The sequence below is a fragment of the Ruegeria sp. HKCCD6647-2 genome, from assembly GCF_057221075.1.
Map to the genome: position 1 here is coordinate 513,974 of NZ_JBWVBD010000002.1, position 110,298 is coordinate 624,271.

A 110,298-nucleotide genomic window follows, 5' to 3' on the forward strand; every position below is an offset into this window, starting at 1 on the left:
ACAGCCGTATGGCTGGTGGACAACACCACGATCAGCTTCAAGCAGATCGCGGATTTCGTGGGCATGCACGAGCTTGAGGTGCAGGGCATCGCAGATGGCGATGTGGCCGTTGGGGTCAAAGGGTTTGACCCGATTGCCAACAACCAGCTGACGCAGGAAGAGATCGAGTCGGCGCAGAACAACCCGCTGCACAAGCTGAAGCTCAAGTTCAACCCAGCGGCATCGGGCGAGGAAAAGCGCCGTGGGCCGCGCTACACCCCGCTGTCCAAGCGTCAGGACCGTCCAAACTCGATACTGTGGCTTGTCAAGTTCCACCCGGAACTCAGCGATGGTCAGATTGCCAAGCTGGTAGGCACCACCAAGCCGACCATCCAGTCGATCCGCGAGCGCACCCACTGGAACATTTCGAATATGCAGCCGATTGACCCTGTTGCTCTGGGTCTTTGCAAACAATCCGAGCTGGACGCGATCGTGCAGAAGGCAGCCGCTAAGAAAGCGGCGGAAGGTGGCGTCATGAGCGATGACGAGCGCCGCAAACTGGTGTCGACCGAGCAGTCGCTGGAAATGGACGCCGCACCGAAGATCCCGACCGCCATCGAAGGTCTGGAAACCTTCTCGCTGTCCGATGATAGCGACGAGAAATCGGATGAAGAGCCGCTTGTTGATGCAGACAGCTTCTTCAACCTGCCCAAAGGCGATGCCGCGGACGAAGAAGAAGACGATCCGCGCACCTGATGTACTGATGGCCCCGGTCTGAACGGTCCGGGGCGATTTCTACAGGATACCTATGCTGAACGTATTGTCTGCCCTCGTTGGCCCGCATCGCGCTGTGACTGTTTATGCCTTTCTGAAAACGTGGGGCTTGGCGTTGGCGGGTGGTGTGGTCATGATCGCAATTGTCGCTGCCCTGTCTTTTTGGGGCGGTGACGGTAAGCATGAACACCATTCCTTCATGACGGTGCCGGTTTTGTCAGCGACCCCAATAAACGGTGACCTGAAAAATGGCGTCATCGCTTCGGTTCGGTTGCCGGATGGAACTGCAGCATCGATCACATCCACCGAAGCTCCGGTTTCTCAGACAGTCGGCACCAGCGCCTGTATCGAAAAAAGGGTCTATGTCGAAAGCGGGGAACCTCGTTACAGGTTCAAGCTACCGAAGTTTTGTGAAGCCAGCTAAGCTGAAACCGTTAGATAATAAGCCGCCCCGCATTGCTGCCGGGCGGCTTTAATCATTTCAGATCATCTGGAACAGGATGCCGGTGACAATTGCCCCGCCGACGCCCAGCCCCAAATAGGTGGCAAACACGCGCGGTTTAACCAGCGACCAGACTGCCGCCATCGCCGGGATTGAGCTGACGGCGCCCGCCACCATAAAGGCCATCGCGGCACCTGCGCTCATCCCCTGCTCCATCAGGCCAGCCAGCAGCGGCGGAGCAACATAGGAGTTCAGATAGGCGGGCATTCCGACCAGGGCGGCCACCACGATGGGCACGACCCCTTCTCCACCTACCGCTCGGGCGATCAGGTCGGCGGGCACGTAGTTGACCAGAAGCGCCTCAAGCACGTAGGCCAGGGCCAGCCATTTCAGCAGAAACACACCATTGTGCACGAACTCACTGCGGAACCGTGCGCGGCGTTCGGGCTTCTGCCAGAACTTCCACACAGGCTTGTCGTCCTGTTTGGGTCCACAGCCGCAGCATCCGGCAGGCTTGTATTCGCGCAAAGGGTTGGCGAATGCCCCGCCCTGCATCATGACGCGAACTGTGAATCCACCAAACAACCCCAACGCCACGGCAGCAACGGCCTTGCCGATGGCAAAGGGCCAGCCCAACGCTCCGGCGGTGATCAACAGAGTCGGCGGGTCAATCAGCGGTGAACTGAGCCAGAACGCCATGACGGCCGACAGGGGTGCGCCAAGAGCCAGCAAACCGGCGATGAAAGGGATGACTTCACAACTACAGAACGGTGCGAGCCCGCCAAATAGGGCTGCAAGAAAGATCATACGCGTCTCGCGCCCTTCAAAAGCGCGGGCGACCATGACCTCGGCTCCGGTCGCCTTCAGGTAGGACAGCAACAAAACGGCAAACAGGATATACTGCCCTGTATGGGCCAGCGCCTTGCCGGCAAAGGCCACAACTTCGGTCCAGTTGCCCGGGTCCAAAACAGCCACGGCTGCAAGGATCACGATGATCAAGGCCCATGGCGTTTTGATCAGATCCACGACACCTCTGGCCGGGACCTTCGGGTTTTGTGAGAGTTCAGCCATCGTTCGCGGCCTTTCCAATTTCGTCTGCGCAGCATTCGCTGAGGATGAACTGCGCCAGGTTTCTCAGCTCATCGAAACACGCCCGGTTGATCGTGCTTCGACCGACCTTTTCCTGCTCGACCACTCCACCAGCGGCCAGAAACCGCAGGTGATGCGCAAGAGTCGAAGGCGCAATGCCGGTTCGGTTCTGGATTTCACCGACAGTCAATCCAGCCTCGCCCGCACGAACCAGAGTTTTCAGGACCTTCAGCCGGGCTTCCGAACCCATGGCCGAGAATCCTGCAGCGGCGGTTTCCCACATCTCATTTCTCCATTAAACTAATTTTCTGGTTATATAGTTTATTTGCGAGCGCGCGTCAACCACGGAAGCGGTTTTGTCGGGATTTCACTTAAGTCCAGATTGCCGCCACCTTAGGTCCAGCCTATAAGCGGATATGAGCATTTCGGTGGACACCTTTTTTCTCGATCCCAACGGTCAGGGCACCTTGCAGGCGCGCATCCAGCAGATGATCGCCGAAGGCATTCTGTCGGGGCGTTTTCATGTGGGGGAAAAGCTGCCCTCATCCCGCAAATTGGCGACGCATCTGGGGGTCAGTCGGATTACCGTCACACTGGCCTATACCGAACTTTTGGCCAACGATTACCTGACAGCCAAGGGGCGGTCAGGGTATTTCGTATCCCAGAACGCCCCGGTGCCGCCTAAATACACGCCGTTGCAGCGCGGAGATGAATCTGTTGACTGGAGCGCCGCGCTGGCCCGGCACTACTCCGGCGGAGATTTCCTGCAAAAACCCAGCGACTGGCGCGATTACCGCTATCCATTCATCTACGGGCAAGCCGACAGATCCCTGTTTGACCACGCCAACTGGCGGCTCTGTGCCGTGCGGGCGCTTGGGCACAAGGACTTTGACTCGCTGACGGGGGACTACGTCGATCAGGACGATCAGCTTTTGATCGAGTTCATCGCGCGCCACACCCTGCCCCGTCGCGGCATCGCGGCCCGCCCCGAAGAAATTTTGATAACTCTGGGCGCGCAAAACGCGCTTTGGCTGGCCTCCCGGGTGCTTCTGAACCGCTCCCGGACTGCAGCGATAGAAGATCCCTGTTACTACGCCCTGCGGAATCTTCTTATCCATTCCGAATGCAATGTGACCCCGCTGCGCGTCGATCAGGACGGTTTGCCACCGGACAGCATCCCTGACGAGACCGACGTGATCTTCACGACGCCCAGCCATCAGAGCCCGACCACGGCGACGATGCCTCTGAGTCGCCGCAATGCCCTGTTGGCTCGGGCACGAGAGCTGGACGCGATCATCGTCGAAGACGATTACGAATTCGAGATGGCCTTTCTGGGTGCCCCTTCACCGGCGCTGAAATCCCTCGACCGGGATGGCCGGGTTGTATACGTCGGCAGTTTTTCCAAGTCGCTGTTTCCCGGCCTTCGTCTCGGATACATGGTCGGGTCCGAGGCATTTATTCGCGAGGCACGCGCGTTACGCTCGCTGGTCCTGCGCCACCCGCCGGGGCACATACAGCGCACAGCTGCCTATTTTCTGTCTCTGGGCCACTACGACGCACAGATCAGACGCATGTCCAAGGCGTTGCAACTACGGCGAGAGGCGATTGAGGCAGCAATCGAAAACCACGGCCTGACCGTTGCCGGGCGCGGCGTTTTGGGTGGTTCATCCATGTGGATGCAAGCGCCTCGTGACATTGATACCAAGCAGCTGGCGCAACAACTGCAGCAGCGCAGCGTTCACATCGAGCCCGGCGAGCAGTTCTTTTCCGGTCCCAAGCGGCCAAGGAACTATTACCGTCTGGGCTATTCTTCGATCGCACCTGAACGTATCGCCCCGGGAATCGAGCAGATCGCCGATGCAATCCAAAACCATTAACCGACTGGACCTATTCCGCCATCAGTTCTGGCCCTAACGTCGCACGCACCCATGCGCCAAAACCGCAAAGAACTGCTGCGGCCAATTGCCCGGCCACGACCACCCAGCCCGGAGAAACCCAGATGAAAATGACGACCGAAGAAGCCTTTATCAAAGTGCTGCAGATGCACGGGATTGAACATGCGTTCGGGATCATCGGATCGGCGATGATGCCGATCTCGGATCTGTTCCCGAAAGCGGGGATCATGTTCTGGGACTGCGCGCATGAGGGCAGCGCTGGCATGATGGCCGATGGCTACACCCGCGCCACCGGCAAGATGTCGATGATGATCGCGCAGAACGGCCCCGGTATCACCAACTTCGTGACCGCAGTGAAGACCGCCTACTGGAACCACACTCCGTTGCTGCTGGTGACCCCGCAGGCGGCGAACAAGACCATCGGTCAGGGTGGCTTCCAGGAAGTCGAGCAGATGAAGCTGTTCGAGGACATGGTCGCCTATCAGGAAGAAGTCCGCGACCCGACCCGTGTCTGCGAAGTTCTGAACCGCGTGATCATGCAGGCCAAGCGCGCCAGCGCCCCGGCCCAGCTGAACATCCCGCGCGACATGTGGACCCAGGTCATCGATGTCGATCTGCCCGCTGTTGTCGAATTCGAGCGCCCCTCGGGCGGTGAGAGTGCCGTGGCGCAGGCGGCCGAGCTGCTGTCCAACGCCAAGAACCCGGTGATCCTGAACGGCGCCGGCGTGGTTCTGTCCGAAGGCGGCATCGACGCCTCGAAAGCGCTGGCCGAGCGTCTGGATGCGCCGGTCTGCGTCGGCTACCAGCACAACGACGCCTTCCCCGGTTCGCACCCTCTGTTTGCCGGCCCTCTGGGCTATAACGGCTCGAAAGCGGGGATGGAGCTGATCTCGGAGGCGGATGTGGTTCTGTGCCTCGGCACCCGTCTGAACCCGTTCTCGACCCTGCCCGGTTACGGCATGGAATACTGGCCCGCCAACGCCAAGATCATCCAGGTCGACATCAACCCCGACCGCATCGGCCTGACCAAGAAAGTCAGCGTCGGCATCATTGGTGACGCTGCCAAGGTAGCAAAAGGTGTCCTGGCGCAGCTGAGCGACACCGCCGGTGACGACGGCCGCGAGGCGCGCAAGGCGAAGATCGCCGAGAAGAAGTCCCGCTGGGCGCAGCAGCTGTCTAGCATGGACCACGAGGATGACGACCCCGGCACCACCTGGAACCAGCGTGCCCGCGATGCCAAGCCCGACTGGATGAGCCCGCGCATGGCGTGGCGCGCAATTCAGTCCGCGCTGCCGAAAGAGGCGATCATCTCCTCCGACATCGGCAACAATTGCGCCATCGGCAACGCTTATCCGTCCTTCGAGGCGGGCCGCAAATACCTGGCCCCCGGCCTGTTCGGTCCCTGCGGTTACGGCCTGCCGGCCATCGTCGGCGCCAAGATCGGCTGCCCGGACACACCGGTGGTGGGCTTTGCCGGTGACGGCGCCTTTGGCATTGCGGTGAACGAACTGACCGCCATCGGGCGTGAGGAATGGCCCGCGGTGACCCAGATCGTGTTCCGCAACTACCAGTGGGGCGCGGAAAAGCGCAACTCGACCCTATGGTTCGATGACAACTTCGTGGGCACGGAACTGGACACCCAGGTCTCTTACGCCGGTATCGCGCAGGCCTGCGGCTTGAAGGGTGTGGTGGCTCGTACCCAGGACGAACTTACGGCGGCGCTGAACCAGGCCATCGAGGACCAGAAAAACGGCATCACCACCCTGATCGAGGCCATGATCAACCAGGAACTGGGCGAGCCTTTCCGCCGTGACGCGATGAAGAAACCCGTCGAAGTCGCCGGCGTCGACGCAGAAGATATGCGTCCTCAATAAACCGAAGACGGCCGGTCCCATCGGGTCCGGCCTCTGCCGGGATGCCGCACCAGAACGTCGGGGCGACAGCCGAAAATCAATACTAATGCTTGAGCCGGGAATAAAAATTCTAAGAATAACCGGAACGTTCAGGTGCCAAAGCAATCGGCCACGGAGAGAGAGTTAACGTGACGCATCAGCCGAAGATCGACCTTTCGCCCAAGGTTTCGGACGAGGTCCGGCGCACCACCTGCTACATGTGCGCCTGCCGATGCGGGATCAACGTTCACATGAAAGACGGCAAGGTTGCCTATATCGAAGGCAACCGTGACCACCCGGTCAACAAGGGCGTGCTCTGCGCCAAGGGCAGCGCCGGGATCATGCAGGTCAACGCGCCGTCGCGCTTGCGCAAGCCCCTGCGCCGGGTCGGTCCGCGCGGGTCGGGTGAATTCCGCGAGATCGAATGGGACGAGGCGATCAGCACCGCCGTCGGCTGGCTGAACGAACTGCACGAGACCGCCCCGCAGAAACTGGCCTTCTTCACCGGTCGTGATCAGAGCCAGAGCTTCACCTCTTTCTGGGCACAGAATTTCGGCACCCCGAACTACGCGGCTCATGGCGGGTTCTGCTCGGTCAACATGGCGGCGGGCGGCATCTACACGATGGGCGGCGCGTTCTGGGAATTCGGCCAGCCCGATTGGGATCACACAAAGCTGTTCATGCTGTTTGGCGTGGCCGAGGACCATGACAGCAATCCGATCAAGATGGGCATCGGCAAGATCAAGGCGCGCGGCGCACGGGTGATCGGGGTCAACCCGATCCGGTCAGGGTATAACGCCGTCGCCGATGACTGGGTCGGTATCACACCGGGCACGGATGGGCTGTTCATTCTGTCTCTGATCCATGTGCTGATGAAAGCGGGCAAGATCGATCTGGATTACCTTAGCCGTTACACCAACGCGCCGGTTCTGGTGAATGCGGTTGAGGGACCTGAAAAAGGTCTGTTCCTGCGCAATGCGGATGGCAAGCCGCTTGTCATCGACCGAGTGACGGGTGAACCGGCTGCCTTTGACAAACCCGGCGTCCGCCCCGACCTGTCAGCTACCTATGAAAACAACGGCGTCACCCATCGCCCGGTCTTTCATTTGATGGCTGAGAAATACCTATCCGACGATCACGCGCCCGAGGCCGTCGCCGAACGCTGCGGCATCCCAGCCGAGCGCATCCGCGCCATCGCCGCCGAGATCGCCCGCGTGGCCTTTGACGAGGCCATCGAGTTGGACCGCGAATGGACCGATTTCCGGGGTGAAAAACACCACAAAATGATCGGCCGTCCGGTCAGCTTCCATGCCATGCGCGGTATCTCGGCCCATGCCAATGGCTTCCAGACCTGCCGAGCCCTGCACGTGCTGCAAATCCTGCTGGGCACGGTCGAGGTTCCCGGGGGATTCCGTTTCAAACCACCCTACCCCAAACCGGTCGAGGCTCACCCCAACCCGCATGGCGACCGGCGCCCCGGACGCCCTCTGGAAGGCCCGCATCTGGGCTTCCCGCGCGGCCCCGAAGACCTGCTGATAGACGATTGCGGCACCCCACAACGCATTGACAAGGCCTTCACCTGGGAAAACCCGATGTCCGCCCACGGGCTCATGCATATGGTGATCTCGAACGCGGCAGCCGGCGATCCCTATAAGATCGACACGCTGTTCATGTACATGGCAAATATGTCGTGGAATTCATCCATGAACACCAAAGGCGTGATGGAGATGCTGACCGCTCGCAATGAAGACGGCAAATACGTCATCCCCAAGGTCATTTATTCCGATGCCTATTCATCGGAAATGGTTGCCTATGCCGACCTGATCCTGCCCGATACGACCTACCTGGAACGGCATGACTGTATCTCGCTGCTGGACCGTCCCATTTGCGAAGCCGACGCAGCCGCTGACGCGATCCGCTGGCCGGTGATCGAACCCGACCGCGACGTGCGCGGGTTCCAATCGGTTCTGATCGAACTCGCCAACCGCATGAGCCTGCCCGGCTTCACAAACGAAGACGGGAGCCCAAAGTGGAAGGATTACGCCGACTACATCGTCAACCACCAGCGTAAGCCGGGCATCGGCCCGTTGGCCGGGTTCCGGGGCGAAAACGGCAACAAGCAAGGGCGTGGAGAAGTCAATCCCGACCAGTTGAACCGATATATCGAGAATGGCGGTTTCTATATCGCGCATATCCCCGAAGGCGCCGACTACTACAAACCGTGGAACAGGGCCTATCAGGATTGGGCCGTAGGCATGGGTATCTATGACAGCCCGCAGCCTTACCTGTTCCAGCTCTACTCGGAACCGATGCGCAAATTCCAGCTGGCCGCCGAAGGTCATGGCGACCGCCAACCGCCCGAGCATTTGCGTCAACGAATCAAAAACACGATGGACCCGCTGCCGATCTGGTACGAAACGGATCAGCAGGGCAACGAAGGCTTCACTATCAACGCTCTGACCCAACGCCCGATGGCCATGTATCACAGCTGGGGCACCCAGAACGCCTGGCTGCGGCAATTGCACGGGCGCAACCCGCTTTATGTCCCGACCAAACTGATGCGCGAGCATGATCTGCGGGACGGCGACTGGGCCAAGGTCAGTTCTCCGCACGGAGAAATCACGGTACCGGTCATGGAAATGGCGGCGCTGAACGACAACACTGTCTGGACCTGGAACGCCATCGGCAAGCGCAAAGGAGCCTGGGCGCTGCAAGAGGATGCGCCAGAAGCCACTAAAGGCTTCCTGCTTAACCACCTTATTCACGAGCTTCTGCCCCCCAAAGGCGACGGTATGCGGTGGGCCAACTCCGACCCGATTACGGGTCAGGCCGCATGGTTCGACCTCAAGGTGAAAATCGAAAAGACCGAGGCCCCAAGCGACGCGGAAAGCCAGCCCGAATTCGGGCCCATCAAATCACCGGTTGGGACCGGCCCGAAAGATATCGCATGGAAGGTGGGTAAATGACCCGGATCCGCACTTCATCTGGCCAAAAATATCCCGGGGGTGAATTGAGCCGAAGGCTCAAGAGGGGGCTGGCCCCCTCCCCAGCAGCAGAGGTGCGCTGACATGACCCAACTTCCCGAATCTACAGAGCGCAAGCTGGGCCTGGTGATTGATCTCGACACCTGCGTCGGTTGCCACGCCTGCGTGATTTCCTGCAAAGGCTGGAACACCGAGAATTACGGCGCCCCCCTGTCCGATCAGGATGCGTACGGTGCTGACCCCTCAGGAACGTTCCTCAACCGCGTGCATTCTTACGAGGTACAGCCCGAGCAGGGCCATGCCCAGCTGATCCATTTCCCAAAATCCTGCCTGCACTGCGAAGACGCGCCCTGCGTCACCGTCTGCCCGACCGGGGCCAGTTACAAACGGGTCGAGGATGGCATCGTTCTGGTCAACGAAAGCGACTGTATCGGCTGCGGACTGTGCGCCTGGTCCTGCCCCTATGGCGCGCGTGAGCTGGACATGGCCGAGGGCGTGATGAAGAAATGCACCCTATGCGTTGACCGCATCTACAACGAAAACCTGCCGGAGGTGGACCGCGTTCCCTCCTGCGTGCGAACGTGCCCCGCCGGCGCCCGGCATTTTGGCGATCTGAGTGATCCGGACAGCGATGTCAGCAAACTGGTGGCCGAGCGAGAAGGAATGGACCTGATGCCCGAAATGGGCACCAAACCCGTCAACAAATACCTCCCACCACGCCCGAAGGACACCGTTGAAGATCAGATCGACATCCTGGCTCCTCTGCTCGCCCCGGTTGCCGAAGAACCCAAAGGGTTCATTGGCTGGCTCGACAAGACGTTGGAGAAACTCTGATGCATCCGGCACCCTCAGTCATCATCTTTACCACCCTCTCGGGCCTCGGGTTTGGCCTGCTGTTTTTTCTGGGCCTCGGGTTCCCCGACGTGTCCGGCTGGATCGCGTTCGCGTTCTTTGTGATCGCCTACGCTTTCGCCGTGGGCGGATTGCTGGCATCGACCTTTCATCTGGGACACCCGGAACGTGCGTGGAAGGCGTTTACCCAATGGAAGACCAGTTGGCTCAGCCGTGAAGGCTGGTGCGCGGTTATCGCCTTGATGATTATGGGCTTTTATGCCATCGGCGTGGTTTTTCTGGACCAGCGCTGGGGCATTCTCGGAGTTGTTGGCGCAGCGTTTGCGTTGGCCACTGTGTTCACCACATCAATGATCTACACGCAGCTCAGAACCATCCCGCGATGGAACATGAATCTGACACCGGTCATGTTCCTCAGCTTTAGTCTTGCGGGTGGTGCCCTGTTGGCGGGTCAGACTGCGATAGCGCTGCCTTTGCTTCTGATCGCAGCTCTGGTGCAAATTCTGTACTGGCGTCAGGGCGACAAGGCCTTTGAGGAGGCCGGCACGACCCTTGGCACCGCAACGGGTCTGGACCACCGAGGCGCGGTCCGCGCGTTCGAACCGCCGCATACAGGCACGAACTATCTGCTGCGGGAATTTGTCCATGTCGTGGGTCGAAAGCACGCCGAAAAGCTGCGCATGATCTCCTTCGTGCTGGCATTTGTACTGCCTGTCATACTGCTGCTTCTGCCTTTCAATCACTTCTTTGCGCTGTTGGCCGTCCTGTCACACCTGGCCGGTGTGGCCACATCGCGTTGGTTGTTTTTCGCGCAAGCCGAACATGTGGTTGGGCTGTACTACGGCAAACGCTGAACACTCCTCAAGGAGCCTCCGATCCGCGGCTCTTTTTTCCGAGGCATGTCACAAACCCGGTGACTCATCCGTCCTGTTTTTGTTCTATCTCAAAACAGGAGAAACCAATGTCCCCCCGGATCAATCACTTTGCCATCGCACCTGAATTGTTACAGCCCATGCTGGACATGGAGCAGTGTCTGCACGCATCCGAACTGGAACACAGTCTGATCGAACTCGTCAAACTCAGGGTTTCGCAGATCAACGGTTGTGCCTATTGCATCCACATGCACACGCACGACGCCCGCACGGGCGGCGAAACCGAAGATCGCCTGCATCTTCTGAATGCCTGGCATGAATCGTCGCTTTATTCCGAACGCGAGCGCGCCGCGCTTGCATGGGCCGAGACGCTGACGCGTATCGAAACACACCGTGTGTCTGACAATGTCTACCAGACGATGGCTGCGCAGTTTTCGGAAAAGGATCAGGTGGCCTTGACCCTTGTGATTACAACGATCAATGCCTGGAACCGACTGGCCATCGGATTTGCTATTCCACACCCGGTATCCAGCAAGGCCTCTGCCGCGTGACCCGGTCCGATTCACAGCCCGATGATCGATCCTTTGTCGACCTGCAACCGCGCCTGTTCGCGGTTGCCTACCGCATGCTCGGCTCAGTCAGTGACGCTGAGGATATCGTACAGGACGCCTATCTCCGCTGGCGGCGCGTCGATTCTGATCAGGTGCACGATGAGACAGGTTACCTGATCCGCATTGTCACCAGGCTGTGCCTCGACCACTTGAGAGCCGCGCAGGCCATGCGTGAAGTCTATCCCGGAGAGTGGTTGCCGGAACCCCTGATAACCGATGATGCAACCGAACGGCTGGACCGTGATGTCTCGGTCGCGCTTTTGATGGCGTTGGAAAGATTGTCACCGCTGGAACGCGCGGCTTTCCTTCTACATGATGTGTTCGAGCATTCGTATGACGAACTGTCCGAGACACTGAAGCGCAGCCAAAGCAGTTGCCGCCAGCTCGTCAGCCGCGCCCGCAAGCATGTCGAGGACGTCAACCCACGTACCCGGATAGAACGCGAACATGGCGAGGAACTGGCGAAAGCGTTTTTCAATGCCGCCAAAAGCGGGGACACGAAACACTTGTCCGACCTGCTTGCCCGAGACGTCCAGCTGCATTCGGATGGCGGCGGTAGGATTATCGCGACACTGAACCCAATTTACGGCCGGGACAAAGTCACACGCTTTTTCGTCGGGCTTGCTCGAAAGCCGACAGCGCCCCGTTCGTACCAGTGGGTTTTTTGCTGGCTGAACGGTTTACCGGCAATCCTAAACCGCGAACCAGGAGGCTCATTGCAGGCAACGTCGCTGAAGATCGAGGACGGCAGGGTTGCGGCCATCTACATGGTGCGCAACCCCGAGAAAACCCGGCATCTGGAAAAGCTGCTAAGCTAGTCGGGCCTGCCGGTCGCAGGCCCTGCAATTTGGCATCATATCAATTCGGCGTGAGCCATGGCTGCATCAATGGCGGACTTTGTGGTGTCCTCCAGCATGGTCAGCGGCGAGCGGACTTCCTCGCTGCAACGGCCCAGCTTGCTGAGCGCATACTTTGCGCCGACGAGACCCGGCTCGATAAAAATCGCCTCATGCAGGGGCATCAGGCGATCCTGGTATTCCAGCGCCGTCGCATAGTCGCCATCCAGCGTCGCCTGCTGGAATTCCGCGCAGAGTTTTGGAGCAACATTTGCCGTAACCGAGATACAGCCGACACCGCCATGCGCGTTGAAACCCAGCGCGGTCGCATCCTCGCCCGAAAGCTGACAGAAATCTGCACCGCAGCTGGCGCGTTGCTGGCTGACGCGCGCCAGATCACCAGTGGCATCCTTGACGCCGATGATACGGGGCAGTTTTGCCAGTTCACCCATGGTTGCCGGTGTCATGTCGATCACCGAACGGCCAGGGATGTTGTAGATGATGATCGGAATATCGGCGCAGTCATGCAGAGCGCGGAAATGCGTGATCAGGCCTTTCTGGGTTGGCTTGTTGTAATACGGTGTCACCACAAGCGCAGCCGCAGCGCCGACCTTTTGGGCGAATCGCACGAACCGGATCGCCTCGACTGTGTTGTTTGACCCCGCACCGGCAATCACCGGCACGCGTCCTGCCGCAGCCTTGACGACCTCTTCGACCACGGTCTCGTGCTCTTCGTGGCTCAGCGTCGGACTCTCACCGGTCGTTCCCACCGGAACCAAACCCGTCGACCCTTCCTGAATCTGCCATTCCACCAAGTGTTTGAGCGTATCCAAGTCCAACTCGCCGTTGCGGAACGGGGTGACGAGGGCTGGCATCGAGCCTTTGAACATGGAACACTCCTTAGGGTGCAATATGCTGGTTTTTGCGCATCGGTCCGTCACGATGTTTGGTTTGTGAGTTGATCCCGACGACGCACGGTTTATCCTGAATGGCTGTATCCTCGGTTGGTTAGGAAATGCAAGGGATGACACGCCTTCTGGCCATTTTGACAACTGTGATTCTGTGTTCTGCCTTCCAGGTAGAGACCGCTCGCGCCGATGCCGCTGCAGATTTGCGGGCTGGAATGGCGGAAATGCGCAAAGGGGACTGGAACGAAGCACTGCGGGTATCCGGAGCGCGCGGGTCCGTTACGCGCGACGTTATCGTGTGGCATTGGCTGCGCGAGGGTTTCGGCAGTTCCGGCGATGTACTGGTATTTCTCGACCGACGCCCGAACTGGCCCGGCCTGGCATGGCTGCGTCGCAAAAGCGAACCCGCGTTTACCGGTGCAGAGACGGACCGGATCCTGAAATTCTACGACAATTCTCCGCCACAGACAGCCGAGGGCGCATTGAACTATGCCATCGCTCTGATGGCCAAAGGCCGCAATGGCGAGGCCGAAGCCGATATCGTGACCGCATGGCGCACGATGCCGATGGGGTCTGGGCTGCAGAAAAACTACCTTGAGAACTTCAGCAAGTTGCTGAAACCACACCACGAAGCGCGTCTGGACAGGATGCTGTGGGATGGACATCTGGTCAGCGCCGGGCAAATGCTGCCGCTGGTGGGCCCGGATTACCGCAAGCTGGCCGAAGCTCGGATTGCCTTGCAAAAGCGCCAGCCGGGTGTGGATGGCAAGGTTGCTGCCGTTCCGAAGTCGCTGGCCTCGTCGCCGGGCCTGGCCTTTGACCGGTTTGTCTGGCGTGACAGGAAAGAGCTCGATGACAGCGCCATCGATCTGATGTTGACGCGGTCGACGGGACCGGAGGCGCTGGGCGAACCGGACAAATGGGCCGAAGGTCGCCGTCGTCTGGCGCGGCTCGAGATGCGGGGTGGCAGCGCCACCCGCGCTTACCAGATCGCGGCCAGTCACCACATGACACCGGAAATGGGATATGCCTATGCCGATCTCGAATGGCTGGCCGGATTTCTCGCCCTGCGGCGTCTGGATGACCCGGCAACAGCCGTGCGGCATTTCCAGAACTTCTCGGGGGCGGTGCAATCGCCCATTTCCAAGGGCCGCGGGGGGTATTGGCTGGGCCGTGCTTATGCCGCAGTGGGTAACGCAGACAAGGCGTATGAAGCTTACGCGATGGGTGCGGACTACCAGACTTCATTCTATGGTCTGCTGGCTGCCGAGCGCATCGGACGCCCCTTTGACAGCGAACTGGCGAATCCTAGGCGTGCACCGCACTGGAAACAGGCCAGTTTCGCCGATTCAAGCGTGCTTGAGGCCGGGTTGCTGTTGCTGCGCGCAGGCGAGGACAACCTGTCAGAAAGGTTTCTGACCCATCTGGTCGAAGGCCTCGATCCGGTCGAGGCTGGGCAATTGGGTGACCTGGTACTGGAATTGAAGGAACCGCATCTGGCAGTGATGATTGCCAAGCGGGCGGCACGCACCGGTGTCGTGCTTCCGGCGGCTTATTACCCGGTACATCCTGTCGCCGATCTGGGATTGCCGATGGCCAAGGAAATGACCCTGGCCATTGCGCGGCGGGAAAGCGAGTTTGACCCGATTGTCGTCAGTGGTGCGGGTGCGCGCGGGCTGATGCAGGTGATGCCGGCCACTGCCAAACTGGTTGCTGGTGAGCTGGGTCTTCTCAGCGGGCACAAGACGGCACGGCTGACCTCGGACTGGAAATACAATGCCAAGCTGGGATCGAATTACCTGGCCGGATTGGCCGCTGATTTCAACGGTAACGTGGTCATGATGGCGGCGGGCTATAATGCCGGGCCGCGACGCCCGATTTCGTGGATGGACCGTTTCGGTGACCCGCGCGCAGGCGAAGTCGATGTGGTCGACTGGATCGAGATGATCCCCTTTAGTGAGACCCGAAATTACGTCATGCGTGTCGCCGAAAGCCTGCCAGTCTACCGCGCCAGACTGGGACAGCCAGCCCTGCCAATACCGTTTTCGCAGGAGCTGACCGGCTCAACCCTGGCGTCGTTCGCGCCATAGGGTGAACAGACCAGCGGCAACAACCAGCGCTGCGCCCACAACCACCGCCGGGCGCAGCACCTCGCCGAATACCAGCAATCCCAGAACAGCGCTCCACACCAGATGGAAATAGGCAAAGGGCTGCACCGCGCTGGCCTCGGCCATCTCGTAACATTTGATCAGCAACCAGTGTCCCAATACCCCGCTGACACAGAGCAGGGCCATCCACAGCCAATCCGGGCGTGCCATCGGCTCCCAGTACCACATACCTACCAGCGTCATCGCCACCGCACCGGCAATGCCGGTCCAGAAAAAACTGGTGGCTGAACTGTCAAGCCGTGCAACGTATCGGGTCAGCAACCCGTAGACGGCAAACATCAGCGCCGAGATCAGCGGAATGATGGCCCAGGGGTTGAATACGCCCGCACCCGGCTCGAGGATGATCAGAACGCCGACGCATCCCACGCAAATCGCGGACCAGCGCCGCCAACCGACCTTTTCCCCCAGCACCGGACCGCTGAGCGCCGCGACAATCAGCGGATAGCAGATAAAGACCGCCATCGTATCAATCAGACCGAGGATGGTAAAACTGAACACGGCAACGCAGATTTCGGCTGCCAGCAGCACGCCGCGCAGAATCTGTAAGCCCAACTGGCTTGATTGCGTTGCAGCCTTCAGCCCGCCCGGGGCGCGTGCTGCAAGGACCACGACGAAGGCTGCAAAGAACCAGTATCGGATCATCACAACCATGTAGGTGTTGTAGGTACCGGCCAAATGGCGCGAGATTCCATCCTGCAGCGCGAAGACAACGGTTGCGGCGATCATCAGGGCGATACCGGCACGACTGTTATTCTGTTGCGTCATGCCTTGACCGCCCGCGTCATGTGCCGCTTTCGGCCAAAGCCCGGGGTGCGGGTCACCGTGAACCCGGCCTCCTCGAGCCCTCGACGCACGAAACCGGCGGCGGTGTAGGTCGCTGCGGTTCCATTGGGCGCGGTATGATCCGCAACCTGCCGCAGCAGGTCGGGCTCCCACAATTCCGGGTTTTTTGCTGGCGAAAATCCATCCAGAAACCATGCATCGGCCTGCCCCGACCATTTTGGCAAACTGTCGCGAGCATCTCCTGCAATCACCTCAAGATGCAGAGTCCCTAGGTTGCAGGATCCGCCCTGCCACGCTGCAAGGAACCGATCCGCCCATGGTGCCAGCTCGGCGAAAGCGGCCAGGGCGCGTGCCATGTCGGCCGAAGCCATCGGGAAGGCTTCGAAGCTGGTGAAAATCAGCGGAGATGTCTGGCCTGATCTCTCCCATTCCGACCAGACGGTCAGCATGTTCAGTCCGGTTCCGAAACCCAGCTCGGCAATATGAAAGCCGGGTGCAAAGCGTGCGGGCAGATCATTGCCCGCCAGAAACACATGGCGCGTCTCCTCCAGCCCGTTCTGCAACGAAAAATAGGGATCGTCGAAGCGGTCCGAGACCGGAACCTGATCGTCCTTCCAGGTCAATTTGGCGCGCTGGTCTGCCATCGGGTTATCCTGTAGCTAAGCGGCGCGACACTGAACAAGGAAAAGGGGATTGGCAATGGTCGATGTGACAGTGCGGGGCGCAGGTATCTTCGGCCTGTCCATCGCCTGGACCTGCGCCCGGCGCGGCGCGAAGGTGCAGGTTGTCGATCCCTTTGGTGCAGGCGCCGGGTCCAGCGGCGGCCTTGTGGGCGCGCTTGCCCCGCATGTGCCCGAGAACTGGAATGCCAAGAAAGCGTTTCAGTTCGACAGCCTGATCATGGCCGAGCCATTCTGGAGCCAGGTCGAGGCCACAGGCGGTGTCTCACCGGGATATGCGCGACTGGGTCGTTTGCAGCCCATAACAGATGACCGCAGCCTTGAACTGGCACGATCGCGGGAAAGCACAGCCGCAGAGCTTTGGCACGGGCGCGCGGATTGGCGCGTGGTACCGGTCGCGGAGATTGGCGCGTGGTGTCCGCCCAGCCCCACCGGATTTGTGATCCATGACACGCTGACGGCCCGGATGCATCCGCGGCGCGCGTGCGCGGCGTTGGTCTCGGCCCTTGCAGTTATGGGAGTTGAAGTTGTGGCTGATGCGCCTGACGCTGGGCTGGTCGTTCACGCGACGGGGCTGTCCGGGCTGCAGGAGCTCAGTCAGGCTTTTGGAAAAACGGTGGGCAATGGTGTCAAAGGTCAGGCCGCTTTGCTGAGGTTCGACGCAGGCGATGTGCCACAACTGTTTGTCGACGCCATCCATATCGTCCCACATGCGGACGGTACATTGGCCGTCGGTTCGACCTCGGAACGCGAATACGATGACCCCACGAGCACGGACGCCGCGCTGGACGACGTGATCGACCGGGCCATGCGCGCCGTTCCGGTTTTGCATGGGGCCGAGGTGATCGAGCGTTGGGCCGGTGTCCGCCCCCGCAGCAAGAGCCGCGCGCCGATGCTGGGTAAGCATCCCTTGCACAAGGGACAGTTCATCGCCAATGGCGGGTTCAAGATCGGCTTCGGCATGGCCCCGAAAGTGGCCGAGGTTATGGCCGATCTGGTTCTGGATGGGCGCGACTTGATCCCCGACGATTTCCGACCCGAAGCTTCACTTTGACACGGCAACGGCCTGCATGCACTGCCGCCCGTCCGGTCCGCGCACCCACAGATCCTGACCGTTCCGGCACAGGATTGCCGTCTCGAAATGCATAAGCGGCGATGAGGCCCGAAAGGAAAACTGCGTCAGCGGCCCGATCAAGTCTTCAGCCATCAACATCAAGTGTTGCGCCAGCAAGGGGCCGTGCACGACAAGCCCCTCGTAGCCTTCGACGTCGCGTGCATAGTCCAGATCATAATGGATACGGTGGCCATTGAAGGTCAGCGCGGAATAACGGAACAGCAACGTTGTATCGAACCGGGCCTCACGCAGGTCGGTCTCATCGGTTCGGGCTGTTGGAGGTGTTGGCGCGATGGCATCCGGCGAGGGGTCTTCGCGATAGACCAGATCCTGCCATTCGGTCAGACACAACGCGCCGTTTTGCCAGATTTCATGGCGCAGGGTGACAAAGGCCAGCGGTCCGGTGCGCCCGGCCTTGGCGGTTGCCGTCTCGCGGAACGATCGGCGCTCTGCGTCCTGACCGGCGATCAATGGCGCGTGAAACTCCAACCGCCCACCGGCCCACATCCGGCGCGGCAGCCCCATATCCGGGATAAGACCTTTGCCAACCAAGGGATGTCCGTCGCGCCCCAATCCATCCGGTGGCTGCGGCGACCAGAAATAGAGCTGATGGAAAAACGGCGGCAGGTCCGACCCACCTGTAATCGTCTGTTCGTGCCCCAGCGCCGTTTGCCATGCAGCAGCGCGCGCCGGGTCCATCATGTCAGTTTGAATATCGACCTGAGTTTCCTGCTTCATCCCGGCAGCCTATGGCCGCCGAAGCGCAGGAACAAGCTGGCTTTCAATACCCCGCCTCGGTCCGCAGTTTCTGCATCAGGGTTTGCAGGGCTGCTTCGTAGCGGGCACTCGCCAAACGGCCCTGATCGTCGAACTCGTTGGAACTGTTGGCCAGATGGATCTCGGGGCCTTGCAGAATGCGCGGCTGGAACGGCACCATGTAAGCCCGCAACACCATCTGAGCACGTTCGCCACCGGCCCGGCCTGCCGCAGCCGACATCACAGCGACCGGCTTGTCGGCCCAGGGGCGCCCCTCGGTGCGGCTGACCCAATCCAGCGCGTTCTTCAAAACGCCCGATGGCCCTTTGTTGTATTCCGGCGTCGAGATGATCACCGCATGCGCCCGCGCAATCTGATCTGCCAGCGCCTGCACTTTTTCCGGAATACCCTCACCATCTTCCAGATCCCCATCATACAGAGGCAGGTTCAGATCGGCCTCGATGAAGGTGCCGGGGTCGAACAGCCGCGCAGCCTCGCGCAGCAGTTTGCGGTTGGTCGCGTTTTGGCGCAGCGAACCCGACAGGGCCAGAAGGATCGGTTCGGACATCAGGGAAAACTCCGTCATTCAGATCAGGGTCAATTTACCGAATTCGGAACGAAACCATAGCCCGCCTGACGCGCAGTCAATGTGCAAAAAAGGGGCCGTCGATGGGCGGCCCCACTGAATTCCGGAAATCCGATCAGGCGTTTCCGCTGGGCACGACCACGATCTCGACCCGACGGTTCTGCGCCTTGCCTTCCGGCGTCAGGTTCGAGGCGACGGGGTTGTTTTCACCCTGCCCGACTGTGGTGATCCGCGCATAGCTGACACCGTTGGCCTGCAGGATATCCGCCACCGAATTGGCGCGGCGTTCTGACAGACCCTGGTTGTAGGACGCTTCTCCGTCGCTATCGGTATGCCCGATGATCTGAACGTTCGAGTTCGGGTAATTTACCAGATTCTGACCCACCTTCACCAGATCTGCCCGCAAGGCTGGGCGAACGGTCGAGCTGTCGGTGTCGAAGGTGATGTCGTTGGGGACTGTCACGATCAGACGGTCGCCGGCATTCACGATAGTGATCCCGTCATTGGCCAGTTGCTGGCGCAATTCAGCGGCCTGCCTGTCCAGCTGGTTACCGATCACGCCGCCTCCGGCCGCACCGATCGCGCCTCCGGCCAGTGCACCCAGAAGTGGGTCGGAATCATTGGCGATTGCGCCCACTCCGGCCCCAATCAGTCCACCCAACAAGGCACCTTGTTTTGCATTCTGGTTCGGATCGTTCTGAACAGACAGTGTACCCGGGTCTGTACACGCGCCTAGAAATAGGGCCGAACACATTCCGACCGTCAGGATACTCTTGGAAATCGCCATGGAATCACCTTCTGCTCCAAATACCCGTTTGCCGGGCTTCATTGATTTCCCAAAGTATAGCATGGGACCCGAGCGCGGGCTCAAGCAACAAATCCGTTAAGTCGGCGAATACCCGCCACCTAAGCCGCGCCAGCCGACGCGTCCCACCGGTTCTGTTCCTGCCAGATCGCGCGCAGGGGTTGGCCCTGGCCACAAAAGTGATCATCCTCCAGCTCGCAGGACCAGATCCGATCCGTGCGAAAATGACGAAACCCGTTTCTCAACTCGCACCAGGCGGCCAGCATGGTGCATTCGATATGATAGATCAGCGCGACAGGGCGCAAAATCCGATCAGTTCGCTCTTCGGTGGAATTTACGTAGGTGATCCGGATTTTCTGCTCGGCCCGGATGGCTTCACGGTAGGTAGCAATCGACACGCACCCTTTGTCCGGGTCATCCGCGGGCGCCCCCCAAGGGGCAACCTGCAGCCAATCGGCAGGCGCGCGCAACGCCTCGATCTTGCGGCATACCCGGTCGGCGGCCTGTTGCAGCGTGCTGTCGCCGGTGCGCGCCAGCATCGACAGACCCACCCACAGTGCCTCAACTTCTTCGGCGTCAAAGTTCAAAGGCGGCAGGTCATATCCGCGCCGCATCAAATAGCCCACACCGGCCTCGCCCTCGATCGGCGTCCGTTGCGCCTGCAACGCCGCGATATCGCGGTAGACGGTGCGTGCTGACACCTCAAGCTTGGCCGCCAATTCATCTGCCGTCACTGGCCCGCTAGAGGTACGTAGAATCTGAATTATCTCGAACAGACGGGTCGAACGACGCATGTCAGTCTCCTTGCAATCTGCTGACACCTTAGCACACCCCCCTGACAAGGTAGTGTCAGGAGCAATGGGTGAAGCTTGGACCATCACGAGACAGGAGAACACCCATGCCAAGCCGAGACAACCACGTCATGATGACCCTGAAACTGGACCGCTGGTCGCAGGATCACGTTTTGCGCGGGTTCGAGATCGAACGTGAACTTTCCGCCGCCCGCCACCGCAAAACTTCTCGTCCAAGAAAACGCCAAAAACGGTTCTCACTGGGCAATCTCAAGATGTTCTGGGTCAGCAGCGCCTAGGGTCAGAAATCTGCCGGGGCACGGAATTTCATCGCCACCCCGCCCTCGGGGTTCTTCAGGCGCAGTTCTTCGGAATGCAGCATCAGTCGCGGAAAGTCGCGCGCGGTACCTACGGCATAAAACGGGTCACCCAGGATTGGGTGGCCCAGCGCCTGCATATGAACACGCAGCTGATGCGACCTGCCGGTCTTGGGAAAAAGGCGAACCCGTGTCGTTTCCCCTTCGTACTTGACCACACGCCAATCGGTGACCGCAGGTTTACCCGTGTCGTGACACACCATTTGCCGCGGTCGGTTCGGCCAGTCGACGATAAGCGGCAGCTCAACTGTCCCCGTTTTCTGTTCAACCCGACCCCACACACGGGCGACATAGGTTTTGCGTGTCTGGCGGTTTTCGAACTGCAGGCCCAGATGCCGCTGTGCATGAGGGGTCTGAGCAAAGACCATCACGCCCGAGGTATCGCGATCCAGCCGATGCACCAGCAGCGCTTGTGGGAATGCCGCCTGAACGCGTGTCAGCAGGCAGTCGGCCAGATGCTCGCCACGCCCGGGAACCGACAGCAGCCCCGGGGGTTTATTCACTACAATCAGTTGCGCATCTTCATGCAAAACGTCCAGCGGTGTCTTGGGTGGATCGTAGGTCTCGCTCATGCGGGCCTGCCTATCGCAGCGCGTTACCTCCCGCAACGTCGTCCTTGCCTGAGCAATCGGGTTCCGCAACTCTGGCTGCAATCAAAGGAAGACGACATGCACCCTACAATCCAACGAATGCAAGAAGTTGTTGCCAAGGGCGATGAGAGCCTGATCCATGAGTTGCTGGCCGAAGATGTCCGATTTTCGCCGCCAACCTACTACAGCACCTGGACGGGCCGGGCGCCGGTCGCAGCGGTATTGGGGCATGTGGGGCAGGTGTTCACGGATTTTCGGTATCGACGGGTCATGGGCAGCGGCAATGACTGGGCGCTGGAGTTTCAGTGCAAAGTTGGTGACCTGGATGCGGTCGGCGTCGATCTGATCACCCTCAACGATGACGGCCTTATACAGGAGTTTGAGGTGGTCATGCGCCCTTACAAGACCATCGGAGCTTTGCGAGAGGCGATGATGGCCCGGGTCATGACTGACCCGCGATTCCTGGAATTCAAAAACGCGCTGAGCTGAACATGCCGGGTCCTATTGCAGCTGATCAGATTCTGCGGGTGCCATTGCTGCCGGTATTGGCCGCACAGGGACTGTCTGTCCGGCGTCGTGCCCAACTTCTGCCCGAGCCCATCGGCCCGCGTCAAGGGCGCGAGGGACGCGGACCTCGTCTGCGGCTGCTCGTTGCCGGCGACAGCTCCGCGGCCGGCGTCGGGGCGGGCACCCAGAAACAGGCACTTTCGGGTCACCTCGTGGCGCAACTGGCGCGGCACTATTGCGTTGAATGGCGGTTGGAGGCCACCACCGGCCATACTACCTTGGACACTATTGACCGGCTTGAAGGACTGAACGGCAAATTTGATGCCGTGGTGACGGCGTTGGGCGTCAACGATGTCACCCGCGCGGTGACTTGCAGACAGTTTGTCGACCGGCAGGCCCGACTGTTGCATCTTCTCACCAGTCAAATGGGCGCGCGGCGGGTTGTGCTGACGGCGGTCCCACAGATGAATCGTTTTCCAGCATTGCCGCAGCCCCTGGCCTGGGTCCTCGGCAGGCAGGCAGATCGATTGAATCAGGGACTGCAACAGGTCGCGGACACCTTTCCGCAAGCCACGCATCTTACATTGGACTTGCCCGACGACCCTGCACTGGCCGCGCCTGACGGGTACCATCCCAGCCCAAAGACCTATGCGATCTGGGCCCGGGAAGCAGCTCGGCTGATTCAGGCCTGAGCGCGGATCTGCCGGATCATCGGAATGGAATACACCACCAGCGCCGCCCAGATTAGCGGAAAGGCGATCATGCGACCACGGTCGATATGTTCACCGAACGCCGTGATTGCCGTGATGAAGATCATGGTCGGGGCAATGTATTGCAGGATGCCCATCGTGGACAGGCGCACCAGCTTGGCCCCGTTTGCGTAGACAAGCAAGGGAACGGCGGTAACAACCCCCGCTCCGGCCAACAGCATGGTGTCGGATATGGCGGCGCCGAAATGTCCGGTTCCCTGCGCACCCATCCACGTCACATAGGCCAGCGCCGGGAACAGCAGGATCAAAACTTCGAGCAGAAATCCCTGATTGGGACCAATCGGGAGCGACCTCTTGAAGAACGCATAAAACCCCCAGCTGACCATCAACCCCAGCGCAGCCCAAGGCAGGCGACCGGCCTCCAGCACCAGAACCAGTACGCCAAGCGCCGCCAACCCGACCGCCACGAGTTGCGTGCGGTTCAACGGCTCTCGCAGAAGGATCGCGCCCAGCGCAATGCTGAACAATGGGTTGATGTAATACCCAAGCGCTGCGTCCAAAGCGTTGCCACTGGCGATAGCCCAGACATAAATTGCCCAGTTGACGGAAATCAGCGCGGCCGTCAGGCACGCCATTCCCAGCATTCCCGGGTTCCGCAAAGCGGCTTTCAGGTCCTTTGTTCGACCCAGCGCAATCAGCAGCAAGCCTGCCACAGGGACCGACCAGATGATCCGATGGGCAACGATCTCCACCGGTCCGATATGTGCCATGGCCTTCATATAAAGCGGCAGAAACCCCCATAGGACATAGGCCGTAACCGCCAAAGCCAAGCCTTTGGGCGTATCGACATTCTGCATTTGAGTGGTTGCGTCTGCCATGACAGGTCTCCGGCTGATACCGTTTGTCTTTATGGCAGGTCGCGGGGTTTTGAAAACTGCGAAAAGCGTGAAGAGGGTCATCAGAAATTCTGATATGTCCCCAAGCGCCGACCCCAAACTAAGACCGGGACGTCGTTGCGCCCCGGTCTTAGTTGTCTTCAGCGCTTACACCTTAACGCGCTCAGATCCTGGGTCATACATCGGCTTCAGCGAGGCCTCGGCTTTGACCTTGGTACCGCAGACATCGATCTCGTAGCTCGACCCAAGAACATCCGCCGCCTTTTCGCCCTTGCACGGAACGTATCCCATTCCTATCGCGCCGCCCAATGTGTGTCCGTAATTGCCCGAACTGAGATAGCCCACATATTTGCCGTCACGGATGATCGGCTCGTTATGAAACAGCAGAGGTTCCGGATCAGTCAGGCGGAACTGCACCAGACGATTTTCCGGCCCGCTTTCCTTTCGTACGATCACGGCCTCGCGCCCGATGAAATCGCAGCCTTTGTCGACCTTGACCGCAAACCCCAGCCCGGCATCGACCACATGATCCTCGCAGGTGATGTCATGGCCGAAGTGACGGAAGCCCTTTTCGATCCGGCAACTGTCCATCATATGCATGCCGCACAGCTTCAACCCCATGTCCTGACCGGCCTCATGCAGTGTTTCGAACACGTGGCCCGCCATGTCGGAGGAAACGTAGATCTCCCACCCAAGCTCACCTACATAAGTCACGCGATGCGCGCGGGCCAGGCCCATACCGATCTCGATCTCCTGCGCCGTGCCGAAGGGGTTCGTGGCGTTCGAGAAGTCATTGGGCGAGACCTTTTCCAGCAATGCACGCGCGTTCGGCCCCATGACGGCCAGCACGCCTTCGCCTGCGGTGACATCGGTGATGACCACGTTGAAATTGCCCGCATGGCGTTGCATCCAGGTCTGATCCGCCAGTCGGGTCGCCGCAGGGGTTACGACCAGATAAGCTGTCTCGGTCAAACGGGTGACGGTGACATCGGCCTCGATCCCGCCATTTCGGTTGAGGAACTGGGTGTAGACGATCTTGCCGGTCGGCACCGAATAATCACCTCCACCGATGTAGTTCATGAACTTCTCGGCGTCCACGCCCTCGACCCGGATCTTGCCGAAGGAAGACATGTCGTACATGCCTACATTCTCGCGAACTGCCTTGTGCTCGGCGGCTGAGTTTTCAAACCAGTTCTGACGTTTCCAGCTATACTGATACTCCCGCTCCTGTCCTTCGCCGGCGAACCAGTTGGCGCGTTCCCAGCCCGCGAGTTCACCAAAGACGGCACCCTGTACCTTCAGGTGCTGATGGAACGGCGTGCGGCGCACCCCTCGCGCCGTCGCCTTCTGGCGATAGGGATAGTGGTCAGCGTAGAGCAGGCCCAGCGTTTCTTTCGACCGTTCGAACAGATATTTCTTGTTGCCCTGAAATGGCTGCATCCGGCTGATGTCGACATCACCCAGATCGAACGGCTTCTCGCCCGTATCCATCCATTCAGCCAGCGCCATGCCCGCACCGCCGGCCGACTGGATACCGATCGAGTTGAACCCTACGGCCACCCAGACATTATCCATTTCGGGCGCCAGACCCAAGTGATAGGCGTCGTCCGGGGTGAAGGATTCCGGACCGTTGAAGAACGTGTGAATCCCTGCTTCAGCCAACATTGGCATGCGGTTGCACGCGGCCTCAAGGATCGGTTCAAAATGGTCGAAATCCTCGGGTAGTTGATCAAATTCAAACGTGTCCGGGATGCCTTCCATCGCCCAGGGCTTGGCGTTGGGTTCGAACGCACCCAACAGAATCTTGCCCGCGTCTTCCTTGTAATACGCGCATTCGTCCGGCACGCGCAGAACCGGCAACTGAGTCAGGCCGTCGATGCCTTCGGTCACGATGTAGAAGTGCTCGCAGGCATGAAGCGGCACGTTCACACCGGCCATACGGCCAACTTCGTGACCCCACATGCCCGCGCAGTTCACCACCATGTCGCATTCGATGTGGCCGCTTGCGCTGCCATCATCGGCAACCCAGTCCACTCCGGTCACGTTGCGACCCTGCTTGACAATGTCGGTGACCTTCACGCGTTCCTTGACGATCCCGCCGCGCTGCCGTGCACCTTTTGCCAGTGCCAGCGCGATGTTGGCCGGGTCACCCTGCCCGTCCAGCGGCAGATATACAGCGCCCCTGACGCCGTCGAGGTTCAGATGCGGATAGAGTTCCTGTACGCGCTCATTCGATATTTCTTCGACCTCAACGCCAAAGGCTCGCGCCATCGCGGCCTGGCGATAGATCTCTTCCTTCCGCTCGTCGGTCAGGGCCACGGTGATCGATCCGACGCGCTTGAACCCGGTGGCGACCCCGGTTTCCTCCTCCAGCGAGCCATAGAGTTCCTGACTGTACTTGGCGAGTTTGGTCATGTTCGCCGTCGCCCGAAGCTGCGCGATCAGGCCTGCGGCGTGCCAGGTCGTGCCGCTGGTCAGCTGCTTGCGCTCAAGCAGCACAACATCCTTCCAGCCCTTCTTGGTCAGGTGATAGGCGACCGAGCATCCGATCACGCCGCCGCCGATGATGACCACACGGGCCTTGGTGGGAAGATCAACCATCCTGATGTCTCCGCTTTGTCAGGTTTTCACCTCAATGGCACGAAAGATCGACACAAAATGCACGAAAAACGTCAGTGAATCGTCAAAAATCAACGATGCGACGCCAACCGCTTTTCCCGCCGCAGAACAAACGGTGTCACACCGAAGAAGCTTTTGTAAACGGACGAAAAACCGTTTGGAAACCCGCAGGCCAACCCGATTTCGCGCACGCTCATTGTGGTGTTCAGCAGCAGGTTATTGGCCTTGGCAAGCCGCATTTCGCGATAGAATCCGTTAGGCGTCGTGCCAAACACTGCCTTGAACTTTCGCTCCAAAGAGCGATTGGACAGATTCAGCGAATCAACGATCTGATTGATCGGCAAAGGCTCTTCGATATTGGCCTGCATCAGTTTGATGCACTGGTCCAGCTTGGCGTCTCCGGTTGCCGTATTCTTGCCACCCGAGAACGGTTGCATCGAGGAAAAATCGCGGATTTTCTCATGCAGCATGATGTCCGCGACCGTCAATTTGGCAGGCCCCGAGATGTGCCGTCCGATCACGGACAGCGCAATGTCGGTCGTGGCCCCCATCCCGGCGCAGGTCACCACACCCCCCTGTTCGGTCGCAATGGACAATTTGGCCTCGAAGCGCGCGCCACGCTCTCTCAGGAATGACGCGTTCTCCCAGTGGGTCGCCAGATCGGCTGTCCCTTGCTCCTTGATATAGCGGCTGGCCGCTTCGGCCAGCAGAAAGACCTGCGCGCCGTGGTAAGTGTAATCCGACACGATGCGCCCAAGGGATAATTCCGGCTGATCGGGGTTCGAGTTTCCGATGACAAACAGGTAATCCGCCTGCCGTCGGGTTGCCACCGACTCGGTTTCCACAGTCGCTCCACTGCTGCTTGTAATCGACCCGCCCTTCAGAGACCGGTAGGAAAAGGTGAAAGGCGGGTAGGGACAGACGCGGTTGGCAATGCGCAACACTTCCACAAGTGACGCCAATTCCAACAAGACGTAACCGGGCGCGACAATTATGTCGAAATGCCACTGTTGCCGGGCCTGTTCGGATGCGTCTGGCGTTGAATGATTGGACATAACGCGACCTTCAAACGATCCTGTGCCCGGCTGTGCGCAAACACTGCGCCAGCGTTTCGATATGGTCCGGACCGACTTCGCAGCACCCGCCAACAATCGTTGCCCCTTGTTCAACCCAGCTCAAGGCGTGGGCAGCATAGGCTTCAGGGCCAAGGTCATGGCGCTGTTCCAGTGCATCCACTGTTGGCGCTTCTTTCAGAAACCCATCCGAGATTCCCGTGAATCCATTTGCATAGGCGCCGAATGGCGGCCCGAACGTTGCGATAACATCCAGCGCCGCCGGGATCGCCTCGGGCCGCGAGCAGTTGATCAGCACCGCTGCGGGTTCAAACCGTTCAATCAGCGGGGCAATGTCCGCAACCGGTTCGCCTGACCGCAGGCACGTGCCATCGTGATCCATGACCGTCAGCGCCAGCCAAACCGGCTTACCGCAGTTCTGCGTACCACGCAGCGCACCCTCGGCCTCTTGCACGGACGACACGGTTTCGATCAGGAACAGGTCAACCCGGTCCTGCATCAATTGAACAAGCTCGCCGAATTTTGTTGCGGCATCATTCGGGTCGGGGTTCAGATCGGGGCGATAGCTTGCAAGCAGCGGGCCCAGAGAGCCCGCAATCCGGTCGCCCGTTCCCTGCCGCGCTTGCTCCGCCTGAGACAACGCCGCGTTGATCAGCGCAGGCATTTGATCTTCCATCCCCTCGCGTTCAAGGCGCGAGCGGTGCACCGCGTACGTATTCGTTGTTGCAATCGTGGCGCCCCGGCGGAAATACTCGGCATGCACCGCACCCAGCAATTCGGGTTGGTCGATCATCACGCGCGTCGACCACAATGGCGTCGGCGTTTCACCGCTGCGCTTCATCAATTCTTGTCCGATCGAACCATCCAGTAGCGTGATATCTGCCATGTTCCGCGTTCCTCAGGGGATGAGCACCAGTTTTCCCGGTAATGCCTTGGACTGGAAATCCTGTTGTGCCAGGACGATGTCCTTCAAGGGATAAGTCTTTGAGATCAGAGGTTTGATCCGCCCTTTTTTGATCATCTCGACCAGTCGCCCGAAAACTTCGAACGCCTGATGGGTACAGCCGTGAATCGTGATGTCTCGCAAATAGATGTCGCGCAGATCCGCCTCGACGATCGGACCAGCGATGGCTCCGGAGACTGCGTAGTGACCGCCCGGTTTCAAGGCCCTGATCAAATCCGGCCAGGCCGGGCCGCCAACGACATCGATCACAACGTCGAACATGTCCTTCGGCAGTGGCGCGCCACGATCGAATGTTTCTGCGGCACCTTGACCTTTGACAACCTCTGCCTTGGGGGCGCTGGTGACACCCCACACCGTGGCACCTCTCAAAGTGGCCAGTTGGACGGCGGCCAGGCCGACGCCGCCGGACGCGCCGGTAATCAATATCTTGTGCCCGTTCATCACCCCTGCACGGGTCAGCAGGTTTTCGGCTGTTCCATACGCACAAGGGATGGCGGCTATTTCACTGTCGGACAGTGGCGAGGCGGAAACATCGTAAAGATCGCTTGCCTCAACCAAGCAATATTGCGCAAACGCGCCATCGATTTCCGAACCCAGCGCGATGAAGCCCGAGGGATGGTTGGGGCGCGGACGCGGCAGGTTGATCGGGCAGGTCACGCGCTGACCCACAGTGAACCCGGTTTCAGGTCCGGCTCTTTCCACATACCCGCACAGATCACCTCCTTGAATACGGGGGAACCGAAGCGCTCCGCCCCACCCTCCGGCGGCGATGTCCTGATCGACCGCGTCTGTCGCGCCGGTCACCTCGGGCGCGTACCAGCCGACGCGCGTGTTGATGTCGGTGTTGTTCACTCCGGCAGCAGCGACCCGTACAAGTACTTGCCCCGGTCCGGGGTTTGGAACCGGAATATCCTCGCGCCATTCCAGCGCCTCTGGCCCGCCGTGACGGGTGAGATAGACACCAGACATTTGCTTGGGGATCGCCATCGCTCGGCCTCAATCATCCGGATGCGGAGGGACAGGGCCCATTGGCACGATGTCATAGCGAGCGTTCAGCGCGGCCATTCTGGAATCATCGGTGAAATCAGCCTCGCTCATTGTGGCCAGTTCTGCGAGGAAATCGTCAAATCCCGAAGGCTGGAAAACCATCAGCATCTTTGCGGGCGCGCCGTTTGCGATGCGACAGGCATGCGGAATGCCCGGCGGGACATGCATTGTCGTTCCGGGCGAGCACCTATGCCAGTCGCCATCGACGTAGAAATCCACCACGCCTTCGAGAAAATAGAATGTCTCGGCATGGCTGTCATGGCGATGAAGGCCAAGCGCGAAGCTGGCCTTCAGGTTGTCTTCCATGAGCGTATACGCACCGCCCGTGTCCTGACCTGATACCTTCACGAAAGTATGGTCGTTTTCCCAGTCATAGTTGGGACCCTCACCGGGTCCCAGTTTGGCGTATCGTTTGCTCATGACGGTCTCCGTCAGGGGTTAAGCGCGCAACCGCTCGTTCTCGGGATCCCAAAGCGGCTGGTCCTGCTCTACCACAGCGCGGCACCTTTGACCGTAGATTTCGACCTCAAGCTCAGTGCCGGGGTTGGCAAGCTCGGCCTTGATCATACCAAGCGCGATGGACTTGCCGACGCGGTAGCCCCATGCGCCCGACGTCGTTTCACCCACGATCTGATCGCCCTGCCAGATGCAGGACATGTACGGTGCATCGCAATCTCCGGCATCCACCGTCATGGTGACAAAGGCCTTTTTCACGCCCTGCTGTTTTTCGTTCAGGATTGCAGCCTTGCCGGGAAAGTCCTGCGGCTTGTCCAGCTTGACGAACCGCTCCAAACCGCCTTCGAGCAACGAGTAATCGGTCGACAGGTCGCCCTTCCACGCGCGATAGCCTTTTTCGATACGCAGGCTGTTGAGAGCGTACATCCCGAACGGCTTGGCACCGGCGTCAATGATCGCGTCATAGATCGCAGGCATATGCTCGTTCAGTGCGTGCACTTCCCATCCCAGCTCACCGGCGAAGGAAACGCGGATCAGGTAGGCAGGTTGGCCTGCTACGGTGGCGGACTGATGTGTAAGCCACCCCGAGACCAGATCTGCATCTGTCATACCCGAAAGGACTTCCCGTGACTTCGGACCGGTGACGATCAGAGTGTCGCGCGTGGTGGTGACATCCTCGACCGACACACCTGCGGGCATGGCGTTCATAAGGATATCGCGGTCATGCCATTGCGCTGTCGCAGCGGTAATCATTATGAACTCATCCTCACCCAGACGGATGCAGGACATTTCGGTCAGAATGCGACCACGGTCATCGGCGACATAGATCAGGTTCATCCGGCCGACCTTTGGCAGCCCACCGGTTGCCAGACCGCGCAGCGCCTCAGCGGCGCCTTCCCCCTTGACCATGAAGCGCGAGAAGCCTGGCAGATCCAGCACCCCGCAATGGTCTCGCACAGCCTCGCATTCTTCTTTGATCCGCTGTTCCCACGGGCCGGACCGACCCCAGGTATGGGTTGCCTCAAGCGATGTGTCATCGCCCGGCTGCGCGAACCAGTTGGCACGCTCCCAGCCGTTATAGGCACCCATGACGCCGCCCAGCGCTTTGACCTTGGCGTGCACCGGCGACAGCTTTTTGTCGCGCGCGGCTGGCCATTCGTGGTGTGGGAAGTGCATGGCGTATTCGTTGCCGTAAACTTCCAGACCTTTCTGGTTACAGTAATCCTGATCGGTGTAGTCGGTGTAGCGGCGCGGATCGACGGCCCACATATCCCACTCCGTCGCACCGTCGACGATCCATTCGGCCAGCACCTTGCCTGCGCCACCACCCTGCGCGATGCCGAACGTGAAGACGCACGCCTCGAAGGCGTTCTTCACACCCGGCATCGGGCCGATCAGCGGCAGACCGTCCGGAGCATAGGGGATGGGCCCGTTGATAACGCGGGAGACACCCGATGTGCCCATCAGCGGCACACGTTCCATTGCGTCGGTAACGATGTCTTCGATCCGGTCCAAATCATCGTTCCAAAGCTGGAAGCTGAAATCGTCGGGCATCTTGTCATCCTCGGTCATCCAGTGGCCCTTGCAGTTGGGCTCGTAGGGGCCAAGGTTGAAGCCGTGCTTTTCCTGCCGCAGGTAATAGGACACGTCCACGTCGCGCAGCAGCGGCAGCTTTTTACCGGTTTCCTTGGTCCACGCCTCGATCTCGGGGATCTCTTCGGACAGCAGGTACTGGTGGCTCATTACCATCATCGGAACAGTGCGGCCGCCATAGGGCTTGAACCATTCGCCAACACGTTGGGCGTAGTAACCGGCGGCGTTCACCACGTAATCACAATCGATGTCGCCCTTCTCGGTGCTGACGGTCCAGGTGCCATCGTCGTGCTGTGTCACGCCGGTTGCGGGAGTAAAGCGCAGGATACGGGCGCCCATATCGCGCGCACCCTTGGCCAGTGCCTGTGTCAGCTGCGCCGGGTCGATGTCGCCATCGCTTGGGTCGAACAGCACGCCCTCAAGGTCGTGGATCTCGAGGAACGGATATTTTTCCTTGGCCTGTTCCGGCGTCCACATCTCCATCTCGATGCCCTGATAACGGCCCATCGCGCAGGCACGCTCGAACTCCTGCACACGTTCCTTGGAGTGCGCCAGACGGATCGACCCGGTCTGGTGATAGTTCATCGGATAGTCGACCTCTTCACCCAGACGCGAATACAGCTCGGTCGAATACCGCTGCATGTTCATGATCGCCCAAGAGGTCGAAAAGGTCGGCACGTTCCCCGCAGCGTGCCAGGTCGAGCCTGCGGTCAGCTCGTTCTTTTCCAGCAGCACGCAGTCAGTCCAACCCTTCTTGGCCAGATGATACAGCGAGGAGGTCCCCACCACACCGCCACCGATGATGACCACGCGGGCTTTTGTCGGAAAATCACTCATGTTTTCAGTTCCTGTTATTGCGCCTCTTGAGGCAGGTCGTCCGTGATGTCGTAATAATCGCCCTTGTCAGCCACGAAGATGTGGCGGGCGAGGTTCAGTCCGGTCGGCGCATCCAGCGCGCCCATGGAAATCGAAATCGTGTCCTCGTCATTGTGCTGCCAGAACAGGAACGAGCCGCAGTTCCTGCAAAAGCCGCGCCTTGCGATATCCGATGCGCGAAACCAGCCAAGCGTATCGCGGGCGGAAAAGCTCAGGTTGTCCTGATGAGTTGAGGTCGAGGCCCAGATATGACCGGATTGCTTGCGGCACTGGCCGCAATGGCAGACCGAAGGTGGCGACAGCTCTCCGTCAATGGCGAATGCCACGGAGCCGCACAGGCAGGAACCATTGTGCATCTGATTACCCCCTAGCTGTCGGTGTAGTGCTGGTCCCCAGCAACACGCCATAGATGATGAAACAAGCCGCCATCACACGGCGTACCCAGATATTGAACACGGCGCCCAATGCCGCTTTGCCCATCACCGCCCCGAGCAAAGTGAACCCAGTATAGCTGAGTGTCGTGATGATCAGCGCCGTCGGCATGATCACCGCCATCTGCTGCCATATCGGCATGTCCGGTTGAACGAATTGCGAGAAGGCGGCCAGATACCCCGCGACGCTTTTCGGGTTGATCGTGGCAACGGCCAGTGCATGCAGATAGACATGCCGCGCTGGCCTTTCCGAAGCCGGCACCGGTCTGGTTGCATTCATCCAGCCGCGAATTCCAAGCCAGATCAGGAAGCCTGCGCCGATCAGCTTTGCAATGAAAAACCCGGTCGGGGATGCTGCGATCAGTGCGGTCACACCCAGAGCCGACAGGATCAGAAACGCGCTGGCTTGCGTCAGGATCGCCAGAACGCCCAGCATTGCCTTGGGGAACGACAGGCTCATCCCATTCGAGATGCAGTTGACAGCATTCGGGCCCGGGGTGGTGACGAAGACCACCCAGAACAATGCGAATATGGTCCAGGCCTCAAAGCTCATCAGTACACCGGGGGCGCGATGACCCAGACCGCAACTGCGGGCTCGTCATAAGGGTTCGACCATTGATAGGGTTGGTGCTTGATCCTGAAACTGTCGCCGGCACCCACTGTGTATTCGCGATCGCCTATTTTGAGATCAAGCCGCCCGGACACCATGTAACCGACTTCCTGCGTGGGCCGGTTCGCAGGGGTCTGCATGCGCGAGTGAGGTTGGAAAGTGGAATGCACCATCTCGAAAACGTCGGTCAGATCGGGTGAGAGCAGTTCCTCGATCAACCCTTCTTCCCCTGACCCCATCGGGCGGCGTGATCCGGCGCGAACAACATATCCCTGCTCGTCCGCGGGCGCTGCGGAATGCGCAAACAGCATCGACATCGGAACACCCAGGCTTTGTGCAATCTGTCGAAGGTCCGAAATCGACGGTTCCGACATGTCCCGTTCGACCTGGCTGAACCAGCCGACCGAGCGATCAAGCTTGGCCGCGATTTCGGCAAGCGTCAGACCCCGCGCCTTGCGCAGGGCGCGTATGTCGGCGCCAAGTGTCGCGCTATGGGGGGGCTGATCGTTCATTGGCCGGTCCGGGCTGTCGTGAAAATTTCATCGCTTTTTTCACGTTGTCCCGAATCGGTGAAAATTCCAAGCGTTTTTTCACTTGGGTCTGGTTTTTCGATTGGTTATGGCATGGTCATGTGGATAGCAGTGACCTACCTTTGGGCGATCAACGGCCTGACTCTACTGGCATTTGGATGGGACAAAAGACAATCCAGTCGCCGAAAAAGACGAGTGCCCGAAAGGCGGTTGTTATGGCTGGCAATTCTGGGTGGCAGCCCCGGTGCAATGCTGGGGCATTGGATGTTTCGACACAAGACGCGCAAGCGCGCGTTCTCAATATGGTTGTTTGCAATACTGGTTTTTCAGGCAGCAGCGATTTTTCTGCTGGTTTCAGGTCCCACGTTTGGGCCGAAATGAATTGCCACCAGAAGCCGGAAACCTTACCTATTTCAACCCGATTTGCAGGTGCCGACTGGGTCTTCTGATGACAAACTCTTCATGAATCCAACGAAGGACTCGCCGTTGGCCACCGAAGGGGACACGCTCAATGGCTGTGTCAAAATCAATCCAACAGTATTCACTGTGTTCGAAGTTCAGCGTCACTTCTGCCCCGCTATCGATAAAGGCCACAAAAACGGGTGCCATTGTAATTGAATCGCGCATCGGTTCGTAGAATTGCTCGCAGATATCTGCGGAATACAGCGACCCGGGACGCAGTCCCGTTTCTTCCCAAAGCTCGCGCAAAGCTGCTTGCGAGGCGGTTTCGCCGTCTTCTACCGAACCTGCAATCTGGCACCATTCGCCTTCAAGCGACTGAGTGCGTCTCAAAAGCAGAACTTCGAATTCGCCACGGTTTTCACGGATTGCAACCAACGAGACAATAAAAGCTTTTATGGGAATCTCGGGCATACTCAGGACCGTAGGCTTCTTGATCTACCAGCTATCGTGAAAATACTTGCGTCAGGATCTGCCCGATATTTCTGGCATCATCTTCAGAAAACGCATCCGGTTGATCGCTGTCGATGTCGAACACAGCAATAATCTCTCCCGCGGTGTTCCGAACAGGCAGGACAAGCTCGGACCGGGTCGAAGATGCACAGGCGATATGTCCGGGGAACGCATCCACGTCAGGTACCAGTTGCACATCACCTGTACGGGCGGCCGCGCCGCATACTCCGCGCTCAAACGGGATGACGAGGCAGCCATGCCCCCCTTGATAGGGACCAATTTTCAGCAATCCGGGTTCGGTCACGCGATAGAATCCCGTCCAGTCGAACCGGTCGTCCGAATGATGAAACTCGCAGGCGACGGTCGCCATGAGAGCGATCTGATCGGTTTCCCCTTCGGTCAGGGCGGTAATCGTCTTGGCGAGCGTCTCGTAGTCTGCGGTCATTTCGATGCACATCCGGGCTGAGTGAAGGGGGCGCTGCCCCCTCTTGAGCCGTTGGCTCAATTCACCCCCGGAGTATTTCGAAAAAGATGAAGGGTCAAACCCGTTCGATGGCAATCGCAGTGCCTTCGCCGCCGCCGATGCAGATGGCTGCGACCCCGCGTTTGAGGTTCCGTTTTTCCAGAGCGTTGAGAAGTGTGACCATGATCCGCGCGCCCGATGCGCCAATGGGGTGACCCAGCGCGCAAGCACCGCCGTTGACGTTTACGATATCGCGCGGCAGGCCCATTTCATGCATGAACGCCATGGGGACAACGGCGAAGGCTTCGTTGACTTCCCACAAATCGACGTCTTCTTTGCTCCACCCAATACGTGACAGCAGCTTCTGCGCTGCCGGGACGGGCGCTGTCGTGAACAGACCCGGCGCCTGGGCGTGACTGGCGTGGCCCAAAATGCGCGCCCGAACAGTGAGGCCTTGCGCCTCGGCGGCCTCGGCGGAAGCCAGAACCAGTGCGGCCGCCCCGTCCGAAATCGACGAGGAATTGGCCGCTGTAACCGTGCCGTCTTTGCGAAAGGCGGGCTTCAGCGTCGGGATCTTCTCGGGACGCGCCGACTTTGGTTGTTCATCTGTATCCTGAGTGACCTCGCCCTTTCTGGTTCGGATTGTCACGGAGGTTATTTCCGTATCAAACGCGCCATTGTCCTGTGCATTCAGGGCGTTTGACAGAGATTGCAGGGCGTATTCGTCCTGCGCCTCACGCGTGAACTGATAGGCTTCGGCACAGTCTTCGGCGAAGGTGCCCATCAGGCGACCTTTGTCATAGGCGTCTTCCAACCCGTCCAGGAACATGTGGTCCACCACCTGACCATGGCCGATACGGGCGCCGCCCCGCATCTTGGGCAGCAGGTAAGGCGCATTCGTCATGCTCTCCATCCCGCCGGCAACCATGGTATTGGCATGGCCCAGTGCGATCTGGTCAAAGGCCATCATCGCGGCCTTCATCCCGGAGCCGCACATCTTGTTGAGCGTTGTGGCAGGAACTTCTTCGCCCAACCCCGCCGCAAAGCCGGCCTGCCGTGCCGGGGCCTGACCCTGACCTGCCGGAAGAACGCAGCCCATAAGCACTTCGTCCGCGGTATCTGTACCAGCGCCCTGCAGCGCGGCCCGGATTGCGGTGCCACCCAATTCGGCGGCAGCGACGCCATCGAACATCCCCTGAAACCCGCCCATGGGGGTACGCGCGGCCCCTGCGATCACAACTTCTTTCATCTGACGCCTCCCTTGGAATTCCGACCCTTGGATACCGAATGGTAAGAATTGCCGTCTAGCGTATTTCTACGATCATTTCTCAAACCGGAGGCCGTTGACCATGGGGCTAAGCAGCACCACAGCCGGCAATACACAGGTTATCAAGGTCCATTGCGACCGTATCGATGCGGCTATGGCCATACAATTCAAGGAAGACATGCGGACCCAAACCGAGGCGGGTGCAACTCGCGTCATCCTGGATTTGTCCGCCGTCGAATTCATCGACTCGAGCGGGCTAGGCGCAATTGTCGCGTCTATGAAGCAGTTGGGGGAGGGGTGCAGGCTGGATCTGGCAGGGCTGCATCCGGTGGTCGAGAAAGTGTTTCGCCTGACGCGGATGGACACCGTGTTCAAACTGTTCGCCTCGCTGGATGACGCGCTGGTCGCAGGTGCAGGCTGACGCCGGTCGGGAGTAGATTGGCGTGACCCGAAACTGCGAAAACGACTGCGTGACTCTGTGCTTTGGGGCAATCGAATCTCAGGCAAGCGCTGGGGTTGCGACCCTCAGCGCGCGACTGGTGGAGTTGGGTGTTCCGCCTGAAAAAGCGGATGACGTCAAAATAGCTTTGGCAGAGGCGATCAATAACGTCGTGGAACATGCCTACGCGGATGTCCAGCCCGCAGAAATTTGCATTGAATGCCACTTGCGCCAGAAAAAGCTGGATGTTCTCATTTTGGACACCGGAAACCCGATGCCCGAGATGCAATTGCCAAGCGGCGTTCCCTCTTCAGTGGACACAGCACGCCAGGACCTGCCTGAGGGAGGTTTCGGTTGGTTTCTGATACGAAAACTGTCCAATGAAGTCCGGTATGAGCGACGCGATGGGCGCAATCGGTTGTTTCTGAGGTTTGATCTCACGGATTTGTCATAGTGAGCCATAAATGGTCACAATAACGCCCAGATCGAACCATTGTAGCGCCGCAAACAAAGAGCAGAAATGGGGTGTAGCTCAGATAGCTTCCCTCGGCGTCGAATGTCACAGCCCCCACCCAGTGAACGGCGCCGAGGAATTTACCCCTGATTCAATTGGACAATTCCTGACCGCGTCTTACTCTCTGAATGCTTGATGGGAGGAGTCGCTTATGCGGGATTTGCACGTGCCGGGCCGGTCCGAGGTTTTGGCGACAAATGGGATGTGCGCAACGTCGCATCCATTGGCCGCAAAGGTTGCATTGGACATACTAGGACAGGGCGGAAACGCGATGGACGCTGCCATCGCGGGTGCTGTTCTGTTGGGTATTTGCGAACCTCAGATGACGGGTATCGGCGGGGATTGCTTTGTGCTGTTCAACCGGGCTGGCGATGAGACTGTCCGGGCTCTGAACGGATCGGGTCGTGCGCCGGCCAACGCCAACGCATCGCTGTTGCGGGAAAAAGGACTGACCTCTATGCCTTTGAATGGCCCGGACGCGGTGACAATCCCTGGGGCAGTTGATGCGTTTTGTCACCTGTCGCAAACGGAAGGAAAGTTGGGGCTGGACGCGATTTTGCAACCGGCGATCCACTACGCTGAAGCAGGGGTTCCCGTTGCCCCGAGGGTGGCCTTTGACTGGGCAAACGGAGCAAACACGTTGCAAGGTGCCGCCCGGGGCCATTTTCTGCTTGATGGAAAACCACTTCGAACCGGCCAGGTATTTCGCGCGCCGGGCCAGGCCGAGGTGTTGCGCCGGATCGCGCAGGATGGGCGTGATGCCTTCTACACCGGTGAAATCGCCGAAGACATGTTGGCCGCGCTTACTGGCATGGGTGGAGTTCATACGGCGCAGGACTTTGCGGACGTCAAATTTTCTGAAGCCCAACCGATAAGCGGTGACTACGGCGGCATTGAGCTGCTGGAGCATCCCCCAAATGGTCAAGGCGCCACGGCGATATTGTTGCTTAACATTCTGAAGCATTTCGACCTGACCAGGATGGATCCCTGGGGCGCCGAACGCATTCATATTGAGGCTGAGGCGACCAAGCTGGCCTATGACGCGCGCAATCGATTTATCGCCGACCCGGATTTCAGCGCGCTGACGGATCGTTTTCTGTCCGCTGAAACCGCAAGTACGCTGGCGGCGCTCATAGATCCTCGGCGCGCCATGCAGGCAGCCGCCCAACTGACCGAAGCAATCCACAAAGACACGGTCTATATCTCGGTGGTCGATCGCGACAGAATGGCCGTTTCGCTGATTTACTCGATTTTTCACAGCTTTGGCTCGGGAATAGCGTCCGAGAAGTTTGGTATCCTACTGCAGAACCGCGGCGCCGGGTTCACTCTGCAGCAGGGACACCCAAATGAACTCGGCGGTGGAAAGCGCCCCATGCACACGATCATTCCCGGTATTCTGCGCCAGAACGGTCGTGTCATGATGCCCTTTGGGGTGATGGGTGGCGCCTATCAGCCCACCGGTCATGCCCGCTTTCTGTCCAACATCGTGGATTTCGATCTTGAACTTCAGGAGAACGTTAATGGCCCGCGCGCGTTTGCAGATGGCGGGGTGCTCAAACTTGAGCGCGGATATCCCGATACTGTTCGGCAACAATTATCCGACTTGGGCCATATTATAGAAACACCGGAAACACCCCTGGGCGGAGCCCAAGCTATCCACATCCTTGACAGTGGCATTTTGGCAGGCGCAAGCGATCCCAGAAAGGACGGTTGTGCCCTTGGGTATTGAACGACGGGCCAGGCAGAAGCCCAGGAATGACAAATCAGTTCAACTGAAAGTGCAGAGAGTAGGATCCGTCCTGAAATGGGCCGAACATGTTGGGAATATCCGGGTGGTCCACGGGCTCACCCGATTGGTCCTCAATCAGATTTTGTTCAGAAACATAAGCAACATAGAAGGATTGGTCGTTCTCCGCCAACAGGTGATAGAACGGCTGATCCTTAACAGGGCGGCTGTCTTCGGGAATGGCTTCATACCACTCTTCCGAATTGGCGAACTCTGGATCCACGTCAAAAATCACCCCCCGAAAAGGGTGTCTGCGATGTCGAACCACCTGGCCCAGGCGGTACTTGGCGTGTGTTTTCAGCATTGTTTCAGCCCCCAAAGCTTTAACTACCTCTTTCCGGGCCAAAAAGCCAACCATTGATCCACGAATCGGGGAAACAGTCTGTGAACCTCTTGCTGACAGTGTTCGAAATCGTCGCTCCGGTTTTTTTACTGGCAGCAATTGGCTTTACCTGGGTCCGACTTGGTTTTGAGTACCGTCTGCAATTCGTCACACGTTTTGCCATGACGCTGGCCGTGCCCAGCCTGATCTTCGTGGCGCTGATGCAGACCGAGATTCCGGGCGGAGATTTGTCCCGTTTCACGCTGGCGACCATAGCGGCCAATCTGGCGCTGGCAGTCGTGTTTTGGCTGTTGGTACGCGTCCTGAAACTGGAACAGCGCACGTATCTGTCGCCGCTGATTTTCGGCAATACCGGCAATCTGGGCCTGCCCCTGTGCATCTTTGCGTTTGGTCAGGCCGGGCTGGGCTATGCGGTCATCTTCCTGTCAGTCACAGCCCTGTTTTCGTTCACCTACGGCATATACCTCGTGGCCGGCAAAGGCGCTTTTGGCAAAGTCCTGCGTGAACCCATGGTCTGGGCCACCCTTCTGGGCGCATTGTTTTTGTGGCGCGGGTGGGAAACACCGGTCTTCCTGACCAATACGTTGGGACTGTTGGGGCAAATGGCTGTCCCACTGATGCTGATCACATTGGGCGTTGCGATCGCCCGCCTCTCGACCCACAGCTTGCGCGCCGCTGCTTGGCTGTCGATCCTGAAACTGGCTGTGTGTTTCGCCCTTGGCTGGGCGGTGGCGGCCCTGTTCGATCTCGAAGCCATCGGCTTTGGCGTTCTGGTGCTGCAGATGTGCACTCCGGTCGCCGTGACATCATATTTGCTGGCCGAGCGGTTTGAAGCCGATTCAGACGCCGTCGCCGGCATGGTCATGGTGTCAACTTTGCTGAGTGTCGCCGCGTTACCATTAATTCTAGCTATCGTTCTGTAGCGATTGTGATTTCATCAGAACTCAATCTGCGCTAGAATAAAGAAAAAAGGCACGAGGCACATGAGCAGAATTCTTTTCGTACTCTTAGGGGTGCTGCTTTTGGCATCCTGTGGGGGTGGGTCAAAGCAACCACCCAGCAGATTGAACGACGCGTGCAGCATTGCGCGCGAAAAGCCGGACTATATCAAGGCCTTCAAGAGCACCGAACGCAAATGGGGCGTTCCCGTGCACGTCCAGATGGCAACGATCTATCAAGAAAGCCGCTATCGGCATGACGCGCGGACGCCGCATAAATACGTTCTTGGCGTCATACCGATGGGTCGCCAAAGCAGCGCCTACGGATATGGTCAGGCGCTGGATGGGACTTGGGAACAGTACCAGCGCGAAACCGGCAAGCGCCGCGCCAAACGTGATCGCATCCGCGACGCGTCGGACTTTATCGGCTGGTACATGAACAAAAGCTATGAGCGCAACGGTATTCATCCCAGCGATACACGCAATCAGTATCTGGCCTATCACGAAGGCCACACGGGCTATGCCCGCGGCAGCCACAACGGCAAGTCATGGTTGCTGAATGTCGCCGATGAAGTGGATGCGCGCGCGCAGCTCTATCAGGCGCAGTTGTCCACCTGCCGCTATTGATGGTGGGGCGGATCAGCGGTTCGCTGATCCGCTTCGCGCTCTGTTAGAGAACAGGTTCTGATCCAGACTGCCGCTTTCCGTCAGCGGGCCCAACAGAACTGTCGTCTGACTGCCTGCGTTGTCATGGATCACCCATTTTCGCAATTCGACGGGATCGCTGGTGAACATCAGCTCGATCCTGCCGCTTTCAGGGTTTTTCGGGTCCTGTGCCGTGACGACAGTCGCGGTCCCGTCGAAATCGTGACCCACAACCATGTTGGCCTGGCCCAGATCAACGTTACGGGCCAGAACCAGTGACAGCGGTGTCCGCCGCAATGGATATTGCTCGGGCGGCTGGTTGGATTTTGGGTCAAATATCTGAACCGTGCCCGCACGCGCCAGGACAACGGCACTGTTAGGCGGGTCATATTCAAACCGCATTTTGCCCGGCCGCTGCAACCACAGCTTTCCAGTGCTCAGCGAGCCATCATCATTCACCTGGGTGAACGTGGTCTGAACCGTTTTCAGCTGGTTCAGATATTTTGAGATTTCCGACAGCGGCAGCTTGTCAGCCGCCCAGGCCGCGGGCGCGGCAAGTGTCAGAACAAGGGCAAGGGCAATCTGTTTCATGCGTCACAGATATGCGCTCTGCCCTTGTTATTAAATATCCTATTGCTCGGGTACGAGGATTTCGCGTTTTCCGACATGATTTGCCGCCGAAACAACACCTTCGTCCTCCATTTGCTCAACAAGCCGCGCCGCTTTGTTGTAGCCAATGGCGAGTTTCCGCTGAATGTACGAGGTCGAGCATTTGCGATCCTTGATCACAATTGCCACTGCCTGATCATAAAGCGCGTCCTCTCCATTGGTGTTGCCACCGGTGTTCAGACCCAGAACGGCGTCGATATTGTCGGCCTTCTCTTCGGCCGGGCCGTCCAGCACGCTACCCACATAATCCGGCGGACCGAACTGTTTCAGGTGGTTGACGACTTCCTCGACCTCCTCATCCGAGACAAACGGACCGTGGCAACGGGTGATCTTGGCCCCACCGGCCATATAGAGCATGTCACCCTGCCCCAGCAGTTGCTCGGCACCCATTTCACCCAGAATGGTGCGGCTGTCGACTTTCGAGGTCACCTGGAACGAAATCCGGGTTGGGAAGTTCGCCTTGATCGTACCGGTGATCACGTCGACCGACGGGCGTTGCGTCGCCATGATCAGGTGGATACCCGAGGCCCGCGCCATCTGTGCGAGGCGTTGGATGCACGCCTCGATTTCCTTGCCTGCGACCATCATAAGGTCAGCCATTTCGTCGACGATGACGACAATATAGGGCATCGCTTCGGGGGCGAATTCCTCGGTCTCGAACATCGGCTCGCCGGTTTCATCGTCGAACCCGGTCTGCACCGTGCGGCTGAACAGCTCGCCCTTGGCCAGCGCATCCTTCACACGACCATTGTAACCGGCGATATTGCGCACGCCCATCTTGGACATTTTGCGATAGCGGTCTTCCATCTCGCCCACGACCCATTTCAGGGCCACAACCGCCTTTTTCGGGTCGGTCACAACGGGCGACAGCAGATGCGGGATGCCGTCATAGACCGACAGTTCCAGCATCTTGGGATCGATCATGATCAGACGGCACTCATCCGGCGTTAGCTTGTATAGCAACGACAGGATCATCGTGTTGATCGCCACCGATTTACCGGACCCGGTCGTGCCCGCGATCAACAGGTGAGGCATCTTGGCCAGGTTCGCCACGACAGACTCACCGCCGATATCCTTGCCCAGCGCCAGTGGCAGTGCGTGGTTGCCGTCGCCAAAGTCGCGGCTGGCAAGGATTTCACGCAGCACCACCATCTCGCGGTTCTCGTTCGGCAATTCAATCCCGATCACCGACCGTCCCGGCAGGGTAGAGACCCGCGCAGAAAGCGCCGACATCGACCGGGCGATATCGTCGGCCAAACCGATCACGCGGCTGGCTTTTAAGCCCGGAGCGGGCTCCAGTTCGTACATGGTGACGACGGGGCCGGGTCGCACGCTGACAATCTCGCCCTTCACGCCGTAATCATCCAGCACATTCTCCAGCATCCGCGCGTTTTCCTCGAGCGCTTCGTCGCTCAGATGATGGCGCTGGATGCTGGTAGGGTTTGCCAACAAGCCCAATGGCGGCAGTTCAAAATCAGAATGCCGCTCTTCGAAGGATAGCGTCGGTTGGGCCTCGGCCTGAGCGCGGCGCGACGGTGGCGGCGCACGGCGCACGGGTTGCGCCACAACAGGCTTGCGGGGTTCGGCCACAGGGATTTTCATAGCCTGTCGCGGCGTCGCCTCAGGTGCCTGAGCATCCTCGAAAACAGCCTCATCCTCAAAATCGGACTCGGTTTGATAGTCCTGAAGGGAATGAGGCTCAGGTACATATTCATGGCCTGCCGGTTCCTGCCATTCCGGAACACTACCAGCAGTCAGCGGTGGTTCGGGCGGTAGATCTCCGGCCTGTCCTGCGTTCAGGATAAGTGGGTCCGGTCCCCTGCCGCGCCCCTTGGTCAGCGGCAGATTTGGGTCCGGCTCGGGTGTCATTTCCCCAGTTGCCACCTTGCGATTGCGCACGGCCGCGGAAATCTTCGAGCGGATGCGGTCCTCGCCCGGCATATCATAAAACCCTTCTACCGGGTCAGGTTCGACCAACTCGGGTTCGGGCATGGGCTCGGGACGCCGGATCAACGCCGGCATCCGCGCCAGCAAACCGGTTTTCTGCGGCTCGGGCTCTGGTTCTTCCAAAATCGGATCGGCGTAGGCCAGTTCGTCGTCAAATACTGCGTCCGCTGATTCAGCCCGGGCTGCCTTGCGCTCATCCCATTGCACGCGCCGGTCACGGGCCGCCTGTGCAGTGGCAGCGGCACCGCGGCCCAACATGTTCATCAACATGTCATAGGCCATGACAAGACCCAGAAGAAAGGCGCGGAACCCTTTGCGCACATCGGCCTTGGTGAAGCCCAGCACAAAAATACCCAGTGCCAGCATCCCCGCCGCCATCGCCAGTGACATCAGCTTGACCATGAAATGGGACGAAATCGGCAGCAGCGTCAGCAACGCCCCCATGACCGTGTCACCAAACAGGCCACCCAATCCAAAACTGTGTGTGGCGCGCCATGCATCACCGGGTACAAGCGTTGCGGCATAAACCGATACGATCGCGATCCAGATCGGGGCAAAGATCAGGCGGGCGACGGCCCGATCCTCGCCGAAGTGGCCGGCAAATCGCACGCCCCAGCCAACCAGTACCAGGGCAATGCTCCAGCTGCCCCAACCGACGATCATGAACAGTGGCGCGGCGATCGAAGCCCCGATCCGCCCCATCCAGTTCTGCACCGGCGCGTCCGTGGACACCATCCAGTTCGGATCATCCGGCGTGTACGACCAGATCATCGCCGCTGCTGCAAATCCCAGCAGGATCAGAGCGATCCCGATCAGTTCCTTGCTGCGCCGTTCGATGGCCGCCTGCGTGGTGCTGTCCAACAAAGGATCGCGTTTGCGCGCGTTCAATGATGCCATTTTGCCCTCGTACCTCACGAATAGATGCAGTCGCGGAGTGTCATAAGCCCGCGCTGCAACTCTGTTTTTGGGGCCACCATCGCGACCCTGATAAATGCTTCGCCCGGGTTCTGTCCCGGATCGCCTTGAGAAAGATATGCACCCGGCAGAACCCGAACACCGGTTTCCTGCCACAGCTTCAATGCGGCTTCCTCGCCGTTGTCGACCGGCAGCCACAGGAAAAATCCGGCTTCGGGCGGCATGTAGCCCTGAACGCCAGCAAAAACATTGTCCGCGATAGAGTATTTTTCCTGGTAGAGCGTACGATTCTCGGCCACATGCGCCTCATCCGCCCAGACCCTGGCAGCGGCGGCCTGCAACGGTGCGGGTAACGGTGCCCCGGAATAGGCCCTTAGCTGCTTGACCCGTCTGATCGACTCCGTGCCACCCGCGATAAGGCCCGAACGCAATCCGGCGAGGTTGGAACGCTTTGACAGTGAATTGAACAGCGTTATCCGTTCGGGATCAGCCCCAAGCTCCTGCGCAACGGTCAGAACGCCAACAGGCGCAACATCCCGATAGATCTCGGAATAGCATTCGTCTGCGAATATGCGGAAATCGTACTTTTCGGCCAGACGGATCAGGTCAACCCAATACTCTCGCGAGGCGACGGCACCCTGTGGATTGGCCGGTGAGCAGATATAAGCCACGGCCGTCCGGTTCAGAACATCTTCGGGCAAGCTCGCATAGTCCGGCAGATGGCCTGTGGAAGCCGTCGCGGGCACGAAAAATGGCTGCGCCCTAACCGAGATCGAGGCAACCATGTACACTTGATAAAACGGGTTAGGGCACAGCACGATTGGCTGCTCGCCATTTTTCCGCTCGGGACACAGCGCCATTGCGGCGTTGTACAACCCTTCACGCGTTCCGTTCAGGGCCATCACGTTGGTTTCCGGATCAAGCGCAACGCCATAGCGGCGGTCTATCCAGTCCGTGATCGCACTACGCAGCGCAGGCGAACCCTCGTTCGGCGGATACCCCTGAAAATCAGCAGCATTTTCCATGATGACATCCGTCACCCAGCCCGGGAAATCGTGCATGGGCGTCCCGATGGTCATGTGAACGACCTCACCACCCGGCTGGTGATGGTCCAACAGGGCGCGCAGACGCGGGAATGCATATGCCGGTAGGTTCGAAAACCGCTCGGGAAAATTCATAACTACTGCCTCAATGCCGGGATCATTGACGCCCCGGTTTTCAGGCAGATTACAGGCGTGCCCCCCCTTCGTCCAGACAAAGAGGTGCCGAATCAGGGGATTGTGGCATTCAGGCCAACGCGGATTCGACGGCTGAACCCAACCGCAACAGCACCTCTTCGGACTTCGGAAAACCCAACATCATCAGCCCGCAACTTGGCGATCCGGTTGGCAAGGTCAGTGCCGCCAGCCCCATCAGATTGCCGATCCGAGTATTGCGCAGGGCCAACAGGTTCTCGGTGACATAATATTCATGATCGTTCATCAGACGATCCAGATTCGGCGGCAGTATTGGGGCCGTCGGGGCCAACACTGCATCGAATCCGACGGTGGCAGCATCCCATGCGTGACGATAGGCCTTGAGCTTGGCCCAGGCCGCCACGTAGTCAGGCCCGGAGTTGTCTTTTCCCATGCGGAACCGCTCAAGAATTTCCGGGTACATCGCATCGGGATTGGCCTCGATCACATCTCGCCACAACCCGTAGGCCTCGGTTGTGTAGAGAAGTCCCGACAACCCCATCGCATCATTCAGTTCCGGCACCTCCAAAGGCACAATTTCGGCACCTGCTTCCGTCAATTTTCGCAGGGCGTCTTCGTGTGCCTTACGCGGCACGTCACGCAGATCGTCCTTGGCGATGTTCTGCAAGTCGGCGAAACGGCGACCTTTGAGCGTCGCGCCTCTCAGGTCGACCGGGGACCCCCCTTCGAGCAGCGCCAACATATGCGCGGCGTCCTCGACCGACCGCGCCAATGGGCCGATGGTGTCAAATCTCAGGCACAGAGGCACAACACCTTCGAGGCTCAGACGCCCGAACGTCGTCTTCAAACCGACCAGATCATTCCAGGCCGCGGGAATACGCACCGAACCGCCGGTGTCTGAACCGATCCCACACGCTGCCAGTCCCCAGGCCACCGACGCGCCGGCCCCCGAAGACGAACCACCGGGAACTGCGGCCTCGTCATGAATACAAGGCGGGGTTTCGGTGATCGGATTCAGCCCAAGACCGGAAAAAGCCAGCTCGCTCATATGCGTTTTGCCCAGGCACACTGTCCCCATCGCCGTGGCGTTGCGCAGCACCCGTGCATCCGCGTCCGGCACCCGCCCTTTCAACAGGGCCGAGCCCGCTTCGGTCCCGACTCCAGCGGAATCAAACAGATCCTTCCAACTGATTGGCACACCATCCAGCAAGGACCGGCGCAGGCCCAGCCTGGCCCTTTCCTGCGCCGCATGCGCCTCGGCCCGGGCCCGGTCGTGGGTGACGCGCGCATAGATCCGGTCTTTGTGCGGATGCGCATCAATGGCGGAAAGATAGGTTTCCGTCAGATCAACCGGATCAATCTGTCCCATCCCGATGCCCCGACCCAAATCACATGCGGTCATGGTCAGCCAGTCCTGCATCCTGCCCCCCTCTGGAAACCTGCTTTACCGGACGGTAGCGACAGGACCGCACATGGACAATCCCGAAAGGGGGCGCATATTGCGGGTCATGACAAAGGCTTCCGATATCCTGATCGTTGGGGGCGGGCTGAACGGCCCTGCTCTGGCTCTGGCTTTGGCGCAGACCGGCCACACGGTCACTGTCATTGATGCGCTGGCAGAGAAAGTGCGCAAGAACGCCGCATTTGACGGGCGAGCCTATGCGCTGGCGCTGGCCTCGAAACGGCTTTTGGACGCGATTGGCATCTGGGATCGGGTTTCGGAACACGCCCAGCCGATGCTCGAGATCAAGGTGACGGACGGCCACGCCGGCGCCGGGCCATCGCCGTTTTTTATGCATTTCGACCATGCCGAGATCGAAGAGGGCCCGATGGGCTATATGGTCGAAGATCGCCACCTGCGTCGCGCGTTTCTTGAGGCCATGGCCGAGGAACCGAACATTACCCAACTCAGCGGACAAACAGTGGTATCGCAGGATATCGACGCGTCCGGTGCTACTTTGACCCTGAATGACGGCGCGACGGTAACTGGCGGTGTGCTGGTAGGCTGCGACGGGCGCCACAGCGGCACAGCCCAACGCGCGGGGATCAAGCGGACCGGATGGGATTACGGTCAGACGGCGCTGGTCTGTGCCATCGAGCATGAATTGCCGCATGACGGAGTTGCGCACCAGTTTTTCATGCCACCCGGCCCGCTGGCGATTTTGCCATTGACGGGCAACCGCAGCTCGATCGTCTGGAGCGAACGGACCGAAACCGCCAATCGCATCAACGCTTTGCCCGAGTCCGAGTACCTGCAGGTTCTACGGCCCCGGTTCGGCGATTTTCTGGGTGATATCAGGCTTCAGGGCGACAGGTTCACTTATCCGCTGAACCTGACCATTGCCAATTCTTTCATTTCCGATCGCCTGGCCCTGGTCGGCGACGCTGCGCACGGGATGCACCCGATTGCCGGTCAAGGTCTGAATGCAGGACTGCGCGATGTGGGGGCACTTGCCGAGGTTCTGACACTGGCGGGACGCCGGGGCGAGGATATCGGCTCGACGCTCGTGCTGGAGCGCTATCAGGAATGGCGCAGGTTCGACACCGCCTCGCTTGCATTGGCGACGGATGTATTCAACAAGCTGTTTTCAAACGACAATCCCTTGCTGCGCCTTGGGCGCGACATCGGTATGGGGATCGTCGGGTCACTTCCCGGCCTGCGTCGTGGCTTCGTACGCGAAGCCGCAGGCCTGACCGGGGATTTGCCAAAACTGCTGCAGGGCCGCGCAATTTAATCCAGTTCGCGGGCTTCATCCACCAGCATAACCGGAATGCCATTGCGGATCGGGAAGGCCAGGCCAGCCGCCCTGGACACCAGCTCCTGCCGCTCGGCATCGTAGTGCAAGGTCGTATGGGTCTGGGGACAGATCAGAGCCTCAAGCATGTGGCGGTCGAAGGCGTGGTCCTGTTCGCTCATTGCAGTTTTTCCTCGTTTGAGCCGCCGCGCATGGCAAACTCGATCAGTGTCACAAGTGTTTCACGCCTTGTGCTCAGGCACGGCGCCTCAAGCAGGGCCTGTTTGTCTTCAGGGTCAAAGTCCAAAAGCATCGACAAGGAATTAACCAGCAATTCGTCATCCGCATCTTTCATTGTGTCCCAGTCGGTCGACAACTGTCGAGACGAGAAGAATTTTTCCAGCAAGGTCAGAAAGTTGTTGCGGTTGAACCCTTCGTCGACCTCGGCCTTGCCCAAATCCCGGTCGAACCCGCCCCACGACACTGTGCACCGCCGGTATGGCGTGAAGCTGTCAACTTCCGCTTTCACCCGAAACCGCGAGATGCCCGTCAAAGTGATCAGATAGCGGCCATCTTCGGTTTCCGAAAACTGCGTCACACGACCGGCGCACCCAATTTGATGCAGTTTGTCACCGTTGCTCTGGCACGGGTTGGGCTGGACCATGCCAATCAACCGTTCCTGCGTTTTCAACGCGTCATCCAGCATTTGCAGGTAACGCGGTTCGAAAATGTGCAGGGGCAGACGTGCACGCGGCAGCAGCAATGCCCCCGGCAACGGGAAAACAGAGATCGTTTCCGGCAGGTCAGCAGGATGCATCATATACCCGAGTGTAGCCCTGATCGGAATTTAGGCAAATATCATCGAGCTGAGTTTGCGCCGGCCATTCAATACAATCGGGTCATTGGGTTTGAGCGCGTCAAAGATCGTGAACAACTGCGTTTTGGCCGCGCCGTCGTTCCACTCGCGATCCCGGCGGAACAGTTCCAGTAGCTGGGCCACAGCCTCCTCTACATTACCGTTCGCGTGCAGCGCCTGCGCCAGATCAAAGCGGGCCTGATGGTTGTCCGGATCGGCCTCAACCGCTGCGGTCAGATCACCGACCGGACCCGCATCTGCGGCCTGTTTCGCCAGTTCCAGCTGAGCATGCGCCGCTTCGAGTTCGGCCGAAGTCGAAATCTCCGCAGGGGCTCCGTTCAGGATCGCCTCGGCCTGATCCAGATCACCCGAAGCGATATGGGCGCGCACCAGCCCGCCGTAGGCCCCCGCGTGATTGGGTTCTTCGCCCAGAATGGCTGCAAAAGTCTGGGCGGCGTCCACCGCCGCGCCTTCGCTCAGCATCTCTTCGGCGGCCTGCACAGCGTCATCCAGTTGCCCGCCCGGGCTTTCACCGCCCGCCGCCTCGATAACGCGATCGACGAACGCCTTGATCTCGGACCCAGGAACTGCGCCCTGGAACCCGTCAACGGGCTGACCCTTATGGAAGGCATAGACCGTTGGGATTGACTGAACGCGCATTTGCGCGGCGATCATCTGAGCCTCGTCCACATTGATCTTGACCATTTTGACCGCACCCTTAGCGGCGGTCACGGCCTCTTCCAGCAGCGGGCCCAGTGTCTTGCAGGGGCCGCACCACGGCGCCCAGAAGTCGACAATCACCGGGGTGTCCTGCGAGGCCTCAACCACGTCGGCCATAAAGGTGGCCTCGGTTCCGTCCTTGATCAGATCGGTGGCTGGGGCGTTGTCCGCGCCGTTCAGAAGATCCATGGCATTCACTCTCAGGTTCGTTTTCGCGCCTTATATGCAACTGCCCGGCGCAGAAACCAAGGGCAGAATCGCGGGTTTATTGCCCGATCACAGGTCAAAAGTCGCAAAAACCGGCGCGTGATCGCTGGGTTTCTCCCACCCGCGCGCCGCGCGCAAGATGCGGCTGGAATGCCCTGCATTCGAAATATCCGGCGTGGCCCAGATATGATCCAGCCGCCGCCCCTTGTCCGCAGCATCCCAATCGCGGGCGCGATAGGACCACCAGCTATAGAGTTTCCCTTCGGGAATATCCTTTCGCGTGATATCTACCCAACCGCCCGCATCCTGCGTTTCGGCCAGATGCTCGACCTCAATAGGCGTGTGAGACACAACCTTGAGCAACTGCTTGTGAGACCACACGTCATCTTCACGCGGCGCGATGTTCAGATCGCCGACGAGAATGGAGTTGTCCGGCCTTTCCGCGTGAAACCAGTCACGCATGTCGGTGAGGTAGTCGAGTTTCTGACCAAACTTCTCATTCACTTCACGATCAGGCACATCGCCGCCGGCCGGGACATAGAAATTGTGGATCACCACGCCGTTCTCCAACCGCCCGGCGATGTGGCGCGCATGGCCGAGCCCGGCAAAATCCTTGTCTCCCACTTCCTCCAGCGGAAGTCGCGACAGGATGGCAACGCCGTTATACCCTTTCTGCCCGCGTGCGATCATGTGCGTGTAACCAAGTGCGGCGAACCCTTCGGTCGGTATCTTTTCGACCGGTGACTTGCACTCTTGCAGGCACAACACATCCGGAGCCTCTTCCTGCAGCAATTTCAGCACGATAGGCTCGCGCAGGCGGACCGAATTGATGTTCCAGGTAGCAAGGGTGAAGGGCATATGGGATTCCTCTGTCGCGATTGGCCAGAGGTTAGCGTGACACCGCACTGGGTGCCATGAGAAAAGACTGCCTAAGGGCTTGATTTGCTGAATGTCGAATGCCCGGACGATGCGGATTATCACCTTTTGGTTCATCAAGTGCGGAATGTGGTAAAGCAAAGAAGGCTGCTTGCAGGCCTGACTAATTGCCTTGCCTATGGAGAACTTCTAGTGAAACGCTTGTTTCCTTCCCTTCCGGAAAACTCTTCGCTTGGAGATGTCATTCAGGCCTTTCCTGAAAAGCTCGCTCCCTGGTGCGAGTATGAAAGCCTAGTAATGCGCGGCGAGAGCGAACTCTCGATTGCAGAGCGCGAACTGATTGCGGCTTACGTTTCCGGTTTGAATTCTTGCTCCTATTGTCACGACGCACATACCGTTTTCGCTAAAGCATACGGGATCGACGTCGAGACAATTGAGGCGCTGATGGACGACCGCGACTCGGCACCTGTCGACCCAAAACTCAAACCCATCCTTGCCTATGTTGAGACGTTGACCCTCAGCCCGTCTCGGATGACCGAAAGGGACGCCGAAGTAGTTTATAGTGCGGGATGGTCTGAGCAGGCGCTTTTCGATGCAATTCAGGTCTGTGGCGTTTTCAATCTCGTGAACCGCTTCATCGAAGGCACAGGTGTTGCGGCAACGGGAAACGATCCAAGGGATGCAAGCGAAGAGACTCTGTCGCGATGTCGCAGCGAGACTTTCTATACCGATTTCGGGCGTAAAAACGGCTTGGAAGTCTAGCTTCATAGTATCTGCTTCGGACCCTTAGCCACCACCCAGGTCCCACCAACCCAAAAAAAGCCGGGCCATTCGGCCCGGCAGTCCAACAGGGAGGTACATGTCATGACCCGGACATGCACGGGTTGGGAGTAATCTAAATATGCCTACAGGGTATCACTTTGATCCAAGTCAATCCACCGCCCGTCAAGACACAAGGCGATATCCGCCGGATTCTGTGACCAAAAGGCGAGCATTCGACGGATCCGGCTCGATTTTCTGACGCAGGCGGTAGATATGTGTTTCCAGTGTGTGGGTTGTAACCCCTGCGTTATATCCCCAAACCTCGTGCAGCAGGACATCGCGGGCCACAACGCCGTCGGTTGAACGGTACAGGAACTTGAGGATGTTCGTCTCTTTCTCGGTCAGGCGAATCTTACGGTCATCCTCGGTCATCAGCATCTTCATGGCCGGCTTGAACGTGTAGGGGCCAAGAACAAAGACCGCATCTTCCGATTGTTCGTGCTGGCGCAGCTGGGCGCGGATGCGGGCGAGAAGAACCGGGAATTTGAATGGCTTGGTGACATAGTCATTTGCACCGGCGTCGAGGCCCAGAATCGTGTCTGCGTCACTGTCATGACCGGTCAGCATCAGTACCGGGCTTTTGACCCCCTGTTTTCGCATCAGACGGCACAGCTCACGACCGTCTGTATCCGGCAGGCCAACATCCAGGATCACCAGATCATAGATCGCCTCGCGCGCCCGCTCCATCGCGGATTGACCATCCGAGGCTTCGAACACATCGAAATCTTCGGTCATTACAAGTTGCTCGCTGAGCGCCTCGCGCAGGTCTTCGTCGTCATCCACCAGCAGGATTTTCTTGAGCTGAGCCATATACGGTCCTCCTAACCCTTTTCCATCACTTGCGTGCGAAAGATGCAATCGGCAAGATTTGCTGCAACCGTCTCACGCCCTCGTGTCCGACACGCAGGAAATGTTTCACATTGCCCGTTGATCGGGATAGGAGGGGGCCGAACGTTATAGGGTAACACGCATGAGTCTCATTCCCGATATCAAGGAGTTGCTGGCGCGCGCGCGCGCCGATCTGCGCATGGGTCTGCCGGTCGTATTGACGGATGACACGGATACCAGCGTATTGGCCCTGGCATCCGAGACGTTGAGCCCGCAGCGTCTGGCGGACCTGCGCGGTTTAGGCGGCGAGCCGGTCGTCGCCATCACCATGCGCCGAGCGGAAACGCTCAAGGCGCGGGCTTATGACGGGGATCTGGCGCGGGTTCTGATTCCGGCCGACGCGGATCACAGTTGGGTCCAGGCGGTTGCAGACCCGTCTGACGACCTGAATGCACCGATGAAAGGTCCGTTGATGTCCGAACGTCAGGGCAATGCCAACCTGCATCGCATCGCGATCGCTCTGACCAAATCCGCACGCCTTTTGCCCGCCGCCGTTGTTGTGCCCATCACCGATGGCCGCAGCTTCGCGGCAACACATGGCCTGACCTGCATTGATCACACCCGAGCCACGCCCCATTTGGCGGATCGAAGCGCCCTGCACGAAGTTGTCGCCGCACGTCTGCCAATGGAGGTGTCCGAGGCCGGGCGCCTGCATGTCTTCCGTCCTGAAGATGGCGGTGAAGAACACTACGCTATCGAAATCGGTCGTCCGGACCGGGACAAACCGGTTTTGGCGCGTCTGCATTCGGCCTGCTTTACCGGCGACCTGATGGGCAGCCTGAAATGCGATTGCGGCCCGCAGCTGCGCGGCGCGTTGGCCCAGATGGGCGCCGAAGGGGCTGGCGTTCTGCTCTACCTGAATCAAGAGGGGCGTGGGATCGGTCTGGCCAACAAGATGCGAGCCTATTTTTTGCAGGATCAAGGGTTTGACACAGTTGAAGCCAACCACCGGTTGGGGTTCGAAGATGACGAACGCGACTTTCGACTGGGCTCGGACATTTTGAAATCCCTCGGGTTTGGCTCGGTTCGCCTGTTGACAAACAACCCTGCAAAAATCGCGATGATGGAACGCACAGGGATCGCCGTCACCGAGCGTGTTCCGCTCAAGGTCGGAGAGACTTCGCACAACCAGGGATATCTGGCGACCAAGGCGGCAAAATCGGGCCATTTGCTTTGACGCCGGGCGACCTGGTTCTGACGCCAATAGGGGTGCGCTTTCTCGGGCAGGTTTTTCCGTGCGCAATCGGCAAGGGCGGTTTGAGCAACAGCAAGCGTGAAGGCGACGGGGCCACACCGACCGGAGCGCATCGGATCGTCGGGATGCTCTATCGACCGGACCGGATGTCAGCTCCGGCCGCTTGGGCGCGCCCGATTGGGCCAAATGACTTGTGGTCTGACGACCAGGCCGAACCGGAGTATAATCAACTCGTCTCCGCGCCGTATGTTGGCAGCCATGAAAAACTGCGGCGCCCGGACCCATTGTATGACCTGGTTCTGATCACCGACTGGAACTGGCCCAACGCGGTTCCTGGTCGAGGGTCAGCGATATTCCTACACCAGTGGCGACGCCCACGTTATCCCACTGAAGGATGCCTGGCTTTTAGCCGTGATCACCTACATTGGATTGCGAGACAGGTTGTCCCGGGCACGCGCGTGATCATCCCTGAAGTTTGACACGCTCTCCGAATATCGCAGAACCGACGCGCACGTGGGTCGCGCCGAGGGCAATGGCAGATTCGAAATCGCTGCTCATACCCATCGAAAGCCCTTGAAGCCCGTTGCGTTCGGCGATCCTGGCCAATAGCGCGAAATGCAGTGTCGGCTCCTCATCGATCGGCGGGATACACATCAGACCACGAACCGGCAAATCCATGCTATTGCACTCGGCGATAAATGCGTCTGCGTCCGACGGCAGAACCCCGGCCTTCTGTTCCTCCTCGCCTGTATTGACCTGAATGAACAAATCCGGGCAGGCGCCGATTTCCTGCGCCAGTCGGGCAACGGTCTTGGCAAGTTTCGGGCGGTCCAGCGAATGGATCGCGTTGCACAACTCCATCGCCTGCCGGGTTTTGTTGGTTTGCAGCGGGCCGATCAAGTGCAGGTCAATATCTGCGAATTTCTCTTTAAAAGCCGGCCATTTGCCCGCAGCCTCCTGCACGCGGTTTTCCCCAAAGCAACGATGTCCCTGCTCCAATACGGCCTCAACACGATCGTTCGGCTGCACTTTGGACACAGCGATCAATTTGACCGAGTTGGCCGCGCGACCAGCTTTGGCTTCGGCTTTGGCTATTCGGTTGGTGATATCTTGCAGCGACATTGGGCCTCTCACTTTGCAGTTGCCGCAGAAAAACGCCAAGTCGGCGCAAAAGAAAAGGGCAGGTCCGAAGACCTGCCCTTGAACCTTGTGGTTCAGATCAACTTAGAAGTTGAACTGAGCACCGAAGTCCGCGCGCAGCGTGCTGCCGGTGGTGGACTGGCCACGCTCGGATTGACCGATACCACCACGCAGCGATACACCGCCACCCAGGTCATAGATAGCGCCGATACCGTACTGCTGGTTATCGTTGGAAGCGTTACCGTCACCGTAGGCGAAGGTCAGCGTGGTTGCCGAACCAAGATTGTAGGCCAGCGACAGACCGTATGCGGTGCCGTTCAGGTTTGCAGCGGTCACGTCATCGTCAGCAACGAACAGAGTACCGCTGAAGTCACCGAAGTCTGCACCCAGGGTCAGAACGGTCAGGCTCTGCTTGGACACGTTGCCGATTCCGCCTGTTTGACCATAGGCCAGGGCAGCGGTGATGTTGTTGAAGGTGTAGGTCGCGCTGATGTCCCAGCGGTCAGTGTCCGAAGGCGCACCATTGATTGCAATGGTTGCCTGGTCATACGACGCACCGAAGGCGAAGTCGCCAACAGCGTACTGGAAGAACACAGCGTTCGAACCCGAACCGGTCGACGAATAGGCCAGGAAGTTGTAGTCAACGCCCGAGTACTGACCGATGAAGTTTTCCAGGCCCGGCTCGTTACCGTAGTAGTTTGCCAGGTTGTCGAACGAACCCGCAACGTTGCCCGCGTCAACACGCAGACCACCGAAGATGACCGAGAAACGCGCGCCGTTCAGACCAGCTGCGTTTGCTTCGCCAGTGTTGGCGTTTTCGTCAGCTTGCAGACGAACGCGGCCTTCAAAGCGAACGCCACCGTCAGTTTCTGCGATGCCGTCGATGTTCAGACGGAAACGAGAAACCAGGATGGTTTCGTCGGTTGCGACATTGGCGGTACCGGCAGCTGCACCGTTGGAGGTGAAGTTGTTAACGGAACCCATGCGGTCTTCCAGGTATCCCAGACCAAAACGGCCGTAGCCGCTGAACTTAACTTCGGCCGCTGCAACGCTTGCGGTTGCAATCAGAGCGGTCGATGCGAAGAGAACTTTTTTCATCTTGTTTCCCTCGGTTTCAAAGATTTTCTACTCGACACATGCCGGGCACGTGTCTCAGCACGGTCACCGTGTCGCTCTTTTTGCCCCCTTTGCGCAAGCTTGGCATAAACCCTTCGCCGTCATTCGGGCCGGATTGGTGCAAGGATGCCACAGTCGGATTTCGCCCGTTTCCTGCCGTCCGCTCACGCGCTTATGTGAAGAATGGGCTTGTTGCAGCACGGGTCCTTGTCTAGGAGTATCACTCGAACGACACACAACAAGTGATACAGGACCTGCAAAAGATGCGCCTGCTGAGGATTCTGGGTTTAACCATTGTGACGGCCGCCGTCTCGGCCTGCGGACAGAATCGGCCTCCGGGCGATGCCAGTGTTTTGACGGTTGATGGCAGTTCGTCGGAGGAACGAGAGCTTAATGATCCGAATCGCGCCACAATCTGGGATGTGTTCGGGCCGGACAATTCCGAGCAAGTGACTCAGGTAAACCGCTATCTGTGGGCGGCTTCGCTGGATGTGCTGAATTTCCTGCCCGTGCAGGAGGTCGACCCGTTTACCGGTGTAATCGTAACCGGTTACGGCAAACCGCCGGGCGGCGGACGCTCCTACCGGGCGACGGTTCACATCAGCGATCCTGCCCTTGCAGCGCGATCTCTGTCGGTTGCCTTGCAGACCAGCGGCGGCGCGCCGGTCAGTGCGGCGACCACCCGTGCGGTTGAAGACGCGATCCTTTCGCGGGCGCGGCAGCTACGCATTGCGGACAACAAGCTCTAGCAACCCGCATCAAATCACAATATTACCACGCCGGGTTCATGCCCGGCGTTTTCATTACCAAGGACTGCACAATGTCACGCTATTCGGCCACCGAAATCGAAGCAAAATGGCAACAAGCCTGGGACAAGGCCGGAATTTTCACCGCCGACCACAAGGCGGACAAGCCGAAATACTATGTGCTTGAGATGTTCCCTTACCCGTCGGGCCGCATTCATATGGGGCATGTGCGCAACTATACGATGGGCGACGTGATCGCGCGGCACAAACTGGCCACTGGGCACAACGTACTGCACCCGATGGGCTGGGACGCATTCGGGATGCCTGCCGAAAACGCAGCGATGGCCATTGGCGGTCACCCCAAGGACTGGACTTACGGCAATATCGCCGACATGCGCGGGCAGATGAAGCCGCTGGGCCTGTCGATCGACTGGTCCCGCGAATTCGCCACCTGTGACCCGGAATATTACGGCCAGCAGCAGGCGCTGTTTCTGGATATGCTCGACGCCGGGTTGGTCTACCGCAAGAATGCCGTGGTGAACTGGGACCCGGTCGACATGACCGTTCTGGCCAACGAACAGGTGGAAAACGGCCGCGGCTGGCGCTCGGGTGCGCTGGTGCAACGCCGCGAGCTGACGCAGTGGTTCTTCAAAATCTCGGACTATTCCGAAGAACTGCTTGAGGCGCTGGACACGCTGGACAACTGGCCCGCCAAGGTGCGCCTGATGCAGGAAAACTGGATCGGCAAGTCGCGCGGCCTGCAATTCGCGTTTGAGCGCACCGATGGCGGAGATCCGATCACCGTCTACACGACTCGTCCTGACACGCTTTTGGGCGCGTCGTTCGTTGGTATCTCGCCCGACCATCCGATTGCCAGACAGCTTGAGGCCGAATCCCCGGAAGTTGCCGAGTTTGTCGCGGAATGCCGGAAAGGCGGCACCACGGAAGAGGCCATCGAGACGGCCGAAAAGTTGGGCTACGATACTGGTATCCGCGTCAAGCACCCGCTGGATCCGAATTGGGAACTGCCTGTCTGGATCGCCAACTTCATCCTGATGGATTACGGCACCGGCGCGATCTTTGCCTGCCCGGCCCATGACCAGCGTGACCTCGATTTCTGCCGCAAGTACGGCCTGCCCGTGGTCGACACGTTCTTTGCGCTGGATGACGACACTCCGGTCGATAAAATCGCCTTTGTCCCTCCGAAGTCAGACAAAGTCCGCTGGGTCAACCACTTCGCTGGCCTTACGGAGGCTACTGGCGAACAGGCCATCGACGCCACCATCGAATTTGCGGAAAAAGCGGGCTGGGGCGAAGGTGTCACCAAATACCGCCTGCGCGATTGGGGTCTGTCCCGTCAGCGTTACTGGGGTTGCCCGATCCCTGTGGTACATTGCGGATCTTGTGGCGTAGTACCTGAAAAGAAAGAGAACCTGCCGATCCGCCTGCCCGACGATGTCACCTTTGACAAACCGGGCAACCCGCTGGATCGTCATCCGACCTGGCGCGATTGTGCCTGCCCGTCCTGCGGAGCGCCCGCCAAGCGCGAAACCGACACGATGGACACGTTCGTCGATTCGTCCTGGTATTTCGCCCGTTTCACTGCCCCGCACGCCGAAACGCCCACTGATCTGGCCGAGGCCGAATACTGGATGAATGTCGACCAGTATATTGGCGGTATCGAACACGCGATTCTGCACCTGCTTTATTCGCGTTTCTTTGCACGCGCGATGCAGATCACAGGCCACCTGCCGGAGAAAGCGATCGAGCCCTTCGACGCGTTGTTCACGCAAGGCATGGTGACGCATGAAATTTACCAGACCCGCGACGAAAAAGGTCGTCCAGTCTATCACCTGCCGGAAGATGTCGAAGACGGTAAACTCAAAGCTACCGGTGAAGAGGTCGAGATTATCCCTTCGGCCAAGATGTCCAAATCCAAGAAGAACGTCGTCGACCCGGTCAACATCATCTCGGCCTTCGGCGCGGACACCGCACGCTGGTTCGTGCTGTCCGATTCTCCACCAGAACGCGACGTGGAATGGACAGCCGCAGGTGCAGAAGCGGCATACAAACACCTGAACCGGGTGTGGAACCTCTGCGACAAGATCGGGTCCATGGACCCGGACGCGAAAGGCGAAGGGGATGAAGAACTGCTGCGCGAGATGCACAAAACCATCCGCGACGTGACACTCGGGGTTGAAAGCTTTGGCTTCAACGCAGCCATTGCGAAACTCTATGCATTCACCAACACACTGGCGAAATCCAAAGCAGGTGCCGCAGCCCAGAAGCAGGCAATCAAGACGCTGGCGCAACTGATGTCGCCCATGACGCCGCATCTGGCCGAGGATATCTGGGCGCATCAGGGCGGCGAAGGTCTGGTGGCCGTTGCGCCATGGCCGATCGCAGATGAGACGATGTTGATCGACGACACCGTCATCCTGCCGATCCAGATCAACGGCAAGCGCCGCGCGGAAATCAGCGTGGCCAAGGATCTGGATAAGGTCGAGGTTGAAAGAATCGCGCTCAGCACCGAAGCTGTGCAAAGGGCTCTGGATGGAGCAGTACCGAAGAAAGTAATCGTCGTCCCGGGCCGGATCGTGAATGTCGTCGTTTGATCGCAGAACCTTTTTGCTTATGCCGCTGGCGCTGACCGCCTGCGGCTTTGAGCCGGTCTACGCGCCCGGTGGTTCGGGTTCAGAACTCTTCGGCAAGGTTGCCGTGTCCGAGCCAAACACCACCGAAAGCTTCCTGCTGGTGCAGAATCTGGAGCAACGGCTGGGCCGGAACGCCGAATCCAGCAGTGATTATGGCCTGAACGTGAACGTCTCGACAGTCACACGCGCAGCCGCAATCACCACGACAAACGAGACCAATCGCTACACAATTGACGGACGCGCCACCTATAGCCTTTTGTCGCACGACACCGGGCAGGTGGTTGCCTCGGGCACGGTAAATGATTTTGTCGCATACTCGGCGGCAGGTTCGACGGTTTCGACACTTGCTGACGAGCGCGACGCAAAAGAACGTCTGATGGTGATCCTGTCGGATCAGATCGTGACCCGCCTTTATGCCGCCCCGGGCCTGTCCTCATGAAGCTAAGCCCGCGCGAGGCCGAGGGGTATTTCACCAGACCGGACGCGGACAAAACCGGGCTGCTGATTTATGGCGCCGATGCCATGCGGGTCGCGCTAAAACGGCAGCAGGTTCTGACGGCCCTTCTCGGCCCGGGCGCCGAAGAAGAAATGCGCCTGACACGATTGTCCGGTGGCGACTTGCGAGGTGATCCCGCTCTGCTTTTGGACGCGGTCAAGGCGGTCGGCTTTTTTCCCGGCCCCCGTTCGGTTTTTGTTGAGGAGACCACTGATGTCGCCGCCCCGGCGATTCTTGCCGCGCTTGAGGACTGGGTTCCCGGGGATGCGCAGATCATCGTCACGGCAGGCCAACTCAAACCCAGCTCAAAGATTCGCAAAGCTTTCGAAAGCCACCCAAACGCCTATGCTGTCGGCATCTACGACGATCCGCCTTCGCGTGCCGAGATTGAGCGGGTTGTCACACAGGCCGGGTTGCAGAATATCCCACGCGATTCCATGTCGGCCCTGAGCGAGCTGGCCGTCGCGCTCAGCCCCGGAGATTTCGCGCAGACCGTTGAAAAGCTGTCACTTTACAAGCGTGGCGACTCGTCCGAGCTGACCATAGAAGACGTTGAATCCTGCGCGCCGCGTTCGACCGAGGCCGCACTGGATGATGTTCTGAACGTAGTTGCCGAGGGCCGCGCGGGCGAAATCGGACCGTTGATCCGGCGTTTACAGGCGCAAGGTACAAATGGCGTGACGCTGTGCATCGGCGCAACGCGCCATTTTCGGACACTCTATGCCTGTGCGTCTGATCCCGGCGGCGCAGCGCAGGGTATCGGCAAGCTGCGCCCACCGGTCTATGGCAAGCGCCGTGACAGGATCCTGCGGCAAGCCCAGGTCTGGGGTGCTCCAAAGCTACAGACCGCCCTGACGGTTCTGACAGATACCGATTTGTCGTTGCGGTCGGCCGGGCAAACAGCTCCGGCCATGGCGCTGGTCGAACGAGCCATGATTCGCTTGGCGATGCTGGCCCGCAGCGGTTAAGCCGTTCTTTTTTGGCCCAACCAATCCACCGCAGCGCGCCCTGCCCAGCGACCGGTCGCCAGACAGCCGGTCAGCAGATACCCCCCGGTCGGCGCTTCCCAATCCAGCATTTCTCCGGCGCAGAACACGCCCGGTTGCGCTTTCAGCATCAACCCCTTGTTCAATGCGCTGCGGGCCACGCCACCTGCTGTCGAAATCGCTTCGTCCATGGGCCTTAGACCCGCATGCTTGATGGGTAGGCTCTTGAGCAACTCATATGGCGGGCCAGGAGACGGCGCGCCTTTGGCCATCTCATGAAAAAACGCGATTTTCTGGGGCGACAGCCGCATTCCGGTTTTCAACCAGTTCGTCAGCGATGCTTTCGGCTTTTTGGCCTCAAAGCGGGCCTGCAAGATCTCTGGTGTAAGGTCGGGCACCAGATCGGCAAACAGCAACGCACCTTCCCGTAATGCAGGGGTCAGCGGGTACAGCCCTCCGCCTTCCAGACCCGCAGCCGAGATCACCGCTTCTCCGCGGCTCTCCAACTCTCCGGCAGTCCAGCGCACGGATTTGAGTGCCGCGCCGAAATGCGGTTGCATGTGGTGGCTCCAATCTACCGCCAAGGCTGAGTTCGCCGGCGCGAAAGGCGTAAGGGAAACGCCCTTGTCTTCCAAAATCCCGGCCCAGGCTCCGTCCGAGCCCAAACGCGCCCAACTGGCGCCTCCCAAAGCCAAAACCGTTGCGTCGGCCACCAAGCGCCGAACGCCGTCGGGTGTGTCGAAGGCCAACTTGGGTCCCTCCCAACCGGTCCACCTCCAGCGCGTTCTGATCTGCACACCCTGCCGATCAAGACGGGCCAACCAGGCCCTGAGCAACGGTGAGGACTTCATCACCTTGGGAAAGACCCGCCCGGTTGATCCGGTAAACAACTCCTGCCCCAGATCCCGCGCCCAGCTTTGAATGGCCTGTGCATCCAGGCCGGCAATCATCGGGCGCAACCAGTCAGAAGCCTCTCCGTACGCGCCCATCAAAAGGTCCAGGGGTTCTTCCTTGGTCAGGTTCAACCCTGACTTGCCTGCCATCAGGAACTTGCGCGCGACCGATGGTTTTGCCTCGGCCAGCAGAACGTCATGGCCGGAGATGGCCAGTTGCTCTGCCGCCATCAATCCGGCGGGCCCTGCCCCGATCACCACTGCCTGCGCCATTGCTGCCCTCTTGCCTTATGCACCCATCGGCGCGACCCTGCCGCGATGACCGACAGCGATCCGATTTGCCCCTTATGTGACCGCCCAATCCCGGACGGGAGCGGTAGCCTGCACCATCTGATCCCAAAACTCAAAGGAGGCAAGGGCGGGCCTACCGTTCTGTTGCATCAGATCTGCCACAAGGAGGTTCACGCGACCCTGACCGAGGCTGAACTGGCACGCCGTTTCAATACAGTCGAGGCCCTGCGCGCGCACCCCCGGCTTGAAGTGTTTCTGAACTGGGTCCGAAAACGCCCGCCCGGTTTCCGTTCGAAGGTTCCGGGCAAAAGACGAGGACGTTGATCAGTCAGCGAAGATCGGGTTTGCTAACCCTTCGACCTCGATCCCCAGGTAATCGGGCACCGGTGTGAACCGAGCGTCAGCAATGTGCTGAAATTCCAGCAATGTGTAGGGGCGCTTCCACAACCATTCACGGTTTTCAACGGCCCACAGATCCGGATTTGGCAGAATGTCATCGGTAAACGCATGGAAATGCAGGTCAAATCCGTACGGCGCCACGTCCTGAATCGAAAGCAACCGCATTCCCAACGAACGGCACACCGCGTCCTCGGCCGTGATATCGCCGGTACGCAATGTAATCTGGCCAATACACGCATCGGCAAACGGCATCTCAGGATTTGCCGACTTCAGCGGCCTGTTGCCCTCGAAATCATGTTGCAGAAGCTCGATGGCAAAGCCTTCGGGATCGCTGAAATGACACATGTAGCCGATGTCAAGAAACTGCTTCGGCACGCTGACGGGAACACCCAGGCCGCGCAGATATGCGGCGGCCAGATCAACATCCGGCAGGGTAATCCCGATCTTCCAATAGCGCTGTCCCCGGTCCTGTGTGTATCCGCCGCCACCAGCGATCAAAAGCAGATCGGCGTCCTGCCCCGGATAGCCAACGCGGGCGTTTTCACCTTCAACCCGAACCGACATACCCAACGCGTCGCGATAAAACGCAGCGAGACTCTGTGGGTTGGCAACGCGCAATCGCAAGGCCGCCAGTCTCATCGGCACAGTCCGGCAATTCCTGCGGCGATCTCAGGATCCGCGCCAAGGCTGTCGGCCACAAGGTCTTGGGCCGTCCGCATCAGAGCGTCGGGTTCGACAACCCTGTCGACGAGGCCGAATTCATATGCCTCAGCCGCCGTGATCTTTTGCCCGGCCATGAGAATTAACCTCGTGCGCGACGGACCGATCAAGGCCGCCATGCGCTTGGGATCAGAAGGTTGCGGAAGAAACCCCAATTTCATCACCGGATAGAAGAACTTTGCGGAAGGCACCGCAATCCGCAAGTCGCAGGCCAGAACCATTCCGTTGGCCCCGCCGGCCAGTGTTCCGTTCAGGGCAGCCACTGTCAGGCATGGCAGCGCAGCAATGGCCCCTGACAGTTTTTCCCACAAGTCCGAGGTCGCAAGCCCTGCCCGCGCCTCTTCCAGATCGGCACCGGCGCTGAACACCCGCCCTGCGCCAGTCAGGATCAGCGCCCGGGCGTCCGTGGCGGCCTCGGCAATCTCAAGCAGTTCTGCCAGCATCGCGCCTGTCAGCGCATTGGCCTTGTCGGGATTGTTGAGGGTGACCGTCCAAAGCCCACCCTCCCTGGTCAAATTAATCACGTCAGGCCAACCCTTTGGCGAATATCTTCGCGTCGCAGGGAAATCTCGGTCCCGAGAAACTCGTCCGCATCCGGCGTACACATCCACAATAACGCGCGTGCGGGCCAGTCGGCAGGGATATGATCATCCCAATCCAGCTGGCTGACCGGATTGATTCCGCTGGCTTTGATCACCCGCTGCATATCGGTTGCAACAGTGCCCGGCGACAACCCCATCGCTCGGATACCGTGATGCGCCTCTTCCAGATGCAGGCACTCGGTCAGCATCCTGGCCCCGGCTTTCGAGGAACAATAATGGCTCCACGCCTCGACCGGATTCGATGCCGCGCCGGAAGACACGGTCAGCACGGTTCCTCCGCCAGTTGCGCGCATAATGGGAAGAACAGCCCGCATTCCATAAAAAACGCCCTTCAGGTTGATGTCGATCGCCTTGCTCCACGCTGAAACGTCGGCGTTCGACATGTGGAAAATCGGATCGATCACGCCCGCATTGCCAATCAGCACGTCAAGGCCGCCAAACCGGTCGACACAATCGGCGACCACCTGTTCCACTTGTGTAAAATCGCTGACATCACAGGCCAATGCCACAGTGTTTTCCCCCAATGCCGCGGCCAGCGCGCCAATCTGGTCGCTGCTGCGCGCAACCAACGCCACATTGGCCCCGGCTGCGGCAAATACGCGCCCCGCTTCAGCGCCAATGCCCCGGCTTGCGCCGGTTATGAGTACGGTTTTCCCTTTCATTTGCACCATCTATTCCTTTTGGCTTGAAATTCAGTGAATTCGTACAGCGCAAAGGGGGAACTGGTCCACCCCTTGCCCCTTGACGATAGTGGCCGCAAGCACGACCATGCCGAAAAAATTGATCGAGAAGGGTTCTCATATGTCTGTATTCTTCCGCCGCAGCTGCGGCGCGGCCCTGGCTTATGCCGTCGTCGCCCAGGGCGCTTTTGCCGATATCACCGCCGAGGACGTCTGGGCCGACTGGAAAGCTTATATGGCGGGCGTGGGTTATACCGTCACCGCGGACGAAAGCGTATCCGGCAATGTCACGACAATCTCGAACATGACCATGACAATGTCGATTCCGGATACGGAAGAGCAGGTGAATGTCGTTGTGCCCGAGATGACGCTGACCGAAAACGGAGACGGCACGGTTGCGATCGGTGTTCCCGAAAGTTACCCGATCACAATCTCCGGAGACTTCGAAGAAGAGCCCTTCAAAGCCGAGCTGCTGTTTACCAACGACGCGCTTGACATGGTCGTTTCCGGCACACCGGAAGACATGACCTATGACTATTCCGCCGCCAAGATGGGGCTGGGTCTGGCTTCTATCGAAGTTGATGGCGAATCCGTTCCCAAGGACTTCTTTGACCTGAACCTCGAGATCGACGGCGTGACCGGCTCGTCACAGATGACGGTCGGTGAAAATCGGGACATCGCTCAGAAATTCACGGCCGACAGCCTGACCTACAACGCCGCATTCGATGATCCCGAAAGCGACGACACGGCCCGGATCAAGGGCAAGCTGGACCAACTGACCTTTGAAGGTGACAGCGTGATTCCGGCGGAATTCGACCTCGAAAACATCCAGAACCTCTATGAAGCAGGCTTTGCCGCGTCGGGGATCTTCACTTACGGCTCCGGCAGCACCGAAATGGCCGGCACTGCCGAAGGTGAGGCGTTTTCGATGGGCAGCGACTCGCAGGGCGGTCGCTTCGCCGGCAGCATCGATGCCGAGCGTATCGTGTATGATCTGGAACAGAACAGCTCGAAACTGGCCGTCACAACGGCTGACCTGCCTTTCCCGATCGAAATCGCAATGGAAAATGCCGGCTTGAAATTCGAGTTCCCGATTCAGGCCTCCGAAGAGATCCAGCCATTCGGTTTCGCGATGAACCTGACCGAATTCACAATGTCCGATGTACTGTGGAGTCTGTTTGATCCCGCCGGCGCCCTGCCACGCGATCCTGCGACCATCTCGCTGGACACGTCCGGCACGGCCAAGGTTCTGGTCGATTTCATGGACCCAGAAGCCGTCGAAGCCTTTGAAACCGGCGATTCCGAGCCCGGCGAACTGCATTCGCTGCAAATCAACGAGCTGATCGTTTCCCTGGTGGGCGCCAAGTTGACCGGTAGCGGCGACTTTACATTCGACAATTCCAACACCGAGGCGTTTGATGGTATGCCCGCACCTACAGGCGAAGCAATCCTGCAGCTGGTCGGCGCGAATGCGCTGATCGACAAGCTGATCGGCATGGGTCTGTTGTCCGAAGAGGACGCCCTCGGCGCGCGGATGATGATGGGTCTGATGGCCGTTCCGGGCGAAGAACCGGACACGCTGAATTCGAAGATCGAATTCACCGAGAACGGACAGATCGTAGCCAACGGTCAGCGCATCAAGTGAACGAAGACCGGGAAAGGCTGCCCGACGGCCTTTCCCCAATCAATTCCTGTCATTGCGAACTTCGCGGCCTTACGCTTTCTAAGCCGCGGGTCTTGCGACGCGGACAGTCCGGGGCTAGGTCCAGAATAACCAGACCGGAGGCCCTATGACCCGAACACCCGAAGAGATCAGCCATCACCTGCTGGACGCGGCCCGCGCAGCAGGGGCCGAGGCAGCGGATGCCATCGTGATTGACGGGTCATCAGTTTCTGTCGAAGTACGTGGCGGATCGCTTGAGCATGCCGAACGCGCCGAAGGGGCTGATCTGGGGCTGCGCGTGTTTCTGGGAAAGAAGCAGGCGATCGTGTCCAGCTCTGACAGCCGCCCCGAAACTTTGAAGGCAATGGCGGAACGGGCTGTAGCCATGGCGCAGGAAGCGCCGGAAGATCCGTTCACCGGCCTTGCAGATCCGGATCAGCTGATCACGGATTGGGACATGAATGCGCTTGAGTTGTTTGACCCATCGCTTGAACCCAGTGCCGAAGACCTGATGCGGGACGCGCTGAAGGCCGAAGCCGCCGCGCTGGCTGTAAAGGGTGTTACACAGGTTTCGGATGCGGCGGCGGCCTATGGCACCCACAATGTGCACCTTGCGGCGACGAACGGTTTTTCGGGCGGCTATGCGCGAACCAGCCGGTCGACATCCTGCGTGGCGATCTCGGGCCAAGGCACGGGGATGGAGCGCGACTATGATGGCGATAGCCGCAGCTTTCAGGCTGACCTGCGCAGCCCTGCCGAGATCGGTCGGACCGCCGGAGAACGTGCTGTTGCGCTTGTCGGCGCGCGCAAACCTGAAACAGGCAGCTTTCCGGTCCTGTTCGACGAACGCATCTCATCCTCGCTGATCGGGCACTTGCTGGCAGCCAGCAATGGTGCCGCCGTTGCGCGTGGGGCCTCGTGGCTCAAGGACTCGTTGGGGCAGCAGGTGTTGCCTGAACATTTGTCGCTGATCGAAGACCCGCACCGGCCACGCATTTCCGGCTCGCGCCCGTTTGACGCCGAGGGCCTGCCAACACGCCGTCGGGCGATTGTTGAAAACGGTATCCTGACAGGCTGGACGCTGGATTTGTCGAGCGCACGTAAACTGGGCCTGGCTTCGACCGGGAACGCGGCACGCGGCGTATCGGGACCGCCATCGCCCAGCAACTGGAACCTGAGCCTGACGCAAGGAGAACGCAGCCGGGCCGACCTGATGCGCGATATGGGCACCGGGTTACTTGTGACATCGATGATCGGATCTACAATCAACCCCAATACCGGAGATTACTCTCGCGGAGCGTCGGGGTTCTGGGTCGAAAACGGCGAGATCAGCCATCCGGTCAACGAATGCACCATCGCGGGGAATCTGCGCGACATGCTGAGGCGGCTCATTCCCGCCAACGACGCGCGTACTTACCTGTCGCGCGTAGTGCCGTCGATCCTGATCGAAGGGATGACACTTGCCGGCAACTGACCTGTCCCTGTTGATCGACGCCGCGCTTGAGGCGGGCCGGATCGCAACCCGGTATTCGGGCCCTCGGGCGCAGCGCTGGGACAAACCCCAGGGCGCCGGCCCCGTGACCGAGGCCGATCTGGCCGTCAACGCGATGCTGGAAAGTGACTTGCAGGCCGCGCGTCCAGATTATGGCTGGCTGAGCGAGGAGTCAGAGGATTCCCCGGACCGGCTTTCCCGCGACAGGGTGTTCATCATCGATCCGATCGACGGCACCCGCAGTTTTGCCGACGGCGCACGCACCTGGGCCCACTCGCTGGCCGTGGCGGAGAACGGCGAAGTGACTGCGGGCGTCATTTACCTGCCGATGCGCGATTTGCTTTATGCGGCAGGCAAAGGGCAAGGCGCTACTCTGAACGGAACCCGCATACGCACATCAGCGCCAGGATCGCTGAAAGAGGCAGAGTTCCTTGCCGCAAAACCCAACCTGGACCCAAGACACTGGAACCTGGGCAAGGTCCCGGATTTCAGACGAGCTTATCGTCCCTCACTTGCGTATCGCATGGCCTTGGTGGCGCAGGGCAGGTTCGACGGCATGCTGACGCTGCGCCCCAGTTGGGAATGGGACATTGCCGCAGGTGATCTGATCCTGCGCGAAGCTGGCGGGCTGTGCACTGACCGTATGGGACGGGCACTAAAGTTCAACAACGCGCACCCGCGCCTAAACGGTGTGGTCGCGGCGGGGCCTGCCCTGCATGCTCAGGTTCAGGCTTTGCTTGACCCGGATGGCACCGGTATTCCGGCATGAGCAAACCGCGTTCCCTCAGCCTTGCGGCCTATCGGGTTCTGTCGTGGGGCGTGCCGAACAACACCGAGACGGGCACCAGCCCGCGTCCCGATGGTGAGGTCCTTTGGGTTCACGTGAACTCTCAGGACAGGTTGCGTGTGGTCGATGATCTCTGTCGCCGGATACTGGCCGTTCAGCCAGGGCTTTCCCTGCTATTGACGGCACCACCCGACGCGGATGTGGCAAACTGGGAAGAATGCGTTGCGCCCGTGATCCGCTTGCCGGTCGAAAAGACAGGCGCTGCGCGTGGTTTTCTGGAACACTGGCGCCCGGACATAGGGATTTGGGTGGGTGGTGGTTTGATGCCGAACATCATCACGCGTGCCGAAGATATGCGTATTCCGTTGCTGCTGATCGAGGCCGGCCTGGACACTAGGATCGCGCGTGGCGGTCGCTGGCTGCCCGACATTACGCGATACACGATGGACTGCTTTAATCAGATCCTGGCCCCAAGCGAAGAAATTGCGCGTCAGATCAGGCGTTTGGGTATCCTGTCATCCAAGGTGACAGTATCGCCTCCGCTATTGATCAGCCCGGCCCCCCGTTCCTGGCCCGAGGATGAGCTGATTGAAACAAACCACGCACTGGCCGGGCGCCCGGTTTGGCTGGCAGCATGGGTAAAGGACAAGGAATTCATTTCTATCCTCAGCGCGCATCGGCAAGCATTGAGGATACTGCCGCGTCTCGCCCTTGTCCTGCACGTCGCCGATATTGCCGAGGCGGCGCCGCTGCAACGGCGGCTCGAGACCATGGACCTGCGCTGCTCCAACTGGGACGAGGGTCAGCCGATTGAAGACACCACGCAGGTGATCCTGTCGTCCGAGGCTGAAGATCTGGGGCTTTGGCATCGCGTCTCTTCGGTGACATTCATGGGCAGTTCGCTCGAGCGCGGAGCGGGAGGTCGCGACCCCCTGACGGCAACGGCCTTGGGGTCGGCGGTCGTCCACGGCCCGTTCGTGCACAAACACAAGGATAGCTATGACAAGCTGAACCGGGTGGGCGCGGCAAAGACCATCAGATCCGCCACAGAACTGGGAGACGCCGTCGTTGAGATGCTGGCGCCAGATCGCTGCGCCGACATGGCGCTGGCCGGATGGCAGGTGGTAACTGAAGGCGCACCGCAATCCGATCGGATGGTCGAGATGATTCAGGACATATTGGATCGCCGGAGAGCCCAAGATGCGCGCGCCTGACTTCTGGAACACAAAACCCGATCAACTGGACCTGCGCGCGCGGTTGCTGGCGCCTCTGGGTCGGGTCTACGCGGCCGCAACCGCGCGCCGGGTCGCGTCCGAGCAGGGCACTGTCCCCGGAGTGCCGGTCATTTGTGTCGGTAATCTGAATGCCGGGGGCACCGGCAAAACCCCGACGGTGATCTGGCTTCTGGAACTATTGCGGGACAACTGGCATCGGCCGCATGTGGTCACGCGCGGCCATGGCGGCTCGCTGGAAGGGCCGGTGCGGGTTGATCCGCAAAATCACACCGCGGCTCAGGTCGGAGACGAGCCGCTGTTACTGGCGGCCTTCGCCGATGTCTGGGTCGCCAAGGACCGCGCAGCCGGGGCACAAGCCGCCGCGAAAGACGGGGCCACGGTGATTGTGCTGGACGACGGGTTCCAAAACCCTTCGGTCGCCAAAGATTTCTCGATTGTCGTCGTGGACGCGGCGCGCGGCTTTGGAAATGGCCTGTGCCTGCCTGCCGGCCCTCTGCGCGAACCGGTCCCGGTCGGCCTGAAACGGGCCGATCTGATTCTGTCGCTGGGCGATGCCGCCGCTCAGGCGGAGTTTGCAGAGACGTGGCGTGACAGCCTGATCGTCCCGCATGTCACTGGAGAGGTCCGACCGCTGCAAACCGGAATGGACTGGAGCGATACCGAGGTATTGGCCTTTGCTGGAATTGGCTACCCCGAAAAGTTCTTTCAAACGCTGCGCGCGCAGGGTGCAACGTTGCTAAGGGCCGAAGCGCTGGACGACCATCAACCTTTGACGCCTGCCTTGATGGCCCGGCTGGAAAACGAGGCCAAGGCGCTGAAGGCGCAATTGGTAACTACCGAAAAAGACGCAGTGCGCCTGCCCGCCTCGTTTCGGCACAAGGTGATCACCCTGCCGGTCAGACTGACCGTGCCGGAAAGCGACAGAGTGAAGGAGATGCTGGCGCGGGTCGCACCATCCCCCTGATCATGCGAGCGGCCGGTCCCAAGGACCGGCCGAAGAAGCAATCAGCTGCCGAGTTCGTCTTCGATCAGTTTTTTGAAGTCTTCATAAGACTGGTTGTCGACCTTCTTACCGTTCACGATGAACGATGGGGTCGCCTGAATGCCATCACGCTCAGCGTTTTCCTGATACCAAGCCACCAGCGTCTGAGCGCGGGTACCGTCCTGAAGGCAGGCTTCGAGCTGATCATTGTCGATCCCTGCCAGCCGCCCAATTTTGCGCAGCTCATCCACGATCTCGGCGGGGCCCCCGGCTTTGGTCCATTCGGACTGGCCTTCGTAGATCAGGTCGGTGATCCCAAAGAATTTCTCGGGGCCTGCACAACGCGCCACCATCGAAGCCCACAGGCCATACCGGTCGAAATAGACCTCGCGATAGGTGAACTTGACCTTGCCGGTGTCGATAAAGTCTTTCTTTAACTGCTTGTACGGCCCCGTATGGAAGTTCGCACAATGCGGACAAGTGTAGGACGCGTATTCGATGATTTCGACCGGTGCATCCTCGGCCCCCTGAACCATTTCGACGACGGTCGAGGTGTCCAGATCGGCCTCTTGCGCCTCGGCGCTGCCGATCATCGGATAGGTGGGGGTGGAGTTTGACAGCGTTAGCCAGTAGCCGCCAGCGGCCACGGCGACAGCCGCGCAGATTACGGTTGCAATACGGCTCATTACTCAGCCCTTTCTCAGCGTTTGTGCTTGGATAAAACGTTGCGGCCCAGACGTTCAAGGGCGGCGCGCAAATCTTCATCATGAACGTCACGCGACACTTTGTCTGCCTCGGCTGCAATTTCAGGTGGTATCTCGGGTTTCGCTGGTCTCGGCTTGTGGTCGAAACTGGCCTGCCCCTCGGCGAATCCGGTCGGAGCGGTCTGGGTAATGCGAACACGGCTGATGGCGTTGAAGCCATAAACCGCATTGACCTTGTCGCGCAGCCGCCCCTTTTGCATTTCCAGCATCGGAGCCTGCGGTCCGGTGGTCAGCACGGTCAGCGTTGCGCCAAACCCGCCTTTGCCATACCCCACTTTCACCGGCCGGGCGATGGCGGCGATATCCTGCCCCACGATCTCGGCCCAATGTGTCAGCAAGCGTGATACGGCAAACCCCCGGCTTTCCCCGGCACGCCTGATCTGGTCGTTCAGCAATGTCGCGGTGCGTTTGAACCCGCGTGTCGAAGAACGTCTGCGCTGCATCTGGTTTCCAACTCCTGCGCCGCTATTGTAAAGGGCGTGTCCACGGGCGCCAGCGAAACCCGACAGGGAGATAGATAAAACTTGCGTGACAGCAGTGAATTTGATGTGAGCAGCGCACTGTTGGACTGGTACGACCGCCACGCGCGTGACATGCCGTGGCGTGTTGGCCCCGCAGACCGCGCGGCGGGCGTTGTACCCGATCCTTACCGTGTCTGGCTGTCCGAAGTGATGCTGCAGCAGACCACCGTTGCTGCGGTGCGCGATTATTTCACACGGTTCACCACACGCTGGCCGAACGTTATGGCTCTGGCTGCCGCGCCGGATGATCAGGTGATGGGAGAGTGGGCCGGGTTGGGGTATTACGCCCGCGCGCGCAACCTACTGAAATGTGCGCGGGTCGTTGCGCAGGACCACGGTGGCCAGTTCCCCAACACGTTTGACGCGCTGCTGAAACTGCCCGGCATCGGCCCCTACACCGCTGCCGCCATTTCAGCCATCGCCTTCGATCAACCCGAAACCGTTCTGGACGGCAACGTCGAACGGGTCATGGCGCGGCTCTATGACATCCACGATCCATTGCCGGGCTCCAAACCGAAACTCAAGGAAAGGGCGGCGGCGTTGACGCCAACCATGCGCCCGGGGGATTACGCCCAGGCCGTGATGGATCTGGGGGCCACGATCTGCACACCTAAATCGCCCGCCTGCGGGATATGCCCCTTGCGTGACCCTTGTCAGGCGCGGATCGCCGGAACTCAATCAGACCTGCCGCAAAAATCGCCGAAACAACCGAAACCGACGCGCTACGGGCATGTCTACATCGGCCAGCGCGCTGACGGGGCGATGATGCTGGAACGTCGCCCTGACAAAGGCTTGCTTGGCGGGATGCTCGGCTGGCCCGGTTCCGAGTGGTCTGCGGCACCGTCCGAGGCCCCGCCAATCCCGGCAGACTGGCAACCCCTGGCGGGCGAAGTGCGCCACACCTTCACCCATTTCCACCTGATCCTGCGCATCTGGGCGGCACGCCTTCCCGAGGGCACACAGACCGGAGACCTGATCGTAAAAGAGAAACATGCCTTCCGTCCGGGCGATTTGCCGACCGTGATGCGCAAGGCCTATGACCTATGGCGCGGCCAATAGCCCGGTTGCGCGTTGCTGTTGAACGTGGCTAGCTGACCGCAATTGTTCGGAGCTACGCAATGATCTCGTCAGACACGCTGTCCCGCTGGCAATCTGCGCTGCCCTTTTGGGTTTCTTACCTTTTGGTTCCCCTGATCTGGTTCACTGCTGTTTCTGGCGGCTGGTATATTCTGCTGGTACCTCTTTCAACCTGGTGGGCTTTTGCGGTTTTGGACCGATTGACGGGGTTGAACCTTGAAAACGCCGATCCGGATACTCCGGATGAATGGCTGCACTGGTACATTCTGCTGACCAGAATCTGGGCCCCGGTGCAGTTCCTGACGCTTTACGGGCTGATCTGGTACGTGACCCGCTCTGACACGCTAACGACGCTGGAAAAGATCGGCGTCTTTTTCGGAATGGGCGTGATCTCGGGCACGATCGGTATCAACTACAGTCACGAGCTTATGCACCAGAAAAGCCGCCTTGAGCGTTGGCTTGGCGACATCCTGCTGGCGATGGTGCTCTACTCGCATTTCCGGTCCGAGCATCTGCTGGTCCACCACCGTTATGTCGGCACCCCGCGTGACCCGGTTACGGCGCTTTACAACGAGGGCTTCCACCGCTTTTACCCCCGCGTCCTGCGCCAAAGCCTGATTTCTGCCTTCCGGGCCGAGCGTGAGAAGCTTGCGCGCAAAGATCTGCCTTGGACGGACCTGTCCAACCCCTTCTGGCGCTACTGGGCGCTGCAAGGTGGTATGCTGTTGTTGGCACTGGTGATCGGTGGTTGGTCTGGCTTGGGGCTGTTTCTGGTTCAGGCCGGCACCGCAATCTGGCAGCTCGAGTTGGTCAATTACGTCGAGCATTACGGGCTGACCCGCAAATATCTAGGCGACGGAAAATACGAACATGTCCGCCCGCGTCACTCATGGAACGCCTCGCAAAAGGCGTCCAACTGGCTGCTGATCAACCTGCAACGCCACTCAGATCATCATTACAAGCCGAACCGACGTTTTCCGTTGTTGCAGCATCATTCTCAGGATGCCGCGCCGCAATTGCCCTATGGCTACCCCGTCATGACAATCGCAGCGATGGTTCCGCCGCTGTGGAGGCGCGTTATGAATCCCCGGGTGCGGGCCTGGCGCCGCCAGTACTATCCCGAAATCACCAATTGGCGCCCCTACAACAAGGCGCAAAACCCCATTCCACAAGGGTAACCGCAGCACGCGCAAGCGTGCTGCCCGGCCCAACCGAAGGCACAGCATCCTTGATGCTTTGCTGACGGGCGGGAGCGCTCTAATTCAAAGCACCCAGATGTTCATGGGTGTATCAACCCCGCGGACTGCGTGATTTGTCTTCGCTACAAATCCCGACATCGCATCCTGCTCGGCTGGATCCTCTCGCGCGACCTGTGCCCGCACCGCGTCGCTGACGACGATACGCGCACCAAAATCTCGGGTCAGCGCCTCAAGCTTGGCGGCGACGTTCACCGCATCGCCGATGACGGCAAATTCCAGCCGGTTGGCACCTATATCGCCCAGAACAACGGACCCGTAATGCACCCCGATACCCACATGTATCTCAGGCTCCCCCGCCCGGCGCCGGTCCAGGTTCCAGCGATCGATGACATCGACCATCGCGCGCGCGCAAGCCAGCGCATTGCTCGCGTCCAGGGGCGTCGTGACCGGGGTGCCAAACGTGGCCATCAACCCGTCACCAAGATATTTGTCCAACGTGCCATGATGGCGAAAAACTTCGGTCTCCATCCGCGCATGGAAGCCGCGCAACACTTCGATTACTTCGTAGGGATCGCGCCCGGCCGCGTATTTCGTGAAACCCACGATATCGATGAACAATACAGCCACATTCTCTTTGCGTATCTGTTTCAATGGCTCATCGTTCTGGCTCAGTTCATCGACGACGTTGGGCGAGAAATAGCGAGACAGGTTCGCCCTTTCCCGCTCGAGCCCCGCATTTGTCATCAACAGCCGATTCAGACGTTGCATCGAAACGCCCAATGTCACTGCCACCATCACAAAAACGATCACCTGCTGAATGCGCAGTGGCACCATGAAACTGTTCGGATCCAACCACTCGGCAACGTCCGGATAACCTTGCAGCGCGTCAGCGACCTTTTCGCTGATACCGGGTATCGGGGTCGCGACCCACCAGGCGATAATCCATCCCACGGTCCACATCATTGCAGTCCAAGACCCGATGGCAATCACGGTTCGCCACGAATAGGCCAGAGTACCAGCCGCCAGTATGATGAAGAAATACTGGAAATTGTCGAACCGGTACTGCATCGCCAAGGGCCGAACATCGTCGCTGAACGGGTTGGGAACGATCATACCCAGCGTCATGATCAGCAGGTCGACGAAGATCAGAAGCAATTCCGTTCGCGATTGCCCCACCCGACCTGCTCGTCGGATCAGCCAGCCATTGGCGCAGATCAGCAACAGGATGAAGTGATACCACATCACCTCCCATTGCGGGTTCAGGAAGATCAGCAAAACAGCCGTCAAGGCCATCGCGATCCACCGCGCGCGGACAGCCAGTTCAAGCCCCTCTCGCTTATGCCGTTCCAGCGCGGCCTCGGTATATTTGTTGTCCAGATCGAAATTGTCGGGCTGCGTGAAGAAGAAACTTCTGCGGGGTTGGCGGGCTGTGGTCTCGGTCATTGCCGGATCTCCCTTTCGGGCCGTGTGGGCTGCCCCATGCAATCATCCCTGGGGCGAAAACAAAAGACCCCGCCGTCAACGGCGGGGCAAGGCTTAGTGCCTTGTGTCAGGCCACAGGCACCGGCGGTATTGGTAAAATCAGTTATGCATCTCGGCCCGGATCTGCTGGCGCAGAACGTCGATCGGCACTGTCTTGCCCTCGCGCTTGAAGCACCAGTAGGTCCAACCGTTGCAGGAGGGCGCATTTTCCAGATGTGCGCCGACCTGGTGGATCGACCCCTTGACGTTGTCACCGACCAGCGTGCCGTCTGCGCGAACCTTGGCCTTGTGGCGCTGGTTCATGGAATACAGTTCCTCGCCCGGACGCAGCATGCCGCGTTCGACCAGTTGGCCGAATGGCACGCGCGGCTCGGCGCGCTTGCTGGCGCTGACTTCCAATGCCTCGCGATCGAACTTGCGAACCTTGGCGATGCGCTTTTCGGCGACCTTGCGGTAGCTTTCCTCGCGCTCGATGCCGATGAATTCGCGGCCCAGCATCTTGGCGACCGCACCCGTCGTGCCTGTGCCAAAGAACGGGTCCAGCACAACGTCGCCCGGATTGGTCGAGCCGATCAGAACACGGTGCAGCAGCGATTCAGGCTTCTGTGTCGGATGCGCCTTGTCGCCATTTTCGTCCTTCAGGCGCTCGTGCCCGGTGCAGATCGGCAGAACCCAATCGCTGCGCATCTGAACACCTTCGTTCAGGGCTTTCAGCGCCTCATAGTTGAAGGTGTATTTCGCGCCTTCGGACTTGGACGCCCAGATCATCGTCTCATGTGCGTTGGTGAATCGCTTTCCGCGGAAATTCGGCATCGGGTTGGATTTGCGCCACACCACATCGTTCAGAATCCAGTAGCCGGCATCTTGCAGTGCCGAACCAACGCGGAAAATGTTGTGGTACGAGCCAATCACCCAGATCGCGCCATTGGGTTTCAACAGGCGATGCGCCGCCTTCAGCCACTCGCGGGTGAACTGGTCATAGGCACCAAAGCTCGAGAACTGATCCCAGTGATCGTCGACCGCATCCACTTGGCTGTTGTCCGGGCGGTGTAACTGGCCTTTGAGTTGCAGATTATAGGGCGGATCCGCAAAAATCAGATCCACAGACGCCTCGGGCAGACTGTTCATCACGTCGATGCAGTCGCCGGATAGAATCGCGTTTAAAGGGAGCGCGACTGCGCCCTTTGTCTTGGTCGTTGTCATATCACTGCCTCAAGTTCCACGGCGCTTTTGCGCTCATTTGGTTGAGACAAGGATGAGTCAAAGACGATTCGCCGTCAATTTCTTTTTTGAATCAGCAACTTACGATTTACCCTTGATACAAGATATTGTGGACCGTCTTGAACGAACGTCTATGGTGTGGGGTAACACCAAGATTTTGCAGGGCTTCGCGGTGCTGTTTTGTCGGATATCCCGCGTTTGCCTCCCATCCATAGCCGGGATGCTGTTGCGCCAAATCCACCATCAGCCGATCGCGCCAGTTCTTGGCTATGATTGAAGCGGCCGCAATTGACACCGAACGCCCGTCCCCTTTCACGACAGCCTCGGACGGGACCTGCAGCCCGCGCGGTATCATGTTTCCGTCGATCAGCAGATAGTCCGGTGCAGGATCCAGCGCTTCGACCGCGCGTATCATCGCCAGGTGTGACGCGCGCAGGATATTGAGATCATCAATCTCGGCAACCGAGGCTTCGGCCACAGCTATCTCGGCCCGCCCACGCAAGGCAGAATCCAATGCGGTACGCCGCTTGAGCGATAGTTTCTTGGAATCGTTTAGGCCATCGGGAATATCGTCTGGGTTCAGGATCACGGCCGCCGCTACGACCGGCCCGGCCAACGGGCCACGCCCCACCTCATCCACACCGGCAATCCTGACATGGCCCTTAGCCCGCAGTGCCCGCTCTAATTCATAATTTGGTTTTGTCATGCCGACCGGCAAACCGCTTTTCGGTTCTGATCGCAAGAAAAAAGAGGGAGTGGCAATTGCCACCCCCTCCAGCGCAGCGCTTCTGCGGCGCCGCTCCTGCTCGAAAATCGTTACCGGTAAACCACGCGGTATCCTTGCTGGCGCAGGCATGCGGGTTCATACGCCCGTTTCACCTTTTTGCCGTTCCAGAAACCGACCTTGCACTGTTGCGGCAGGCTATTGGCATGTTTGTAGTGCTTCTTCAGACAATTCGGCCCAAGCAGCTGGCGATTTGGCGCATAGCCTTTAAAGGTGCGTAAACATCTCTGCGGCAAATCGTACCGCGCAACGCGCTGCGGTATCGGGCGTACATGCGGGTGAACGACCTTGGGTTCTGTGTAGACATGATGCTGCTGGCGGCTAACCCGATCTTTGCGCTTTTCCTTGTTGTAGTGATTGACCGCCGCGCCAATGATCGCAATGGCCGCCAGTCCTTTGAGAATATCCCCGGTGTCCGCTGCGCGCGCTTGTGAAACGGAAACACCCGTTATGGCGATAGCTGTGGCAACGATCAGGGCGATGAATTTGCGGTGCATGATGCGTGTCCTTTCGGATGTTATGGCGAGCCTGTAGCGGACCGCGAATGTGATGCACCGAACCTGCGGCCGACCCCGCCAGACAAGCAATAACGCGCAGGTGTTATCCAATATCAGCAGCGTTTTTCCCCTTATGTTATTGAATATCCCGCCCTGCCATGCGCAGGATGCGGCCTATGAAACAGATCCTCTCTTCTCTGGCCGTTGCGGTCCTGTTATCGATCGGCTTTGCGGCGTCGGCGGCGGATTGCTATGCGGATTACAAAGCCAAGCAGGACAACCCGCTGCGATTGCATTACGGCGTCATGCAGGTGTCGAGCTGCGACAAGGGACAAGCCAAAAGCGAAGTCGCCCAGCGCCTGAAAGGTTCGGGCTGGACCTTGCTGAACGTGATGTCCGTGTTTGGACCGGAAGGGTTGGATCAAAGGAAGGCCAATGCCGGAAAATTCTATCTCCGTTTCTGAGGCCCGACGGTCCGGTGTTCGGCTTGTTGGCGCGGGTATCGCTGCGATTGTCGCGATCCTGGTCACCGCTGCCGTGTTCCTGTTCTGGACATTGCCCGATGCCAATGCCTTCAACGCACGGGTCGAACGGCTGTTTGTCGAGGCCGACCTGACCTCGCAGACCGAAATCCGACTGCTGGAGATTCTGGCCCAATCCGGCACCGCCTTTGCCGATACCCTGTCCAGCTACCGCATGGTGATCTTTGTTCTGCTGGTCTTCGCAAGCGCCATGCTGATTGCCGCGTTGGTGTTTCTGGTAATGCTGGTCATGCTGAACCGACGCATGGCTCAGATTGAGCGGACGGGGATTCAAGTCACCTCGCTTCTGATCAGCCGTGAGGAAAACACCGTTTACCTCAACAACATGGATTTCAAGCTGACGCCTGCGGCTATGGAAACACTTTCCATTCTGGCGGAATCCCGTCTTGATGACGAAGTTCTCTCGGGCGCGCAGATTGAGGCGATGATTTCCGGCAAGGATGCTGCTGATTGCGACGAAGCGGCCGGTGCCACCCGGATCAAGCGCCTGCGCGATGCGTTGGGCAACCAGATGGTCAGTGAGTTGCTGGTGAAGAACATCGCCAAAAAGGGCTATATGCTGTCGATCGAAAAAGACGTGATACAAATGGTCTGATGTAAGCTCCAAGGCTTATTTCCATCTGCCCTCTTGGAAAATACACCTTCAAGGCCCATCCTATAGTCACCCGGGCAAGGGAGGCTGATGATGAACGTCCATGCCACACCAGGTTTAAGCGGCTACGGGATTTCGGTCGAACGACTGAAGGGCCGCATTGCAATTTATCGCAACGACATTCTGTTGGCGGAAAGCCACAACGCCAAGGTCATGTACGAGACACGGCTGCCACCAGCCATATACGTGCCGCGCGAAGACCTGTGCATCGAATTGAGCCCAGAGACCGAATTGCAGACATTCTGCCCGTTCAAAGGAACGGCCACATATCACGATATCAGCCTGCCTGGTGAACGACTGACCAATTCCATCTGGGCCTACGAAGACGCCTTGCCCGAAAGTGCAGCAATCCAAGGCCATATTGGCTTTATGCCAAACGCCTTTACTCATATCGATCTTGGTGAAAACCAGCTGCGGGAACCAGATGACGGCAATATCAGCGGCCCGTTGATCGATTGGCTGATGCGGGGTGCCTCCGAGCTTCAATCGCCGGAACAATTCACCAAGGCCCTGGCGGAAAAGATGCTGGAGCATGGGATCGCCATTCAGCGTCTCAGCATCCTGGTCTGGTCCCTGCACCCTTTGATCGCCGGCAAACACTATATTTGGGAGAAAGACGCAGCCGAGATTTCGACCAATATCCCGACTTATGAAATCCACGACCACCCGGCCTTTATCAACAGCCCGCTACGCCATGTCTCGAATGGTCTTGGCGGGGTGCGCCAGCGGTTGAACGCCGAAAATCCGCATAACAGCTTTCCCATCATGGAGGATTTGCGGGCCAAGGGTGCAACCGACTACGTCGCCATGCCGTTGCGATTCTCGGATGGGCGGACGAATGTTTTGACGCTGACCTGCGATCATCCCGACGGGTTTACAACCGAAAACCTGGGGCTGACGTTTGAATGCTCTTCCGTCATCGCCCGGTATTACGAGGTGTTCATGCAGCGCGAAAATGCACAGGTGCTGCTGGAAACCTATGTGGGCAAACGTACAGGCGCGCGGGTTCTGGGCGGTGAGATCCGTCGTGGCGACGGCGACGACATGGACGCGGCGATTATGTTCTGCGACCTGCGCAACTCGACCACTTTGGAAGAAACGCTTGGCCGTGGCGCATATATCAATCTGCTGAATTCTTTTTTCGAAACGGTTTCCGGGATCGTGCATGAAAACGACGGTGAAGTTCTGAAGTTCATCGGTGATGCTGTTCTGGCCGTTTTTCCGGCAGGCGATGACGCCGCGACCGCCCGGTCAAATGCGCAACGCACTGCGATTGAAATTGTCGAACGACTGGCGGAGTTGCGTAATTCGGAGCCGGATCATCAATGCGATTGCTCGATCGGCCTCGCCTATGGGCGTGTGACATATGGCAATGTTGGTTCACGCGAACGTCTGGATTTCACAGTCATCGGGCACGCGGCCAATGTCGCCGCCCGCCTTGGAGAATACAGCAAGTCGACCGATTACCGGATCGCCGTGTCGCAGGACATCGAACCCGTCTGTAAAGACGCTGTGCCCCTGGGGCCTGTCAAGCTTCATAACGTGTCGGAACCGGTCATGTGTTACGCCTTGCGTACGACGGCGGATGCGACCCTGGTTGAATGAGTATTGGAGACCGCCCCGGTTGCCACATGTAGATCCACCGTCCCACGCCTAAAACTGCGCCCCCAGCAGGATCAGCGCTGTCTGCCCAGGCGAGGCTGCAGCCTGGATTTGAGCAATCTGATTTCGGGCCAAATATCTGTCCGTCAATTCCGCCACGGCGCCCGGGTCTGTGAATTGCGAGAGATTTTCGGATCCGGTCACACGGGACAGTCGATCCTTGAAAACCTCCAGTTGCTTGTCGATGTCCAGTTGCGCAAATGTGGAGGGCAAGCCCAGAGCCGTTTCCATCATGCTCCGCAGTGGCGGCAAACCCATCAAATCAAACCATTTTCGGTTTTCGCTTCCCTCCTGCGCCGCAAGATCACTCAGCGTGTGTTGCGCGTAAAGGGCAATGCGCATGGACTCGTCTGCCTCACCCACCGCAACTTCAAATCGGGCGACCAGATTATCCTGAACGATTTTTTCCATGTCGGTGATCAACCCGGTTTTGCGCACATCCCCCGGCCCAAGACCAAACGCGTCAGAAAACTCGCGGTACCGGTTGTCTGCAAGTCTGTTCGCCAGCGCGTCTTCCGCCCGCGTTCCATCAGACAGAATTTTCTGGATAAAGAAACGATTATCCAGATCCGCTTCCAATCCAAAGGCCCCAAGCGCCACCTGCAGTAACCTTCGGTCGGAAACCAGATCTTCTGCGGATCGAACTTTGTGAATGTTCTCCAGAAAATATTGCTTGTCCCGCTGGTTGACGTTTGACGCAGAATAACTCTGGAACTGCGCATCGTAGGTTCGTTGCAGAAACCGCCACCCAACCAGCCCGCCCGTTGGTATGACCGGTTGAAAGGTCATTGCCGATACGCCATCAATCGCTCTTCCCGCGGTAAAAGTGACCGGAGGGACTTGAGGCACTTATAGTATTGCTCCGAAATCAGCGCCTCCGTCGCCTCTGCCAGAACGCGACGGCTGTCCGTGTCGGTGAAAACCTGGCTCAACTCTTCGACCCGGCGCAACAGTTGCTGACGCGCGTGTTCAGGTTCCGCATCACCGGACAGAACCAGCTGCGCGGCATAGCAGACGCGACGCACGGGTGTGTTGACTTCTTCCGGGTGAATTGCGTCCCGCAAGCGCAGGACATTGGCTTGCGGTGTCATGATTGAGAACCGGCTGCGACGATCACCGTTTTCGATCACAACGCCGTTGATAAGAACCCTTTCCTTGGGCGCAAGCTTCAACACCAGACCGCTCATCAGGCACTCCCCATCTGACGCAGCCCGCGTAAAACCGCCATGTTGATGTCCAGCAAGGGCTCGATCGCCGCTTTGTTGTTCAGAACCTGACTGCTGTGCTGTTCCGTGAACTCGGCCAGATAGAAGATCCGAGCCCGCAATTCGTTCGGAAGCGCGTTGTCGGCATCCGACACACCTGTTGCCAATACACTCCACAACCTCCGGTTTTCGTGCAATGCCCGCACAAAACCGGCATAATCTGTGGCCTTGCGAGCAGCTGCGGCCTTCAGCCGATGCGTGATCCTGGAGATCGCCTCATATTCCGTATCCCGAGGCGTCCGCGTGGGAGCGGCCGACTGCGCATATGCGCTGTGGGCAAGAGCTTGCGGTGTCACTTGAAATCCTTCCGATTGTCCCTCAGGGGGCGACTGTTGCCGGGGCGCGACCGACGCGCCCCGGTTCATATCCGCGATTAGCGGAATAGCGACAGGATCGACTGCGGTGCCTGGTTGGCAATCGACAGCGATTGCGTTGCAAGCTGTTGCTGAACCTGAAGCGCTTGCAAACGCGCCGAAGTCTCTTCCATATCGGCGTCTACCAGCGACCCGATACCGGACTTGAACGAATCCGCCAGATTCGAGATGAACTCTTTCTGAGTCTCAATCCGTCCCTGCGACGAACCAAATGCAGCAGACGCATCAATGGATGTATCGATCAGCGATTCAACTGCTGCCAGGGCCGCCGTTGCACCGGGGCCGGTCGATACGTCAATGCTGGCCAGAGCGCCCAGACCACCGGATCCTGCATTCACGTATTGGGCCGAGAACGAAATATCCGAGCCCGTACCGTTGGTCACGGACAGGGTGCCTGCTGTACCCGAGTCATAGTCAACAGTCAGGCCGGTAATCCCCAACTCTTCGATTTTTGCCTTCAGCCCCACCGCAACGAGGTCACCGGTGCTGGTGGCGGCGGCATCCGCCGCAGACACAGTGTAGGACACAACCTGATCATCAATCGCGACAACCACCTTGTCGCCGGCTGAAAAAGTGCCGCTGGTTTCATCGGTCACCAATGCGGTCGCCGAGGTTGCACCGTTGTCGATGGTCGCACCCACGCGGTCATTACCGGTTGACACACCCGTCGATCCGTCAAACACCTGCGCCGCGACATATCCACCGGTCGACAGGTTCTGACCAGCGACGGCAATGGAAGACGCTGTCACACCACCGGTGTTGTCGCGATCCAGCGAAGCCAGGATCGAGGCGGAACCTGTAGAACCATCGACAAGATTGAGACCATTGAACTGTGCCGCACTCACAACCGAGGCAATCTGGTCTTTCAGTGCACTGACGTCGTCATTGATTTTGCCGCGGTCGACATTGTCTTCCTGTGCCGCAACGATCTTGCCTTTCATTTGGGTCAGCAGGTCCGTCACGGTTTCGGCAGCGTTGCGGGCAACGGCAACGGTCGATTCGCCCAGCGCGAGGCTGCCCTTGATCGCATTAAAGCCATTGACGTCCGATTCCATGACCTTCGAAATCGCCCAGACAGCCGAGTTGTCCTTGGCCGTCGCGACATCCTTACCGGTCGAAATCGCGTTCTGGGTTTGCGCAAGGTTCTTATTGACCGACTTGAGTGTTTGCAGCGCCACCATGGCACCGTTGTTCGTCAGAATGCTGGACATGTTTGTCATCCTTCTTTCGTTCGGGCGCATTTGACGCCCATGTTGGCCCCGCCCGATTGGCGGGCATTCTGTCGTTCTGACTTGTGCGTCGTGCCCTTCGGCCTGCGCGCCACCCGTTGTTTCAGGTGCATGGCAACCCTTGACCGCTATCTCCTAACGGAGTGCTAAAGCGCCCGAACTGGAAAGATTGCATTTGATTCAATCCCGGCCTCAGGCTCTTTTTTCCAGTTTAGCTTTCCCATGCACTGAAAACCCGCTGCGTTGGCCTGTGGCGTCATAGGTGCTGAATTCCTGACGAACTTTCCGCAATTCGGCCATTCTGCTTGCCACAGCACGAATCCCGTCTGCGGCGCTGTTCAGCAGGGCCTGATTCCGTTCGACCTTTTTCTGCACGCGAATCAAGTCCTGGCTGTCCAGCACATGAAGCCCATTGATGGCGCCAATCAGATTTTCCTTTTCCGGTACAATACTGCCCAGGCGATCCAGCTCACCTTGAAGCAGCGCCGCGCGCTCCAAGTCCAGAACCTCTTCCAGCGCCTTGATCAGATCATTCTGCATGGGCCTTCTCCATCATTGCATTGAACAAAGTCTCGGACAGACCGATGCCGCCAGAACGCGCGAGTTGCCGCGCCTGATGCTGGACCAGAACCGAGGAAAACTGGTCTTCGCCCACGCCGCCGCCGAACGAATTGCGTGTCTCGCCAAGACCTGCAGATTTCAACATTTCTGCGAGAAAGTTGGCCTCCAATTCGACCGCAGCGGCCCTCAGTTGGGAATCGACCGAGGGCGGAGGCGCGACAGGAACAGCCATGGGAATCTTCATCGGGTTCTCCGAAAATTGCTCGAACTTTCGCGATCAAATGGCAAAGCGGTTAAAATAAACGTAACTTCCTGAGGGCAGATTTCGGCTCAGACAAACGGAGCCGGAGCAAAATGCCCAACCCGCTGATACTGACAACCGCCGCACCGAAAGCAGCAGGAATACCCGAGACGCAGCAACGCAAGTCCGGCGGTTCCAGTGGAACCCTGGACTTTCAGGATGTTCTGAATGACGAGGCCGTCGAGGAACCAATAGAAGACAGCGGTTCCGATCCTACTGTGACGGATGCAGAGCCCGATTCGATTTTAGAAGAACCCGAATCCGAACTGAGTCCGCACCCCCCAGAAGTACCGAATACCGCGCGTTCGACATCACAAGGTCCACCTGCCGACTTACCAAAACCCAACGTGGATTCGATCACGTCCAATGGCCCGGCGTTGGATGTCGCTGGGGCTACGGACACCAAAAGTGCGCTGCAAAGTGAGCCTTCACAGCAAGCTGATCTTCCGCCACCAGAACAAAAGCTTCGGGCAGAATCCACGAACTGGGCGGTACGTGACCAGCCGGCAGTTCAAAGGGTTCATGACCAACAAAAACTGAATTCAGGTCACATAACCGAACAGGCCGTGATCATGCGCGCGGTCAAGCAGTCTGAGGTCCGAGGAGAAGAACAACCTCCGGTTCGGCTCGAGGCACCGCACACACCGAAGTCAGTGAACACATCCGGATCTGGAGCGGCCGGCACAGGCGCAAAGGTCATACCGACAACAGCCAATCAATCAATTTTGGCGGTTCACGCGACGGCAGATAAGCCTGACGATCAGGCAGGATCGAGCCGCGTGATCGAAGCGGAAGGGATGGCGGCAGCTAATGCCGATCCGGTCCTCACCTCTGGCAGGGAAGCCGGGCAGCCGCAGACCCTGGCGTCGGCCCGGGCCGAGACGGCCCGCGCCATAGCGGGGCAAATGGCGGTCGTTGTAACCCCAAGACCTGGCCCCGGAAGTGTGGAAATTACGCTGAACCCCGAGGAGTTGGGGCGCGTTTCAATCGTGTTGAACGGGCGCGAGGATGGCCTGCATCTGATCATCGCGGCCGAGCGCCAGGAAACGCTGGATCTGATGCGCAGGCACATCGCAATTTTATCCGCCGAGTTTCAGAAGTTGGGCTATAGCGATTTGTCCCTTGACCTCGGGACACCAGCAGACACGCCGCGGGATGGTAAGGCGCCCGACTCTCGGTTGTCCTTCGAAGCGGACGATTCTGAACCGGATCCAGCACCAATTTCCAGAAATTTTCCAACCGGCCTTATCCGGGGCCTTGATATGAGGCTTTGACCCATGATCTCTGCAACCAATAGCGCCGCCCAAAGCGGCACGACGGCCAAAGTGGAAGGCAACTCAAAATCGACTGCTCTGACCTCTGATTTTGAAACGTTCTTGAAGATGCTGACGGCTCAGGCGCGAAATCAGGATCCGCTGGAACCTCTTGATTCATCCGAGTACGCGTCCCAGCTCGCGCAGTTTTCAATGGTGGAGCAACAGGTGCAGACGAATGATCTGCTGTCCAATCTGGCTAGCGCGCTTGGCAGCGTGAATCTGGACCAACTTGCAAGCTGGGTGGGGATGGACGTTCAAGCCACCACGGCCTTCCGGTTTGACAACAGACCCGTGACCGTCAAGGCAACTGCGGAACCGACCGCCGATCGTGCGGTGATGGTCATCCGCAACGCCGATGGAGGCATTGTCGGTGAAATTGCCGTTCCGGTCGACGGAACGGAGTTTGTTTGGGCGGGCGTCGATGTCACCGGCAACCCGCTGCCGCCCGGAAGCTATTCGGCAACCCTTGAAAGCTATAAGGGAGAAAAACTGCTGTCCCGGAAACCAGCCGCAGCCTACAGCAAGGTCGTCGAGGCCCAGATCGAAGGCGGCGCGATTGTTCTGACCCTCGACAGCGGTGCCGAAATTTCTACGGAACATGTCAGCGGCGTTCGTGCGGGCGCTTGATCTGCAAGCCCGGGCGGTCCAAACCTTGGCAAACCGCGACTCGCCTGCAGAACTGGGTACTCCTCTGTCTGATCCTACGCCTCCACCGCCCGGCCTTGTTACCCAACTCGGTGAGCAGGGACTCGTCAAACACGGCGCTCGGTTTGAGACGCTCTATGGCGGTCGGACAAACCAGGTTTGGAAAGTGCAGGGCACGTACAGCGACACAGTGCTCAAGCTGTACCGAACCGCGCTGAAAAACCCGTTGTTCAGAAATGATGCCGGGCTCGAGGCCACGTGCCTGCGGGAACTTAAAAAAACGGGCTTTGTACCGAATCTACGCGCCACCGGGTCTTTCAACGGCGATCATTGGGTTTTCTACGATCACGCGCCGGGCTTGCCGTGGCAACAAGGCGCTGAGAAAGTTGGTCAGCTTCTGCGCAAGCTGCATTCACTTCCCGTGACCGTTGACGCGCCAAAAGGGTGCAACGGCAGCGGCGATCTTGCCCAACATGCCGAACGCATACTGGCCGAATGCCAGTCTGAAAAACGTGAAAGACTTATCGCGCGGCGCCCCGGCAATGCCGTGCCATCAATACGGGAACAATGCCTGGTGCACGGCGATCCTGTACCGGGCAACATATTGGTAGCGTCTTCGGGGCTTACTCTGATCGACTGGCAATGTCCGGTTATGGGTGATCCATGCGAGGATCTGGCGATTTTCCTGTCACCCGCGATGCAACAGCTTTATCGGGCTTCACCTCTGACGTCGGCGGAACGGACGCAGTTCCTGACAGCTTACGGGCGGCCCGACATCACGGCCCGGTATGAGGCGCTGCGCCCGTGGTATGCCTGGCGCATGGCGGCCTACTGTCTCTGGCGGGCTGAACGTGGAGCACCGGACTACCTGATTGGGCTGGATCTGGAGATCGACGCCCTCTGATATTGCCCGAATTAGCCAGTGCCAATGACGCACTATTCGGCGGCGTCAGCCACAAGCAGCTGCTGATCAGCTCTCAGCATTGCGGGCACTTCGGCTTATTCAATGTTGTCGGAGTTGTCGCGATTGGTCGTTGCCCGGGCTTCGGTAAAGCTAACGCCCGCAATGAAGTCCGCCATTCAGACAGAATTCGGGCTCTCATTGGTCTTGTCCGGTACCGCGACCTACATCTGATTACCGTGGTACATGACAAACAAATTTTTGGCGACCACGCGTTAATCAAACCCCATTGGGACGATCTGGATTTGGATCAGCAATTCACCGGCTGGCTATCCCACAGCGCGAGGGCAGCAATGCTCAAATCGCCGTTCGCACGACAGGCTGACGCGGCGGAGCAAGGCGGTATTGCCGCCTTGCTTGGACTATTTGGATCAGGTGCCCGATTTGATTTTGGTCCACAGACGTGTCACGACCCGTTGCGTTTTTGGCGGGTAGGGTGTTGTGATATAGAGGTTCTGCATGGTCGCTTCATCCGGGTAGATGGCCGGGTCACCGATCACGTCCTCTTCAAGGAACTCTTGCGAAGCTTTGTTGCCGTTGGCGTAGTACACATAGTTCGATGCAGCGGCCATGTTGTTGGCGTCCAGAATGAAGTTCAAGAATTGATGTGCGCCTTCGGGATTTGGAGCATCCGCGGGTATCGCCATTTGATCGAACCACATCAGCGAGCCTTCGGCGAACGGATGGTATTCGATGTTCACGCCATTCTCGGCCTCGACCGCGCGATCTCGTGCTTGCAGAACGTCACCTGACCAACCGACAGCGACGCATATGTCACCATTGGCCAGCGCGTTGATGTATTCCGAGCTGTGAAATTTCTGAATATGGGGACGGACGGCGGTCAGGACCTCTTCGGTCTTGCCGATCACGTCGGTGTCGTGGCTGTCTGGATCTTCACCGATATATTGCAATGTCATCGGGATGATCTCGGCCGGAGCATCCAGGAAATGTACTCCGCACGAGGCAAGCTTTTCGATGTTCTCAGGTTTCAGAACCAGATCCATGCTGTTCAGAGCGACGTCATCGCCCAGCACCTCCTTGACTTTGTCGACATTGACGCCAATGCCTGTTGTTCCCCACATGTAGTTGATCGAAAAGGCGTTGTTCGGGTCGTACCCGGCGGTGCGTTCCTGGATCACATCCCATAGATTTCCCGCGTTGGACAATTTTGACCTGTCCAATTCCTGAAACGCTCCGGCCTGAATCTGGCGCTGAAGAAACGTTCCCGACGGCACCACCACATCATAGCCTGAACCGCCAGCAAGCATTTTGGTTTCCAGAACCTCATTGCTGTCAAAAACGTCGTAAATCAGGGTCAACCCTGTCTCTTCCTCGAATTTGTTCAGCAGTTCTTCGTCGATGTAGTCGGACCAGTTATAGACGCGCACTTCTTCGGCGAACGCAGCCGAAGCCCCCAATGCAACGACCGCTGTCATCGTCAGCGTTTTGATGTTCATTTTTCTCTCCCTGAAGTTATGAGGTGTTTCCCTTGCAGCTTGATTTGATCAAGTTTTGCGTTTTCCCTCGATACAGCTTATGGTTTCACGAGGTCCGAAAGCTGGCAAGTTAACACTACGGAAAACAGGGCAAACCAATTGAATTCGACTAATAATATGGCCTTGGCCTCGCAGGCGGATGTGCAGAAACAACCCGCGCACGAGCAAGTATATCAGACACTCAGGGCACAGATCATGTACGGCGATCTGGTGCCTGGTCAGCCCGTCACGATACATGGCCTGACGGATTCGCTTGGCGTCAGTATGACGCCTGTGCGCGAGGCGATACGGCGTCTGATCTCAGATGGTGCCCTGGTGTTCCAGGGCAATCGCAGAGTCAGTGTTCCGCTCTTGTCGAATGATGACATCGAACAAATGATTTTTGCGAGATTATCAATAGAAACAGAACTTTCTCGCCGAGCTGCCCAAAAAATGAAGCCTGCGGATGTGGATCATCTGGAACGCATAGACCAGCGGCTGGACCGCACAATCACCGATGGTGACGTCAGCGGATATCTGCGGCTGAACCATGAATTTCATGAAACACTTTACGCCCATGCAAATGCGCCGATCCTCAACGACCTGGCAGAACGGCTCTGGCTCAGGTTTGGGCCTTCTCTGCGCGTTGTCAGCGGTCGCTTCGGCACCCAAAGCCTGCCGGATCGACATAAGGACATCATCTCGGCCTTGCGCACCAAAGATGCCGAAATGGTTTCAAAGGCAACCGCGCAGGACATTGAGCAAGGTATGGAACTGATGGTGGACGCGTAGACCTTATCTCAGCCGACTCGATTCGATTGACCGGGTTGAATTTGATCATATCGCAATTCGAAGCCACTATGGACCGACTGGTGAGACGTCCGGCAAATGGGCGGCTTGTTCCACTTTGCCCGATATCACTGCGTTGCCGGCAGGTTGTGGCCCGGTTCGAACCCGAAGCGGACACCAACAAAAAAGTTTCGCCAGAGGGCGTGCGGCACCCTGTTCTAGGAGTGAAGTAGTAGGTCGTGCTACAAATGCACAGATTGCTCGGATCATGGTCGCACATTCGCAATGCATGCAATCGCGTCCTGGATCCCATAGGCCGACTAATTCAAATCGCTTTTCTTCGACAGGGACGTGTTTCGGTATGATTGAGTTCGACAGGTCACCACTTTTGGATAGTGTCGCCACTTGGCTGATGCAGTGCGGCCTGCGCGATACCAAGGCTGAGGACGTCGTGCATGGCTTTGGCAACCGGCTTGTGTCCGCCGGAATTCCTGTCGTTCGGGTCAATGTCGGGGGAATGGTGCTGCATCCAATATTCGGCGCTTTGAACGTTCTTTGGACAGTCCGTGACGATCAGGCCAAGGCCGAACTCACACCCAGGGATCAACTGGACACACCCAGGTTTCGCAATACACCTTTTTTCGAATTGGCATGCAGCGGGGACACGTTCCGGCGCTACAAGCTGGAGGACGGGTCCACCGAACCCGACTTTCCGATCCTTGAAGACCTTCGTTCGGATGGGCTGACGGATTATCTCGTGCTGTTTGAGAGCTATCAACGCGATGACACCAGTCGTTGGTCGGACTTTCCGCCGGGGATGGAAGGCGTCGTGTTGTCGATCACAACCCGGCGTATCGGAGGATTCAGCGATTCTGAAATCAACTATATTCGAGCGCTGATGCCTGCCCTCGCGCTGGTCATAAAAACCGCGAAATCACGAATTCTGGCGCAAGGTCTGCTGGATGCGTACCTTGGAAGTTACTCGGGCAACCGTGTCCTGGATGGCGTTATCGAGCGCGGGGACGGCGGAGCAATAGACTGTATCTTGTTCTATTGCGACCTTCGCAACTCAAGCCGAATGGCGGAAGACATGCCAATGGACAGGTATCTCGCGTTGATAAACGACTACTTTGACTGCACGGCCGGAGCCGTGGAAGACCACGGCGGTGAAGTCCTCAAATTTATCGGCGACGCAGTTATGGCGATCTTTCCGATCGACGAAAAATCTCGTCCCGCAGTCGACATGTGCCGGGCGGCGCTGTCTTCGGTGTTGGAATGCTTGGCGCGTGCGCAGGAAAAGAACATCGCATGGGAAGAGCACGGGGGCAGGATTGATTTTGGAATTGCCCTGCACCGCGGCTCGGTCATGTATGGCAATGTCGGCACGGAACGTCGGCTGGACTTCACCACGATTGGACCGGCGGTAAATCAGGTCAACCGACTGGAAGGGCTGTGTAAGTCACTACGAACACCCCTGGTTTTGTCCTCTGAATTTGCGGCAGATGTTTCAACTCGCCTTGAGCCTTTGGGACTTCACAAATTGGCGGGTATGACGCAATCAACGCAGGTCTTTACGCTCCCGGAATTTGCACCTTCGGTCGAAAAAAGTGACACAGCCAGTCGAGTCAGATGATCGCTTTTTCTATCAGCATTCTGCCGCCCTGATCTGACACATCCAGCGCTGAGGTCCGAATTATTCACGTAACGAACCAGCGCGGGATTGGGACATCATCCTCGGTCAACGCAAACGTTCCAGCAGTTTCAGGCTGGCATACCCATCAGGCAACAGCCCCTGCGCCAACTGGTATGAGCGCACGGCGTTGGTCGTGTTCGGACCGATGCGCCCGTCAATGCTCTGCGTGTCGTATCCGGCCTGAGTCAGGCGTGTCTGCAGCTCCTTGCGTTCGGTGAAACTCAGCCCGCGATCGCCGCGGGGCCATTCGGCTTGAAACGCGCCGCTTCCGGACAACCTGTCTGCAAGATGGCCAATCCCGATCACGTAGGCGTCGGCACCGTTATACTTTTCGATCACTTTGAAGTTGTCAAAAATCATTAGCGCTACGCCCTGCCCACCCGCGGGCAACAGGATCGCGGCCTGACCATGATCCGGCACCGACGCACCGTTTGCAGCGACCACCCCACGTGCACCCCATTCAGATGGCATCAGCGTGTAATCGCGTCTGGCCGTGGCATAATCGAACCCGTCCGGCAGACGCACTTCAACACCCCATGGCTGTCCCTTGGTCCACCCAAAGCGCGCCAAATAGGCCGCGGCGGAAGCCAAAGCATCGGTCGGATCATCGGACCAGATATCTCGCCGTCCGTCGCCGTCGAAATCCACGGCGTGATCCAGATATGATGTCGGCATGAACTGTGTATGCCCCATCGCACCAGCCCAACTGCCGACCATATTTTCGGCACTTACATCGCCGGCTTGGACGATCCGCAAGGCGGCAATCAACTGGGTTTCAAAAAACGTCGCCCGCCGTGCATCGAATGCCAGCGTCGACAGCGATCGGATGGTCTGGTTGCTGCCCCGGTAGGTTCCAAACGACGTCTCCAACCCCCAGATCGCGGTCACAACTTCCTTTTCGACGCCATATTGCGCCTCAATCCGCGTCAGGGCTTCGCGATGCCTGCCCAGCCCGGCGCGCCCATCGGCGATGCGCGTGTCGGAGACAGCGGAATCAAGATATTCCCAGATTGGCTTTGAAAACTCGGCCTGATTGCGGTCTTTGTTTATGACCTCTTTGTCATAAGTAACCCCCGCCAGCGCCGTATCCAGTGTGCTCTGGCTGACCCCCTGCTCCCGGGCTCTGTCCCGGAACGCTCCGAGCCACGCCTGAAACCTTGCATTTCCTTCTGCTGACACGTGTTCCACCTTAGCCGTTGGCCGAAGAGCCGGCCGGATAGAAACCGTGACGTCTGCCGAAGCCAGCTGAGCCGAACCCGGCAGGTCCATGGGTTTCGACCCTGTTGATTTGTCTGTCGTTTCCGCCTGCACAATGGATGCCCATAATGCGGCGGTCATAACGCCACCTATGCATTTACGCATTCCGATTTTCCTGATTACTGCTCGGCAACAGGATAGCGCAGAACCGGCATTTCACAAAGCACTCAGGTCGTGTTTTCGTTGTCTTTCGCTTCCCGCTCAGCGCGAATGCGGGCCAGCGCCTCGCGCAACAAGGGCACTCGGTTTGGCCTAAAGCTTTCATCCGACACGGACATCTTGCGTATGCGGTCCAGCCTGAAGACACGGAAATCCTGCCGAAGATGGCACCAACTGATCAACACGCTGGCGCGGTCCATGTAGACAATGCTCAGTGGGTTGACCTTGCGCCGCGTATCGTCACCTTTGGCGTCCGTATACGCAAATTCGATCACGCGCTCGTCCCAGGTGGCTGAGCGCAGATTGGCGACGTCGATCGTCGGCTTGGCCGGTCGATCAAAGCGGGTTGCGGTCAGGACTGCATGGCTCAGACGATGGGACTGGCGTTGTGGTAAGCGGCCCTGCAACTTGCGCAACGCTGCGCTGGCCGCATCCGACAGTCCGGGATCGCCGATCGATTGCACCTCGCGCAGGCCAAGGACAAGCGCCTCAAGCTCGTCATCTGTGAACCCCAGGGGCGGCAGAGTGGCGTCCTCGACCAAGGTAAAGCCAAAACCGGCCTCTCCATCAATCACCGCGCCAAGGCTGCGCAGAGCATCGATGTCCCGGTGCACCGTGCGGGGCGAAACGCCAAGATCCTGTGCCAGCTGCACCGACGTTTTCGGCGACGGACCAGAGCGGAGGGCTTGCATCAACTGAAACAGGCGGGCGGTACGGGACATGGCACAGACTAATCTAAACCTGATGACAGTTTCTGTCATTAGTCTGAACTATCCATGTGGCATCCCAACCACGGAGCCGACGATGCTGACCCTTCTGACCTTTCCCTCTGCTTTTGGCCTGTTCAGCGCCAGCCCGTTCTGCGTCAAGACCGCATATATGCTTCAGCAATCCGGGCAGCGCTGGCGGCGGTCCGACATGCTGGACCCCCGCAAGATGCCGCACCAGAAACTGCCGGTGCTGCGCACACCGGAACGCCTGGTCCCAGACAGTGACCTGATTCGCGACTGGCTTGAGGCGCAGGGGGCCGATTTCGACAGGGGCCTGACCGATATACAAAAGGCGCAATCGCGCGCGTTGGTCCGATTGGCCGAGGAACATCTGTATTTCCAGATTGTTCTGGACCGCTGGGGCAATGACGATGTCTGGCCAATCCTGCGGGACATGTTCTTTTCTGAAATACCCGCGCTGATCCGCCGTCCGGTAAGCAATTCCATTCGAAAGTCCGTACTGACGGGTCTAAGCACGCAGGGTGTTTCGCGGTTTTCCGATGCAGAGCGAACAGAAAGGATCGAGCGCGACCTCGAGGCGATCTCAGCCTTTCTGTGGCAATCAACCTTTCTGATGGGGGATCACCCGACTTCGGCAGACATGAGCGTGGGACCAATGCTGGCTGCGATGCGTGCCACGCCGGCCGATACACCGCTGACCCGCCGTATCAAACAGGATAAGCTTCTGAACAGCTATGTGGACCGGATGGAACAGGCAATACCCCTGGCATGACACCGATTGACGACCCGGCAGTGAAGGCCGCCTTTGAGGCATTTCCCCAGAGCACCCGCAAGGGCGCTCTGATCCTGCGGGAACTTGTTCTGAACACAGCGGGGTCAATTCCAGACGCCCAGCCTTTGCAAGAGGCGCTACGTTGGGGTCAGCCTGCGTACCTGGCACCCAAAGGCTCCACGATCCGGCTGGGCTCCCACAAATCTGCGTCGTTTGCCTTGTTCGTGCATTGTCAGAGCCGGCTAATAGGCGATTTCACCTCAGCCTTTCCCAATGAGGACCGGATCGACGGCAATCGGGCCGTGCTGTTTGACGATCCGGACCAGATCGACGAAACCCGTCACGGCTGGCTGATTGCGCGGGCCCTGACCTATCACCTTTGACGGCGTTTTCGCTCGATCTTGCGCTTGATCTTGTCCTTTTTTCGCTTCGAACTGACTGCCTTTCGGCGCGTTGATCGCCCCGCCGAGCCGCGACTGCGCGGCAGCGCGTGATCTTCGATGGACAACAATTCCAGTTCCAGCCCACCGGTCACTGGGGTCGCTTCGGTCAGACGCACGGTCACGCGCTGGCCGATGGCAATAATCAGCCCGGTGTCCGAACCCATCAGGGTTCCGGCCTCACGATCGAAATGAAAAAACTCACGCCCCAGCGAGCGTACGGGAACAAGACCGTCCGCACCGGTTTCATCCATCTTCACGAACGCGCCGAACCGGGCGATGCCACTGATCCGGCCTGTGAACTCATTGCCCACGCGTTCGCTGAGATAGGCGGCAAGGTAGCGGTCGGTCGTGTCCCGTTCCGCCATCATCGAGCGGCGTTCGGTGTCCGAGATGTGGGTGGCGGTTTCCTCGAGCCTGTCGATTTCCTCTTCGGTCAGTCCGTCCTTGCCCCAGCCATGCGCCGAGATCAGCGCGCGATGCACAATCAGGTCGGCATAGCGCCGGATGGGCGACGTGAAGTGCGCATAATTCCGAAGCGCCAGCCCAAAATGGCCAAAGTTCTCGGGGTTGTAATAGGCCTGAGCCATCGACCGCAGCGTCGACAGGTTGATCAGTTCCGCATCTTCAGTCCCGGCGGCGGCGTTCAACAGCGCGTTCAGGTGGCGGGTTTGCAGCACCTGCCCTTTCGCCAGGTTGAGACCCGCTGCCTGCGCCGTTTCCCGCAGGCTTTCCAGTTTCTCGGGCGCGGGCTCCTCATGCACGCGAAACAGCAGCGGGCGGTGTTTTGCGATCAGTGTTTCAGCGGCGGCGACGTTGGCGAGGATCATGAATTCTTCTATCAGCCGGTGTGCGTCCAGACGTTCGCGGAACGCGACGCTTTCCACTTTGCCGGTTTCGCTTAACACGATCTTTCGCTCGGGTAAGTCCAGCTCCAGCGGCTGCCGCACTGCGCGCGCCTTCTTCAACGCGGCGTAGGCGGCGTAGAGAGGTTTCAGAACGGGCTCCAGCAAGGGTCCGGTCCGGTCATTTGAATTGCCGTCGATGGCCTCTTGCACTTCGGCGTAGTTCAGGGACGCAGCCGAGCGCATCAGCCCCCGTAGGAATCGATGGCCGATCTTGTTGCCTTCGGCGTCGATCTGCATCCGCACGGCGATACAGGCCCGCGGAACACCTTCATGCAGCGAGCACAAATCGCCCGAAAGACGGTCGGGCAGCATCGGCACCACGCGATCCGGGAAATAGCTGGAATTGCCCCGTTTGCGCGCCTCTCGGTCCAGCGCGGTTCCGGGCTGCACGTAAGCGGCCACATCAGCGATGGCGACCCAGATCACATGGCCGCCGGGGTTCTTCGGATCGTCATCCGCGTGCGCATAACAGGCGTCGTCATGATCCCGCGCATCCGAGGGGTCGATGGTCAGCAGCGGCATATCGCGCAGGTCTTCACGCCCCTTAAGTCCAGCAGGTTTGGCCTTGTCAGCCTCGGCAATCACCTTGTCGGGAAAATCGTCGGGGATGCCGTGCTGATGGATTGCGATCAGCGAGACAGCCTTGGGTGCCGACGGATCACCCAGCCGTTCCACAATGCGCGCTCGGGGCAGACCCATGCGGTTCTTTGGCCCGGCCTGTTCGGCCTCGACCAGTTCGCCATCCTTTGCGCCCAAAACCGCGCCATCATGGACCAGCCACTCGGTCTGGCCGGTCTTGTCGATGGGCACGATCCGCCCACCCTCGGCCCCTTTGCGAAAGATACCGACAATCTTACGCGGATTGGTTCCGATGCGGCGGATCAGGCGGGCCTCATAGTTGTGGTCTTCCTCGTGCACCACCGTCAGGCGGGCCAAGATGCGATCGCCCTCTCCCAGCGCAGGATCACTGGCGCGGGAGATGATCAGGACGATAGGCTCGACCCCTTCGCCATGCCACTCGAGCGGACGCGCAAAAAGGTCGCCATCCGCGTTCGGGGCCTTCACCTGCAACACGCTGACTGGCGGCAACCGATCCGGGTCGCGGTAACTGCGCTTGCGCTTTTCAAGATGCCCTTCGGCCTCAAGCTCCTTGAGGATACGTTTGAGGTCGATCCGGTCCGCGCCCTTGATACCAAAGGCCTTGGCGATATCGCGTTTCGAGGTCAGGGTGGGGTTCGCCGAGATCCAATCGAGGATCTCCTGCTTGGTGGGGATGCGAGTCATATCTTCGGCGTATCACGGGGATGCGACCGCGTCATGACCAAAAAGCGGCACTCGGCGTCAGGAATTCAGATCGGCCATGGTGTCAACGTCCCGCAAATGATTCAACAATGCGACCCGGCAGCCCGGCACCGAAGCCAGCGTGTCCGCGAGCGCGTGTTCCGTCGACCATCGCACGCTGTCGAACAGGCCGGACGGTAACGCCTTGTAGCGCTGCGCCCCGACAAGCCAGTAGCCGCCGTCCGGCGCGGGGCCGAATACCATCTGAGCAGAACCCAAATACTGGAAGGCTTGCGCAACATGTTTGCGCGTGATGCCCGGAATATCGGCGCCGATCAGGCAAACCGGCCCTTTCGGTGCTGAGCGCAACATGCGCCCCATGCGATCCCCAAGGTCGCCCCTGCCCTGGGCGGCACGCGGCAGGTCGGCAGGCCAAACCCGGCTGCTCAGCCCTTCCCGGTCGGGCGAGACAGCCAGCAATAAATCCCAACGCGGATCACGCAAGCGCCTGATCAGCGACCTGGTCTGATGCCGAAACCACCAGGCGGCATTGACCATGCCGATTTCCCGACCCAACCGGGTTTTGACGCGGCCCGGCCGAGGTTCCTTGACCATGATAACCAGAGTGCGTTGCATGGGTCAGGCAAAATAATCAGCCAGTATGCGCGCATAGATCGTCTTGAGCTGTTGTATCTGGGCTATTTCGACGCATTCATCGACCTGATGCATGGTGCGACCGACCAGTCCGAACTCTACCACTGGGCAATGGTTCTTGATGAACCGCGCATCGGATGTACCGCCGGTTGTCGACAATTCGGGCTGCACGCCGGTTTCAGCCTGAACGGCGCGTGCCACGAGGTCGGAAAGTTCGCCGGGCGGCGTCAGAAAGCTTTCACCTGAGATCTTGATTTTCGTTGCGACCTCGACGCCGAATTCTTCCGAAACCCGAGCCGCTTCAGCCGTCAACCATTCGCTGAGGCTGGCGCCGGAATGCAGATCGTTGAACCGGATGTTCACAGCCCCGCTGCATTGTGCAGGGATGACGTTGGTTGCGGGGTTTCCGGCATCGATGGTCACGACGGCCAGAGTTGAGGCATCAAAATGCTTCGTACCGCGATCCAGCTCGTGGCTGGCCAGACGATCCATCAGCCGGGCCATCGCGGGCAGCGGGTTTTTGGCCCTGTGCGGGTAGGCGGAATGACCTTGCTCTCCAGTCGCAGTAAACCAAGCGGTCATCGAGCCGCGGCGTCCGATCTTCATCATCTCGCCCATTTGGTTCGGACAGGTAGGTTCGCCGACCAGACAAGCGGTCATGCGTTCGCCAGATTGCTCCATGTAATCGAGCAAGGCCGTTGTACCGTCCAGCGCGTCCGCCTCTTCATCACCGGTGATCGTCAGGATTATGGCCCCGTCCGGGGGCGTATCGCGGACGAAGTCGATCGCGGCAGCGGCAAAGGCCGCCACGCCCGACTTCATATCCGTTGCGCCGCGTCCGTACATCACGCCGTCACGGATTTCGGCACCAAAAGGCGACATGGTCCACGCGGCTTGGTCGCCAACGGGAACGACATCCGTGTGGCCGTTGAATCCAAAGCTGCGCGGATGACCCTTTTGCCCCCATCGTGCGAACAGATTGGCGATGCCGCCCCGATCCACGCGGGTGCAAACGAACCCGGCCTCCGACAGAATGCGTTCCAGCAGGACCAGTGCACCGCCTTCTTCAGGTGTGACCGATGGGCAACGGATCAGCTCTGCGGTCAGCTGGACGGGATCGGTCATGGGATACCTCATGGAAGTGTTCAGGCCTTTGTTCGCGCACAGATTCAACGAATTGGCCGGATTGCCAACCCCAAGAGCCCAGATTGTGACCGCTAATCCGCCTTCGTTTCACATTGATACGCCAATAAAACAGGCAAGATGACCCCGCGACCGCCTTGCCGCGCAACCCGCAATTGCGTTACAGGGCCGCGAAACAGGTAAATAGACAATGATGCGCGCCCTCTTCGCTCTGATCTGCCTGACGTTCGCGGTTCTTGCACAGCAAAGCCAGGCTCAGTCCCTTACGGTCACCACTGTGACCCGCCCTCCGTTTTCATATGTGGAAGACGGGGCCGAGACCGGGTTTTCGATGGATCTGCTCGAAGCGCTGTCCGAGGCACTGGGTTGGAATTACTCCATCAACCGGGTCGAAGCGTTTGGGGAAATGCTGAGCGCCGTGCAGGACGGCAGCGCGGATCTTGCGATTGCAAATATCTCGATCACTGCCGCGCGCGAAACCCAGATGGATTTCAGCCAGCCGATTTTCGAGGCCGGGTTGCAGATCATGGTGCCCTCGGACGCGGCTCGCAGGCCGTCGCTGCTGCATGCATTGCTGTCACGTGAACTGTTTATTGCCATTGGCCTCGCTTTTGCCATCCTTCTGGGCGGCGGCATGTTGATGTGGGGTTTCGAACGCCGCGCACAACCCTATTTTGACCGCAAGCTCAATGAGGCCTGGTTTCCGTCATTCTGGTGGGCGCTCAATCTGGTTGTGAATGGCGGGTTCGAAGAACGCATGCCGCGCACCCCATTCGGACGCCTGTTGGGCGTGGTGTTGGTGGTGTCATCGCTGTTTATCGTTTCCGTGTTCACCGCACGGATCACATCGGTCATGACCGTGGATGCAATCAGCGGCAACGTGAACTCGGTCAATGATCTGTACGGCAAGCAGGTCGGTACCATCTCAAGTTCAACCGCAGCCAATTTCCTGAACCGACGCGAGATCGAGTTTGCCGGTTTTGACGATCTTGAAGGATTGCTTAGCGCATTCACAAATGAAGAGCTGGATGCGGTCGTCTTTGACGCGCCGATCCTGTCGTATTTCGCCTCCCATGAAGGGCGCAGGGTCGCTTCGATGACCGGTGGCGTCTTCCTGCGCGAAAACTACGGCATTGCTTTCCCGACGGGATCACCCCTTGTTGAGGACGTCAATCAGGCCCTTCTGGCCCTGCGCGAAGACGGGACTTATGACGAGATTTACCGGAAGTGGTTCGGTGCCCGCAATTAGGCCTGCTCTTCATCCCCGAAAAATGGCGTCATCTGCGCGACGATAACCGCGTTTTCGTCCAAAGCTCGCTGCATCAGGGCCCGCTCATCGGGGTCGATGTCGTGACCCTGTGCTTCGCGCTCGGCCAGGGTGCCATAGCCAGTGACATCCAGTGGCGCGGTGTCAGCTTGTTTCAGGATGGCCACAGTTTCACGCACGGCTTCGGCTTCGTCCACGCCGGATGCGAAACACATCAACGCCGCCCCGGTCGCCCCTTCAGGCAACCCATCGCCTTCCTTGCGGCCGATCTGAACCAACAAGGTATAAACCTGCTGGCGCGAGGGTTTCTTGGTCTTCTTTTCCATGCCGTCTGCCTTACGTCCGCAAGATGAAACGGTCAACTCATTCAGCCATCTACCTACTTTCAGCGATTCGCAGGGGCGTCACCAATCAGGTTGTGCCATGTGTGTGGCGGCACCCAGACTTGTGCAAAATGGACACAGCATGTCGATAAAAAATTCGCCAAGGGATTGACATCAAATTTTGCAAGAATCCGGATAGTTGAAAACGGCATTAATTGGCCGGTATTTCTGCCCATATTGCGCGAATTTCGGCTGAACACGACATCACCTTTTCAAGCCGTTACTTGGTGAAATGAACAAAAATTAAGATGCGCACACTGCAATTTGATTTTTTGAGAAGGGAAGTTAGATGAGTATGTTGTCAAAATTCCTAACAATAATGGCAAGCCTTTTCGCGTTGGCCATGGCACCCGCAGCGCTGGTGTTGTCGGTGTTTTCCTCTGATGCCGCACATGCACAAGAGCAATCAGTCGCGGACGATGATGATGAGGACGGCGAGGACGAAGGCGAGGCCGAGAACGAGGACGACGGCGAGTCTGAGGACGACGGCGAAGCCGAGGACGATGGTGAATCCGAGGATGACGGCGAGGCCGAGAGCAATGGCGCGTCCGAGAACGACGATGAGTCGGACACTGAAGGCCGTTCAGGCGAGGAAGAAGAAGAGAACACAGAAGAAGACGATGATGACGAAGAAGTAGAGGAAATCGAAGAAGACGATGATGGCGAGGAAGAAGAAGAGACTGAAGAAGAAGTAGAACGGCCGGGCGAAGACCGCTAACCAAAAAGGTTACTATGCCAAGCACGGCGACCTGATCAGAGCTTTGAAAGTTCGATTTCTGGTGTTTTCTTCCGCCAGCTGTCAAAAAGAAAGGCCGGGGCCACTGCGCACCGGCCTTTTCCCTTTGGTACAAAGTATCAGTCGCGCAGCAATTCGTTGATGCCTGTTTTCGAGCGGGTTTTTTCGTCAACACGTTTCACGATTACCGCGCAATACAGGCTGACGTTGTTCTTCGACGGCATCGAACCGGCCACGACCACAGAATAGGGCGGCACTTCGCCATACATGACCTCGCCGGTCTCGCGATCGACGATCTTTGTGGATTTGCCGATAAACACGCCCATGCCCAGAACCGAGCCTTCGCGGACGATACAACCCTCGACCACTTCGGAGCGCGCACCGATAAAGCAGTTGTCCTCGATAATGGTCGGGCCGGCCTGCATCGGCTCCAACACACCGCCGATGCCGACACCGCCGGACAAGTGCACATTCTTGCCAATCTGCGCACAGGAGCCGACCGTGGCCCAGGTATCGACCATGGTGCCTTCGTCCACATATGCGCCAAGGTTAACGAAGGACGGCATCAGCACGACGCCCGGAGCGATATAGGCTGATTTGCGGACCACACAGTTCGGAACTGCACGGAAACCTGCGGACCGCCACTGGCTTTCACCCCAACCCGCAAACTTGCTGTCGACCTTGTCCCACCAGCCACCAACCTGCGGACCGCCCGACTGGATTTCCATGTCCTTGATGCGGAAGCCCAGCAGAACCGCCTTTTTGGCCCACTGGTTTACATGCCAGCTGCCGTTCTCCAGTTTTTCGGCCACACGCAGCGAGCCGCTGTCCAAAGCGTTCAACGTATCCTCGATCGCTTCGCGCTGTTCACCTGTTGTGGCTGGGCTGATCGTATCGCGAACCTCCCAGGCGGCTTCGATTGCGGCTTCCAGTTGCGCGTTGGACATGGGGTTACTCCCTGCAGAATCTGTTCACGTTGGTTTGGCCTATACGCAAGCAGGACCTATGGTGCAATGCGACGCAGAGGGCCCTGTTTACGTCAACATTCTGCCGCTGCCTAATAAGGCACCTTTGACGCGCGGATGATGTTGCAGGACGGGGCTAGCTGGCGCGACGAATGTGGCGCACCAGAATTGACGTCGCGGCTGCGGCGTCTTTGTTCTTTAGCGCCTGTATGATGGCGGCATGATCGGTATCGACGCGCTTCACCCATTTCGGGCGCCAATGCGCGAACAGATGCCGTGCACCAGCGATATGCAGATCGTCGATTGTGTGCAAAAGACGCGGCAATGCGCAGGGCGTCAGTATGGTTCTGTGAAAGACACGGTTCCGAGCCTCCCAAACTGGCATGCTGTCGGCGGCGTCACAGGCGATCCGGGCGTCATCCGCCAGTTTCAAGGCAGCCGGAGTCATATTCTGCACCGAATGCTGAAGCGCCAGGGCTTCCAGCGCGACCCGCATTTCGATCACCTCGCGCACCTCGGCCGGATCGAGTGCAGTCACCCGCATCCCGCGTCGGGGCGCGCTTTGGGCCAGCCCATGCGCTTCGAGCCGCAACAATGCCTCGCGCACTGGCACGTGGCTGGTTTCGAATGTGCGGGCAATATGGTCCTGGCGCAGCTTTTCTCCCGCCGCCAAATCACCCGTAACGATTTGCTGGCTCAGTTTTTCGTAGATCGTGTCGGCAATGGTCGCGTTCATGGATTATAGATAAAAAGCGCAACCTGTTTCCACAAGCGGATAATTCACCCGTCCAACGGGTCCGGAGCAATATTTCCTCCGCACACCAAAACGGCCACGCGTTCGCCTGGTTCCGGCCGATATGCGCCGGACGTCAAGGCGGCCAATGCCGTCGCTCCGGCAGGTTCAACCAGAATGCGATGTGCTTGCCAGAGGGCTTTCTGCGCCGCCGCGATAGATGCGTCCGACACCAGAACCGAGGTCATCCCCTGCGCGAGGCCGAAACAGATGTTCCCGATCCGCCTCGCGCCCAGCGCGTTCGCCGCAATGCCGGATACTGTGACATCCACCGGCTCGCCTGCTTGCAGCGCCGCGTTCAGGGCGCAGGAGGTATCAGGCTCAACCGCCACGACTTTGCGTGCGCCCTGAAACCAGGCCAGGGCACCGGCGATCAAACCGCCACCGCCAACGGCGACCAGAACAGTGTCCGCCTGCAAACCTTGCGCATCCCATTCGGCAAAACACGTGCCCTGCCCGGCAACAGTAGCCGGCGCGTCATAGGCATGGATCTGCATTGCGCCGTTTTCTTCCTCATGTACTTTCGCCAGGGTCAGCGCATTGGCGTATTCACCGGAGACGACGCTCAGGTCCGCGCCAATACGCTCGATCAGGCCAATCTTGGACGGCCCGGCCAGTTCCGGCACGAATATCTTGGCCGGATGTCCCAACGCGCGGGCCGCAAAAGCAGCGGCGGCACCGTGATTGCCCCCTGACGCGGCCACGACGCCCGCCGCGGGCACCTCCATGCTGAGCAGTGTGTTGAACGCCCCACGTGCCTTGAAGCTGCCCGTGTGCTGCAAATGCTCCAGCTTCATCTCGACCGGGAAATCCAGGCCAAGCGTGGTACTCTCCATAACCGGCGTCTTCTGTGCATATCCGTCGACACGGTTTGCCGCCGCCAAAATTTCAGTCTTCCAATCCATTCTTGTCTTTCCGTGACTGGCACTCTGCCCGCGAACCCTATAGCTGTTTGGGAAACACGCAAGCAGGGATACTTCAACAATGAGAGAAGACCGCCTCAGCCCGTTCCGCGATGCGCAGACCGACCGTTCGACCGCAAGCGAGGTGCCGGATACGCCACAGACACGGTCCCCGGCCTATCGCCTTGCTTTTGCCGACGATGATTTCCTGTGCCGGGACGAATTGCGGCCGGTGCGTCTGCAACTGGAACTGCTGAAGCCCGAGATGATCATGAGCGAGCGCGAGATCACCTCGACCATCGTCATGTTCGGCGGCGCGCGCATTCCCGAGCCATCCCAAAAGCACACGGCTCGGACCAAGACTTTGGCCGGGCTGTCGAAATATTATGATGAGGCCCGCGAGTTCGCGCGGCTGATGACCGAGAAATCCAACCAGACCGGCTGCCGTGAGAACGTGATCGTCACCGGTGGCGGACCCGGTGTGATGGAAGCCGGTAATCGCGGCGCGCAGGATGCGGGTGGCTGCTCGATCGGCCTGAACATCGTGCTGCCGCACGAGCAGGCCCCAAACCTTTACGTGACGCCGGACCTCAGTTTCAATTTTCACTACTTCGCCATCCGCAAGATGCATTTCCTGATGCGTGCCCGCGCCATCACCATCTTCCCGGGCGGGTTTGGCACGATGGACGAACTGTTCGAGTCCCTTACTCTGATCCAGACCGGCCGGATGGAGCGCGTGCCGTTCCTGCTGTTTGGTCGCGAATTCTGGGAGAAGGTCATCAACTGGGCGGCTTTGGCGGATGCCGGAACCATCTCGGACGAGGATCTGGACCTGTTCCGCTTTGTCGACACCGCACAAGAGGCAGTTGATATCATCGAGAACTGGGAACCTGCGCCGCCACGCGACGAAATACCGGGGCGCTGAACCATGGCACCAAAACCCGGAGAGATGCTTCACCTGCGTGGCAACGCTTTGGGCAAGGGCGATCCCGTAGCGCTGCCGCTGACGCAAAGCAGCATGTTCCACCTGCCCGGAGCACCGGACGGATTTGCGACATATGGCCGTGTCGATAACCCGACATGGGAGCATTTGGAGCACGTTCTGTCCCACCTTGAAGACGCACCTTGCCTAACTTTCCCCTCAGGGATGGGGGCAATTTCTGCCGCTCTGTTTGCCACAGTCAAAGCCGGTTCACGCATTCTGATCCCATCGGACGGTTATTACGTAACCCGCCTGCTGGCTGACCGGTTTCTGGCCGGGTTGGGTGTCCTGGTCGAGGAACGGGCCACTACGGAGTTCTCGACGGGAGGATTTGAAGGGTTTGACGTTGTTTTTGTCGAAAGCCCTTCGAACCCCGGCCTCGACATGATCGACCTTGGATCAGTGGCTGAAGATGTCCGGGCAGCCGGTGGTGTCACGATTGCCGACAATACAACGATGACCCCCTTGGGCCAGCGCCCGCTGGACATGGGCATCGACATAGTTGTGGCCTCAGACACCAAGGCCATGGGTGGTCACTCCGACCTGCTGATGGGACATGTCGCCAGCCGCAATGCGCAGATCATGGAACGGGTCGAAGAATGGCGGAAGGTCTCCGGGTCTATCCCCGGACCACACGAGGCATGGTTGCTGCATCGCGGGCTGGAAACGCTGGATGTGCGGTTTGACCGCATGTGCTCATCAGCGCAGGTTCTTGCAGAACGACTTGCGATGCATCCAGCGGTAAAACATGTACGCTACCCGGGCCTGCCCGATGACCCGGCGCACGCATTGGCCAAGGCTCAGACCGCTCGGTTCGGATTTCTGCTCAGCCTTACTCTGAACTCCGAGGAAAAGGCCGAGCATTTCATCAATGACTGCCGGCTTCTGCGCCCCGCCACATCCTTCGGCGGCGTCCACAGCTCGGCCGAACGCCGCGCGCGTTGGGGGGATGATGTCGATCCGGCCTTTGTCCGGCTGTCGGTCGGCTGCGAACCGGTTGAGGAGCTGTGGCAGTCTATCGAAACCAGCCTGAACGGCTTGTAACTATTTCGTCGGACCACGCAGTTCCTTGAACACATAGATCGGCAGCACGACGCTGGCGATCAACGACCCCAGCCATACCAGCAATGTCGCCGCCAGCAGGTTGGAAATTCCGCCCACGGTCAGCCCCGTCGTAATCAGATCGGTCACCAGCAATCCGACGAAAGTCACAATCAAAGCGATCCCGCCTTTAAGTGCCGGAGCTTTCTTTTCACCCAGTTTCAGGATCAAAGGCTCAGCCACCACCTGCACAACCGTAAAGACGATCACCACAACGATGAACGAGATCGGCCTGATCGCAAACCCCGCCAACAGAAGAGAAGCCAACAACAAACCAATTGCGTTCCCCGCCAGCAACGCCAATGCGGACTTAATTCTGCGCGTCATCCCTCGGTCTCCGTCAATTATCATCTCAAAACATGCAGATATTAGCAGGGCACCGGGAATTTGCGAGATAATTCAAACGCCTCTTCATTTTGACCTGTTGAAATCGCGTGATAGAACACATTCATCAAGATCAGACATGCCCCTGACCCACGAGTGTGAGATGAGCGACGATCCCTATTCCGTCCTTGGCGTCTCGAAGGACGCCAGCGACGCCGAGATCAAGAAAGCCTATCGGCGTATCGCCAAAGAGTGCCACCCCGACCTGAAGCCCGGAGATGCCGAGGCCGAGGCGAAATTCAAAGCGGCTGCGGCGGCCTATGATCTGCTCAAAGACCCTGAAACGCGGGCACGTTACGACAATGGCGAAATCGATGCCTCGGGTCAGGAACGTCCTCAGCAGCAATATTATCGCGACTATGCCGAAGCCGCCGGAAATCCCTATCGTTCGGGCGCAACCTATGGCGACCCGGAGGACATGTCCGACATCTTCGCTGAGTTCATGCGCGGGCGCGGGGGGTTCAGTGGGCAGCGCACGCAGGAATTCCACGCGCCGGGTCACAATCTGAACTACTCGCTGCAGATCAGCTTTCTGGATGCGGTGTTCGGGGCCAGCCAGAAACTGACCCTGCCTGACGGAGACCGGATTGAAGTCAAGATCCCTGCCGGCATCACCGATGGCCAGACCATCCGGCTGCGCGGCAAGGGCGCGCCGGGTTATGGCGAGGGTCCACCGGGCGACGCCCTGGTGACTGTTTCCGTCGCCAAGCACCCGGTTTTCGACCGTCGGGGCGATGACATCCATATTACGCTGCCGATCACGATTGACGAAGCCGTGCTGGGTGGAAAGGTTCCCGCCCCGACAATTGATGGCGGTGTGAACGTGACTGTCCCGGCGGGTACCAGCAGTGGCAAGACCCTGCGGCTGCGCGGCAAGGGGGTGAAAAAGCGTGGCTCCTCCAAACGCGGCGATCAGCTGATCGAACTAACCGTCACCATGCCAGACAAGATCGATGATGAGCTGAAGCAATTCATGGAGACATGGCGCGACACGCACCGCTATGATCCGCGGAAAGGAATGCCGTTATGACCCTGACCGAAGAGGAACTGATCGATACCATCGCCCGCCTGACGTCGGACCGGCTGACCGAGTATCTGGCCGCTGAAATCGTAATCCCCGAGCAATCGGAACAGGGGCTGGTTTATCAGAGCATCGACGTTGCGCGGCTGGAGCTTGCCTGCGAATTGCATGACCAATACGACATGGAGGCTGACGCCCTGTCGATGATGATCTCACTGATCGATCAGATGCACGGGCTGCGCGCCGAGTTGCGCGAAGTTCTGAATGCGGTTGATAAGCAACCCGAGCCGGTGCGCCAGCAACTGATCGAGGTGATTGGAGCGGCGCGGTTCAGTCGCAGGTAACACTGGACTGCATGGCAGGTTTGCCCTTTTGGACTCGAGGGAACTGCCGTAGAAGGGCCCATTGATCCAGAGCCCGGTATTCCCATGACCCAGTCCAGATCCGAACTCCTGATGCCTGCGGGCAATCTGCGCAAACTGAAACTCGCCATCCTTTACGGGGCGGATGCGGTGTATCTCGGCACACCGGATATGTCGCTGCGCACGAAATCCGAGTTCTCGCTGGAAGAGGTGATCGAAGGGGTCGAGTTCTGCCACAGCCATGGGCGGCGCGCCTATCTAACGCTGAACCTGTTTTCGCACAACAAAGACATCCCGAAACTGAACGAATACATCGACACGGTGCGCAAGGTTCAGCCCGACGGGTTGATCATCGCCGACCCCGGTGTGTTCCAATACGTCCGCGAACGCGCACCCGAACTGCCGCTGCATATCTCGACGCAGGCCAATATCTGTTCCTGGCTGTCAGTGAAGTTCTGGCAGGATCAGGGGGCGGAATTGGTGGTTTTGGCGCGCGAAGTCTCGTATCCCGAACTGGTCGAAATCCGCGAGAAATGCCCTGACATCAAACTTGAGGCGTTTGTGCACGGCGCCATGTGCATGACCTATTCGGGTCGCTGCCTGCTGTCGAACTTCATGGCCGAACGCGGGGCCAATCAGGGCAATTGCGCCAATTCCTGCCGCTGGAACTATGGCCTGAAGCTGCGCCTCAAGGACGGTACGCATCAGGAACTTCGCATCACCGAGGAAAACGCCGACCTGTTCGAATTCCTGCTGGAAGAGGGCTGCCGCCCCGGTGATCTGATGCCCATCGAAGAGGATGATCGCGGCTCGTATATCCTCAATTCCCGCGATCTGTGCATCATGCCGAAGCTGGATGAGTATCTGAAGATCGGCGTCGACAGCCTCAAGGTCGAGGGGCGCGGCAAATCGGAATATTACGCCGCCATCGTTGCGCGGGCGTATCGGATGGCCATCGACGACTATTTCGCGAACCCTGAGAACTGGGATCCGAAACCCTATATGCGCGAGTTGGAGACCGTCGGGAACCGCGGCTATACGCTGGCCTTTCACGAAGGGCGGCTGACCAACTACGCACATGATTACGAGCACACGGCCTCGATCGCGCAATGGGAATATGCCGGGATCGTCACCGAAGTGACCGAGGATGCGTTTCTGGTCGAAGTGAAGAACAAGCTGGAACCGGGCGACGTGCTGGATTTCGTCTCGCCCATCTCGCGAGACACTGTTCTGCTGCGGGTCTATGATTTCGAACGCGCCTCAGACGGTGCACGGCTGGACGTGGTGCATGGCAGCACGAAAACCGTGATCCGCCTGCCTTTCACCCTGTTCGACCATGAAGACATCGACGATCTGCGCGCCCGTTTCCCGGTCTATTCCGTGCTTCGCAAGGAACGCGCCCTGACCGACGAACACTGGAGCCGCATCCGCTTTGACAAGCTGGTGCAGGGGCTGGAAACCTCGGGCCGCGACAACCCCAAGACCTATGACCGTCGTCGCGACGAGCTGGTCGAGAAGATCGGTGAGGATGGCAACGAACGCCGGTTCAAGACCAACCGGATCGGCACCGAGGGTTGCTGCGGCAAGGGCTGCAATGGATGTCTGATCTTCTGGCAGGACGAGAAATACGCATTGGCGCGCGAAGTACTCTCGAAACGCAAACAAGGGGAGCAACTCAGCCGTCGCGAGGCCACTGAGCTGAAATTGCCCGAGGAAACAGTCTGAGCCCGCTCAGT

At 58.9% G+C, this 110,298-nt stretch carries 116 protein-coding genes (2 of these 116 only partly in view); 53 read left to right on the forward strand and 63 right to left on the reverse strand.

The window, feature by feature from the left end; genetic code table 11:
* Positions 1-735, forward strand: the 3' portion of a protein-coding gene (locus tag AC2TDJ_RS08525) for a DUF1013 domain-containing protein (protein WP_480841160.1). 27 nt of this gene lie to the left of the window's left edge; 735 of the gene's 762 nt are visible here — the last part of the coding sequence; its start codon lies beyond the left edge, outside the window; it ends in the stop codon at positions 733-735.
* Positions 736-787: 52 nt separating this feature from the next.
* Positions 788-1,177 (forward strand): hypothetical protein, encoded by a 390-nt coding sequence (locus AC2TDJ_RS08530; protein WP_480841162.1) that lies wholly within the window; start codon positions 788-790, stop codon positions 1,175-1,177.
* 57 nt (positions 1,178-1,234) lie between these two features.
* Here the strand turns inward: AC2TDJ_RS08530 and AC2TDJ_RS08535 are convergent, their stop codons facing one another.
* Both AC2TDJ_RS08535 and AC2TDJ_RS08540 read right to left on the reverse strand, forming a co-directional pair.
* Positions 1,235-2,266: a permease gene (locus AC2TDJ_RS08535; RefSeq protein WP_480841164.1), complete on the reverse strand. Its 1,032-nt coding sequence runs from the start codon at positions 2,264-2,266 to the stop codon at positions 1,235-1,237.
* Entirely contained in the window at positions 2,259-2,567 is a 309-nt protein-coding gene (locus AC2TDJ_RS08540; protein ID WP_480841166.1) for an ArsR/SmtB family transcription factor, read from the reverse strand. Before AC2TDJ_RS08540 ends, AC2TDJ_RS08535 begins: the two co-directional genes overlap by 8 nt.
* A gap of 133 nt (positions 2,568-2,700) precedes the next feature.
* Between AC2TDJ_RS08540 and pdxR the strand changes: the two genes are divergently transcribed.
* From pdxR to AC2TDJ_RS08575, 7 genes are all read left to right on the forward strand, one after another.
* Positions 2,701-4,161, forward strand: coding sequence for a MocR-like pyridoxine biosynthesis transcription factor PdxR (gene pdxR, locus AC2TDJ_RS08545; RefSeq protein ID WP_480841168.1), 1,461 nt, complete (start codon positions 2,701-2,703; stop codon positions 4,159-4,161).
* 122 nt (positions 4,162-4,283) lie between these two features.
* Positions 4,284-6,053: a sulfoacetaldehyde acetyltransferase gene (gene xsc, locus AC2TDJ_RS08550; protein ID WP_480841170.1), complete on the forward strand. Its 1,770-nt coding sequence runs from the start codon at positions 4,284-4,286 to the stop codon at positions 6,051-6,053.
* Positions 6,054-6,220: 167 nt separating this feature from the next.
* Positions 6,221-9,037 (forward strand): molybdopterin oxidoreductase family protein, encoded by a 2,817-nt coding sequence (locus AC2TDJ_RS08555; RefSeq protein WP_480841172.1) that lies wholly within the window; start codon positions 6,221-6,223, stop codon positions 9,035-9,037.
* Between the two features lie 102 nt (positions 9,038-9,139).
* Complete coding sequence (locus AC2TDJ_RS08560) at positions 9,140-9,889, forward strand: 4Fe-4S dicluster domain-containing protein (protein WP_480841174.1); 750 nt, start codon at positions 9,140-9,142, stop codon at positions 9,887-9,889.
* Positions 9,889-10,761, forward strand: a complete 873-nt coding sequence (locus AC2TDJ_RS08565) for a dimethyl sulfoxide reductase anchor subunit family protein (protein WP_480841176.1) — start codon at positions 9,889-9,891, stop codon at positions 10,759-10,761. The genes AC2TDJ_RS08560 and AC2TDJ_RS08565 overlap by 1 nt, the downstream gene beginning before the upstream one ends.
* A gap of 107 nt (positions 10,762-10,868) precedes the next feature.
* Positions 10,869-11,330, forward strand: coding sequence for a carboxymuconolactone decarboxylase family protein (locus AC2TDJ_RS08570; RefSeq protein ID WP_480841178.1), 462 nt, complete (start codon positions 10,869-10,871; stop codon positions 11,328-11,330).
* Positions 11,327-12,208 carry a sigma-70 family RNA polymerase sigma factor gene (locus tag AC2TDJ_RS08575; protein ID WP_480841180.1) on the forward strand — a complete coding sequence of 294 codons (882 nt, stop codon included), beginning with the start codon at positions 11,327-11,329 and terminating at the stop codon, positions 12,206-12,208. Before AC2TDJ_RS08570 ends, AC2TDJ_RS08575 begins: the two co-directional genes overlap by 4 nt.
* A gap of 35 nt (positions 12,209-12,243) precedes the next feature.
* On the opposite strand, the gene dapA is transcribed toward AC2TDJ_RS08575, so the two are convergent.
* Positions 12,244-13,116, reverse strand: coding sequence for a 4-hydroxy-tetrahydrodipicolinate synthase (gene dapA, locus AC2TDJ_RS08580; protein WP_480841182.1), 873 nt, complete (start codon positions 13,114-13,116; stop codon positions 12,244-12,246).
* Between the two features lie 134 nt (positions 13,117-13,250).
* On the opposite strand from dapA, the gene AC2TDJ_RS08585 reads away from it, so the two are divergent.
* Positions 13,251-15,224: a lytic transglycosylase domain-containing protein gene (locus AC2TDJ_RS08585; protein ID WP_480841184.1), complete on the forward strand. Its 1,974-nt coding sequence runs from the start codon at positions 13,251-13,253 to the stop codon at positions 15,222-15,224.
* Here AC2TDJ_RS08585 and AC2TDJ_RS08590 read toward each other — a convergent pair.
* Together AC2TDJ_RS08590 and mnmC2 are read right to left on the reverse strand one after the other, a co-directional pair.
* Entirely contained in the window at positions 15,198-16,067 is an 870-nt protein-coding gene (locus tag AC2TDJ_RS08590; RefSeq protein ID WP_480841186.1) for a DMT family transporter, read from the reverse strand. The two genes, AC2TDJ_RS08585 and AC2TDJ_RS08590, sit on opposite strands and share 27 nt — an antisense overlap.
* Positions 16,064-16,729, reverse strand: coding sequence for a tRNA (5-methylaminomethyl-2-thiouridine)(34)-methyltransferase MnmC2 (mnmC2, locus tag AC2TDJ_RS08595; protein ID WP_480841188.1), 666 nt, complete (start codon positions 16,727-16,729; stop codon positions 16,064-16,066). The genes AC2TDJ_RS08590 and mnmC2 overlap by 4 nt, the downstream gene beginning before the upstream one ends.
* Before the next feature lie 55 nt (positions 16,730-16,784).
* On the opposite strand from mnmC2, the gene AC2TDJ_RS08600 reads away from it, so the two are divergent.
* The gene (locus tag AC2TDJ_RS08600) at positions 16,785-17,819 is read left to right on the forward strand and encodes an NAD(P)/FAD-dependent oxidoreductase (protein ID WP_480841190.1); all 1,035 of its coding nucleotides are present in this window, start codon (positions 16,785-16,787) and stop codon (positions 17,817-17,819) included.
* Here AC2TDJ_RS08600 and AC2TDJ_RS08605 read toward each other — a convergent pair.
* The 4 genes from AC2TDJ_RS08605 to AC2TDJ_RS08620 form a co-directional block, all read right to left on the reverse strand.
* The gene (locus AC2TDJ_RS08605) at positions 17,811-18,617 is read right to left on the reverse strand and encodes an HTD2 family dehydratase (RefSeq protein WP_480841191.1); all 807 of its coding nucleotides are present in this window, start codon (positions 18,615-18,617) and stop codon (positions 17,811-17,813) included. The two genes, AC2TDJ_RS08600 and AC2TDJ_RS08605, sit on opposite strands and share 9 nt — an antisense overlap.
* A 43-nt stretch (positions 18,618-18,660) precedes the next feature.
* The gene (locus tag AC2TDJ_RS08610) at positions 18,661-19,203 is read right to left on the reverse strand and encodes an NADPH-dependent FMN reductase (RefSeq protein ID WP_480841449.1); all 543 of its coding nucleotides are present in this window, start codon (positions 19,201-19,203) and stop codon (positions 18,661-18,663) included.
* A gap of 133 nt (positions 19,204-19,336) precedes the next feature.
* Positions 19,337-20,008: a YiaD family glycine zipper/OmpA-like lipoprotein gene (locus AC2TDJ_RS08615; protein WP_480841192.1), complete on the reverse strand. Its 672-nt coding sequence runs from the start codon at positions 20,006-20,008 to the stop codon at positions 19,337-19,339.
* A gap of 119 nt (positions 20,009-20,127) precedes the next feature.
* Positions 20,128-20,820, reverse strand: coding sequence for a helix-turn-helix transcriptional regulator (locus tag AC2TDJ_RS08620; RefSeq protein WP_480841194.1), 693 nt, complete (start codon positions 20,818-20,820; stop codon positions 20,128-20,130).
* Between the two features lie 104 nt (positions 20,821-20,924).
* Between AC2TDJ_RS08620 and AC2TDJ_RS08625 the strand changes: the two genes are divergently transcribed.
* A complete protein-coding gene (locus AC2TDJ_RS08625; RefSeq protein ID WP_480841196.1) occupies positions 20,925-21,116 on the forward strand; it encodes a hypothetical protein in 192 nt (63 codons plus the stop codon).
* A 2-nt stretch (positions 21,117-21,118) separates the two neighbouring features.
* Here the strand turns inward: AC2TDJ_RS08625 and AC2TDJ_RS08630 are convergent, their stop codons facing one another.
* The gene (locus tag AC2TDJ_RS08630) at positions 21,119-21,766 is read right to left on the reverse strand and encodes an RluA family pseudouridine synthase (protein ID WP_480841198.1); all 648 of its coding nucleotides are present in this window, start codon (positions 21,764-21,766) and stop codon (positions 21,119-21,121) included.
* A 96-nt stretch (positions 21,767-21,862) separates the two neighbouring features.
* On the opposite strand from AC2TDJ_RS08630, the gene AC2TDJ_RS08635 reads away from it, so the two are divergent.
* Positions 21,863-22,273 (forward strand): nuclear transport factor 2 family protein, encoded by a 411-nt coding sequence (locus AC2TDJ_RS08635; protein ID WP_480841200.1) that lies wholly within the window; start codon positions 21,863-21,865, stop codon positions 22,271-22,273.
* Positions 22,274-22,275: 2 nt separating this feature from the next.
* The gene (locus AC2TDJ_RS08640) at positions 22,276-22,983 is read left to right on the forward strand and encodes an SGNH/GDSL hydrolase family protein (protein ID WP_480841202.1); all 708 of its coding nucleotides are present in this window, start codon (positions 22,276-22,278) and stop codon (positions 22,981-22,983) included.
* Here AC2TDJ_RS08640 and rarD read toward each other — a convergent pair.
* The 10 genes from rarD to AC2TDJ_RS08690 form a co-directional block, all read right to left on the reverse strand.
* Positions 22,974-23,879, reverse strand: a complete 906-nt coding sequence (gene rarD, locus AC2TDJ_RS08645; RefSeq protein WP_480841204.1) for an EamA family transporter RarD — start codon at positions 23,877-23,879, stop codon at positions 22,974-22,976. The genes AC2TDJ_RS08640 and rarD overlap by 10 nt on opposite strands.
* 165 nt (positions 23,880-24,044) lie before the next feature.
* Complete coding sequence (locus AC2TDJ_RS08650; RefSeq protein WP_480841206.1) at positions 24,045-26,498, reverse strand: GcvT family protein; 2,454 nt, start codon at positions 26,496-26,498, stop codon at positions 24,045-24,047.
* A gap of 89 nt (positions 26,499-26,587) precedes the next feature.
* Entirely contained in the window at positions 26,588-27,571 is a 984-nt protein-coding gene (locus AC2TDJ_RS08655) for a GlxA family transcriptional regulator (RefSeq protein WP_480841208.1), read from the reverse strand.
* A gap of 10 nt (positions 27,572-27,581) precedes the next feature.
* Positions 27,582-28,475 (reverse strand): homocysteine S-methyltransferase family protein, encoded by an 894-nt coding sequence (locus tag AC2TDJ_RS08660; protein ID WP_480841210.1) that lies wholly within the window; start codon positions 28,473-28,475, stop codon positions 27,582-27,584.
* A 12-nt stretch (positions 28,476-28,487) separates the two neighbouring features.
* Positions 28,488-29,540, reverse strand: a complete 1,053-nt coding sequence (locus AC2TDJ_RS08665; RefSeq protein ID WP_480841212.1) for a zinc-binding dehydrogenase — start codon at positions 29,538-29,540, stop codon at positions 28,488-28,490.
* Positions 29,541-29,549: 9 nt separating this feature from the next.
* Positions 29,550-30,020 carry a cupin domain-containing protein gene (locus AC2TDJ_RS08670; RefSeq protein ID WP_480841214.1) on the reverse strand — a complete coding sequence of 157 codons (471 nt, stop codon included), beginning with the start codon at positions 30,018-30,020 and terminating at the stop codon, positions 29,550-29,552.
* An 18-nt stretch (positions 30,021-30,038) separates the two neighbouring features.
* Positions 30,039-32,486, reverse strand: a complete 2,448-nt coding sequence (locus AC2TDJ_RS08675; RefSeq protein WP_480841216.1) for a GcvT family protein — start codon at positions 32,484-32,486, stop codon at positions 30,039-30,041.
* Between the two features lie 14 nt (positions 32,487-32,500).
* Positions 32,501-32,881, reverse strand: a complete 381-nt coding sequence (locus AC2TDJ_RS08680) for a GFA family protein (protein ID WP_480841218.1) — start codon at positions 32,879-32,881, stop codon at positions 32,501-32,503.
* A gap of 4 nt (positions 32,882-32,885) precedes the next feature.
* Positions 32,886-33,509 (reverse strand): LysE family translocator, encoded by a 624-nt coding sequence (locus AC2TDJ_RS08685; RefSeq protein ID WP_480841220.1) that lies wholly within the window; start codon positions 33,507-33,509, stop codon positions 32,886-32,888.
* The gene (locus AC2TDJ_RS08690) at positions 33,509-34,078 is read right to left on the reverse strand and encodes a helix-turn-helix domain-containing protein (protein WP_480841222.1); all 570 of its coding nucleotides are present in this window, start codon (positions 34,076-34,078) and stop codon (positions 33,509-33,511) included. Before AC2TDJ_RS08690 ends, AC2TDJ_RS08685 begins: the two co-directional genes overlap by 1 nt.
* On the opposite strand from AC2TDJ_RS08690, the gene AC2TDJ_RS08695 reads away from it, so the two are divergent.
* Entirely contained in the window at positions 34,058-34,477 is a 420-nt protein-coding gene (locus tag AC2TDJ_RS08695) for a DUF1294 domain-containing protein (protein ID WP_480841224.1), read from the forward strand. The two genes, AC2TDJ_RS08690 and AC2TDJ_RS08695, sit on opposite strands and share 21 nt — an antisense overlap.
* A gap of 27 nt (positions 34,478-34,504) precedes the next feature.
* Here the strand turns inward: AC2TDJ_RS08695 and AC2TDJ_RS08700 are convergent, their stop codons facing one another.
* The 3 genes from AC2TDJ_RS08700 to AC2TDJ_RS08710 all read right to left on the reverse strand — a co-directional run bounded on the left by AC2TDJ_RS08700 (position 34,505) and on the right by AC2TDJ_RS08710 (position 36,720).
* Positions 34,505-34,969 (reverse strand): NUDIX hydrolase, encoded by a 465-nt coding sequence (locus AC2TDJ_RS08700; protein ID WP_480841226.1) that lies wholly within the window; start codon positions 34,967-34,969, stop codon positions 34,505-34,507.
* Between the two features lie 31 nt (positions 34,970-35,000).
* Positions 35,001-35,453, reverse strand: a complete 453-nt coding sequence (locus tag AC2TDJ_RS08705; RefSeq protein WP_480841228.1) for a GAF domain-containing protein — start codon at positions 35,451-35,453, stop codon at positions 35,001-35,003.
* Positions 35,454-35,547: 94 nt separating this feature from the next.
* Positions 35,548-36,720 carry a thiolase family protein gene (locus tag AC2TDJ_RS08710; RefSeq protein WP_480841230.1) on the reverse strand — a complete coding sequence of 391 codons (1,173 nt, stop codon included), beginning with the start codon at positions 36,718-36,720 and terminating at the stop codon, positions 35,548-35,550.
* A 100-nt stretch (positions 36,721-36,820) separates the two neighbouring features.
* Between AC2TDJ_RS08710 and AC2TDJ_RS08715 the strand changes: the two genes are divergently transcribed.
* The 3 genes from AC2TDJ_RS08715 (at position 36,821) to AC2TDJ_RS08725 (ending at position 39,420) form a co-directional block, all read left to right on the forward strand.
* Positions 36,821-37,159, forward strand: a complete 339-nt coding sequence (locus AC2TDJ_RS08715) for an STAS domain-containing protein (protein WP_480841232.1) — start codon at positions 36,821-36,823, stop codon at positions 37,157-37,159.
* A 22-nt stretch (positions 37,160-37,181) separates the two neighbouring features.
* Entirely contained in the window at positions 37,182-37,631 is a 450-nt protein-coding gene (locus AC2TDJ_RS08720; protein ID WP_480841234.1) for an ATP-binding protein, read from the forward strand.
* A gap of 211 nt (positions 37,632-37,842) precedes the next feature.
* Positions 37,843-39,420 carry a gamma-glutamyltransferase family protein gene (locus AC2TDJ_RS08725; protein ID WP_480841236.1) on the forward strand — a complete coding sequence of 526 codons (1,578 nt, stop codon included), beginning with the start codon at positions 37,843-37,845 and terminating at the stop codon, positions 39,418-39,420.
* Between the two features lie 34 nt (positions 39,421-39,454).
* Here the strand turns inward: AC2TDJ_RS08725 and hspQ are convergent, their stop codons facing one another.
* Complete coding sequence (gene hspQ, locus AC2TDJ_RS08730) at positions 39,455-39,781, reverse strand: heat shock protein HspQ (RefSeq protein WP_480841238.1); 327 nt, start codon at positions 39,779-39,781, stop codon at positions 39,455-39,457.
* 80 nt (positions 39,782-39,861) lie between these two features.
* On the opposite strand from hspQ, the gene AC2TDJ_RS08735 reads away from it, so the two are divergent.
* A complete protein-coding gene (locus tag AC2TDJ_RS08735; protein WP_480841240.1) occupies positions 39,862-40,743 on the forward strand; it encodes an AEC family transporter in 882 nt (293 codons plus the stop codon).
* 60 nt (positions 40,744-40,803) lie between these two features.
* Complete coding sequence (locus AC2TDJ_RS08740) at positions 40,804-41,385, forward strand: transglycosylase SLT domain-containing protein (RefSeq protein ID WP_480841242.1); 582 nt, start codon at positions 40,804-40,806, stop codon at positions 41,383-41,385.
* 12 nt (positions 41,386-41,397) lie between these two features.
* On the opposite strand, the gene AC2TDJ_RS08745 is transcribed toward AC2TDJ_RS08740, so the two are convergent.
* The 4 genes from AC2TDJ_RS08745 to AC2TDJ_RS08760 all read right to left on the reverse strand — a co-directional run bounded on the left by AC2TDJ_RS08745 (position 41,398) and on the right by AC2TDJ_RS08760 (position 47,550).
* The gene (locus AC2TDJ_RS08745; RefSeq protein WP_480841244.1) at positions 41,398-41,994 is read right to left on the reverse strand and encodes a LolA family protein; all 597 of its coding nucleotides are present in this window, start codon (positions 41,992-41,994) and stop codon (positions 41,398-41,400) included.
* Positions 41,995-42,033: 39 nt separating this feature from the next.
* Positions 42,034-44,916: a DNA translocase FtsK gene (locus tag AC2TDJ_RS08750; protein WP_480841246.1), complete on the reverse strand. Its 2,883-nt coding sequence runs from the start codon at positions 44,914-44,916 to the stop codon at positions 42,034-42,036.
* Between the two features lie 14 nt (positions 44,917-44,930).
* Positions 44,931-46,112: an aminotransferase class I/II-fold pyridoxal phosphate-dependent enzyme gene (locus AC2TDJ_RS08755; RefSeq protein ID WP_480841248.1), complete on the reverse strand. Its 1,182-nt coding sequence runs from the start codon at positions 46,110-46,112 to the stop codon at positions 44,931-44,933.
* A 109-nt stretch (positions 46,113-46,221) separates the two neighbouring features.
* Positions 46,222-47,550 (reverse strand): amidase, encoded by a 1,329-nt coding sequence (locus AC2TDJ_RS08760; protein WP_480841250.1) that lies wholly within the window; start codon positions 47,548-47,550, stop codon positions 46,222-46,224.
* Between the two features lie 88 nt (positions 47,551-47,638).
* Here AC2TDJ_RS08760 and AC2TDJ_RS08765 point away from each other — a divergent pair, with 88 nt between their 5' ends.
* Positions 47,639-48,865, forward strand: a complete 1,227-nt coding sequence (locus AC2TDJ_RS08765) for an FAD-dependent monooxygenase (protein WP_480841252.1) — start codon at positions 47,639-47,641, stop codon at positions 48,863-48,865.
* On the opposite strand, the gene AC2TDJ_RS08770 is transcribed toward AC2TDJ_RS08765, so the two are convergent.
* The 4 genes from AC2TDJ_RS08770 to AC2TDJ_RS08785 all read right to left on the reverse strand — a co-directional run bounded on the left by AC2TDJ_RS08770 (position 48,862) and on the right by AC2TDJ_RS08785 (position 51,506).
* On the reverse strand, positions 48,862-49,047 hold the full coding sequence (locus AC2TDJ_RS08770; protein ID WP_480841254.1) for a Trm112 family protein: 186 nt from the start codon (positions 49,045-49,047) through the stop codon (positions 48,862-48,864). The two genes, AC2TDJ_RS08765 and AC2TDJ_RS08770, sit on opposite strands and share 4 nt — an antisense overlap.
* A complete protein-coding gene (locus AC2TDJ_RS08775) occupies positions 49,044-49,685 on the reverse strand; it encodes an LON peptidase substrate-binding domain-containing protein (protein ID WP_480841256.1) in 642 nt (213 codons plus the stop codon). Before AC2TDJ_RS08775 ends, AC2TDJ_RS08770 begins: the two co-directional genes overlap by 4 nt.
* Before the next feature lie 27 nt (positions 49,686-49,712).
* Positions 49,713-50,630 (reverse strand): thioredoxin, encoded by a 918-nt coding sequence (gene trxA, locus AC2TDJ_RS08780; protein WP_480841258.1) that lies wholly within the window; start codon positions 50,628-50,630, stop codon positions 49,713-49,715.
* A gap of 87 nt (positions 50,631-50,717) precedes the next feature.
* Positions 50,718-51,506 carry an exodeoxyribonuclease III gene (locus AC2TDJ_RS08785; protein ID WP_480841260.1) on the reverse strand — a complete coding sequence of 263 codons (789 nt, stop codon included), beginning with the start codon at positions 51,504-51,506 and terminating at the stop codon, positions 50,718-50,720.
* Between the two features lie 84 nt (positions 51,507-51,590).
* On the opposite strand from AC2TDJ_RS08785, the gene AC2TDJ_RS08790 reads away from it, so the two are divergent.
* A complete protein-coding gene (locus AC2TDJ_RS08790) occupies positions 51,591-52,286 on the forward strand; it encodes a carboxymuconolactone decarboxylase family protein (protein WP_480841262.1) in 696 nt (231 codons plus the stop codon).
* Between the two features lie 183 nt (positions 52,287-52,469).
* Here the strand turns inward: AC2TDJ_RS08790 and AC2TDJ_RS08795 are convergent, their stop codons facing one another.
* Positions 52,470-53,156, reverse strand: coding sequence for a response regulator transcription factor (locus AC2TDJ_RS08795; protein WP_298389996.1), 687 nt, complete (start codon positions 53,154-53,156; stop codon positions 52,470-52,472).
* Between the two features lie 160 nt (positions 53,157-53,316).
* On the opposite strand from AC2TDJ_RS08795, the gene ribA reads away from it, so the two are divergent.
* Positions 53,317-54,411, forward strand: a complete 1,095-nt coding sequence (ribA, locus tag AC2TDJ_RS08800; RefSeq protein WP_480841264.1) for a GTP cyclohydrolase II — start codon at positions 53,317-53,319, stop codon at positions 54,409-54,411.
* Entirely contained in the window at positions 54,408-54,908 is a 501-nt protein-coding gene (locus tag AC2TDJ_RS08805) for a L,D-transpeptidase family protein (protein WP_480841266.1), read from the forward strand. The genes ribA and AC2TDJ_RS08805 overlap by 4 nt, the downstream gene beginning before the upstream one ends.
* Here AC2TDJ_RS08805 and AC2TDJ_RS08810 read toward each other — a convergent pair.
* The gene (locus AC2TDJ_RS08810) at positions 54,892-55,551 is read right to left on the reverse strand and encodes a YggS family pyridoxal phosphate-dependent enzyme (RefSeq protein ID WP_480841268.1); all 660 of its coding nucleotides are present in this window, start codon (positions 55,549-55,551) and stop codon (positions 54,892-54,894) included. The two genes, AC2TDJ_RS08805 and AC2TDJ_RS08810, sit on opposite strands and share 17 nt — an antisense overlap.
* Before the next feature lie 102 nt (positions 55,552-55,653).
* Positions 55,654-56,667 carry a porin gene (locus AC2TDJ_RS08815; RefSeq protein WP_480841270.1) on the reverse strand — a complete coding sequence of 338 codons (1,014 nt, stop codon included), beginning with the start codon at positions 56,665-56,667 and terminating at the stop codon, positions 55,654-55,656.
* 281 nt (positions 56,668-56,948) lie between these two features.
* On the opposite strand from AC2TDJ_RS08815, the gene AC2TDJ_RS08820 reads away from it, so the two are divergent.
* The 4 genes from AC2TDJ_RS08820 to holA all read left to right on the forward strand — a co-directional run bounded on the left by AC2TDJ_RS08820 (position 56,949) and on the right by holA (position 61,549).
* Positions 56,949-57,434 carry a DUF3576 domain-containing protein gene (locus AC2TDJ_RS08820; RefSeq protein WP_480841272.1) on the forward strand — a complete coding sequence of 162 codons (486 nt, stop codon included), beginning with the start codon at positions 56,949-56,951 and terminating at the stop codon, positions 57,432-57,434.
* A gap of 71 nt (positions 57,435-57,505) precedes the next feature.
* Positions 57,506-60,046 carry a leucine--tRNA ligase gene (leuS, locus tag AC2TDJ_RS08825; protein WP_480841274.1) on the forward strand — a complete coding sequence of 847 codons (2,541 nt, stop codon included), beginning with the start codon at positions 57,506-57,508 and terminating at the stop codon, positions 60,044-60,046.
* Positions 60,033-60,524, forward strand: coding sequence for an LPS assembly lipoprotein LptE (gene lptE / locus AC2TDJ_RS08830; protein WP_480841276.1), 492 nt, complete (start codon positions 60,033-60,035; stop codon positions 60,522-60,524). The genes leuS and lptE overlap by 14 nt, the downstream gene beginning before the upstream one ends.
* Positions 60,521-61,549 (forward strand): DNA polymerase III subunit delta, encoded by a 1,029-nt coding sequence (holA, locus tag AC2TDJ_RS08835; RefSeq protein WP_480841278.1) that lies wholly within the window; start codon positions 60,521-60,523, stop codon positions 61,547-61,549. The genes lptE and holA overlap by 4 nt, the downstream gene beginning before the upstream one ends.
* On the opposite strand, the gene AC2TDJ_RS08840 is transcribed toward holA, so the two are convergent.
* Positions 61,546-62,733: a TIGR03862 family flavoprotein gene (locus tag AC2TDJ_RS08840; RefSeq protein ID WP_480841280.1), complete on the reverse strand. Its 1,188-nt coding sequence runs from the start codon at positions 62,731-62,733 to the stop codon at positions 61,546-61,548. The genes holA and AC2TDJ_RS08840 overlap by 4 nt on opposite strands.
* Before the next feature lie 45 nt (positions 62,734-62,778).
* Here AC2TDJ_RS08840 and AC2TDJ_RS08845 point away from each other — a divergent pair, with 45 nt between their 5' ends.
* Positions 62,779-63,075, forward strand: coding sequence for an HNH endonuclease (locus AC2TDJ_RS08845; RefSeq protein WP_480841282.1), 297 nt, complete (start codon positions 62,779-62,781; stop codon positions 63,073-63,075).
* On the opposite strand, the gene AC2TDJ_RS08850 is transcribed toward AC2TDJ_RS08845, so the two are convergent.
* From AC2TDJ_RS08850 to AC2TDJ_RS08860, 3 genes are read right to left on the reverse strand one after another with little or no spacing between them, the layout of a single operon-like run.
* Positions 63,076-63,789: a VOC family protein gene (locus tag AC2TDJ_RS08850; RefSeq protein WP_480841284.1), complete on the reverse strand. Its 714-nt coding sequence runs from the start codon at positions 63,787-63,789 to the stop codon at positions 63,076-63,078.
* Positions 63,786-64,394 carry an enoyl-CoA hydratase/isomerase family protein gene (locus tag AC2TDJ_RS08855; protein WP_480841286.1) on the reverse strand — a complete coding sequence of 203 codons (609 nt, stop codon included), beginning with the start codon at positions 64,392-64,394 and terminating at the stop codon, positions 63,786-63,788. Before AC2TDJ_RS08855 ends, AC2TDJ_RS08850 begins: the two co-directional genes overlap by 4 nt.
* Positions 64,391-65,140 (reverse strand): SDR family oxidoreductase, encoded by a 750-nt coding sequence (locus AC2TDJ_RS08860; RefSeq protein WP_480841451.1) that lies wholly within the window; start codon positions 65,138-65,140, stop codon positions 64,391-64,393. Before AC2TDJ_RS08860 ends, AC2TDJ_RS08855 begins: the two co-directional genes overlap by 4 nt.
* A 100-nt stretch (positions 65,141-65,240) precedes the next feature.
* On the opposite strand from AC2TDJ_RS08860, the gene AC2TDJ_RS08865 reads away from it, so the two are divergent.
* From AC2TDJ_RS08865 to lpxK, 5 genes are all read left to right on the forward strand, one after another.
* On the forward strand, positions 65,241-66,797 hold the full coding sequence (locus AC2TDJ_RS08865) for a DUF2125 domain-containing protein (RefSeq protein ID WP_480841288.1): 1,557 nt from the start codon (positions 65,241-65,243) through the stop codon (positions 66,795-66,797).
* Positions 66,798-66,942: 145 nt separating this feature from the next.
* Complete coding sequence (locus AC2TDJ_RS08870; protein WP_480841290.1) at positions 66,943-68,289, forward strand: TldD/PmbA family protein; 1,347 nt, start codon at positions 66,943-66,945, stop codon at positions 68,287-68,289.
* Positions 68,276-69,076 carry an inositol monophosphatase family protein gene (locus AC2TDJ_RS08875; RefSeq protein WP_480841292.1) on the forward strand — a complete coding sequence of 267 codons (801 nt, stop codon included), beginning with the start codon at positions 68,276-68,278 and terminating at the stop codon, positions 69,074-69,076. The genes AC2TDJ_RS08870 and AC2TDJ_RS08875 overlap by 14 nt, the downstream gene beginning before the upstream one ends.
* A complete protein-coding gene (locus AC2TDJ_RS08880; protein ID WP_480841294.1) occupies positions 69,073-70,308 on the forward strand; it encodes a 3-deoxy-D-manno-octulosonic acid transferase in 1,236 nt (411 codons plus the stop codon). The genes AC2TDJ_RS08875 and AC2TDJ_RS08880 overlap by 4 nt, the downstream gene beginning before the upstream one ends.
* On the forward strand, positions 70,295-71,293 hold the full coding sequence (gene lpxK, locus AC2TDJ_RS08885) for a tetraacyldisaccharide 4'-kinase (RefSeq protein WP_480841296.1): 999 nt from the start codon (positions 70,295-70,297) through the stop codon (positions 71,291-71,293). Before AC2TDJ_RS08880 ends, lpxK begins: the two co-directional genes overlap by 14 nt.
* 41 nt (positions 71,294-71,334) lie before the next feature.
* Here the strand turns inward: lpxK and AC2TDJ_RS08890 are convergent, their stop codons facing one another.
* Both AC2TDJ_RS08890 and AC2TDJ_RS08895 read right to left on the reverse strand, forming a co-directional pair.
* Entirely contained in the window at positions 71,335-71,997 is a 663-nt protein-coding gene (locus AC2TDJ_RS08890; RefSeq protein ID WP_480841298.1) for a DsbA family protein, read from the reverse strand.
* A 14-nt stretch (positions 71,998-72,011) separates the two neighbouring features.
* Entirely contained in the window at positions 72,012-72,518 is a 507-nt protein-coding gene (locus AC2TDJ_RS08895) for a DUF721 domain-containing protein (RefSeq protein ID WP_480841300.1), read from the reverse strand.
* Positions 72,519-72,599: 81 nt separating this feature from the next.
* Between AC2TDJ_RS08895 and mutY the strand changes: the two genes are divergently transcribed.
* Together mutY and AC2TDJ_RS08905 are read left to right on the forward strand one after the other, a co-directional pair.
* The gene (mutY, locus tag AC2TDJ_RS08900) at positions 72,600-73,655 is read left to right on the forward strand and encodes an A/G-specific adenine glycosylase (RefSeq protein WP_480841302.1); all 1,056 of its coding nucleotides are present in this window, start codon (positions 72,600-72,602) and stop codon (positions 73,653-73,655) included.
* 59 nt (positions 73,656-73,714) lie between these two features.
* On the forward strand, positions 73,715-74,851 hold the full coding sequence (locus AC2TDJ_RS08905) for an alkane 1-monooxygenase (RefSeq protein WP_480841304.1): 1,137 nt from the start codon (positions 73,715-73,717) through the stop codon (positions 74,849-74,851).
* Between the two features lie 84 nt (positions 74,852-74,935).
* Here AC2TDJ_RS08905 and AC2TDJ_RS08910 read toward each other — a convergent pair whose 3' ends face one another.
* The 4 genes from AC2TDJ_RS08910 to AC2TDJ_RS08925 all read right to left on the reverse strand — a co-directional run bounded on the left by AC2TDJ_RS08910 (position 74,936) and on the right by AC2TDJ_RS08925 (position 78,856).
* Positions 74,936-76,315, reverse strand: coding sequence for an adenylate/guanylate cyclase domain-containing protein (locus AC2TDJ_RS08910; protein WP_480841306.1), 1,380 nt, complete (start codon positions 76,313-76,315; stop codon positions 74,936-74,938).
* A gap of 138 nt (positions 76,316-76,453) precedes the next feature.
* Positions 76,454-77,557 (reverse strand): DNA methyltransferase, encoded by a 1,104-nt coding sequence (locus tag AC2TDJ_RS08915; RefSeq protein WP_480841308.1) that lies wholly within the window; start codon positions 77,555-77,557, stop codon positions 76,454-76,456.
* Positions 77,558-77,663: 106 nt separating this feature from the next.
* Complete coding sequence (locus tag AC2TDJ_RS08920) at positions 77,664-78,281, reverse strand: ribonuclease HII (RefSeq protein ID WP_480841310.1); 618 nt, start codon at positions 78,279-78,281, stop codon at positions 77,664-77,666.
* A gap of 110 nt (positions 78,282-78,391) precedes the next feature.
* Positions 78,392-78,856 carry a hypothetical protein gene (locus AC2TDJ_RS08925; RefSeq protein WP_480841312.1) on the reverse strand — a complete coding sequence of 155 codons (465 nt, stop codon included), beginning with the start codon at positions 78,854-78,856 and terminating at the stop codon, positions 78,392-78,394.
* 176 nt (positions 78,857-79,032) lie between these two features.
* Here AC2TDJ_RS08925 and AC2TDJ_RS08930 point away from each other — a divergent pair, with 176 nt between their 5' ends.
* From AC2TDJ_RS08930 to AC2TDJ_RS08940, 3 genes are all read left to right on the forward strand, one after another.
* Positions 79,033-79,320 carry a hypothetical protein gene (locus tag AC2TDJ_RS08930; RefSeq protein WP_480841314.1) on the forward strand — a complete coding sequence of 96 codons (288 nt, stop codon included), beginning with the start codon at positions 79,033-79,035 and terminating at the stop codon, positions 79,318-79,320.
* Positions 79,292-79,993, forward strand: a complete 702-nt coding sequence (locus tag AC2TDJ_RS08935; RefSeq protein ID WP_480841316.1) for a winged helix-turn-helix domain-containing protein — start codon at positions 79,292-79,294, stop codon at positions 79,991-79,993. The genes AC2TDJ_RS08930 and AC2TDJ_RS08935 overlap by 29 nt, the downstream gene beginning before the upstream one ends.
* Positions 79,994-80,083: 90 nt before the next feature.
* Positions 80,084-81,655 (forward strand): DUF427 domain-containing protein, encoded by a 1,572-nt coding sequence (locus tag AC2TDJ_RS08940; RefSeq protein ID WP_480841318.1) that lies wholly within the window; start codon positions 80,084-80,086, stop codon positions 81,653-81,655.
* A 48-nt stretch (positions 81,656-81,703) separates the two neighbouring features.
* On the opposite strand, the gene AC2TDJ_RS08945 is transcribed toward AC2TDJ_RS08940, so the two are convergent.
* From AC2TDJ_RS08945 to AC2TDJ_RS08970, 6 genes are all read right to left on the reverse strand, one after another.
* Positions 81,704-82,501: a DUF1217 domain-containing protein gene (locus tag AC2TDJ_RS08945; protein WP_480841320.1), complete on the reverse strand. Its 798-nt coding sequence runs from the start codon at positions 82,499-82,501 to the stop codon at positions 81,704-81,706.
* Positions 82,498-82,899 carry a flagellar biosynthesis repressor FlbT gene (gene flbT / locus AC2TDJ_RS08950; RefSeq protein WP_480841322.1) on the reverse strand — a complete coding sequence of 134 codons (402 nt, stop codon included), beginning with the start codon at positions 82,897-82,899 and terminating at the stop codon, positions 82,498-82,500. Before flbT ends, AC2TDJ_RS08945 begins: the two co-directional genes overlap by 4 nt.
* On the reverse strand, positions 82,899-83,273 hold the full coding sequence (gene flaF / locus AC2TDJ_RS08955) for a flagellar biosynthesis regulator FlaF (RefSeq protein WP_480841324.1): 375 nt from the start codon (positions 83,271-83,273) through the stop codon (positions 82,899-82,901). Before flaF ends, flbT begins: the two co-directional genes overlap by 1 nt.
* Positions 83,274-83,350: 77 nt before the next feature.
* Positions 83,351-84,562, reverse strand: coding sequence for a flagellin N-terminal helical domain-containing protein (locus tag AC2TDJ_RS08960; protein ID WP_480841326.1), 1,212 nt, complete (start codon positions 84,560-84,562; stop codon positions 83,351-83,353).
* 210 nt (positions 84,563-84,772) lie between these two features.
* On the reverse strand, positions 84,773-85,120 hold the full coding sequence (locus AC2TDJ_RS08965; RefSeq protein WP_480841328.1) for a flagellar biosynthesis protein FlgN: 348 nt from the start codon (positions 85,118-85,120) through the stop codon (positions 84,773-84,775).
* Complete coding sequence (locus AC2TDJ_RS08970; protein ID WP_480841330.1) at positions 85,110-85,385, reverse strand: rod-binding protein; 276 nt, start codon at positions 85,383-85,385, stop codon at positions 85,110-85,112. The genes AC2TDJ_RS08965 and AC2TDJ_RS08970 overlap by 11 nt, the downstream gene beginning before the upstream one ends.
* Positions 85,386-85,495: 110 nt before the next feature.
* Here AC2TDJ_RS08970 and AC2TDJ_RS08975 point away from each other — a divergent pair, with 110 nt between their 5' ends.
* From AC2TDJ_RS08975 to AC2TDJ_RS08985, 3 genes are read left to right on the forward strand one after another with little or no spacing between them, the layout of a single operon-like run.
* Entirely contained in the window at positions 85,496-86,716 is a 1,221-nt protein-coding gene (locus AC2TDJ_RS08975) for a flagellar hook-length control protein FliK (protein ID WP_480841332.1), read from the forward strand.
* Between the two features lie 3 nt (positions 86,717-86,719).
* Positions 86,720-87,385, forward strand: a complete 666-nt coding sequence (locus tag AC2TDJ_RS08980; protein WP_480841334.1) for a flagellar hook capping FlgD N-terminal domain-containing protein — start codon at positions 86,720-86,722, stop codon at positions 87,383-87,385.
* Entirely contained in the window at positions 87,357-88,307 is a 951-nt protein-coding gene (locus AC2TDJ_RS08985) for a phosphotransferase family protein (protein ID WP_480841336.1), read from the forward strand. Before AC2TDJ_RS08980 ends, AC2TDJ_RS08985 begins: the two co-directional genes overlap by 29 nt.
* Before the next feature lie 428 nt (positions 88,308-88,735).
* Here AC2TDJ_RS08985 and AC2TDJ_RS08990 read toward each other — a convergent pair whose 3' ends face one another.
* On the reverse strand, positions 88,736-89,821 hold the full coding sequence (locus AC2TDJ_RS08990) for a polyamine ABC transporter substrate-binding protein (RefSeq protein ID WP_480841337.1): 1,086 nt from the start codon (positions 89,819-89,821) through the stop codon (positions 88,736-88,738).
* 156 nt (positions 89,822-89,977) lie between these two features.
* On the opposite strand from AC2TDJ_RS08990, the gene AC2TDJ_RS08995 reads away from it, so the two are divergent.
* Both AC2TDJ_RS08995 and AC2TDJ_RS09000 read left to right on the forward strand, forming a co-directional pair.
* Positions 89,978-90,631 (forward strand): GntR family transcriptional regulator, encoded by a 654-nt coding sequence (locus AC2TDJ_RS08995; RefSeq protein ID WP_480841339.1) that lies wholly within the window; start codon positions 89,978-89,980, stop codon positions 90,629-90,631.
* 358 nt (positions 90,632-90,989) lie between these two features.
* Entirely contained in the window at positions 90,990-92,261 is a 1,272-nt protein-coding gene (locus AC2TDJ_RS09000) for an adenylate/guanylate cyclase domain-containing protein (protein WP_480841341.1), read from the forward strand.
* 105 nt (positions 92,262-92,366) lie between these two features.
* Here the strand turns inward: AC2TDJ_RS09000 and AC2TDJ_RS09005 are convergent, their stop codons facing one another.
* Both AC2TDJ_RS09005 and AC2TDJ_RS09010 read right to left on the reverse strand, forming a co-directional pair.
* Entirely contained in the window at positions 92,367-93,683 is a 1,317-nt protein-coding gene (locus tag AC2TDJ_RS09005; protein WP_480841343.1) for a lytic murein transglycosylase, read from the reverse strand.
* A gap of 62 nt (positions 93,684-93,745) precedes the next feature.
* Positions 93,746-94,459: a helix-turn-helix transcriptional regulator gene (locus AC2TDJ_RS09010; protein ID WP_480841345.1), complete on the reverse strand. Its 714-nt coding sequence runs from the start codon at positions 94,457-94,459 to the stop codon at positions 93,746-93,748.
* Between AC2TDJ_RS09010 and AC2TDJ_RS09015 the strand changes: the two genes are divergently transcribed.
* Together AC2TDJ_RS09015 and AC2TDJ_RS09020 are read left to right on the forward strand one after the other, a co-directional pair.
* A complete protein-coding gene (locus AC2TDJ_RS09015) occupies positions 94,458-95,240 on the forward strand; it encodes a glutathione S-transferase family protein (protein WP_480841347.1) in 783 nt (260 codons plus the stop codon). The genes AC2TDJ_RS09010 and AC2TDJ_RS09015 overlap by 2 nt on opposite strands.
* Positions 95,237-95,623, forward strand: a complete 387-nt coding sequence (locus tag AC2TDJ_RS09020; RefSeq protein WP_480841349.1) for a DUF1801 domain-containing protein — start codon at positions 95,237-95,239, stop codon at positions 95,621-95,623. The genes AC2TDJ_RS09015 and AC2TDJ_RS09020 overlap by 4 nt, the downstream gene beginning before the upstream one ends.
* On the opposite strand, the gene rnr is transcribed toward AC2TDJ_RS09020, so the two are convergent.
* From rnr to dapE, 3 genes are read right to left on the reverse strand one after another with little or no spacing between them, the layout of a single operon-like run.
* Positions 95,614-97,872, reverse strand: coding sequence for a ribonuclease R (gene rnr / locus AC2TDJ_RS09025; RefSeq protein WP_480841351.1), 2,259 nt, complete (start codon positions 97,870-97,872; stop codon positions 95,614-95,616). The two genes, AC2TDJ_RS09020 and rnr, sit on opposite strands and share 10 nt — an antisense overlap.
* A 57-nt stretch (positions 97,873-97,929) precedes the next feature.
* The gene (locus AC2TDJ_RS09030) at positions 97,930-98,505 is read right to left on the reverse strand and encodes a TIGR04282 family arsenosugar biosynthesis glycosyltransferase (protein ID WP_480841353.1); all 576 of its coding nucleotides are present in this window, start codon (positions 98,503-98,505) and stop codon (positions 97,930-97,932) included.
* Between the two features lie 3 nt (positions 98,506-98,508).
* The gene (dapE, locus tag AC2TDJ_RS09035; protein WP_480841355.1) at positions 98,509-99,648 is read right to left on the reverse strand and encodes a succinyl-diaminopimelate desuccinylase; all 1,140 of its coding nucleotides are present in this window, start codon (positions 99,646-99,648) and stop codon (positions 98,509-98,511) included.
* A 208-nt stretch (positions 99,649-99,856) separates the two neighbouring features.
* On the opposite strand from dapE, the gene AC2TDJ_RS09040 reads away from it, so the two are divergent.
* On the forward strand, positions 99,857-100,915 hold the full coding sequence (locus AC2TDJ_RS09040; RefSeq protein WP_480841357.1) for a transporter substrate-binding domain-containing protein: 1,059 nt from the start codon (positions 99,857-99,859) through the stop codon (positions 100,913-100,915).
* Here the strand turns inward: AC2TDJ_RS09040 and AC2TDJ_RS09045 are convergent.
* Entirely contained in the window at positions 100,912-101,259 is a 348-nt protein-coding gene (locus AC2TDJ_RS09045; RefSeq protein WP_480841359.1) for a hypothetical protein, read from the reverse strand. The genes AC2TDJ_RS09040 and AC2TDJ_RS09045 overlap by 4 nt on opposite strands.
* 376 nt (positions 101,260-101,635) lie before the next feature.
* On the opposite strand from AC2TDJ_RS09045, the gene AC2TDJ_RS09050 reads away from it, so the two are divergent.
* A complete protein-coding gene (locus AC2TDJ_RS09050; protein ID WP_480841361.1) occupies positions 101,636-102,034 on the forward strand; it encodes a hypothetical protein in 399 nt (132 codons plus the stop codon).
* Between the two features lie 137 nt (positions 102,035-102,171).
* Here AC2TDJ_RS09050 and dapD read toward each other — a convergent pair whose 3' ends face one another.
* From dapD to AC2TDJ_RS09065, 3 genes are all read right to left on the reverse strand, one after another.
* Positions 102,172-102,999 carry a 2,3,4,5-tetrahydropyridine-2,6-dicarboxylate N-succinyltransferase gene (gene dapD, locus AC2TDJ_RS09055; RefSeq protein ID WP_480841363.1) on the reverse strand — a complete coding sequence of 276 codons (828 nt, stop codon included), beginning with the start codon at positions 102,997-102,999 and terminating at the stop codon, positions 102,172-102,174.
* Between the two features lie 154 nt (positions 103,000-103,153).
* On the reverse strand, positions 103,154-103,753 hold the full coding sequence (locus AC2TDJ_RS09060) for a GntR family transcriptional regulator (protein WP_480841365.1): 600 nt from the start codon (positions 103,751-103,753) through the stop codon (positions 103,154-103,156).
* Between the two features lie 44 nt (positions 103,754-103,797).
* On the reverse strand, positions 103,798-104,715 hold the full coding sequence (locus AC2TDJ_RS09065; protein WP_480841367.1) for a serine/threonine dehydratase: 918 nt from the start codon (positions 104,713-104,715) through the stop codon (positions 103,798-103,800).
* A 79-nt stretch (positions 104,716-104,794) separates the two neighbouring features.
* On the opposite strand from AC2TDJ_RS09065, the gene AC2TDJ_RS09070 reads away from it, so the two are divergent.
* Together AC2TDJ_RS09070 and AC2TDJ_RS09075 are read left to right on the forward strand one after the other, a co-directional pair.
* Positions 104,795-105,637, forward strand: a complete 843-nt coding sequence (locus tag AC2TDJ_RS09070) for an LOG family protein (protein WP_480841369.1) — start codon at positions 104,795-104,797, stop codon at positions 105,635-105,637.
* 3 nt (positions 105,638-105,640) lie between these two features.
* Positions 105,641-106,738 (forward strand): cystathionine gamma-lyase, encoded by a 1,098-nt coding sequence (locus AC2TDJ_RS09075; RefSeq protein ID WP_480841371.1) that lies wholly within the window; start codon positions 105,641-105,643, stop codon positions 106,736-106,738.
* Here AC2TDJ_RS09075 and AC2TDJ_RS09080 read toward each other — a convergent pair whose 3' ends face one another.
* The gene (locus AC2TDJ_RS09080) at positions 106,739-107,122 is read right to left on the reverse strand and encodes a hypothetical protein (protein WP_480841373.1); all 384 of its coding nucleotides are present in this window, start codon (positions 107,120-107,122) and stop codon (positions 106,739-106,741) included.
* 160 nt (positions 107,123-107,282) lie between these two features.
* On the opposite strand from AC2TDJ_RS09080, the gene AC2TDJ_RS09085 reads away from it, so the two are divergent.
* The 3 genes from AC2TDJ_RS09085 to AC2TDJ_RS09095 all read left to right on the forward strand — a co-directional run bounded on the left by AC2TDJ_RS09085 (position 107,283) and on the right by AC2TDJ_RS09095 (position 110,287).
* Complete coding sequence (locus tag AC2TDJ_RS09085) at positions 107,283-108,209, forward strand: DnaJ C-terminal domain-containing protein (RefSeq protein ID WP_480841453.1); 927 nt, start codon at positions 107,283-107,285, stop codon at positions 108,207-108,209.
* Positions 108,206-108,544: a hypothetical protein gene (locus AC2TDJ_RS09090; RefSeq protein WP_480841375.1), complete on the forward strand. Its 339-nt coding sequence runs from the start codon at positions 108,206-108,208 to the stop codon at positions 108,542-108,544. The genes AC2TDJ_RS09085 and AC2TDJ_RS09090 overlap by 4 nt, the downstream gene beginning before the upstream one ends.
* Before the next feature lie 84 nt (positions 108,545-108,628).
* The gene (locus AC2TDJ_RS09095) at positions 108,629-110,287 is read left to right on the forward strand and encodes a U32 family peptidase (RefSeq protein WP_480841377.1); all 1,659 of its coding nucleotides are present in this window, start codon (positions 108,629-108,631) and stop codon (positions 110,285-110,287) included.
* Between the two features lie 6 nt (positions 110,288-110,293).
* Here AC2TDJ_RS09095 and AC2TDJ_RS09100 read toward each other — a convergent pair whose 3' ends face one another.
* A protein-coding gene (locus AC2TDJ_RS09100) for a cytochrome P460 family protein (RefSeq protein WP_480841379.1) crosses the window boundary here: on the reverse strand, positions 110,294-110,298 show its 3' end. 610 nt of this gene lie beyond the right edge of the window; only the last 5 of its 615 coding nucleotides appear in the window; its start codon lies beyond the right edge, outside the window; its stop codon occupies positions 110,294-110,296.

Excerpts from the sequence above, each read along its gene's own strand:
- AC2TDJ_RS08530 (WP_480841162.1), top strand. The coding sequence starts at position 788 with ATGCTGAACGTATTGTCTGCCCTCGTTGGCCCGCATCGCGCTGTGACT.
- AC2TDJ_RS08535 (WP_480841164.1), bottom strand. The coding sequence starts at position 2,266 with ATGGCTGAACTCTCACAAAACCCGAAGGTCCCGGCCAGAGGTGTCGTG.
- AC2TDJ_RS08540 (WP_480841166.1), bottom strand. The coding sequence starts at position 2,567 with ATGTGGGAAACCGCCGCTGCAGGATTCTCGGCCATGGGTTCGGAAGCC.
- pdxR (WP_480841168.1), top strand. The coding sequence starts at position 2,701 with ATGAGCATTTCGGTGGACACCTTTTTTCTCGATCCCAACGGTCAGGGC.
- xsc (WP_480841170.1), top strand. The coding sequence starts at position 4,284 with ATGAAAATGACGACCGAAGAAGCCTTTATCAAAGTGCTGCAGATGCAC.
- AC2TDJ_RS08560 (WP_480841174.1), top strand. The coding sequence starts at position 9,140 with ATGACCCAACTTCCCGAATCTACAGAGCGCAAGCTGGGCCTGGTGATT.
- AC2TDJ_RS08565 (WP_480841176.1), top strand. The coding sequence starts at position 9,889 with ATGCATCCGGCACCCTCAGTCATCATCTTTACCACCCTCTCGGGCCTC.
- AC2TDJ_RS08570 (WP_480841178.1), top strand. The coding sequence starts at position 10,869 with ATGTCCCCCCGGATCAATCACTTTGCCATCGCACCTGAATTGTTACAG.
- dapA (WP_480841182.1), bottom strand. The coding sequence starts at position 13,116 with ATGTTCAAAGGCTCGATGCCAGCCCTCGTCACCCCGTTCCGCAACGGC.
- AC2TDJ_RS08585 (WP_480841184.1), top strand. The coding sequence starts at position 13,251 with ATGACACGCCTTCTGGCCATTTTGACAACTGTGATTCTGTGTTCTGCC.
- AC2TDJ_RS08590 (WP_480841186.1), bottom strand. The coding sequence starts at position 16,067 with ATGACGCAACAGAATAACAGTCGTGCCGGTATCGCCCTGATGATCGCC.
- mnmC2 (WP_480841188.1), bottom strand. The coding sequence starts at position 16,729 with ATGGCAGACCAGCGCGCCAAATTGACCTGGAAGGACGATCAGGTTCCG.
- AC2TDJ_RS08600 (WP_480841190.1), top strand. The coding sequence starts at position 16,785 with ATGGTCGATGTGACAGTGCGGGGCGCAGGTATCTTCGGCCTGTCCATC.
- AC2TDJ_RS08605 (WP_480841191.1), bottom strand. The coding sequence starts at position 18,617 with ATGAAGCAGGAAACTCAGGTCGATATTCAAACTGACATGATGGACCCG.
- AC2TDJ_RS08610 (WP_480841449.1), bottom strand. The coding sequence starts at position 19,203 with ATGTCCGAACCGATCCTTCTGGCCCTGTCGGGTTCGCTGCGCCAAAAC.
- AC2TDJ_RS08615 (WP_480841192.1), bottom strand. The coding sequence starts at position 20,008 with ATGGCGATTTCCAAGAGTATCCTGACGGTCGGAATGTGTTCGGCCCTA.
- AC2TDJ_RS08620 (WP_480841194.1), bottom strand. The coding sequence starts at position 20,820 with ATGCGTCGTTCGACCCGTCTGTTCGAGATAATTCAGATTCTACGTACC.
- AC2TDJ_RS08625 (WP_480841196.1), top strand. The coding sequence starts at position 20,925 with ATGCCAAGCCGAGACAACCACGTCATGATGACCCTGAAACTGGACCGC.
- AC2TDJ_RS08630 (WP_480841198.1), bottom strand. The coding sequence starts at position 21,766 with ATGAGCGAGACCTACGATCCACCCAAGACACCGCTGGACGTTTTGCAT.
- AC2TDJ_RS08635 (WP_480841200.1), top strand. The coding sequence starts at position 21,863 with ATGCACCCTACAATCCAACGAATGCAAGAAGTTGTTGCCAAGGGCGAT.
- AC2TDJ_RS08640 (WP_480841202.1), top strand. The coding sequence starts at position 22,276 with ATGCCGGGTCCTATTGCAGCTGATCAGATTCTGCGGGTGCCATTGCTG.
- rarD (WP_480841204.1), bottom strand. The coding sequence starts at position 23,879 with ATGGCAGACGCAACCACTCAAATGCAGAATGTCGATACGCCCAAAGGC.
- AC2TDJ_RS08650 (WP_480841206.1), bottom strand. The coding sequence starts at position 26,498 with ATGGTTGATCTTCCCACCAAGGCCCGTGTGGTCATCATCGGCGGCGGC.
- AC2TDJ_RS08655 (WP_480841208.1), bottom strand. The coding sequence starts at position 27,571 with ATGTCCAATCATTCAACGCCAGACGCATCCGAACAGGCCCGGCAACAG.
- AC2TDJ_RS08660 (WP_480841210.1), bottom strand. The coding sequence starts at position 28,475 with ATGGCAGATATCACGCTACTGGATGGTTCGATCGGACAAGAATTGATG.
- AC2TDJ_RS08665 (WP_480841212.1), bottom strand. The coding sequence starts at position 29,540 with ATGGCGATCCCCAAGCAAATGTCTGGTGTCTATCTCACCCGTCACGGC.
- AC2TDJ_RS08670 (WP_480841214.1), bottom strand. The coding sequence starts at position 30,020 with ATGAGCAAACGATACGCCAAACTGGGACCCGGTGAGGGTCCCAACTAT.
- AC2TDJ_RS08675 (WP_480841216.1), bottom strand. The coding sequence starts at position 32,486 with ATGAGTGATTTTCCGACAAAAGCCCGCGTGGTCATCATCGGTGGCGGT.
- AC2TDJ_RS08680 (WP_480841218.1), bottom strand. The coding sequence starts at position 32,881 with ATGCACAATGGTTCCTGCCTGTGCGGCTCCGTGGCATTCGCCATTGAC.
- AC2TDJ_RS08685 (WP_480841220.1), bottom strand. The coding sequence starts at position 33,509 with ATGAGCTTTGAGGCCTGGACCATATTCGCATTGTTCTGGGTGGTCTTC.
- AC2TDJ_RS08695 (WP_480841224.1), top strand. The coding sequence starts at position 34,058 with ATGGGGGGGCTGATCGTTCATTGGCCGGTCCGGGCTGTCGTGAAAATT.
- AC2TDJ_RS08690 (WP_480841222.1), bottom strand. The coding sequence starts at position 34,078 with ATGAACGATCAGCCCCCCCATAGCGCGACACTTGGCGCCGACATACGC.
- AC2TDJ_RS08700 (WP_480841226.1), bottom strand. The coding sequence starts at position 34,969 with ATGCCCGAGATTCCCATAAAAGCTTTTATTGTCTCGTTGGTTGCAATC.
- AC2TDJ_RS08705 (WP_480841228.1), bottom strand. The coding sequence starts at position 35,453 with ATGACCGCAGACTACGAGACGCTCGCCAAGACGATTACCGCCCTGACC.
- AC2TDJ_RS08710 (WP_480841230.1), bottom strand. The coding sequence starts at position 36,720 with ATGAAAGAAGTTGTGATCGCAGGGGCCGCGCGTACCCCCATGGGCGGG.
- AC2TDJ_RS08715 (WP_480841232.1), top strand. The coding sequence starts at position 36,821 with ATGGGGCTAAGCAGCACCACAGCCGGCAATACACAGGTTATCAAGGTC.
- AC2TDJ_RS08725 (WP_480841236.1), top strand. The coding sequence starts at position 37,843 with ATGCGGGATTTGCACGTGCCGGGCCGGTCCGAGGTTTTGGCGACAAAT.
- hspQ (WP_480841238.1), bottom strand. The coding sequence starts at position 39,781 with ATGCTGAAAACACACGCCAAGTACCGCCTGGGCCAGGTGGTTCGACAT.
- AC2TDJ_RS08740 (WP_480841242.1), top strand. The coding sequence starts at position 40,804 with ATGAGCAGAATTCTTTTCGTACTCTTAGGGGTGCTGCTTTTGGCATCC.
- AC2TDJ_RS08745 (WP_480841244.1), bottom strand. The coding sequence starts at position 41,994 with ATGAAACAGATTGCCCTTGCCCTTGTTCTGACACTTGCCGCGCCCGCG.
- AC2TDJ_RS08750 (WP_480841246.1), bottom strand. The coding sequence starts at position 44,916 with ATGGCATCATTGAACGCGCGCAAACGCGATCCTTTGTTGGACAGCACC.
- AC2TDJ_RS08755 (WP_480841248.1), bottom strand. The coding sequence starts at position 46,112 with ATGAATTTTCCCGAGCGGTTTTCGAACCTACCGGCATATGCATTCCCG.
- AC2TDJ_RS08760 (WP_480841250.1), bottom strand. The coding sequence starts at position 47,550 with ATGCAGGACTGGCTGACCATGACCGCATGTGATTTGGGTCGGGGCATC.
- AC2TDJ_RS08765 (WP_480841252.1), top strand. The coding sequence starts at position 47,639 with ATGACAAAGGCTTCCGATATCCTGATCGTTGGGGGCGGGCTGAACGGC.
- AC2TDJ_RS08770 (WP_480841254.1), bottom strand. The coding sequence starts at position 49,047 with ATGAGCGAACAGGACCACGCCTTCGACCGCCACATGCTTGAGGCTCTG.
- AC2TDJ_RS08775 (WP_480841256.1), bottom strand. The coding sequence starts at position 49,685 with ATGATGCATCCTGCTGACCTGCCGGAAACGATCTCTGTTTTCCCGTTG.
- trxA (WP_480841258.1), bottom strand. The coding sequence starts at position 50,630 with ATGGATCTTCTGAACGGCGCGGACAACGCCCCAGCCACCGATCTGATC.
- AC2TDJ_RS08785 (WP_480841260.1), bottom strand. The coding sequence starts at position 51,506 with ATGCCCTTCACCCTTGCTACCTGGAACATCAATTCGGTCCGCCTGCGC.
- AC2TDJ_RS08795 (WP_298389996.1), bottom strand. The coding sequence starts at position 53,156 with ATGGCTCAGCTCAAGAAAATCCTGCTGGTGGATGACGACGAAGACCTG.
- ribA (WP_480841264.1), top strand. The coding sequence starts at position 53,317 with ATGAGTCTCATTCCCGATATCAAGGAGTTGCTGGCGCGCGCGCGCGCC.
- AC2TDJ_RS08810 (WP_480841268.1), bottom strand. The coding sequence starts at position 55,551 with ATGTCGCTGCAAGATATCACCAACCGAATAGCCAAAGCCGAAGCCAAA.
- AC2TDJ_RS08815 (WP_480841270.1), bottom strand. The coding sequence starts at position 56,667 with ATGAAAAAAGTTCTCTTCGCATCGACCGCTCTGATTGCAACCGCAAGC.
- AC2TDJ_RS08820 (WP_480841272.1), top strand. The coding sequence starts at position 56,949 with ATGCGCCTGCTGAGGATTCTGGGTTTAACCATTGTGACGGCCGCCGTC.
- leuS (WP_480841274.1), top strand. The coding sequence starts at position 57,506 with ATGTCACGCTATTCGGCCACCGAAATCGAAGCAAAATGGCAACAAGCC.
- lptE (WP_480841276.1), top strand. The coding sequence starts at position 60,033 with ATGTCGTCGTTTGATCGCAGAACCTTTTTGCTTATGCCGCTGGCGCTG.
- holA (WP_480841278.1), top strand. The coding sequence starts at position 60,521 with ATGAAGCTAAGCCCGCGCGAGGCCGAGGGGTATTTCACCAGACCGGAC.
- AC2TDJ_RS08840 (WP_480841280.1), bottom strand. The coding sequence starts at position 62,733 with ATGGCGCAGGCAGTGGTGATCGGGGCAGGGCCCGCCGGATTGATGGCG.
- AC2TDJ_RS08845 (WP_480841282.1), top strand. The coding sequence starts at position 62,779 with ATGACCGACAGCGATCCGATTTGCCCCTTATGTGACCGCCCAATCCCG.
- AC2TDJ_RS08850 (WP_480841284.1), bottom strand. The coding sequence starts at position 63,789 with ATGAGACTGGCGGCCTTGCGATTGCGCGTTGCCAACCCACAGAGTCTC.
- AC2TDJ_RS08865 (WP_480841288.1), top strand. The coding sequence starts at position 65,241 with ATGCCGAAAAAATTGATCGAGAAGGGTTCTCATATGTCTGTATTCTTC.
- AC2TDJ_RS08870 (WP_480841290.1), top strand. The coding sequence starts at position 66,943 with ATGACCCGAACACCCGAAGAGATCAGCCATCACCTGCTGGACGCGGCC.
- AC2TDJ_RS08880 (WP_480841294.1), top strand. The coding sequence starts at position 69,073 with ATGAGCAAACCGCGTTCCCTCAGCCTTGCGGCCTATCGGGTTCTGTCG.
- lpxK (WP_480841296.1), top strand. The coding sequence starts at position 70,295 with ATGCGCGCGCCTGACTTCTGGAACACAAAACCCGATCAACTGGACCTG.
- AC2TDJ_RS08890 (WP_480841298.1), bottom strand. The coding sequence starts at position 71,997 with ATGAGCCGTATTGCAACCGTAATCTGCGCGGCTGTCGCCGTGGCCGCT.
- AC2TDJ_RS08895 (WP_480841300.1), bottom strand. The coding sequence starts at position 72,518 with ATGCAGCGCAGACGTTCTTCGACACGCGGGTTCAAACGCACCGCGACA.
- AC2TDJ_RS08905 (WP_480841304.1), top strand. The coding sequence starts at position 73,715 with ATGATCTCGTCAGACACGCTGTCCCGCTGGCAATCTGCGCTGCCCTTT.
- AC2TDJ_RS08910 (WP_480841306.1), bottom strand. The coding sequence starts at position 76,315 with ATGACCGAGACCACAGCCCGCCAACCCCGCAGAAGTTTCTTCTTCACG.
- AC2TDJ_RS08915 (WP_480841308.1), bottom strand. The coding sequence starts at position 77,557 with ATGACAACGACCAAGACAAAGGGCGCAGTCGCGCTCCCTTTAAACGCG.
- AC2TDJ_RS08920 (WP_480841310.1), bottom strand. The coding sequence starts at position 78,281 with ATGACAAAACCAAATTATGAATTAGAGCGGGCACTGCGGGCTAAGGGC.
- AC2TDJ_RS08925 (WP_480841312.1), bottom strand. The coding sequence starts at position 78,856 with ATGCACCGCAAATTCATCGCCCTGATCGTTGCCACAGCTATCGCCATA.
- AC2TDJ_RS08930 (WP_480841314.1), top strand. The coding sequence starts at position 79,033 with ATGAAACAGATCCTCTCTTCTCTGGCCGTTGCGGTCCTGTTATCGATC.
- AC2TDJ_RS08935 (WP_480841316.1), top strand. The coding sequence starts at position 79,292 with ATGCCGGAAAATTCTATCTCCGTTTCTGAGGCCCGACGGTCCGGTGTT.
- AC2TDJ_RS08940 (WP_480841318.1), top strand. The coding sequence starts at position 80,084 with ATGAACGTCCATGCCACACCAGGTTTAAGCGGCTACGGGATTTCGGTC.
- AC2TDJ_RS08945 (WP_480841320.1), bottom strand. The coding sequence starts at position 82,501 with ATGACCTTTCAACCGGTCATACCAACGGGCGGGCTGGTTGGGTGGCGG.
- flbT (WP_480841322.1), bottom strand. The coding sequence starts at position 82,899 with ATGAGCGGTCTGGTGTTGAAGCTTGCGCCCAAGGAAAGGGTTCTTATC.
- AC2TDJ_RS08960 (WP_480841326.1), bottom strand. The coding sequence starts at position 84,562 with ATGTCCAGCATTCTGACGAACAACGGTGCCATGGTGGCGCTGCAAACA.
- AC2TDJ_RS08965 (WP_480841328.1), bottom strand. The coding sequence starts at position 85,120 with ATGCAGAATGATCTGATCAAGGCGCTGGAAGAGGTTCTGGACTTGGAG.
- AC2TDJ_RS08970 (WP_480841330.1), bottom strand. The coding sequence starts at position 85,385 with ATGAAGATTCCCATGGCTGTTCCTGTCGCGCCTCCGCCCTCGGTCGAT.
- AC2TDJ_RS08975 (WP_480841332.1), top strand. The coding sequence starts at position 85,496 with ATGCCCAACCCGCTGATACTGACAACCGCCGCACCGAAAGCAGCAGGA.
- AC2TDJ_RS08980 (WP_480841334.1), top strand. The coding sequence starts at position 86,720 with ATGATCTCTGCAACCAATAGCGCCGCCCAAAGCGGCACGACGGCCAAA.
- AC2TDJ_RS08985 (WP_480841336.1), top strand. The coding sequence starts at position 87,357 with ATGTCAGCGGCGTTCGTGCGGGCGCTTGATCTGCAAGCCCGGGCGGTC.
- AC2TDJ_RS08990 (WP_480841337.1), bottom strand. The coding sequence starts at position 89,821 with ATGAACATCAAAACGCTGACGATGACAGCGGTCGTTGCATTGGGGGCT.
- AC2TDJ_RS08995 (WP_480841339.1), top strand. The coding sequence starts at position 89,978 with ATGGCCTTGGCCTCGCAGGCGGATGTGCAGAAACAACCCGCGCACGAG.
- AC2TDJ_RS09000 (WP_480841341.1), top strand. The coding sequence starts at position 90,990 with ATGATTGAGTTCGACAGGTCACCACTTTTGGATAGTGTCGCCACTTGG.
- AC2TDJ_RS09005 (WP_480841343.1), bottom strand. The coding sequence starts at position 93,683 with ATGCGTAAATGCATAGGTGGCGTTATGACCGCCGCATTATGGGCATCC.
- AC2TDJ_RS09015 (WP_480841347.1), top strand. The coding sequence starts at position 94,458 with ATGGCACAGACTAATCTAAACCTGATGACAGTTTCTGTCATTAGTCTG.
- AC2TDJ_RS09010 (WP_480841345.1), bottom strand. The coding sequence starts at position 94,459 with ATGTCCCGTACCGCCCGCCTGTTTCAGTTGATGCAAGCCCTCCGCTCT.
- AC2TDJ_RS09020 (WP_480841349.1), top strand. The coding sequence starts at position 95,237 with ATGACACCGATTGACGACCCGGCAGTGAAGGCCGCCTTTGAGGCATTT.
- rnr (WP_480841351.1), bottom strand. The coding sequence starts at position 97,872 with ATGACTCGCATCCCCACCAAGCAGGAGATCCTCGATTGGATCTCGGCG.
- AC2TDJ_RS09030 (WP_480841353.1), bottom strand. The coding sequence starts at position 98,505 with ATGCAACGCACTCTGGTTATCATGGTCAAGGAACCTCGGCCGGGCCGC.
- dapE (WP_480841355.1), bottom strand. The coding sequence starts at position 99,648 with ATGACCGATCCCGTCCAGCTGACCGCAGAGCTGATCCGTTGCCCATCG.
- AC2TDJ_RS09040 (WP_480841357.1), top strand. The coding sequence starts at position 99,857 with ATGATGCGCGCCCTCTTCGCTCTGATCTGCCTGACGTTCGCGGTTCTT.
- AC2TDJ_RS09045 (WP_480841359.1), bottom strand. The coding sequence starts at position 101,259 with ATGGAAAAGAAGACCAAGAAACCCTCGCGCCAGCAGGTTTATACCTTG.
- AC2TDJ_RS09050 (WP_480841361.1), top strand. The coding sequence starts at position 101,636 with ATGGCAAGCCTTTTCGCGTTGGCCATGGCACCCGCAGCGCTGGTGTTG.
- dapD (WP_480841363.1), bottom strand. The coding sequence starts at position 102,999 with ATGTCCAACGCGCAACTGGAAGCCGCAATCGAAGCCGCCTGGGAGGTT.
- AC2TDJ_RS09060 (WP_480841365.1), bottom strand. The coding sequence starts at position 103,753 with ATGAACGCGACCATTGCCGACACGATCTACGAAAAACTGAGCCAGCAA.
- AC2TDJ_RS09065 (WP_480841367.1), bottom strand. The coding sequence starts at position 104,715 with ATGGATTGGAAGACTGAAATTTTGGCGGCGGCAAACCGTGTCGACGGA.
- AC2TDJ_RS09070 (WP_480841369.1), top strand. The coding sequence starts at position 104,795 with ATGAGAGAAGACCGCCTCAGCCCGTTCCGCGATGCGCAGACCGACCGT.
- AC2TDJ_RS09075 (WP_480841371.1), top strand. The coding sequence starts at position 105,641 with ATGGCACCAAAACCCGGAGAGATGCTTCACCTGCGTGGCAACGCTTTG.
- AC2TDJ_RS09080 (WP_480841373.1), bottom strand. The coding sequence starts at position 107,122 with ATGACGCGCAGAATTAAGTCCGCATTGGCGTTGCTGGCGGGGAACGCA.
- AC2TDJ_RS09085 (WP_480841453.1), top strand. The coding sequence starts at position 107,283 with ATGAGCGACGATCCCTATTCCGTCCTTGGCGTCTCGAAGGACGCCAGC.
- AC2TDJ_RS09090 (WP_480841375.1), top strand. The coding sequence starts at position 108,206 with ATGACCCTGACCGAAGAGGAACTGATCGATACCATCGCCCGCCTGACG.
- AC2TDJ_RS09095 (WP_480841377.1), top strand. The coding sequence starts at position 108,629 with ATGACCCAGTCCAGATCCGAACTCCTGATGCCTGCGGGCAATCTGCGC.